Origin of the sequence: Rhodococcus sp. Q, assembly GCF_005503035.1 — a bacterium.
Taxonomy (GTDB): domain Bacteria; phylum Actinomycetota; class Actinomycetes; order Mycobacteriales; family Mycobacteriaceae; genus Rhodococcus_G.
In genome coordinates this window covers 340,902-454,504 of sequence record NZ_SCOY01000001.1, presented here as the reverse complement: position 1 = coordinate 454,504, position 113,603 = coordinate 340,902, and the positions used below count along the sequence as shown (strand labels likewise).

At 67.9% G+C, this 113,603-nt stretch carries 104 protein-coding genes and 1 pseudogene (1 of these 105 only partly in view); 54 read left to right on the top strand and 51 right to left on the bottom strand.

Features of this window, described 5'->3' with window-relative positions; genetic code table 11:
* Positions 1 to 27 precede the first annotated feature (27 nt).
* Entirely contained in the window at positions 28 to 798 is a 771-nt protein-coding gene (locus FFS72_RS02170; protein ID WP_137872378.1) for a crotonase/enoyl-CoA hydratase family protein, read from the top strand.
* Here the strand turns inward: FFS72_RS02170 and FFS72_RS02165 are convergent, their stop codons facing one another.
* The 4 genes from FFS72_RS02165 to FFS72_RS02150 all read right to left on the bottom strand — a co-directional run bounded on the left by FFS72_RS02165 (position 799) and on the right by FFS72_RS02150 (position 4,749).
* The gene (locus tag FFS72_RS02165) at positions 799 to 1,497 is read right to left on the bottom strand and encodes an amino acid ABC transporter ATP-binding protein (protein ID WP_137872451.1); all 699 of its coding nucleotides are present in this window, start codon (positions 1,495 to 1,497) and stop codon (positions 799 to 801) included.
* 122 nt (positions 1,498 to 1,619) lie between these two features.
* On the bottom strand, positions 1,620 to 3,422 hold the full coding sequence (locus tag FFS72_RS02160) for an ABC transporter substrate-binding protein/permease (RefSeq protein WP_137872377.1): 1,803 nt from the start codon (positions 3,420 to 3,422) through the stop codon (positions 1,620 to 1,622).
* A 76-nt stretch (positions 3,423 to 3,498) separates the two neighbouring features.
* On the bottom strand, positions 3,499 to 3,765 hold the full coding sequence (locus FFS72_RS02155) for a YgaP family membrane protein (protein WP_050066961.1): 267 nt from the start codon (positions 3,763 to 3,765) through the stop codon (positions 3,499 to 3,501).
* Between the two features lie 189 nt (positions 3,766 to 3,954).
* A complete protein-coding gene (locus FFS72_RS02150; protein WP_137872376.1) occupies positions 3,955 to 4,749 on the bottom strand; it encodes an LLM class F420-dependent oxidoreductase in 795 nt (264 codons plus the stop codon).
* Positions 4,750 to 4,915: 166 nt separating this feature from the next.
* Here FFS72_RS02150 and FFS72_RS02145 point away from each other — a divergent pair, with 166 nt between their 5' ends.
* Positions 4,916 to 5,758 (top strand): NADPH-dependent oxidoreductase, encoded by an 843-nt coding sequence (locus FFS72_RS02145; protein ID WP_137872375.1) that lies wholly within the window; start codon positions 4,916 to 4,918, stop codon positions 5,756 to 5,758.
* Here FFS72_RS02145 and FFS72_RS02140 read toward each other — a convergent pair whose 3' ends face one another.
* Positions 5,759 to 6,460 carry a hemerythrin domain-containing protein gene (locus tag FFS72_RS02140; RefSeq protein ID WP_084734424.1) on the bottom strand — a complete coding sequence of 234 codons (702 nt, stop codon included), beginning with the start codon at positions 6,458 to 6,460 and terminating at the stop codon, positions 5,759 to 5,761.
* Between the two features lie 257 nt (positions 6,461 to 6,717).
* Between FFS72_RS02140 and FFS72_RS02135 the strand changes: the two genes are divergently transcribed.
* The 5 genes from FFS72_RS02135 to FFS72_RS02115 all read left to right on the top strand — a co-directional run bounded on the left by FFS72_RS02135 (position 6,718) and on the right by FFS72_RS02115 (position 11,626).
* Complete coding sequence (locus tag FFS72_RS02135; protein ID WP_137872374.1) at positions 6,718 to 7,806, top strand: ABC transporter ATP-binding protein; 1,089 nt, start codon at positions 6,718 to 6,720, stop codon at positions 7,804 to 7,806.
* Positions 7,807 to 7,948: 142 nt separating this feature from the next.
* Positions 7,949 to 9,232, top strand: a complete 1,284-nt coding sequence (locus FFS72_RS02130) for an ABC transporter substrate-binding protein (RefSeq protein ID WP_137872373.1) — start codon at positions 7,949 to 7,951, stop codon at positions 9,230 to 9,232.
* Between the two features lie 108 nt (positions 9,233 to 9,340).
* Positions 9,341 to 10,393, top strand: coding sequence for a carbohydrate ABC transporter permease (locus FFS72_RS02125; RefSeq protein WP_137872372.1), 1,053 nt, complete (start codon positions 9,341 to 9,343; stop codon positions 10,391 to 10,393).
* A gap of 89 nt (positions 10,394 to 10,482) precedes the next feature.
* On the top strand, positions 10,483 to 11,409 hold the full coding sequence (locus tag FFS72_RS02120) for a carbohydrate ABC transporter permease (protein ID WP_137872449.1): 927 nt from the start codon (positions 10,483 to 10,485) through the stop codon (positions 11,407 to 11,409).
* A gap of 13 nt (positions 11,410 to 11,422) precedes the next feature.
* Positions 11,423 to 11,626: a hypothetical protein gene (locus tag FFS72_RS02115; protein WP_137872371.1), complete on the top strand. Its 204-nt coding sequence runs from the start codon at positions 11,423 to 11,425 to the stop codon at positions 11,624 to 11,626.
* 3 nt (positions 11,627 to 11,629) lie between these two features.
* Here FFS72_RS02115 and FFS72_RS02110 read toward each other — a convergent pair whose 3' ends face one another.
* Positions 11,630 to 13,528 carry an alkyl/aryl-sulfatase gene (locus tag FFS72_RS02110; RefSeq protein WP_137872370.1) on the bottom strand — a complete coding sequence of 633 codons (1,899 nt, stop codon included), beginning with the start codon at positions 13,526 to 13,528 and terminating at the stop codon, positions 11,630 to 11,632.
* A gap of 208 nt (positions 13,529 to 13,736) precedes the next feature.
* On the opposite strand from FFS72_RS02110, the gene FFS72_RS02105 reads away from it, so the two are divergent.
* Positions 13,737 to 15,911, top strand: a complete 2,175-nt coding sequence (locus FFS72_RS02105) for a transglycosylase domain-containing protein (RefSeq protein WP_249353076.1) — start codon at positions 13,737 to 13,739, stop codon at positions 15,909 to 15,911.
* A gap of 16 nt (positions 15,912 to 15,927) precedes the next feature.
* On the opposite strand, the gene FFS72_RS02100 is transcribed toward FFS72_RS02105, so the two are convergent.
* Entirely contained in the window at positions 15,928 to 16,875 is a 948-nt protein-coding gene (locus FFS72_RS02100; RefSeq protein WP_137872368.1) for a DUF1254 domain-containing protein, read from the bottom strand.
* A 119-nt stretch (positions 16,876 to 16,994) separates the two neighbouring features.
* Here FFS72_RS02100 and FFS72_RS02095 point away from each other — a divergent pair, with 119 nt between their 5' ends.
* Complete coding sequence (locus FFS72_RS02095) at positions 16,995 to 17,750, top strand: SDR family oxidoreductase (RefSeq protein ID WP_137872367.1); 756 nt, start codon at positions 16,995 to 16,997, stop codon at positions 17,748 to 17,750.
* A gap of 75 nt (positions 17,751 to 17,825) precedes the next feature.
* Here the strand turns inward: FFS72_RS02095 and FFS72_RS02090 are convergent, their stop codons facing one another.
* The 5 genes from FFS72_RS02090 to FFS72_RS02070 all read right to left on the bottom strand — a co-directional run bounded on the left by FFS72_RS02090 (position 17,826) and on the right by FFS72_RS02070 (position 22,189).
* Positions 17,826 to 18,920 (bottom strand): inositol-3-phosphate synthase, encoded by a 1,095-nt coding sequence (locus tag FFS72_RS02090; protein ID WP_050066731.1) that lies wholly within the window; start codon positions 18,918 to 18,920, stop codon positions 17,826 to 17,828.
* The gene (locus FFS72_RS02085; RefSeq protein ID WP_050066730.1) at positions 18,913 to 19,473 is read right to left on the bottom strand and encodes a PadR family transcriptional regulator; all 561 of its coding nucleotides are present in this window, start codon (positions 19,471 to 19,473) and stop codon (positions 18,913 to 18,915) included. Before FFS72_RS02085 ends, FFS72_RS02090 begins: the two co-directional genes overlap by 8 nt.
* Positions 19,474 to 19,672: 199 nt before the next feature.
* On the bottom strand, positions 19,673 to 20,482 hold the full coding sequence (locus tag FFS72_RS02080; RefSeq protein WP_137872366.1) for a DUF1707 SHOCT-like domain-containing protein: 810 nt from the start codon (positions 20,480 to 20,482) through the stop codon (positions 19,673 to 19,675).
* Between the two features lie 9 nt (positions 20,483 to 20,491).
* A complete protein-coding gene (locus FFS72_RS02075) occupies positions 20,492 to 21,343 on the bottom strand; it encodes a DUF1707 SHOCT-like domain-containing protein (protein WP_137872365.1) in 852 nt (283 codons plus the stop codon).
* A gap of 9 nt (positions 21,344 to 21,352) precedes the next feature.
* On the bottom strand, positions 21,353 to 22,189 hold the full coding sequence (locus tag FFS72_RS02070; RefSeq protein WP_137872364.1) for a DUF1707 SHOCT-like domain-containing protein: 837 nt from the start codon (positions 22,187 to 22,189) through the stop codon (positions 21,353 to 21,355).
* Between the two features lie 124 nt (positions 22,190 to 22,313).
* Between FFS72_RS02070 and FFS72_RS02065 the strand changes: the two genes are divergently transcribed.
* From FFS72_RS02065 to FFS72_RS02050, 4 genes are all read left to right on the top strand, one after another.
* Positions 22,314 to 22,766: a DUF5318 domain-containing protein gene (locus FFS72_RS02065; protein ID WP_137872363.1), complete on the top strand. Its 453-nt coding sequence runs from the start codon at positions 22,314 to 22,316 to the stop codon at positions 22,764 to 22,766.
* A 616-nt stretch (positions 22,767 to 23,382) separates the two neighbouring features.
* Positions 23,383 to 25,557, top strand: coding sequence for a transglycosylase domain-containing protein (locus FFS72_RS02060; RefSeq protein ID WP_137872448.1), 2,175 nt, complete (start codon positions 23,383 to 23,385; stop codon positions 25,555 to 25,557).
* 21 nt (positions 25,558 to 25,578) lie between these two features.
* Positions 25,579 to 27,192: a glycosyltransferase family 87 protein gene (locus FFS72_RS02055; protein ID WP_137872362.1), complete on the top strand. Its 1,614-nt coding sequence runs from the start codon at positions 25,579 to 25,581 to the stop codon at positions 27,190 to 27,192.
* A gap of 61 nt (positions 27,193 to 27,253) precedes the next feature.
* The gene (locus FFS72_RS02050; protein WP_502704067.1) at positions 27,254 to 27,838 is read left to right on the top strand and encodes an AMIN-like domain-containing (lipo)protein; all 585 of its coding nucleotides are present in this window, start codon (positions 27,254 to 27,256) and stop codon (positions 27,836 to 27,838) included.
* 7 nt (positions 27,839 to 27,845) lie between these two features.
* Here the strand turns inward: FFS72_RS02050 and FFS72_RS02045 are convergent, their stop codons facing one another.
* Complete coding sequence (locus tag FFS72_RS02045) at positions 27,846 to 29,216, bottom strand: glycosyltransferase family 87 protein (protein WP_137872360.1); 1,371 nt, start codon at positions 29,214 to 29,216, stop codon at positions 27,846 to 27,848.
* 171 nt (positions 29,217 to 29,387) lie between these two features.
* On the opposite strand from FFS72_RS02045, the gene rpsF reads away from it, so the two are divergent.
* The 5 genes from rpsF to dnaB all read left to right on the top strand — a co-directional run bounded on the left by rpsF (position 29,388) and on the right by dnaB (position 33,855).
* Positions 29,388 to 29,675, top strand: coding sequence for a 30S ribosomal protein S6 (rpsF, locus tag FFS72_RS02040; protein ID WP_050066722.1), 288 nt, complete (start codon positions 29,388 to 29,390; stop codon positions 29,673 to 29,675).
* Between the two features lie 83 nt (positions 29,676 to 29,758).
* The gene (locus tag FFS72_RS02035) at positions 29,759 to 30,277 is read left to right on the top strand and encodes a single-stranded DNA-binding protein (RefSeq protein ID WP_050066721.1); all 519 of its coding nucleotides are present in this window, start codon (positions 29,759 to 29,761) and stop codon (positions 30,275 to 30,277) included.
* Positions 30,278 to 30,348: 71 nt separating this feature from the next.
* Positions 30,349 to 30,591, top strand: a complete 243-nt coding sequence (rpsR, locus tag FFS72_RS02030) for a 30S ribosomal protein S18 (protein WP_050066720.1) — start codon at positions 30,349 to 30,351, stop codon at positions 30,589 to 30,591.
* A gap of 17 nt (positions 30,592 to 30,608) precedes the next feature.
* On the top strand, positions 30,609 to 31,064 hold the full coding sequence (gene rplI / locus FFS72_RS02025) for a 50S ribosomal protein L9 (RefSeq protein WP_050066719.1): 456 nt from the start codon (positions 30,609 to 30,611) through the stop codon (positions 31,062 to 31,064).
* 544 nt (positions 31,065 to 31,608) lie between these two features.
* On the top strand, positions 31,609 to 33,855 hold the full coding sequence (gene dnaB / locus FFS72_RS02020) for a replicative DNA helicase (protein WP_137872359.1): 2,247 nt from the start codon (positions 31,609 to 31,611) through the stop codon (positions 33,853 to 33,855).
* Positions 33,856 to 34,323: 468 nt separating this feature from the next.
* On the opposite strand, the gene FFS72_RS02015 is transcribed toward dnaB, so the two are convergent.
* The 4 genes from FFS72_RS02015 to FFS72_RS02000 form a co-directional block, all read right to left on the bottom strand.
* Positions 34,324 to 34,671 carry a hypothetical protein gene (locus tag FFS72_RS02015; RefSeq protein WP_137872358.1) on the bottom strand — a complete coding sequence of 116 codons (348 nt, stop codon included), beginning with the start codon at positions 34,669 to 34,671 and terminating at the stop codon, positions 34,324 to 34,326.
* Complete coding sequence (locus FFS72_RS02010; RefSeq protein ID WP_137872357.1) at positions 34,668 to 35,549, bottom strand: hypothetical protein; 882 nt, start codon at positions 35,547 to 35,549, stop codon at positions 34,668 to 34,670. Before FFS72_RS02010 ends, FFS72_RS02015 begins: the two co-directional genes overlap by 4 nt.
* Positions 35,550 to 35,967: 418 nt before the next feature.
* The gene (locus tag FFS72_RS02005) at positions 35,968 to 37,380 is read right to left on the bottom strand and encodes a DUF6301 family protein (RefSeq protein WP_137872356.1); all 1,413 of its coding nucleotides are present in this window, start codon (positions 37,378 to 37,380) and stop codon (positions 35,968 to 35,970) included.
* Between the two features lie 1,057 nt (positions 37,381 to 38,437).
* Positions 38,438 to 39,424, bottom strand: coding sequence for a helix-turn-helix transcriptional regulator (locus FFS72_RS02000; protein WP_137872355.1), 987 nt, complete (start codon positions 39,422 to 39,424; stop codon positions 38,438 to 38,440).
* 63 nt (positions 39,425 to 39,487) lie between these two features.
* Between FFS72_RS02000 and FFS72_RS01995 the strand changes: the two genes are divergently transcribed.
* Both FFS72_RS01995 and FFS72_RS01990 read left to right on the top strand, forming a co-directional pair.
* Entirely contained in the window at positions 39,488 to 40,627 is a 1,140-nt protein-coding gene (locus tag FFS72_RS01995) for an epoxide hydrolase family protein (protein ID WP_137872354.1), read from the top strand.
* 418 nt (positions 40,628 to 41,045) lie between these two features.
* Positions 41,046 to 41,372 carry a hypothetical protein gene (locus FFS72_RS01990; protein WP_137872353.1) on the top strand — a complete coding sequence of 109 codons (327 nt, stop codon included), beginning with the start codon at positions 41,046 to 41,048 and terminating at the stop codon, positions 41,370 to 41,372.
* A gap of 204 nt (positions 41,373 to 41,576) precedes the next feature.
* Here the strand turns inward: FFS72_RS01990 and FFS72_RS01985 are convergent, their stop codons facing one another.
* Positions 41,577 to 42,350 (bottom strand): SDR family NAD(P)-dependent oxidoreductase, encoded by a 774-nt coding sequence (locus FFS72_RS01985; protein WP_137872352.1) that lies wholly within the window; start codon positions 42,348 to 42,350, stop codon positions 41,577 to 41,579.
* A gap of 317 nt (positions 42,351 to 42,667) precedes the next feature.
* Here FFS72_RS01985 and FFS72_RS01980 point away from each other — a divergent pair, with 317 nt between their 5' ends.
* From FFS72_RS01980 to vanS-O, 5 genes are all read left to right on the top strand, one after another.
* A complete protein-coding gene (locus FFS72_RS01980) occupies positions 42,668 to 43,156 on the top strand; it encodes a hypothetical protein (RefSeq protein WP_137872351.1) in 489 nt (162 codons plus the stop codon).
* A 62-nt stretch (positions 43,157 to 43,218) separates the two neighbouring features.
* A complete protein-coding gene (locus FFS72_RS26310) occupies positions 43,219 to 43,365 on the top strand; it encodes a hypothetical protein (RefSeq protein ID WP_171018514.1) in 147 nt (48 codons plus the stop codon).
* An 84-nt stretch (positions 43,366 to 43,449) separates the two neighbouring features.
* Complete coding sequence (locus FFS72_RS26920; protein ID WP_137872350.1) at positions 43,450 to 43,845, top strand: response regulator transcription factor; 396 nt, start codon at positions 43,450 to 43,452, stop codon at positions 43,843 to 43,845.
* Positions 43,846 to 44,063: 218 nt separating this feature from the next.
* Positions 44,064 to 44,756, top strand: a complete 693-nt coding sequence (gene vanR-O / locus FFS72_RS01970) for a vancomycin resistance response regulator transcription factor VanR-O (RefSeq protein ID WP_137872349.1) — start codon at positions 44,064 to 44,066, stop codon at positions 44,754 to 44,756.
* Positions 44,749 to 45,849, top strand: a complete 1,101-nt coding sequence (gene vanS-O / locus FFS72_RS01965) for a vancomycin resistance histidine kinase VanS-O (protein WP_137872348.1) — start codon at positions 44,749 to 44,751, stop codon at positions 45,847 to 45,849. Before vanR-O ends, vanS-O begins: the two co-directional genes overlap by 8 nt.
* Here the strand turns inward: vanS-O and FFS72_RS01960 are convergent.
* The 6 genes from FFS72_RS01960 to FFS72_RS01930 all read right to left on the bottom strand — a co-directional run bounded on the left by FFS72_RS01960 (position 45,782) and on the right by FFS72_RS01930 (position 51,711).
* Positions 45,782 to 46,933: a UDP-N-acetylglucosamine--N-acetylmuramyl-(pentapeptide) pyrophosphoryl-undecaprenol N-acetylglucosamine transferase gene (locus tag FFS72_RS01960; protein WP_137872347.1), complete on the bottom strand. Its 1,152-nt coding sequence runs from the start codon at positions 46,931 to 46,933 to the stop codon at positions 45,782 to 45,784. The genes vanS-O and FFS72_RS01960 overlap by 68 nt on opposite strands.
* Positions 46,933 to 47,541 (bottom strand): hypothetical protein, encoded by a 609-nt coding sequence (locus FFS72_RS01955; protein ID WP_137872346.1) that lies wholly within the window; start codon positions 47,539 to 47,541, stop codon positions 46,933 to 46,935. Before FFS72_RS01955 ends, FFS72_RS01960 begins: the two co-directional genes overlap by 1 nt.
* 32 nt (positions 47,542 to 47,573) lie before the next feature.
* Complete coding sequence (gene vanX, locus FFS72_RS01950; protein WP_137872345.1) at positions 47,574 to 48,182, bottom strand: D-Ala-D-Ala dipeptidase VanX; 609 nt, start codon at positions 48,180 to 48,182, stop codon at positions 47,574 to 47,576.
* Positions 48,179 to 49,219, bottom strand: coding sequence for a D-alanine--(R)-lactate ligase VanO (gene vanO, locus FFS72_RS01945; RefSeq protein ID WP_137872344.1), 1,041 nt, complete (start codon positions 49,217 to 49,219; stop codon positions 48,179 to 48,181). Before vanO ends, vanX begins: the two co-directional genes overlap by 4 nt.
* A complete protein-coding gene (gene vanH / locus FFS72_RS01940) occupies positions 49,216 to 50,268 on the bottom strand; it encodes a D-lactate dehydrogenase VanH (RefSeq protein ID WP_137872343.1) in 1,053 nt (350 codons plus the stop codon). The genes vanO and vanH overlap by 4 nt, the downstream gene beginning before the upstream one ends.
* 426 nt (positions 50,269 to 50,694) lie before the next feature.
* Positions 50,695 to 51,711, bottom strand: a complete 1,017-nt coding sequence (locus FFS72_RS01930) for a ferredoxin family protein (protein WP_249353074.1) — start codon at positions 51,709 to 51,711, stop codon at positions 50,695 to 50,697.
* A gap of 109 nt (positions 51,712 to 51,820) precedes the next feature.
* Between FFS72_RS01930 and FFS72_RS01925 the strand changes: the two genes are divergently transcribed.
* The 4 genes from FFS72_RS01925 to FFS72_RS01910 all read left to right on the top strand — a co-directional run bounded on the left by FFS72_RS01925 (position 51,821) and on the right by FFS72_RS01910 (position 56,979).
* A complete protein-coding gene (locus FFS72_RS01925; protein ID WP_137872342.1) occupies positions 51,821 to 52,756 on the top strand; it encodes an ABC transporter substrate-binding protein in 936 nt (311 codons plus the stop codon).
* A 584-nt stretch (positions 52,757 to 53,340) separates the two neighbouring features.
* Positions 53,341 to 54,735 (top strand): amino acid permease, encoded by a 1,395-nt coding sequence (locus FFS72_RS01920; RefSeq protein WP_137872341.1) that lies wholly within the window; start codon positions 53,341 to 53,343, stop codon positions 54,733 to 54,735.
* 86 nt (positions 54,736 to 54,821) lie between these two features.
* Entirely contained in the window at positions 54,822 to 56,369 is a 1,548-nt protein-coding gene (gene hutH / locus FFS72_RS01915) for a histidine ammonia-lyase (RefSeq protein WP_137872446.1), read from the top strand.
* Positions 56,370 to 56,469: 100 nt separating this feature from the next.
* A complete protein-coding gene (locus tag FFS72_RS01910; RefSeq protein WP_171018513.1) occupies positions 56,470 to 56,979 on the top strand; it encodes a HutD family protein in 510 nt (169 codons plus the stop codon).
* Positions 56,980 to 57,080: 101 nt separating this feature from the next.
* Here FFS72_RS01910 and FFS72_RS01905 read toward each other — a convergent pair whose 3' ends face one another.
* The 4 genes from FFS72_RS01905 to hutU all read right to left on the bottom strand — a co-directional run bounded on the left by FFS72_RS01905 (position 57,081) and on the right by hutU (position 61,775).
* Positions 57,081 to 57,773, bottom strand: coding sequence for a hypothetical protein (locus tag FFS72_RS01905; RefSeq protein WP_137872339.1), 693 nt, complete (start codon positions 57,771 to 57,773; stop codon positions 57,081 to 57,083).
* A 182-nt stretch (positions 57,774 to 57,955) separates the two neighbouring features.
* Complete coding sequence (hutG, locus tag FFS72_RS01900) at positions 57,956 to 58,909, bottom strand: formimidoylglutamase (RefSeq protein WP_137872338.1); 954 nt, start codon at positions 58,907 to 58,909, stop codon at positions 57,956 to 57,958.
* Complete coding sequence (gene hutI / locus FFS72_RS01895) at positions 58,906 to 60,102, bottom strand: imidazolonepropionase (protein WP_249353073.1); 1,197 nt, start codon at positions 60,100 to 60,102, stop codon at positions 58,906 to 58,908. Before hutI ends, hutG begins: the two co-directional genes overlap by 4 nt.
* Positions 60,103 to 60,104: 2 nt before the next feature.
* On the bottom strand, positions 60,105 to 61,775 hold the full coding sequence (gene hutU / locus FFS72_RS01890; protein ID WP_137872337.1) for a urocanate hydratase: 1,671 nt from the start codon (positions 61,773 to 61,775) through the stop codon (positions 60,105 to 60,107).
* A 177-nt stretch (positions 61,776 to 61,952) separates the two neighbouring features.
* Between hutU and hutC the strand changes: the two genes are divergently transcribed.
* Entirely contained in the window at positions 61,953 to 62,726 is a 774-nt protein-coding gene (hutC, locus tag FFS72_RS01885) for a histidine utilization transcriptional repressor HutC (protein WP_050065926.1), read from the top strand.
* Positions 62,727 to 62,775: 49 nt separating this feature from the next.
* On the opposite strand, the pseudogene FFS72_RS01880 reads toward hutC, so the two are convergent.
* From FFS72_RS01880 to FFS72_RS01870, 3 genes and pseudogenes are all read right to left on the bottom strand, one after another.
* Positions 62,776 to 66,117, bottom strand: a pseudogene (locus tag FFS72_RS01880) (NAD-glutamate dehydrogenase); the annotation flags it as partial.
* A gap of 100 nt (positions 66,118 to 66,217) precedes the next feature.
* Positions 66,218 to 67,018 carry an IclR family transcriptional regulator gene (locus FFS72_RS01875; RefSeq protein WP_137872335.1) on the bottom strand — a complete coding sequence of 267 codons (801 nt, stop codon included), beginning with the start codon at positions 67,016 to 67,018 and terminating at the stop codon, positions 66,218 to 66,220.
* Positions 67,019 to 67,206: 188 nt separating this feature from the next.
* Positions 67,207 to 68,220, bottom strand: coding sequence for an AraC family transcriptional regulator (locus tag FFS72_RS01870; protein ID WP_171018512.1), 1,014 nt, complete (start codon positions 68,218 to 68,220; stop codon positions 67,207 to 67,209).
* Positions 68,221 to 68,521: 301 nt separating this feature from the next.
* On the opposite strand from FFS72_RS01870, the gene FFS72_RS01865 reads away from it, so the two are divergent.
* The 8 genes from FFS72_RS01865 to FFS72_RS01830 all read left to right on the top strand — a co-directional run bounded on the left by FFS72_RS01865 (position 68,522) and on the right by FFS72_RS01830 (position 78,743).
* Positions 68,522 to 69,883, top strand: a complete 1,362-nt coding sequence (locus tag FFS72_RS01865) for an MFS transporter (RefSeq protein ID WP_137872333.1) — start codon at positions 68,522 to 68,524, stop codon at positions 69,881 to 69,883.
* A gap of 79 nt (positions 69,884 to 69,962) precedes the next feature.
* On the top strand, positions 69,963 to 70,787 hold the full coding sequence (locus FFS72_RS01860) for an SDR family NAD(P)-dependent oxidoreductase (RefSeq protein WP_137872332.1): 825 nt from the start codon (positions 69,963 to 69,965) through the stop codon (positions 70,785 to 70,787).
* 75 nt (positions 70,788 to 70,862) lie between these two features.
* Positions 70,863 to 71,915: a beta-keto acid cleavage family enzyme gene (locus FFS72_RS01855; RefSeq protein ID WP_137872331.1), complete on the top strand. Its 1,053-nt coding sequence runs from the start codon at positions 70,863 to 70,865 to the stop codon at positions 71,913 to 71,915.
* Between the two features lie 161 nt (positions 71,916 to 72,076).
* Positions 72,077 to 73,660: a long-chain fatty acid--CoA ligase gene (locus FFS72_RS01850; RefSeq protein ID WP_137872330.1), complete on the top strand. Its 1,584-nt coding sequence runs from the start codon at positions 72,077 to 72,079 to the stop codon at positions 73,658 to 73,660.
* Positions 73,661 to 73,738: 78 nt separating this feature from the next.
* Positions 73,739 to 74,128, top strand: a complete 390-nt coding sequence (locus FFS72_RS01845) for a DUF8548 family protein (RefSeq protein ID WP_212744306.1) — start codon at positions 73,739 to 73,741, stop codon at positions 74,126 to 74,128.
* Positions 74,129 to 74,372: 244 nt separating this feature from the next.
* Positions 74,373 to 74,855 (top strand): type III secretion system chaperone family protein, encoded by a 483-nt coding sequence (locus FFS72_RS01840; RefSeq protein WP_137872329.1) that lies wholly within the window; start codon positions 74,373 to 74,375, stop codon positions 74,853 to 74,855.
* 124 nt (positions 74,856 to 74,979) lie between these two features.
* Positions 74,980 to 76,830 (top strand): HSP90 family protein, encoded by a 1,851-nt coding sequence (locus FFS72_RS01835; RefSeq protein ID WP_137872328.1) that lies wholly within the window; start codon positions 74,980 to 74,982, stop codon positions 76,828 to 76,830.
* Positions 76,827 to 78,743 (top strand): hypothetical protein, encoded by a 1,917-nt coding sequence (locus FFS72_RS01830; RefSeq protein ID WP_137872327.1) that lies wholly within the window; start codon positions 76,827 to 76,829, stop codon positions 78,741 to 78,743. Before FFS72_RS01835 ends, FFS72_RS01830 begins: the two co-directional genes overlap by 4 nt.
* A gap of 103 nt (positions 78,744 to 78,846) precedes the next feature.
* On the opposite strand, the gene FFS72_RS26305 is transcribed toward FFS72_RS01830, so the two are convergent.
* Entirely contained in the window at positions 78,847 to 81,018 is a 2,172-nt protein-coding gene (locus tag FFS72_RS26305; RefSeq protein ID WP_171018511.1) for a hypothetical protein, read from the bottom strand.
* Positions 81,019 to 81,289: 271 nt separating this feature from the next.
* Here FFS72_RS26305 and FFS72_RS01820 point away from each other — a divergent pair, with 271 nt between their 5' ends.
* Positions 81,290 to 82,147 (top strand): alpha/beta fold hydrolase, encoded by an 858-nt coding sequence (locus FFS72_RS01820; protein WP_137872326.1) that lies wholly within the window; start codon positions 81,290 to 81,292, stop codon positions 82,145 to 82,147.
* Positions 82,148 to 82,296: 149 nt separating this feature from the next.
* On the opposite strand, the gene FFS72_RS01815 is transcribed toward FFS72_RS01820, so the two are convergent.
* The gene (locus FFS72_RS01815) at positions 82,297 to 83,928 is read right to left on the bottom strand and encodes an ABC-F family ATP-binding cassette domain-containing protein (protein WP_137872325.1); all 1,632 of its coding nucleotides are present in this window, start codon (positions 83,926 to 83,928) and stop codon (positions 82,297 to 82,299) included.
* 502 nt (positions 83,929 to 84,430) lie between these two features.
* Here FFS72_RS01815 and FFS72_RS01810 point away from each other — a divergent pair.
* From FFS72_RS01810 to FFS72_RS01800, 3 genes are all read left to right on the top strand, one after another.
* Complete coding sequence (locus FFS72_RS01810; protein WP_137872324.1) at positions 84,431 to 84,793, top strand: PadR family transcriptional regulator; 363 nt, start codon at positions 84,431 to 84,433, stop codon at positions 84,791 to 84,793.
* Complete coding sequence (locus FFS72_RS01805; RefSeq protein WP_137872323.1) at positions 84,790 to 85,449, top strand: lysine exporter LysO family protein; 660 nt, start codon at positions 84,790 to 84,792, stop codon at positions 85,447 to 85,449. The genes FFS72_RS01810 and FFS72_RS01805 overlap by 4 nt, the downstream gene beginning before the upstream one ends.
* 238 nt (positions 85,450 to 85,687) lie before the next feature.
* Positions 85,688 to 87,148 (top strand): glyceraldehyde-3-phosphate dehydrogenase, encoded by a 1,461-nt coding sequence (locus FFS72_RS01800; protein WP_137872322.1) that lies wholly within the window; start codon positions 85,688 to 85,690, stop codon positions 87,146 to 87,148.
* An 84-nt stretch (positions 87,149 to 87,232) separates the two neighbouring features.
* On the opposite strand, the gene FFS72_RS01795 is transcribed toward FFS72_RS01800, so the two are convergent.
* On the bottom strand, positions 87,233 to 87,832 hold the full coding sequence (locus tag FFS72_RS01795; protein ID WP_137872321.1) for a transglutaminase-like domain-containing protein: 600 nt from the start codon (positions 87,830 to 87,832) through the stop codon (positions 87,233 to 87,235).
* A 136-nt stretch (positions 87,833 to 87,968) separates the two neighbouring features.
* Here FFS72_RS01795 and FFS72_RS01790 point away from each other — a divergent pair, with 136 nt between their 5' ends.
* Positions 87,969 to 88,397, top strand: coding sequence for a YfbO family protein (locus FFS72_RS01790; RefSeq protein ID WP_502704064.1), 429 nt, complete (start codon positions 87,969 to 87,971; stop codon positions 88,395 to 88,397).
* Between the two features lie 414 nt (positions 88,398 to 88,811).
* Here the strand turns inward: FFS72_RS01790 and FFS72_RS27085 are convergent, their stop codons facing one another.
* Positions 88,812 to 88,970: a hypothetical protein gene (locus FFS72_RS27085; RefSeq protein ID WP_171018510.1), complete on the bottom strand. Its 159-nt coding sequence runs from the start codon at positions 88,968 to 88,970 to the stop codon at positions 88,812 to 88,814.
* 130 nt (positions 88,971 to 89,100) lie between these two features.
* Positions 89,101 to 89,679 carry a TetR/AcrR family transcriptional regulator gene (locus FFS72_RS01780; protein WP_137872319.1) on the bottom strand — a complete coding sequence of 193 codons (579 nt, stop codon included), beginning with the start codon at positions 89,677 to 89,679 and terminating at the stop codon, positions 89,101 to 89,103.
* A 76-nt stretch (positions 89,680 to 89,755) separates the two neighbouring features.
* On the opposite strand from FFS72_RS01780, the gene FFS72_RS01775 reads away from it, so the two are divergent.
* The 4 genes from FFS72_RS01775 to FFS72_RS01760 are packed head-to-tail and all read left to right on the top strand — an operon-like array spanning position 89,756 to position 92,583.
* The gene (locus tag FFS72_RS01775; protein ID WP_137872318.1) at positions 89,756 to 90,580 is read left to right on the top strand and encodes an alpha/beta fold hydrolase; all 825 of its coding nucleotides are present in this window, start codon (positions 89,756 to 89,758) and stop codon (positions 90,578 to 90,580) included.
* A gap of 52 nt (positions 90,581 to 90,632) precedes the next feature.
* Complete coding sequence (locus FFS72_RS01770) at positions 90,633 to 91,181, top strand: putative immunity protein (RefSeq protein ID WP_137872317.1); 549 nt, start codon at positions 90,633 to 90,635, stop codon at positions 91,179 to 91,181.
* Positions 91,182 to 91,189: 8 nt separating this feature from the next.
* The gene (locus tag FFS72_RS01765) at positions 91,190 to 91,816 is read left to right on the top strand and encodes a class I SAM-dependent methyltransferase (RefSeq protein ID WP_502704063.1); all 627 of its coding nucleotides are present in this window, start codon (positions 91,190 to 91,192) and stop codon (positions 91,814 to 91,816) included.
* 56 nt (positions 91,817 to 91,872) lie between these two features.
* The gene (locus tag FFS72_RS01760; protein ID WP_137872315.1) at positions 91,873 to 92,583 is read left to right on the top strand and encodes a hypothetical protein; all 711 of its coding nucleotides are present in this window, start codon (positions 91,873 to 91,875) and stop codon (positions 92,581 to 92,583) included.
* On the opposite strand, the gene FFS72_RS01755 is transcribed toward FFS72_RS01760, so the two are convergent.
* From FFS72_RS01755 to FFS72_RS01720, 8 genes are all read right to left on the bottom strand, one after another.
* Positions 92,568 to 93,464 (bottom strand): STM4011 family radical SAM protein, encoded by an 897-nt coding sequence (locus FFS72_RS01755; protein WP_137872314.1) that lies wholly within the window; start codon positions 93,462 to 93,464, stop codon positions 92,568 to 92,570. The two genes, FFS72_RS01760 and FFS72_RS01755, sit on opposite strands and share 16 nt — an antisense overlap.
* Positions 93,465 to 93,466: 2 nt before the next feature.
* Positions 93,467 to 94,864: an STM4012 family radical SAM protein gene (locus FFS72_RS01750; protein WP_249353072.1), complete on the bottom strand. Its 1,398-nt coding sequence runs from the start codon at positions 94,862 to 94,864 to the stop codon at positions 93,467 to 93,469.
* Complete coding sequence (locus tag FFS72_RS01745) at positions 94,861 to 95,682, bottom strand: STM4013/SEN3800 family hydrolase (protein WP_137872313.1); 822 nt, start codon at positions 95,680 to 95,682, stop codon at positions 94,861 to 94,863. The genes FFS72_RS01750 and FFS72_RS01745 overlap by 4 nt, the downstream gene beginning before the upstream one ends.
* Positions 95,669 to 96,763, bottom strand: a complete 1,095-nt coding sequence (locus tag FFS72_RS01740; protein WP_137872312.1) for an STM4014 family protein — start codon at positions 96,761 to 96,763, stop codon at positions 95,669 to 95,671. The genes FFS72_RS01745 and FFS72_RS01740 overlap by 14 nt, the downstream gene beginning before the upstream one ends.
* A complete protein-coding gene (locus FFS72_RS01735; RefSeq protein ID WP_137872311.1) occupies positions 96,760 to 97,707 on the bottom strand; it encodes an STM4015 family protein in 948 nt (315 codons plus the stop codon). The genes FFS72_RS01740 and FFS72_RS01735 overlap by 4 nt, the downstream gene beginning before the upstream one ends.
* A 106-nt stretch (positions 97,708 to 97,813) precedes the next feature.
* Positions 97,814 to 98,275: an iron chaperone gene (locus FFS72_RS01730; RefSeq protein ID WP_137872310.1), complete on the bottom strand. Its 462-nt coding sequence runs from the start codon at positions 98,273 to 98,275 to the stop codon at positions 97,814 to 97,816.
* Positions 98,276 to 98,302: 27 nt separating this feature from the next.
* Positions 98,303 to 98,527: a hypothetical protein gene (locus FFS72_RS01725; protein ID WP_137872309.1), complete on the bottom strand. Its 225-nt coding sequence runs from the start codon at positions 98,525 to 98,527 to the stop codon at positions 98,303 to 98,305.
* Positions 98,528 to 98,556: 29 nt separating this feature from the next.
* The gene (locus FFS72_RS01720; protein WP_137872308.1) at positions 98,557 to 98,913 is read right to left on the bottom strand and encodes a VOC family protein; all 357 of its coding nucleotides are present in this window, start codon (positions 98,911 to 98,913) and stop codon (positions 98,557 to 98,559) included.
* 165 nt (positions 98,914 to 99,078) lie between these two features.
* Between FFS72_RS01720 and FFS72_RS01715 the strand changes: the two genes are divergently transcribed.
* Positions 99,079 to 101,895, top strand: coding sequence for an ATP-binding protein (locus tag FFS72_RS01715; protein ID WP_137872307.1), 2,817 nt, complete (start codon positions 99,079 to 99,081; stop codon positions 101,893 to 101,895).
* Between the two features lie 46 nt (positions 101,896 to 101,941).
* Here the strand turns inward: FFS72_RS01715 and FFS72_RS01710 are convergent, their stop codons facing one another.
* Positions 101,942 to 102,835 (bottom strand): thioesterase family protein, encoded by an 894-nt coding sequence (locus tag FFS72_RS01710; RefSeq protein WP_137872306.1) that lies wholly within the window; start codon positions 102,833 to 102,835, stop codon positions 101,942 to 101,944.
* A gap of 402 nt (positions 102,836 to 103,237) precedes the next feature.
* On the opposite strand from FFS72_RS01710, the gene FFS72_RS26295 reads away from it, so the two are divergent.
* On the top strand, positions 103,238 to 103,393 hold the full coding sequence (locus FFS72_RS26295) for a DUF6131 family protein (protein WP_249353083.1): 156 nt from the start codon (positions 103,238 to 103,240) through the stop codon (positions 103,391 to 103,393).
* Positions 103,394 to 103,471: 78 nt separating this feature from the next.
* Here the strand turns inward: FFS72_RS26295 and FFS72_RS01705 are convergent, their stop codons facing one another.
* The 4 genes from FFS72_RS01705 to FFS72_RS01690 all read right to left on the bottom strand — a co-directional run bounded on the left by FFS72_RS01705 (position 103,472) and on the right by FFS72_RS01690 (position 107,432).
* Positions 103,472 to 105,100 carry an acyl-CoA dehydrogenase family protein gene (locus FFS72_RS01705; protein WP_137872305.1) on the bottom strand — a complete coding sequence of 543 codons (1,629 nt, stop codon included), beginning with the start codon at positions 105,098 to 105,100 and terminating at the stop codon, positions 103,472 to 103,474.
* On the bottom strand, positions 105,097 to 105,858 hold the full coding sequence (locus tag FFS72_RS01700; protein WP_137872304.1) for a PaaX family transcriptional regulator C-terminal domain-containing protein: 762 nt from the start codon (positions 105,856 to 105,858) through the stop codon (positions 105,097 to 105,099). The genes FFS72_RS01705 and FFS72_RS01700 overlap by 4 nt, the downstream gene beginning before the upstream one ends.
* Before the next feature lie 99 nt (positions 105,859 to 105,957).
* On the bottom strand, positions 105,958 to 106,386 hold the full coding sequence (locus tag FFS72_RS01695; RefSeq protein ID WP_137872303.1) for a hypothetical protein: 429 nt from the start codon (positions 106,384 to 106,386) through the stop codon (positions 105,958 to 105,960).
* Between the two features lie 86 nt (positions 106,387 to 106,472).
* Positions 106,473 to 107,432, bottom strand: coding sequence for a DUF808 domain-containing protein (locus tag FFS72_RS01690; RefSeq protein WP_137872302.1), 960 nt, complete (start codon positions 107,430 to 107,432; stop codon positions 106,473 to 106,475).
* 152 nt (positions 107,433 to 107,584) lie between these two features.
* Here FFS72_RS01690 and FFS72_RS01685 point away from each other — a divergent pair, with 152 nt between their 5' ends.
* Positions 107,585 to 109,030: a DUF6924 domain-containing protein gene (locus FFS72_RS01685; protein WP_137872301.1), complete on the top strand. Its 1,446-nt coding sequence runs from the start codon at positions 107,585 to 107,587 to the stop codon at positions 109,028 to 109,030.
* 5 nt (positions 109,031 to 109,035) lie between these two features.
* Here the strand turns inward: FFS72_RS01685 and FFS72_RS01680 are convergent, their stop codons facing one another.
* Positions 109,036 to 109,791 (bottom strand): hypothetical protein, encoded by a 756-nt coding sequence (locus FFS72_RS01680; RefSeq protein WP_137872300.1) that lies wholly within the window; start codon positions 109,789 to 109,791, stop codon positions 109,036 to 109,038.
* A gap of 88 nt (positions 109,792 to 109,879) precedes the next feature.
* Positions 109,880 to 110,575 (bottom strand): SDR family NAD(P)-dependent oxidoreductase, encoded by a 696-nt coding sequence (locus tag FFS72_RS01675; RefSeq protein WP_137872299.1) that lies wholly within the window; start codon positions 110,573 to 110,575, stop codon positions 109,880 to 109,882.
* Between the two features lie 178 nt (positions 110,576 to 110,753).
* Here FFS72_RS01675 and FFS72_RS01670 point away from each other — a divergent pair, with 178 nt between their 5' ends.
* The 4 genes from FFS72_RS01670 to FFS72_RS01655 form a co-directional block, all read left to right on the top strand.
* Positions 110,754 to 111,032: a hypothetical protein gene (locus FFS72_RS01670; protein ID WP_137872298.1), complete on the top strand. Its 279-nt coding sequence runs from the start codon at positions 110,754 to 110,756 to the stop codon at positions 111,030 to 111,032.
* Positions 111,033 to 111,150: 118 nt separating this feature from the next.
* Entirely contained in the window at positions 111,151 to 111,573 is a 423-nt protein-coding gene (locus tag FFS72_RS01665; RefSeq protein WP_137872297.1) for a YciI family protein, read from the top strand.
* Position 111,574: 1 nt separating this feature from the next.
* Positions 111,575 to 112,861: an RNA polymerase sigma factor gene (locus FFS72_RS01660; protein ID WP_137872296.1), complete on the top strand. Its 1,287-nt coding sequence runs from the start codon at positions 111,575 to 111,577 to the stop codon at positions 112,859 to 112,861.
* 251 nt (positions 112,862 to 113,112) lie between these two features.
* Positions 113,113 to 113,603, top strand: partial view of a cutinase family protein gene (locus tag FFS72_RS01655; protein WP_137872295.1) — the beginning only. Its footprint extends 1,141 nt past the window's final position; 491 of the gene's 1,632 nt are visible here — the first part of the coding sequence; it begins with the start codon at positions 113,113 to 113,115; its stop codon lies off the right edge, out of view.

Here is a 113,603-nt window from a genome sequence, read left to right as displayed (position 1 = left end):
CTGATTGCTCTCGCCGAGGAGGCGACCATGCCCGGATCCGTCCGTTTCGAGTCCAGCGACGGAATCACCACGATCACGATCGACCGACCGGAGCGACGCAACGCCGTCGACGGACCAACCGCGCGTGAGCTGCGCGCCGCGTTCGCGGCGTTCGAGGCGGACGACACCCAGCGCGTCGCGGTGCTGTGGGGTGCGGGCGGAACGTTCTGTGCGGGAGCCGACCTGTCCGCGGTCGGTGATCCGGCGCGAGTCAACGACCTCGACCCGGACGGCGGCGGGGGCGGGCCGATGGGGCCGACACGGATGGTGCTGAGCAAGCCGCTCATCGCGGCGGTCAGCGGCTACGCGGTCGCCGGGGGTCTCGAACTCGCGCTGCTCGCCGACCTGCGGGTCGCGGAGGAGTCCGCGACGTTCGGGGTCTTTTGCCGACGCTGGGGCGTCCCGCTGATCGACGGTGGCACCGTGCGACTGCCGCGCGTCGTCGGGCAGGGCCGCGCCCTGGACATGATCCTCACCGGACGGGCCGTCGACGCGGCGGAGGCGCTGTCGATGGGACTGGCGAACCGGGTGGTTCCCGACGGCCAGGCGCTCGAGGCCGCGCAGGAGTTGGCACGCCAGATCGCCGCGTTCCCCCAGGCCTGCATGCTCGCGGACCGGACCTCCACCTACCGGGCACTGGATCTTCCCCTCGCGGAGGCGCTTCGACGGGAAGGGGCGGACGGGGTTCCGATCGTCTTCGCGGAGGGGGTCGACGGCGCGTCCCGCTTCACCGGCGGAGCGGGACGCCACGGCGCGTAGCTACAGCACCTGGGACAGGAACGACTGCAGGCGGTCGGTCTGTGGATCGTCGAACAGGGCCTCGGGCTTGCCCGTCTCCACGACCACACCGCCGTCCATGAACAGAACGGTGTCGGAAACGCTTCGTGCAAAGCCCATTTCGTGGGTGACGACGATCATCGACATGCCGCCGGACGCGAGGTCGGCCATCAGCGCGAGCACACCCTTGACCAGTTCGGGGTCGAGCGCCGACGTGGCCTCGTCGAAGAACATGATCTCGGGCTTCATGGCGAGGGCGCGGGCGATCGCGACGCGCTGCTGCTGACCGCCCGACAGGTTCGCGGGCCGCGAGTCCGCCTTCGCCCGCAGCCCGACCTGGTCGAGATACTCCAGCGCGAGGTCGCGGGCGGCGTCCTTCGACAGTCCCCGAAGCTTGCGGGGGCCCAGCGCGACGTTGTCGGCGACCGTCCGGTGCGGGAACAGGTTGAACTGCTGGAACACCATGCCGATCCGCTGCCGCAACTCGTCCGGGTTGTCCCCCAGCACGGAGCGTCCGTCGAGCAGGATGTCGCCGGCATCGGGTTCGTGCAGGCGGTTGAGGACACGCAGCAGCGTCGACTTGCCCGACCCCGACGGGCCGATGACGGACGTGGTGGTGCCCGCGGCCACATGGATGTCGACGCCGCGCAGGATCTTGTTGCGTCCGAACGCGAGGTGCAGGTCGGTGCCGGTGAGCGAACCGGAGGGGGCGGCTTCGGCGCTCGGGGACTCGGCGCTCGGGGACTCGGTGCGCGGAGACTCGGGGTTCGGCGACTCGGGGTTCGGTGACTCGGTCACGGGCTCTATCCCCTCTCCACGACGATGGCCTGCTCGAGGTCGTCGAGAGTGCCGGAGGTGTCGGCCCTCCCGGTTCGCAGGCGCTTGTCGATGTAATTCACCAGGTGCGTCAACGGGATCGTGAGCACCAGGTAGAACAGGCCTGCCGCGACGAGCGGGGACAGGTTGCCGGTCTGCGCGTTCAGGTCGCGGCCGACGGCGAACAGTTCGCGTTGCGTGGCGAGCAACCCGAGGAAGTAGATCAGCGACGAATCCTTGATGAGCGAGATGAACTGGTTCATCAGCGCGGGCAGCACGCGGCGCACACCCTGCGGGATCACGACCAGTGTCATCGCCCGGCGGTATCCGAAGCCGATCGCGCGGGCCGCTTCCATCTGGCCGGGCTCGACGCTCTGGATGCCGGACCGGAAGATCTCGCCGATGTAGGCGGCGGCGAGCAGCGACAGGGCGGCGGCGCCGAGCCAGTACGGGTTGTTGCCGGTGATACCGCTGACCACCGGCCCGACACCGAGCCCGACGATGAGGATGATGACGACGGCGGGCAGGCCGCGGAAGACGTCCGTATAGACGCGCGCGGGCCAGCGCAGCCACCGGGTGCGGGAGATGCCGGCGATGGCGAGCAGCATGCCGAGGACGGTGCCGATGACCCCGGACGTCAGCGCCAGGATGACGGTGTTGGGCAGGCCGGTCTTGAGCAGGTCGGGAATCGCCTTGCGGTAGAGCTCCCAGTTGAAGAAGGTGTCACCGAGTTGCGCGAGAGTCGATTTCGGTGCCGTCGCCTCGCCCTGTTCCGCAGTTCCCTGCTCGGCGGCGAGCGCGGCGAAGTCGGGCAGCTCCGGTTCGGGCGCGGCCTTGCTACCCGGCTTCCATCCCGGCGGTAGCTCGCGGGGCACCCACTGTGTGTACAGCTCCGACCACGTGCCGTCCGCGATGACGGCGTCCAGCCCGGAGTTCAGCGCGTCGATGAGGGCCCGGTTGTCCTTGTTCACCGCCCAACCCACGAAGTTGTTGAGGCTGAACGTGTTCTGCACGATCGAGGTGCCGTCGCCCGGCTTGATCGCGCCCTCCGCCTGCTGTGACGGCGCTACCCACGCGTCGATCTGGCCGGACTTCAGGTTCGCGTACGCGGTGTTGTAGTCCGGGAACTTCACCGGGTCGAGGCCGAGGGTATTGACGACGTAGTCGTCCTGCACGGTCCCCTGCACCACACCGATCCGGACCACGGCGTTCAGATCCGAGAACGCCTGCACGGGACCGCCGTTGGGAACGACCAGCGAGAAGTAGCCGAAGTCGTAGCCGTTGGTGAAGCCCACGGTCTTGCGTCGGTCGTCGGTGGTCGTGATCGACGACGAGCCGACGTCGAACCGGCGGTTCGCGACCTGGGAGAGCAGCCCGGCGAATTCGGTGCCGGAGAACTGGATTTCGAGCCCCAGCTTGTCCGCGATCGCCTTGAGCAGTTCGTTGTCGAATCCGGTGAAGGTGCCTGCCGAGTTGACGCAGATGCTCGGCGGCGCGTCGGAGAGGGTGCCGACACTGAGCGTCCCGGGAACGATCAGTCCGAGCGAGTTCACGTCGATCCGGTCGACCGGTGTCGTGGTCGCTGTGGTGTAGCGGTCCTCGCCTGCCGCTGCGGCCGCCGCATCCAGGTTCGTCGGCGCAGCCGCGGCGCTGCCGAGGCCGGGAGGCGAGCACAGGTCGGCGGATGCGCTGGTATCGGAGGAGTCGTTGCCGCAGGCAGTCGCGGTGCACGCCAGTAGGAGCGCCAGCACCGCAACGACCCACACCTTGACCGATCGTGACCGGGTCATGAACGGAAGCGTAACCGGGCGGGCGGGTGGCCGCCGAATGCCACTCCCCGTCCGAGTAGAGGAACCCAGGCCTTTGTCAGGCCGGGCGCGGGTTCCCCTCGTCCGGGCGGTTCCGGACGCGGCAGCTCGCGCGCGGCAGGCCGGCGCGTTCCATGAGCAGGCTGGCCGGGCACCACCCGACCGCGGAATAGAAGACGAGGTTCGCGCCGACGAACCCGGTGAGGACCAGCCACCACGGTGAGAGACCGACCGCGAGCGCGACGCTGAGCAGGATCATGACGCCGCCCATCAGTGGCACAACGCGTTCGACGGTCCAGTTCTGGCGGGGGTGGGAGTGGGTCACGTGAATGTCCTCGGTGCGGATCGGGTGGTCGGCGACCGAGGAGCCGTCCGGGCAGGGACGGGAGGCGTGATGCACCTCGGTACGACGGAACTGGCACCACCATACCCCAGGGGGTATCTGCCACGGGGGTGCGAACCGTCACACCGATCGGACATCCAGGCCGGTGGCGAACCCGCGGCGTGGTTCGGATCAGGCGAGTCCGGCGAGCGGCTGCGCGTAGTGCTCGTCCCGCCACCGGATCGCTTCGGCCAGCGTCGACAGGTCGTAGGCCGGCCCACTCGTCCCGACGGTGAACAGCGTCACGCCCGCGTCGACGAATGCCTGCGCGGAGTCGGTGCCCGGCCACGCGACGGAGCGTTCGATGCGGTGCGGGTCGCGGCCGACGTCGGCGCAGTGTCCGGCGAGGACGGCGGACTTGTGGGCGAGGGCGCCGAGATCGGCGAAGCTGTGCCAGACGTCCGCGTACTCCGCGACCAGGCGCAGCGTCTTCTTCTCACCGCTGCCGCCGATCAGGATCGGGATGTGGCGGTGCGGAGGCGGGTTCAGCTTCCCGAGGCGTTCGCGGATCCGGGCCAGGTTCTCGCCCAGCAGTGTCAGCCTGCTACCCGCGGTACCGAACTCGTAGCCGTACTCCGTGTAGTCCTTCTCGAACCAGCCGCCGCCGATACCGAGAATCAGGCGGCCGCCACTGATGTGGTCGACGGTGCGGGCCATGTCCGCCAGCAGATCGGGATTGCGGTAGCCGCCGCCGGTGACGAGCGCGCCGATCTCCACCCGCTCCGTCTGCTCCGCCCACGCGCCGAGCATCGTCCAGCACTCGAAGTGGGCGCCGTCCGCGTCACCGCGCAGCGGATAGAAGTGGTCCCAGGTGAAGGCGATGTCCACGCCCAGGTCCTCGGCGCGCAGGACGGCGTCGCGGATCAGGGTGTACTCGGGAGCATGCTGGGGCTGGAGTTGAACGCCGATGCGAACGGGGCGGGTCATACATACCTCCTGAGGTGGCAGTGACGTGCGCTCTCTCCACTGTGCCGCACGGACCGGGTCGGGAAAACCCGAGGAGGTTCGCGTCGTGATGAGCGCAACCGTCGACGCCCACCGCCGACGACGGGATAGTTCCGCACACACCGACACCTCACCCCGGGAGAACGCGATGACCGCTGCCTTGGACCCGACCTCCGCGCCCGACACCGACGCGGCCCTGTTCGCGGACCGCTACGGGACGACACACAGCTCGTCACGCGAGGTCACCGGAGTGATCCGGCAGCAGTTGGCGCATCGCTCGGTTCGGTCGTTCCGACCCGACCCGGTGTCCGACGCCGCCGTCGAGGCGATCGTCGCGGCAGCGCAGTCGGCGCCGACGTCGTCGAACCTGCAGACGTGGAGTGTCGTCGTGGTCCGCGACCCCGACCTCAAGGACCGGCTCGCGACGCTGTCCGGCGACCAGGAATTCATCCGCCGGGCCCCGGTGTTCCTGGTGTGGCTCGTGGATTTCGCGCGACTCGCACAGCTCGCGGACCGCCACGAGCACGGACTCGAGGGTGCCGACTACGTGGAATCCGCACTCGTCGGATTCGTCGACGTGTCCCTCGCCGCGCAGAACGCGTCGCTGGCCGCCGAATCACTCGGCCTCGGAACGGTGTTCGTCGGAGGCGCACGCAACCATCCCGAGGATCTCGCTGCCGAGTTGCATCTGCCGGATCGGGTGGTCGCGGCGTTCGGGCTTGCTGTCGGGCACCCGGACGACTCGGATGCGTCCCGCGTCAAACCGCGTCTGCCGCAGCAGGCCGTCGTACATCACGACAGGTACCGGGAGGACACCCAGCTTCCTGCCGTCGACGAGTACGAGCAGACGATCCGGGCGTTCTACGAGGGAGAAGGACTCGCGCACAGTTGGATCGAGCGTGTGCTCGTCCGGTTCGGCACCGTCGGCGGGCTCAACGGCCGCGAACGGATCGGTGAGGCACTCCGGAACCGCGGATTCCACCTACGCTGATCAGGCTCCACTCGAAAGCGATTGCGAAGGAATGTTCTCGGCGTCGGTCCCCTTCCACAGGTCGGCGAAGTGATGACGGTTGTGCGGGCCGAGCACGTGCAGGATCAGGAATCGGGGAATCGCGGGCACCAGGTGCACGACGTAGTCGCTCGACGCGTCGTCGAGTCCGTCCAGAATCCAGACGCCTTCCCGGCCGAGTTCGGGCAGCGACAGCGGTTTGATGTTGTACTGCTCGTCCCACGCGGTCCACTCCGCCTCGGTGATGCTGGCCGAGACGATCGGCATCATCTCGCGCTCTTCGCGCTCGAGGTGCGGCAGCAGTACCTCCGAGAGACCGTCCAGTGCCGAGGCCAACTGCTCCTGGGAGCCGGGTGTCCCGTCGCGGAACGCGTGTGCGGCCTCCTGGAACGCTGTGATGGCGGGTTCGATGCGGTGGTGGTCCTCGTTCATCCGCGCGACCATCGGTGCCGAGTCGGGGTTGTGGTCCAGCACCTGCGGATACAGGGCGGAGTCCTCGGACTCGTGGTGGTGGTGCAGGAGTTCCATCAGCCAGAGCACGTGGTCGGCGAGCTCGACACGATGGTCGTCCGGCACGGGCCCCGCCGCGAGCACGAGGTGGAGCCGCAGCAGGTCGCGGCGGAGCGCGGAATGGATGATGCCCATCACTCGGGTGTCGGCGGGCGCGTCGTCGGCGGGTTTCATGACTGTGCCTCCAGGTCGTCGGCTGGGCTGTCACGGTCCGATCGGGCCGCCTTCCATTCTCTGCCGCCGCAGTCCCGAACAGAAGGGCCAGGGTGCAGACACCGGTGCCCGCACGGCGGGGCCTGCCATACTGTCGCGCGGACACATCGCGCGCAGGAGCGGAGCCTGCGGAGTGACCAGAGCGTCCGGCGCAGGAGCGGAGCCTGCGGAGTGACCAGAGCGTCCGGCGCAGCCGGTGAAGGGATCGACGAACACCCATGGCGACAGTCACCTACGACTCGACCACCTGCCTGTTCCCCGGCTCGGACACGCCCGCTGTCGACCGCTTGCGGCTCGACATCGCCGACGGCGAGTTCCTGGTGCTGGTCGGCCCGTCGGGGTGCGGCAAGTCCACGTCGCTGCGCATGCTCGCCGGCCTCGAGGAGGTCCACTCGGGACGTGTCCTGATCGGCGACCGCGACGTCACCTCGGCCGAGCCGAAGGACCGCGACATCGCGATGGTGTTCCAGAACTACGCGCTGTATCCGCACATGTCGGTCGCGGAGAACATGGGCTTCGCACTCAAGCTCGCGAAGACCCCGAAGGACGAGATCCGGCGCCGCGTCGAGGAGGCGGCGAAGATGCTCGACCTGACGCAGTACCTGGAACGCAAGCCCAAGGCGCTGTCGGGTGGTCAGCGGCAGCGCGTCGCGATGGGACGCGCCATCGTCCGGCAGCCGCAGGTGTTCCTGATGGACGAGCCGCTGTCGAACCTCGACGCGAAGCTCCGCGTGCAGACGCGCACGCAGATCGCGCAGCTGCAGCGCAGGCTCGGCACCACCACCGTCTACGTCACCCACGACCAGGTCGAGGCGATGACGATGGGCGATCGGGTCGCGGTCCTCAAGGACGGGCTGTTGCAGCAGTGCGCGTCCCCGCGGGAGCTGTACAGCCGCCCCGCGAACGTCTTCGTGGCCGGATTCATGGGGTCGCCGTCGATGAACCTGTTCACCCTCCCCGTCGTGGACGGTGGGGTGCGGTTCGGCACGGTGGTGATCCCGGTCCCGCGCAGCACCCTCGGTTTGGTGCACGACTCCGAGGTCGTCGTCGGCGTGCGGCCCGAGCATCTGGAACTCGTCGGTGCGAACGTGGCCGGTGACGGCGTCGAGATGGAGGTCGACGTCGTCGAGGAACTCGGTTCGGATGCCTACATCTACGGGTGGTCCTCGGTGTCCGACCACGGTCAGGAGATCGTCGCCCGCGCCGACTGGCGTCGCCCGCCGCGCAAGGGCGACCGCGTCCGGCTGCACGTCGACCCCAACGAGGTGCACCTCTTCTCGGCGTCCGACGGCCGCCGTCTGGGGTGACGGTCGTGGTGGCGTGGCCGACCCAGTGCGGGGGTAATAGGCGAAATCACCCTGCGGGCGTGCCACAGTAGGCGACGACAATGCCTCGGCCCGGGGAGTCGGTGTCCGTGGCCAGAAGATTCGTCCTTTCGAAAGGTGGACCATGCGTTCTTTCAACACGCGGTCGCGGATCGCCGTGGCGGCATCCGCCGCGGTGCTGCTCGCGCTCGCCGGATGTTCCAGTGACGACAGCAGCAGCGGCGGCAGCGTCGACGAAGCCGTCAGCCAGAACGTCGACGGCCGTGGCCCGATCACGTTCGCGATGGGCAAGAACGACGTCGACAAGCTCCAGCCGGTCATCGCGTCGTGGAACGCCGCGAACCCCGACGAGCAGGTCTCCCTCAAGGAACTGCCCGGTGAGGCCGACGACCAGCGCAACCAGCTGGTCCAGTCGCTGCAGGCGGGCAACGCCGACTACGACGTGATGGCTCTCGACGTCACCTGGACCGCGGAGTTCGCGGCGAACGGCTGGCTGCAGCCCCTCGACGGCGCTCTCGCCATCGACACCGCCAACCTGCTGCCCGCGACGGTCGACAGCGCGACCTACCGCGGCACCCTGTTCGCGGCCCCGCAGAACACGAACGCGCAGCTGCTCTACTACCGCACCGACCTGGTTCCCGCGGCCCCCGCGGACTGGAAGGCGTTGACCGACAGCTGCGCCGCGGCCGTCGCGAAGACCACCGACTGCCTGATCACGCAGCTCAAGCAGTACGAGGGCCTGACCGTCAACACCACGCAGTTCATCAACTCGTGGGGCGGCTCGGTCGTTGCCGAGGACGGCAAGACCCCCGAGGTCACGTCGCCGCAGTCGGTGGCGGGCCTGCAGGCGCTGGTCGACGCCTACAACGGCGGCACCATCGCCAAGCGTTCCACCTCGTTCACCGAGGAAGAGACGAACCTCGCGTTCGTCGGCGGTGAGTCCGCGTACGCCTACAACTGGCCGTACATGTACACCAACGCGGAGAAGGACGGCTCGGCGGTCAAGGGCAAGGTCGCGGTCGCTCCGATCGTCGGCCCGGCAGGCGCAGGCGCGTCCACCCTGGGCGGCTACAACAACGGCATCAACGTGTTCTCGAAGAGCAAGGCCACGGCCAAGGACTTCGTCGAGTTCATCCAGAACCCGGAGAACCAGATGTCCTTCGCGGACGCGTCGTTCCCGCCGGTCCTCGCATCGGTGTACGACGACGCGGCCCTGGTCGCCAAGTACCCGTACCTGCCCGCGCTGAAGGCGGCGCTCGAGAACGCGGTCCCGCGTCCGGTGACCCCGTACTACAGCGCGATCTCCAAGGCGATCCAGGACAACGCGACCGCCGCGCTGAACGGTTCGGTGAGCGTCCAGCAGGCCGCCGATGACATGTCGGCCGCCATCACCAACGCGGCCAAGTAGTTCGCGTGAACGGAGCGTTCAGGTCCTCGAGGCCTGAACGCTCCGTCACGCCGGGTGGCTGCGCCGGTTCGGTGGGTCCACATCGAGAAGAGGAAATCAGGTAGTTCGATGACCGACTCCCCCGAGCCGGCTGCGCACGACAACGACGCCGTGACCGAAGTGATCCACATCGGTCACGGCGTCGCCGCGCCCGCCCCACCCTCCGAGCCGCCGTCGAAACGGCGTTTCGACTGGCGCCCGGTGTACCTGATCGCGCCGACGATGATCGTTCTCGCGGTCGTGATCGTCTATCCGGTCATCAAGGCCGTGATCCTGTCGTTCCAGCGCAATCCGGGTGTCGACGAGGTCACCGGCCGCTTCGTGTCGGGCGGCTTCGCCGGTTTCGACAACTACCTGCTGTGGCTGACCGGGAACTGTGGCACCGGCCGCGGCTCCTGCCCGCCCGGCACCCTCGGTGCCGATTTCTGGCCCGCGGTCGGCGTGACGCTGCTGTTCACCGTCACGATCGTCGGCTTCTCCACACTGCTCGGTCTGTGGATGGCGACGATCATGGGCCGCAGCTTCGTCGGTCGATCCCTGCTGCGGGCCAGCGTGCTCATCCCGTGGGCGATCCCGACGGCCGTCACCGCGAAGCTCTGGTACTTCATCTTCGCCGAGAACGGCATCGCGAACAGCCTCCTCGGCACCGACATCGCGTGGATGACCGACCCGTGGGCGTCCCGGTTCGCCGTCATCATCGCGGACGTCTGGAAGACGACGCCGTTCATGGCACTGCTCATCCTCGCCGGACTGCAGATGATTCCGCAGGACGTGTACGAGGCTGCCCGCGTCGACGGCGCGTCCGCGTGGCAGCGGTTCAAATCCATCACGTTGCCGCTGGTGAAGCCCGCGCTGATGGTCGCGGTCCTGTTCCGGACCCTCGACGTGCTCCGGATCTACGACCTCCCGGTGATCCTCGGCGGGCCGTCCGGGTCCACCCCGATCTCGACGGTGGCCATCCTGACGGTCGCCGACATCCGGCAGAACAACCTGCAGAGCGCGTCGGCGTTGTCGACGCTGATCTTCCTGGGGATCTTCGCGGTTGCGTACGTGATGGTGAAGTTCCTGGGGGCGAACGCGGTTCGCACCCAGGACGAGCAGCGCAAGGGCGGTGATCGGTGATGGGACGGCACAGCGTTCCCGAGGGCGGTGCCCCCGAGGGCGGCTCCGCACCGTACGAGCGGTTCACGAGCGAGACCCCGAACGATTCGATGGAGACGATCCTCATCCCCGCCATCCCGGCGTTCGAGGAGCCGGATGATCTGGAGGAGCCGGAGCGGGAAGCCGCTCCCCTGCGGCGTCGCAAGCAACCGCTCGGACCCGCGATCCGCAACTACATCGGCGTCATCGCCATTCTCGTGTGGGGCCTGGCCCCGTTCTACTGGATGGTGGTCACCGCATTCCGCGACAGCGCCTACACGTTCAGCACGACGCCGTGGCCCACACACCTGACGCTGGACAACTTCCGCGACGCACTGTCCACCGACACGGGCAACGACTTCCTCGGCGCCATCGTCAACAGCATGATCATCGGTGCCGTCACCACCGCCGTCGCGTTGGCGCTGGGCGTGTTCACCTCCTATGCCTTGGCGCGCATCGAATTCCGTGGGAAGTACCTCGTCGTCGGTGTCATCCTCGGCGCGTCGATGTTCCCGACCGTGGCGCTCGTGACGCCGCTGTTCCAGCTGTTCAGCGACCTCGGTTGGATCGGTCAGTACCAGGCGCTCATCATCCCGAACATCTCGTTCGTCCTGCCGCTGACGGTCTACACCCTCACCTCGTTCCTGACGGACCTGCCGTGGGAACTGGAGGAGGCGGCGAGGATCGACGGCGCGACGCGCGGGCAGGCGTTCCGCATGGTGCTGCTGCCGCTGGCGGCGCCCGCACTGTTCACGACGGCGATCCTCGCGTTCATCGCGACCTGGAACGAATTCCTCCTCGCGAGCCTGCTGTCCAACGAGCGCACGGAACCGGTGACCGTGGCGATCGCCCGGTTCGAGGGCCCCGACGCGTTCAGCCAGCCGTATGCGGCGATCATGGCGGCGGGCACCCTCGTCACGGTCCCGCTGGTGATCATGGTGCTGATCTTCCAGCGCCGGATCGTGTCCGGTCTGACCGCGGGCGGCGTCAAGTCGTGAGCGGTTGCTCCGCATGAACGACGGCAGACGGCGGGCGCGCAAGCGTCAGCAGTTGGAGATGCTGATCGGCATCCTCGGCTTCTTCACCCTGATGGCGCTGATCGCGGCGGTCGCCGGCATCGTCGGCGGCGACCCGGGGGTCACGCCGTCGTTGGTGCTGCTCGGACTGGTGATCGCTCTCGGTGCCGCGATCCGGAGCTGGCGCCGAGCACGTTGACCTTCACGGGGTGACGATGGGGAACGCCGGATCGAACTCGTCCAGGACCGAGCCCAGCGTCGCGAGCGCCTGCGCGTCCCCGTCGAGGGTGATGGCGCCGGACCCCGCCAGTGTGCTCGCGCTGCCCGGCCTCAGCAGCACTCCGGTCAGTGCCGCCTTGGATCCCGACACCGTCAGTTGCGTCTTGCCGGACGCACCGCGGCGGGCATTGAGGGTGCCGCGCCGGATCCACATGGTCCACGTCTCGCCGCGGTCGGTGAAGTCGAAGTCGATGCGGACGTCCACGTCGGCGGCCTTGGGTCCGTCGACGTGGACGGCGACGAAGTCGAAGAGGATCTCGATCGGCATGCCGAGGATGGTGTCCTTGCTGGCCGTGGTGAACGGCGCGGGCTTGACGCCCTCCCTCAGTTCCAGTGCGGCGCTGAGGAAGATTCCGCGCCACTGCGGTCCCTCGGCCTGGTAGCCCATCTGCTCGTACGCGTCCGCCTGCAACTGACGCGCCGCGGTGTTGTCCGGCTGCGCGAAGACCAGCTTGTGCAGGATCTCGACGGCCCACCGGTAGTCGGCGGCCTCCACGGCGCGCCTGCCCTCGGCGAGGATGTTGTCGGTACCCGCGAACTCGACGAATCGCTTCGCGGATTCGACCGGCGGGTGGGGGTGCAGCGACACCGGGTCGCCGTCCCACATGCCCAGTTCCTTGGTGTAGACCGCACGGACGTCGTGATGCAGGGTGCCGTGGTAGCCGCGGTTGGCCCAGTTGCGACCGAGCTCGTCGGGCAGCTCGATGACCTCAGCGGCCTCGAGCGGCGTGTAGCCCTTGTTCGCGAGGCGCAGCGCCTGATCGTGGATGTACTTGTAGGTGTCGCGCTGCGATTCGATGAAGCCGGTGACGTTCTCGTTTCCCCACACCGGCCAGGTGTGCGGCCCGTAGTGCACCTCGGCCGCGTCGCCCCATCGTTCCAGGGTCTCGTCGAGGTAGCGGGCGAAGTTGCGGGCGTCCCGGGTGCGGGCGCCGCGCAGGGTCTGGATGTTGTGCAGCGAGTGGTTCGCATTCTCCGCGCAGGTCAGCGCCGACAGCTGCGGGATCCAGATGTGCATCTCCTCCGGCGCCTCGGTGTCGGGCGCGTAGAGGAACTCGAACTCGATGCCCGCGATCTCGCGGCGAACCCCCGTTTCCGTGACGAGGTCGGTCGGGGAGATGTAGGAGACCTCGGGTCCCTTCGTGCTCGCGATGCCGATGCCGCAGGTCACGAAGCCGGTGGGGCCGGGTTCGAGCAGACCCCCGAACGCGTACGCGGCGCGGCGGGCCATCGCATTGCCCGCGACGACGTTCTCACCGATCGCGTACTTGTCGAACTGGTGGCCCGGCGCGATGATCGGCACCTTGCCGGAGGCCACGTCCTCGACGTCGACGATGCCTTTGACGCCGCCGTAGTGGTCGATGTGGGTGTGCGTGTAGATCACCGCCGCGACGGGCTTGTCGCTGATGTGTTCGCGGATGAGGTCCATGCCCTGTCGTGCCGATTCCACGCCCGCCATGCAGTCGATCACGATCAGCCCGTCGTCGCCCTCGACGACGGTGAGGTTCGCGATGTCGTTGTTGCGGACCTGGTAGAGGCCTTTGGTCACCTCGTAGAGTCCGCCGTGCCGGATCAACTGGGACTGCCGCCACAGGCTCGGTTCGACCGAGTCCGGGGCCGGAACGTCGTCACCGATGTAGTCGAAATCGGTCGGGTCGAAGATGACCGAGCCGTCCGGCCCGGTGACGTTGCCGGGAAGTTCGGCGATGAGGCCGTGCCGAGAGTCCGTGAAGTCCTGCCGGTCCGTCATGTCGTACTTGTCGACCGCGGCACGGTTGGCTGCCGCCGTTGCCGGGCTGGCATCCTTCGGGGACTGGCACATGTCGGCCTCCTGGCACAGGTTGCGAGTATCACGCCACCCTCCGCGACCGCGTCCGCTCCCGCCTCACCCTGTGAAGGTGAACTGCAGCGGGACACGCTGGCGTGTAGCCGGTGATGGACGTCGGCGCCGGTCGATGCCACGATGCGAGGAGGACGGGCTCGTCCGCCCGTCTTGCTGTGCCGACCCCTGAGACTTCAGGAGAGTGCATGTGACTGGCCCGACGCCGCCGCCGGAGCCTGACGAGAAGCGCCGTACCGACGACGGCGAGACGCCGGGTTCCGCCCCTCCGCGCCGAAGACGCCGGCGTCGCCTCCTGTGGGCGGCGCTCGCTACAGTGGTGCTCCTGCTCCTCGTCCCCGCCACCGTGTTCGCGGTGTCGTACATGAGGGCGGTGGTGCCGCGGCCGTCGGACATGCGGACCAACCAGGTCGCGACCATCGTCGCGGCCGACGGCTCCGCCATCACGAAAGTTGTTCCACCCGAAGGTAACCGGACCGACGTCGCGATCGACGAGGTTCCCGAACATGTGCGGATGGCGGTGCTCTCCGCCGAGGACCGCAACTTCTACACCAATCCAGGGTTCTCGGTCAGCGGCTTCGCCCGCGCCGCCCGCGACAACGTCCTCGGCCGCGAGAGTGCCGGCGGCGGATCGACGATCACCCAGCAGTATGTGAAGAACACCCTCGTCGGGGCGGATCGCAACGTCATGCGGAAGATGCGTGAGCTGGTCATCTCGTCGAAGATGGCGCGCGAGTGGTCGAAGGACGACATCCTGGCCGCGTACCTGAACACCATCTACTTCGGACGCGGCGCGTACGGGATCGCGGCGGCGTCGAAGGCGTTCTTCGGGAAGCCGGTCGGCGAGCTGTCGGTGTCGGAGGGGGCGGTGCTGGCGGCGGTGATCCGCACTCCCTCATCGCTCGATCCCGAGACGAACGCCGCCTCGGCCCAGGAACGGTGGAAGTACGTCCTCGACGGCATGGTCGAGATGGGTGTGCTGTCCGCGGAGGACCGTGCGGTACAGGAGTTTCCGCCTACCGTTCCGTTGTCTCAGCTCGACGAGGCGGGCGCCGCACGTGGTCCGGAAGGGTTGATCCGGGCGCAGGTCCTCGCCGAGTTGGCGGCGTCGGGGGTCAGCGGGCAGGAGCTGAACACCGAGGGGTTGCTCATCACCACGACCATCGATCCGGTGGCGCAGGCGGCAGCGATCGACGCCGTCACGGAGACTCTCGACGGGGAACCGCCCGAGTTGCGCACGGCGGTGGTGTCGATCGACCCGAGAACCGGTGCGGTGCGGGCCTATTACGGCGGCGCCGACGGAGCCGGATTCGACTTCGCGCAGGCCCCGCTGCAGACCGGTTCGGCGTTCAAGGTGTTCGCGCTCGCGGCGCTCCTCGAGGAGGGCCGGGGCCTGCAGACCACCTTCAACTCGGCTCCGCTCACGGTCGGCGACGTCACCATCGGCAACGTCGGCGGCGAGTCGTGCGGCACCTGCACTGTCGCGGAGGCGTTGAAGCGGTCGCTGAACACCAGCTTCTACCGGTTGACGCTGTCCCTCGACGGCGGGGCGCAGAGCGTCGCGGACGCCGCGCACGCCGCGGGTATCCCGATGCAGATCCCCGCGGTCGACGGTCCGACGCTCAGCGAGAACGGAGGGCCGCCGGAGAATGGAATCGTGCTGGGCCAGTACCAGACTCGGGTGATCGACATGGCATCGGCCTACGCGACGCTGGCGGCGTCGGGTGTCTACCGGGCACCGCATTTCGTGCAGCGGGTCGTCACCGCCGACGGCCGCGTGCTGCTCGACCGCGCTCCCGATCCCGGCGAGCAGCGCCTTCCCGCGCCGGTCGCGGACAACGTCACCCAGGCCATGTTGCCGATCGCCTCGTACTCCAACGGCCACGCCCTCGCGGGCGGCAGGCCTTCGGCGTCGAAGACGGGTACCGCCCAGCTCGGCGACACGGGGTTGAACAAGGATGCGTGGATGGTCGGCTATACGCCGTCGCTGTCGACGGCGGTGTGGGTCGGCACCGAGCAGGCGCAGTCCATCGTCACCCAGTGGGGCGGATCTATCTACGGTTCCGGGCTGCCGTCGGACATCTGGAAGGCGACGATGGACGGCGCACTCGAGGACACGGACTGGGAGTCGTTCCCCTGGCCGAAACCGGTGGGCGGTCAGGCAGGCGTACCCGCCAACTCCGGTGCGACCTCACCCACGTCGGTGCGATCAGCGGGCACCCCCGCCATGGCGCCGCAGCCCGCACCCTACGAACCTCCACCGGCTGTCGCGCCGCCGGTGATCGTCCCGCCGGAGATCCCCGTCGCTCCCCTGCCCCGGAACATCGAGATCCTGCCCGGCGTCGTCATCCCGATTCCCGGGTGACGACGCCGGGGCCGCGTCACCGCGCCGACGGTTCCAACGCCGGCAGTTGCCAGCTGCCGTTCTTCACCGCCGCCCGCGGGCGGTACAGGCGCACCAGGTAGTTCCAGCCGTCGGTGACGGGAATCGCGTTCGGTGTGCCGTCGGGGAAGTCGCCCAAGCGCACCGTCACCGACCCGTCCGAGTTCGGTTCTGCGGTGATGTTGTTGACGCTGTACGCATTTCCCGCGTTCTTCTCGAAATAGCCGTCCTTGTTGTAGACGGAGACCGACCAGAAGCCGTCGACGGGAACATCGCGCAGCGTCAGTTCGTGGCGACCGGGTGGCAGCCCCGGGTCGACTCCGATGTAGGACGCCTCATCCGTCGGGAGGCCACCCCATCCGGCGGCAGTGCCGATGAGGTGGCGAACGGGATCCACCTGGTCGGGGCGGCCGAACGTGCGGTCGAACCCGGTCAGGCCCGCCGCCAGCGTCAGCAGCGCGGTGCGGGTGGCGTCCAGGCTCGCGACGTCGTAGTCCGGCGCGACGAACGGCTCCGCGGAGCCCGCCTCGATGCCCAGCCCGTCCTGGATGCCTGCCACGGCCTCGAGATCGCCGTCCAGGGCGGGGTCGACGAGGATGCGTACCGCGACGACCACGTGCCGCGTCCCGAAGTCGGCTGCCCGCAGTTCGTACGTGCCCGCGTCGTGGAAGAGTTCGCCCACGTAGTGGTCCTGATTGACGACCATCGCGGACAGGTACCGGTCGCCGTGATCGGGGATCGTCAGCGTCGCACCCGCCGCGAGATCGACGACGGCGAAGCTGTAGAGGGTGTCCCGGTTCAGTCGGATCACCGTCTGGTGATCGATCGACGCGGGCTCGCGGTTGTGCGAGAAGGTGTTGACGCCGCCGGCATCACGCTGCAGGTCCGCGAACATGCGGTCCGTTTCGGCCCGGACGAAATTGTCGACGTTGACATGCTGGGTCACGGTGATCCGTCCTTGTCGTTTTCGGGAATGAACCACCTCGACGCTAGGCGAGCGGCGAACCGCAGCGGCGCAGGTCATGACCGGTGTGTCGGCGTGACGCCTGCCGATACGCTTCCGACATGGACAGACTCCGCAAGAACATCCTCATCACCGGGGCCAGCTCCGGTCTCGGCCGCGGCATGGCGCGGGAGTTCGCCGCTCGCGGGCGCAACCTCGCGCTCGCGGCCCGTCGGACCGAGCGGCTGGAGGAGCTGCGCGACGAACTGCTCGCCGCGAATCCCGGTGTCACCGTTGCGATCCGGACACTGGATGTCGACCGCCACGACGACGTGTTCACGGTCTTTCGAGAGCTCGACGACGAACTCGGCGGACTCGACCGGGTGATCGTCAACGCGGGTCTCGGGAAGGGCCAGCCCCTCGGTACCGGCTACTTCCGCGCCAACGCGCAGACCGCGAACACCAACTTCCTCGGCGCACTCGCGCAGTCCGAGGCGGCGTTGGAACTGTTCCGGCCGCGCGACACCGGGCACCTGGTGCTGATCTCGTCGGTGAGCGCGGTGCGGGGCATGCCACGGAACATGACCACCTACGCGGCGTCGAAGGCCGCGGTCGCGTCGCTCGGCGAGGGGATGCGCGCGGACCTGGCGAAGACCGGCATCGACGTCAGCACCGTCTTCCCCGGCTTCATCCGGTCGGAGATCAACGAGAACGTGAAGAAGGTGCCTCTCATCGTCGACACCGAAACAGGGTGCCGCGCACTGGTGAAGGCGATCGAGAAGGAACCCGCCAAGGCGTACGTGCCCGCATGGCCGTGGCTGCCGGTGTCGCTGGCGATGAAGGTGCTGCCGCTGTCCGTCGTCGCGAAGATGACCTGACGCGAACGGGCGGTTCCCGGAGCATCGGTCGAGTGACCTGCTCGGGAACCGCCCGTCGTCGTGCGTCGGCGTGGGTTACGCCTCGATGATGAAGGCCTCGAGGTCGGCACGTGCCTTGTCGTCCGCCATCTGGATCGGCGGGGACTTCATCAGGTAGGCGGAAGCCGGGTAGACCGGTCCACCGATGCCGCGGTCCTTGGCGATCTTCGCGGCGCGGACGGCGTCGATGATGATGCCAGCGGAGTTCGGCGAGTCCCAGACCTCGAGCTTGTACTCCAGGTTCAGCGGGGCGTCACCGAACGCGCGACCCTCGAGGCGGACGTACGCCCACTTGCGGTCGTCGAGCCACTCCACGTAGTCCGAGGGACCGATGTGGACGTTGCGGTCGTGGACCTTGCCCGCGAGCGAACCGGTGAGGTTCGAGGTCACGGCCTGGGTCTTCGAGACCTTCTTCGACTCCAGGCGCTCACGCTCGAGCATGTTCTTGAAGTCCATGTTGCCGCCGACGTTCAGCTGGTACGTGCGGTCCAGCACGACGCCGCGGTCCTCGAACAGCTTCGCCATCACGCGGTGCGTGATGGTGGCGCCGACCTGCGACTTGATGTCGTCGCCGACGATCGGGACGCCGGCGTCCTTGAACTTCGCGGCCCACTCCGGGTCGGAGGCGATGAAGACGGGCAGGGCGTTGACGAACGCGACGTTCGCGTCGATGGCGCACTGCGCGTAGAACTTGTCGGCCTCTTCGGAGCCCACCGGCAGGTAGGAGACGAGGACGTCGACCTGAGCGTCCTTGAGCGCCTTGACGACGTCGACGGGCTCGGCGTCGGAGACCTCGATGGTCTGCGCGTAGTACTTGCCGATGCCGTCGAGGGTCGGGCCACGCAGGACGGGGACGTCGAGCGGCGGCACGTCGGCGATCTTGATGGTGTTGTTTTCGCTGGCGTTGATGGCCTCGGAGAGGTCGAACCCGACCTTCTTGGCGTCGACGTCGAACGCGGCGACGAACTTCACGTCGCGGACGTGGTACTGCCCGAACTTGACGTGCATCAGGCCGGGAACGGACGCGTTCTCGTCCGCATCCTGGTAGTACTGGACGCCCTGGACCAAGGACGAGGCACAGTTCCCCACGCCCACAATGGCCACGCGCACCGCGGTGCTGTTCTCACCCATGGTCGGGTTCTCCTTCTTTCTTGGGTAACGCTGTTGGTGTTTGCTCGGCGGCGATCAGCTCGTTGAGCCACCGCACTTCACGCTCACTCGACTCGAGTCCGAGTTGGTGGAGCTGGCGGGTGTAGCGGTCCAGCGAGCCACTGGCCCGCCCGATCGCGTCGCGGAGCCCTTCCCGGCGCTCCTCGACCTGACGGCGTCGCCCCTCGAGGATTCGCATCCTCGCCTCTGCGGGGGTGCGGCTGAAGAAGGCGAGATGCACCCCGAAGCCGTCGTCGGTGTAGTTCTGCGGTCCGGTGTCGGCGACCAGTTCGGTGAACCGCTGCCTGCCCTTGTCGGTCAGCTGGTAAACGCGGCGGGCGCGGCGCTTCAGGGTCCCGTCCGGGCAGGCGTCCTCCGCGATCAACCCGTCGGCCTGCATCCGGCGCAGTGTCGGGTAGAGCGATCCGTAGGAGAAGGCGCGGAACGCGCCGAGGAGGCCGGTCAGCCGCTTACGCAGCTCGTATCCGTGCATGGGCGACTCGAGGAGCAGCCCGAGAACCGCGAGCTCGAGCATCCTGTCCACCTCCTCGATCGTCCGAACCTAACCGCATGATGCGACCACCAACTATATCGCGCCGATATATACGAGCGCACGGGTAGCAAACGAGAATGTGGCGCAGAAGTCACTCGTCCTCGGGATATCCGCTGACGAGTGCGTCGCAGAAAATAGCTTGACCTGGTGCTTTTGCCGGTGCGGGTGCGTGCGCCGACGCTCAGTCGGTGGGGATGTACACCTCGAGAACCTCGCCGCCGAAACCGACCGTCATGTACGCCGAGCGCTCGAACTCGTCGTCGACGTAGATGCGGACGACCGGTTCGGTGAGCTTGTCGTTCATGTCGTAGTCGAACCGCACCTGGCTGATCTCGCCGTCGGGGATTCTCAGCGTCTCCGGTGCGCCGGCGACGAGGGGGGCGAGCGCCGCGACATCGACGGCGCCGAGATCAAGCGTGCGCGCGTCCCTGTCCCGGGCCGAATCGCTGCCGAACGAATCGAACTCGCCGTCGTACGTGTAGTCCACGTACCTGGTCGGGTCCGTGTCCGACTGCCGGTCGACCGAGGCGCTCTGTGGGAACAGCAGGACCTCGTCCGCGACCGTGTCCCCGAAGTGCGCCTGATAGTCGTCGATGAAGAGCCGGATCCCGTCGCCGGTGGTGAGAGTGGGGATCGACCTCGACGACGCGAAACCGCTGCCTCCCGAGCACGACCCGGCCAGCGCGCCGATTCCGGCGGCGACCACGACAACGCCGGCCGCGACCGTCCACCTGCGGGTACCACCGGGGCGAACCTCTCGGGGCCGACGGTCCGGCCGGACGAGCGCCCAATCGACGTGCCGGGACGGGACCTGCAGGTCGTCGACCAACGTGCTCAACTGGTCCACGGTGACGGCCGTCATCGCTCGCGAGGTGCGGTCATCGTGCTCGCCGTCGGTGAGCTGGCCCTGTGCGTGTGCCGCGTCCAGCAGGCCGCACGTCTCGACGCGGTCGCTGTCCCGCGCCCGCAACTTCCGCCGAGTCGATGCCATCGGGAACCCTCACCCTCCGAACGGGTAGGTGTCGAGCACGTCGCCCGCAGGCGTGAGCCGGAGCCAACCGCTCTCGTCGAATTCGTTGCGCACGTGCACGTCGATCGCGGCACCCCGTCCGTAGCCCACGTCCTCCACGGAGATGACGGTGATGTCGCCGTCGGGCACGTTCACCAGCGCAGGAGTCTCGTCGAGGACGCGGGTCAGGGCTGTCAGGTCGATCGTGGCGAGGTCGACGGTCGGGGTGTCGATCGGGCGGGTCTCCACATCGCCGTACGGCGTGAACCCGTAGCGGTAGCTGTATCTCGCCTGCCGGTTGGCCTCGCGGGGAAGTGCGCGGTACACACTCGCGTCGTCGTCGTAGACATAGAGGACGTCAACCACCGTGTCGCCGAATGTGGCGCGGTAGTCGCCGATGAACTGCGTGAGACCCTCCGCGGTTCGCAGGTCGGGTGTCGGGATGACGCGGGCCGGGAGCGCGTCGAGGTCCGCCGTCGCCGTGGGCGCGGCGACCGGGGCCGCGTCGGCGTCGTCCTGCCCCACGAACCAGAATGCGGCAACGCCGGCTGCGACGGCAGCGGCCAGGGTCCCCGCAAGGAAGCGTTGTCTGCGGACGGCAGGGTCCGTGCGCACGTCGGCATCTCGCAGCGAGGTGGTCGGGCGCGGCGGCGTCGCATCCTGCAGGTCCGAGGTCAGGGATTCGAGGTCGCCGAGCGTTCTGGCGTCGGCGACCAGGTCGGTCCGCAGGTCGTGTTCCTCGACGTCCAGCTGACCGTCCGCGAAGGCGGCGTCGAGGAGGGTGAGCACGGCGGTACGGTCGGCGTTGGTCGCGCGGGTCGTCGACGGGTACGGGCGGGCCACGGCGGAATCCTATTTCGTCCGAATCACCTGTGGGCTGGCGCCCGCGAGGTCGGCGACCACGTAGCCGGCGGCGCGGCCGCCATCGGCTACGTAGACGGTGACGGTCGGTCGAATCGAATCGGCGACGAGCAGGTGCTCGACGTGCCCGGCCTCCGCCCCGACCAGTGCCGGCGCGTCGGCGATCAGCCGCTCGACGCCCACGGCGTCCACCTGCGTCAGATCCAGCGGTGAGGCCCGAGGAGGGATAGGTTCGGTGCCGGTCGGCTCGAACCGCTCGGCGAGCTCCAGGACGTCGACGCGTCCTGGTGCTCCGGCCGCCGCACGGGTCACCCGTACCCCGTCGGGATACAGCACGAGTGAGGTGGCGACGGTGTCGCCGAACTGGAATCGGTAGCGAGCCACCACGGCATCGATGCCGGCCGCGGTGAACGGGTCGATCGGCGTCGTGAGGTCGTGCGTCGGGGCGTCCGCGTGGGCGCCGGAGCCGGGATCGGCGAGGACGGCGGCAGGAGGGCCGGGGGCTTCGGTGTCCGATCCGTCCCGGCCGACGGTCACAACGACGACGCCGGTGACGAGGACGACACCCGTGATCGCCGTCGCGGCGACGAGTCGGGCGCGAGTGGACCGGTGGCCGACCGGGTGGGTGGAGACGACCGAGGTGGGCAGCTGCAGGTCCGAGGTGAGTGCCCGGAGATCCCGAAGGGTCACGGAGGACGCGGCCTGTGCGATCCGGTCGTGGTATTCACCGGCGCCGAGCTGCCCCTCCTCGTAGGCGGCGTCGAGCAGCCAGCGGGCGTTGGTGCGGTCGAGGTCCCTGGCCCGGGTCGAATCGCGCAGCGGTGACACCCGGGAATCATAGAAGTGGCGCGACGCCCTGCCGTGTGTGGATCGTCACCCGTGTCCACGTGGGCGATTCTTCCTGTTTGTCCAGGAGCGGCAGCCGGAATCTGCAGCACGACCCGAGACCGGAATGGGTCTCCCACGTACTCTGGTCAACGTGCGATTGCAGCGGCAGGTGGTGGACTACGCCCTCCAGCGGCGATCCCTGCTGGCCGAGGTGTACTCCGGCCGGACCGGGGTGACCGAGGTGTGCGATGCCACTCCCTACCTGCTGCGCGCCGCGAAGTTCCACGGGACCCCGTCGGACATCGCGTGCCCGATTTGTCGAAAAGAGCAGCTCACGCTGGTGTCGTGGGTGTTCGGCGACAAGTTGGGCCCGGTGTCCGGATCGGCCAGGACCGCCGAGGAACTGGTTCGCCTCGAGGCGACGCAGGAGGAGTTCTCCGTCCACGTCGTCGAGGTGTGCCGGACCTGCAACTGGAACCACCTCGTGCAGTCGTACGTTCTCGGGTCGGTACCGACACCGAAACCGGCACGCACGCGAACGACCCGCGCCCACACCAGGCGCACGGCGAGTGAGTGAATCGCGCCGACGACCTTGACCGAGGCCGAACCGGCCGATACCGAGTGACACTGTCGTGTCCACGCAAGTACTGGAGATACCCCACGTGAGTTCCCCCTACAACGATCCGCAGGGTGGTCGACCCACCGGAGAGCCTCGTCCCGGCCCGCACCCGGGTGGGCGCCCTCCGGGGTACTCGCAGCCGAATCAGCCGCCCGGTTACGGCAGGCCCGGTCCGGCTCAGCCCGCACGACCCGGGCAGGGCCAGCCGCCGCGGTATCCCGCCGGCGGCCCCGGTGGCCGACCCCCGCAGCCGTACCCGGGTCAGCCGCGCCCGCAGCAGGGTGCGCCGCGTCAGCCGCAGGATGCGCCGCGACAGCCGTACCCGCCGCAGTCGGGGCAGTCCGGGCAGCGTCCCGGCGCTCCGCTTCCCCCTCGTCCGACCCCGCCCAGCCAGCCGGACCGGACCAGGCAGTCCGCGTCGGCCCAGCCCCGCGCCACCACCGGCGCTGCCGCGACGTCCCGTCCCACGCAAGCGGGCGGTGGCGGCGGTCGTCCTCCCGCAGGTCCCCCGCCCACCGGTCGCTCCGGTGGGTCCGGTGGCACCGGCGGGCAACCCCCGACACCCCCGAAGAAGATGAAGTCGAAGCGCTGGAAGATCATCCGCCGAACCGCCTACAGCCTCGTCGCGCTCGGCCTGGTCGTGCCCATGCTGGTGTTCATGGTCGCGTACGTCGGTCAGGACGTGCCGCGTCCCGGTGACATCAAGACCAATCAGGTCGCGACGATCTATGCCAGCGACAGCAGCACCGTGATCAGCACCATCGTGCCGCCGGAAGGCAACCGCACCGACGTGTCGATCGACGAGATCCCCGAGCACGTTCGCAATGCGGTGCTCGCCGCGGAGGACCGCGACTTCTACTCGAACCCGGGCTTCTCGGTGTCCGGATTCGCTCGCGCGGCCCGGGACAACGTGCTCGGCCGGGAGAGCGCGGGTGGTGGCTCGACGATCACCCAGCAGTACGTGAAGAACGCACTCGTCGGCTCGGAGCGCTCCCTCACTCGAAAGATGAAGGAGTTGGTCATCTCCGCGAAGATGGCCCGCCAGTGGGCGAAGGACGACATCCTCGCCGCCTACCTGAACACCATCCCGTTCGGTCGTGGCGTGTTCGGTATCGCGGCCGCTTCGGAGGCGTACTTCGACAAGCCGGTCGGCGAGCTGACCGTCGAGGAGGGCGCCGTCCTCGCCGCGACGATCCAGCAGCCGTACGGCCTCGACCCGTCCACGAACCCGACCGGAGCCGAAACCCGCTGGGGCTACGTCCTCGACGGCATGGTCGGTGCGAAGACACTTGACGCCGGTCAGCGCGCGGGGATGGTCTACCCGTACGTGGTGCCGCAGGAGGAGGCCGACACCGGTGCCGTCGGCAGCGGTCCGGCGAGCCTCATCCGCAGGCAGGTCGTCAAGGAGCTCGAGGCCAACGGCATCAACGAGCAGGTGCTCAACACCGAGGGCCTGCAGATCACCACCACCATCGACAACCAGGCGCAGCAGGCCGCGCTGGACGCGGTCGCCACCAACATGGAGGGCGAGAACCCGGAGACCCGAACGGCCGTCGTCTCGATCGACCCGCGTACCGGTGGCGTCAAGGCCTACTACGGCGGCGAGCAGGGCGCGGGCTACGACTTCGCGCAGGCCGCCCTGCAGACCGGTTCGTCGTTCAAGGTGTTCGGTCTTGCGTCGGCGCTGAACGAGGGGATCCCGCTGTCGAAGATGTACGACAGCGGCCCGCTCACCCTCGGCGGCGTCACCATCACGAACGTCGAAGGCGAGTCCTGCGGCAACTGCACCATCGCCGAGGCGCTCAAGCGGTCGCTGAACACCAGCTTCTACCGGCAGATGCTGTCCATCGAGGACGGTCCGGAGAAGATCGCGGAGATCGCGCACAAGGCGGGCATCCCCGAGCAGATCCCGACCGTCGATGGCACCAGCCTCCAGGAGCCGAACGGCAAGTCGGAGAACGGAATCGTGCTGGGCCAGTACCAGTCCCGCGTCATCGACATGGCCTCGTCGTACGCGACGCTCGCCGCGTCCGGCGTCTACCGCGCACCGCACTTCGTCCAGAAGGTCGTCACCTCGGACGGCACCGTCCTGCTCGATCGCGGTGAGGCGTCGACGGGCGAGGTTCGGCTCAAGCCCGCGGTCGCGGACAACGTGACCGCGGCGATGCAGCCGATCGCCGCGTACTCGAAGAGCCACGGCCTCGCCGGGGGCCGCGTGTCGGCCGCGAAGACCGGTACGGCGCAGCTCGGCGACACGGGTCAGAACAAGGACGCCTGGATGGTCGGCTACACGCCGTCGCTGTCGACCGCGGTCTGGGTGGGTACCGAACAGGGTCTGCCGCTGACGAATGCGTGGGGCGGCCTGATGTACGGATCGGGTCTGCCGTCGGACATCTGGAAGGACACGATGGACGGTGCGCTCGAGGGCACCGACAACGAGACGTTCCCGAAGCCCGAGGCGATCGGTGGCCAGGCCGGTGTGCCGGCGTACACGGCGCCCTACACGCCGCCGCCGACCACGACTCCGTCGTCGCCGAAGTTGACGCTGCCGCCGGTGGTGGTGACGACGACTCCGGTCGAGGTCCTGCCGGGCATCACGATCCCGATCCCCGGGTTGGCGCCTGCCCCGACGACGGGCCGGGGGACCACGGCGGACGGACCCGCTGCGGGTCAGCCGACCGTCGGGGACGAGGAGGAGTCCGATACGCAGGGCTACGGGCAACTCGTGCCCCGGGGACAGGGACGGTAGGCGGTCGGTAACGTCGCCCCCGTGGCCGACGACTCAGGGGACAGCGCAGCGGATTCCACGGGACCGGTGACCATCGCGTCGCCGGCCCCGCTGGCCGACGACCTGCGCAGCGTCGATCGGGACCTGCCGAGCCGCACCGACGCCCTCAGCGCGCAGGTGTCGACGGTGCTCGGCGGTCCGGTGGGCAAGCGGGCGGTGATCGGGCGGCAGCCGTTCTGGACGCCGCTGCGGGTGATCCTGCTGCTCGCGGTGATCTTCCTGGCTCTGGGATGGACGGCGAAGGCGCCCTGCATCCAGCAGGCCCCGAATGGGCCGGACGGTGCACTCGGCCTGGATTGGAGCGGCAGCCGCCAGTACACGGCGCTCTGCTACTCGGACACGGTGCCGCTGTACGGTGCGGAACGCCTCGACCAGGGCGCGTTCCCGTACAAGAAGTCCTGGGAGGAACCGGCATCCGACGGTTCCGTCCAGACCCGCTACATGGAGTATCCGGTTCTCGCGGGGCTCTATCAGTACGCGTCGATGACGGTCGCGAAAGCGTGGCACGCGGCGCCGTGGCTGCCCGGTGCGCTGCAGGTGGTGCTGTACTTCAACGTCGTCGCGTTCGGCTTGGCGATCGCCTGGCTGGTGACGGTGTGGTCGACGGTGCTGCTCGCGGGCAGGCGGGTGTGGGACGCGACGCTCGTCGCGGTGTCCCCCCTCGTCGTGGTGCACGCGTTCACCAATTTCGATCCGCTGGCAACGGCTTTCGCGGGAACGGGGTTGCTCGCGTGGGCGCGCCGGAAACCGGTTCTCGCGGGCGTGCTGCTGGGGCTCGGCGGGGCCGTGAAGATGTATCCGCTGCTGCTCCTCGGTCCGCTCCTCGTCCTGTGCCTGCGCGCGGGTCGCGTCCGCGACTGGTGGCGGGCGACCGTCGGCGCGGGTGCGGCGTGGCTCGCGGTGAATCTGCCGATCGCGCTGCTGTACCCCTCCGGGTGGTGGGAGTTCTTCCGGCTCAACTCGGAACGGGGCGCCGACCCGGATTCGCTGTACAACGTGGTCTCGTCCTTCACGGGGTGGGCGGGATTCGACGGTCCGCTCGCGCGCGGGGAGAGTCCGACGACGCTGAACGCGGTGTCGCTGCTGCTGTTCGTCGCGGTGTGCGTCGGCATCGGGTGGATCGGATTGACGGCGCCGCGCCGGCCGCGGGTGGCGCAACTGTGCTTCCTGCTGGTCGCCGGGTTCCTGCTGACGAACAAGGTGTGGAGTCCGCAGTACTCGCTGTGGCTGGTGCCGCTCGCGGTACTGGCACTCCCCCATCGTCGAATCCTGTTGGCGTGGATGACGATCGACGCGATCGTGTGGGTGCCTCGGATGTTCTACTACCTCGGGGTGTCCAACAAGGGCCTGCCCGAGCAGTGGTTCACCGGAACGGTCGTGGTCCGCGACCTCGCGGTGATCGTGCTGTGCGTCATGGTGATTCGGCAGATCTATCGTCCCGCCGAGGACCTGGTGCGCGGCGCAGGTGTCGACGATCCCGTCGGCGGCGTCCTCGACGGCGCGCCCGACGCCCCGCCCCGCTGGCTGCCCCGATGGTTGCGTCCCGTGCCGTCGCCGCAGGCGTGGTCTACGGCCGGTCCGGTGCGGATCGGCTGACGGATCGGCGTTTTCCGGCCGCGCCACCCGGTTCGACGGATAGATTTCGACCGTGACGCGTATGAAGCTCGTCGGCTGCCTCGCCGCGGTGGCGGTCCTCTCGGCATGTGGATCGGAAACCTCCACCGGTCCCGCGGTGTCGAGCGGATGCTGTGTGGGCCTGCCGCAGTCCGGCACCCTCGTCGTCGGCACACCGGCGGCGCCGCCTGCGACGATGGAAGCCGTTCCGGTCGTCCCGAACGCGCCAGCCTACTCGTCGCCGCCGTTGCCCGTGCTGACCGCCGTCGATCTGGCGGCCGCGGGTGGACGCGACGAGATCACCTTCACCGTTCAGGGGGACGGAGCCGTCGGGTGGTCCCTGCGGGCCGTCTCCGAGGTGATTCCGTACGGCGGCGCCACGATCGCACCGGTCGCCGGGGAATCGATCGTGCAGGTCGATCTCAGCGGGGTGACGGGTCCCGGCGAGCAACCCCAGCAGCACGTCGACCCGGACCTCGGCAGCGTCGTGGAGGTCGTCGAGCTTCCGGCGCTCGACTCGATCGTGCAGTCGTTCATCGGGCTGCGCGCCGACGCCGGTGCCGTCGAGGTCGATGAGCGTGCGGTCGACGGCGGCATGCAGTTGGTCGTGTCGATCGGTGACCGCTGACGGGTGGTCAGACTGGGCTCGTCCCCACCGGGACGGCGGTGGTCTCGGGTGAGTCGTCCTCGGTGTTCCGTCGGCGGCGTAGGTCCGCACGGAGGAACAGGACGTAGAACACCACCAGGAGAACCGCGCGTCCCCACACGCCGAACTGGACGGCGAGTTCCTCGGTGGACGCGTCCTCCCCCGCACTGAGGGCGGCGAAGTAGCGGAACACGCCGATACCCATCGACAGGTCCGCCAGCAGGTAGCCGGCGACGAGCGTCCACGGCACGCGCAGCAGGACGAGGAACGGAATGAGCCACAGCGTGTACTGCGGTGAATGCACCTTGTGCAGCAACAGGAATCCGCACAGCATCGCCCCGCTCACCGCGACCCACGCGTACGTGCCGTCACGCCGGTAGCGGCGCCAGCCGAACCACAGTGCCAGCGCGAACGACGCGAGGACGAGGAGCGGTGATGCGAGGGACACGAACCGCGCGTAGTCGCTGTCGGTGCCCTCGACCGAATCGAACAGGGGCCGAATTCCCCAGAACCACACGGAGTTCGTGGTGACGTCGGCCTGACGGTCGGACTGGAAGGTGAACGACGCCAGCCACCCGTCCCACCCGAGGATCGCGAACGGCAGGTTGATCGCCACCGTCGTCGCGACCGCGGCACCCGCGACGGCGAGCGCACCCTTCACGTCGTACCGGCCGGGCACGGACGCGGGCAGTTCGCGTCCGCCCACTCCTCCGGTGAGCACGAACGCGATCAGAGGCAGGACGAAGATGCCCGGGTAGATCTTGAAGCAGAAGCCGACTGCGAGCAGGACCGCAGCGAGCACGCCCCGCGTCCGGAGCGGCACGCGGTCGAACGCGACGACGACGAAGATGCCTGCGGTGGCCGCGGCGACTACGGGAAGTTCCCAGTTGTGGAAGGCGTAGAGCACGAGCGGTGGGCCCGCCGACCACAGCAACGCGGCCCATCCGGACATGCGGCCGAGCATCCATGCCGTCGCCAGCGCGAACGGAGCCAGGATCAGCGCTGACTGGAGCAGGAACTCGGCGTCGGTGTGCGCGCCGATCGCGCCGAGCCACATCAGCAGCCCACTCAGCACGGGGTACTCGACGGTGCCGCCCGTCAGCCCGCCAGAGTCGGTGATCCCGCCGCTCAGGTACGGGAAGACGTGGTCGTTGATGCTGCGCCCGAGCCAGAGGAACTGGATGTCGGAGTAGCAGACGGAGGAGTCCTTGAGACGGTCGAACACGAGGCTGCGGCCCTGCGAGTCGTAGGGGACTCCCGAGCACCGAGCCTTGTTCAGGTAGCCGAGCGCCAGCGTCAGACCGCACACCAGCGTCACCACGAGGGGCGTCCACAGGTTCGCCCGGGTCGGTGTCCGCATGCGAACCACCCTATGGGCACCGACGCCCGAAGTTGGACGCCCGGAGGGTGTGGGGGCGATTTCGCAGGTCAGCGGCACCTCGTGTACCCTGCAAAGGTTGCTGACGCAACGACCCTCCTGTCACGGAACGTCCGTGACCGTTACACAGTCCATAGGAGGTGATGAGGTCTTATGCGTCATTACGAACTGATGGTCATTCTCGACCCCAGCCTGGACGAGCGCACCGTCGCCCCGTCGCTGGATACGTTCCTCAATGTTGTCCGCCAGGACGGCGGCTCCGTCGACAACGTCGACATCTGGGGCAAGCGTCGTCTCGCCTACGAGATCGCCAAGCACAGCGAAGGCATCTACGCGGTCATCGACCTGAAGGCGACCCCGGACACGGTCAACGAGCTGGATCGCCAGCTCGGCCTGAACGAATCGGTGCTCCGCACCAAGGTTCTGCGCCACAACAAGTGACCTGTCTGCGTCGAGCCGCGAGTGTCCGAGTGACGCCCTAGGCTCGGGGCAATCTGGATTCCACACACTGCAGGAGGAACCGCATGGCAGGCGACACCGTGATCACCGTCGTAGGAAACCTGACGGCCGATCCCGAACTCCGCTTCACCCCCGCGGGTGCAGCGGTCGCGAACTTCACGGTCGCGTCCACGCCCCGCACGTTCGACCGTCAGAGCAACGAGTGGAAGGACGGCGAAGCGCTGTTCCTCCGCTGCAACATCTGGCGTGAGGCAGCGGAGAACGTCGCCGAGTCGCTGACTCGTGGTTCGCGGGTGATCGTGCAGGGCCGGCTCAAGCAGCGGTCCTACGAAACCCGTGAGGGCGAGAAGCGCACCGTTGTGGAGCTCGAGGTCGACGAGATCGGCCCCTCGCTCCGTTACGCCACGGCCAAGGTCAACAAGGCCAACCGTGGTGGCGGCGGTGGCGGCGGCGGGTTCGGTTCCTCGGGTGGCTCGGGCGGTGGACGCCCGGCGTCTTCCGGTCCGGCCGACGATCCGTGGGGCAATGCCCCGCAGGCGTCCGGCTCCTTCGGTGGCGGTGGAAACGACGAACCGCCGTTCTGATCCCGGCCGGGGACTGAAGGTCCCTGTCGCGGATCGAACGCGAGAAACATTGAGAAGTACGGAGAAGGACAATGCCGAAGCCGCCGTTGCGCGACAAGGTGATGAAGAAGAAGGTCTGCACCTTCTGCAAGGAAAAGAACGTGCAGATCAACTACAAGGACACGACGCTGCTGCGTAAGTACGTCAGCGACCGCGGCAAGATCCGCGCGCGCCGTGTCACCGGCAACTGCGTCCAGCACCAGCGGGACGTTGCGGTTGCCGTGAAGAACTCGCGTGAGGTCGCCCTGCTTCCTTACGTCTCTACGGCTCGCTAAGGAAAGGGAGGGAAGACATGAAGCTGATCCTCACTGCTGACGTGGACAACCTCGGTGCGCCCGGCGACACCGTGGAGGTCAAGGACGGCTACGGCCGCAACTACCTGCTGCCCCGCGGCCTGGCCATCGTTGCCACCCGTGGCGCGCAGAAGCAGGTCGACGGCATCCGTCGTGCCCAGGAAGCGCGCGCTGTGCGCGGCCTGGACCACGCCAAGGAGCTCAAGGCCGCTATCGAGGGCGTCGAGGGCATCTCGCTGTCGGTGAAGACCGCAGGCGACTCGGGCAAGCTGTTCGGTTCGGTCACGGCCGCCGACGTTGCCGGTGCCATCAAGGCTGCGGGTGGCCCCGTGGTCGACAAGCGCTCGATCGAGCTGCCGAAGGCTCACATCAAGGCTGTCGGCAAGCACCTGGTGCTGGTCAACCTGCACCCGGATGTGACCGCCAAGTTCCACCTGAACGTGGTTGCCGGCTAGTCCGACACCCGTTCACGGCGGGGCCCCGCAGACCTGGTCTGCGGGGCCCCGTTTTTTGTGTTTCACGCGAAACGGTGCACGTCAGAACGTTGTGACGGATACCTAAACAACCATTCACACGCTGGGTTGTGTCACTGTGTGGCACATCACCTTGTGAAAGCGAGTGGTATGCGCAACACGCCCGGCTTGTCAAGAGATGTGACACGCCGAACGACTTTCAATCCACATGTGTGTGAACGGATAAACAGGCCCTCACCTGGATGTTTGTGATGTGTGATGTTCGTTGTCCCCAGTTTGTCCACAGCTGGTGAACAGTGCCGTTCAGGCGATTCCACAATTCATCCACAGGTGTGTGCACAACCCGATGTTGATCGGAACCGCAACGGTGCATAACGTCGTCGCGGGCGTGTCCACGAAGCGCCCTGCGAGCCGGCCGATCGGCGCAGCCGCGGGATCGTGTCGGTGGGCAGGCGTATCAATCTTGTACGGTGTCCGGCTGGCGTTCTGCACGGCGGGCACGTACTCCGGAAGGGACGGTTATCGCGTGGCGGTTGTCGACGATCGCGGACACTCGGACTACCCGGAGCCGGACGAGCCGCCCCGTGAGGACTTCGGGCGTCAGCCCCCACAGGACATGACCGCGGAACAGTCCGTGCTCGGCGGCATGCTGCTGAGCAAGGACGCCATCGCGGACGTGCTCGAGAAGCTGCGTCCCGGCGACTTCTACCGTCCCGCCCATCAGAGCGTCTACGACGCGATCCTCGACCTGTACTCGCGCGGTGAGCCCGCCGACCCGGTCACCGTCGCCGCAGAGCTGGACCGCAAGGGCGAACTGCGCCGCATTGGTGGTGCCCCGTACCTGGTGACGCTGACCCAGACGGTCCCCACGGCAGCCAACGCCGGCTACTACGCGGAGATCGTCGCGGAGAAGTCGATCCTGCGTCGCCTCGTCGAGGCCGGCACCCGCATCGTCCAGTTCGGCTACGCCGGCGCCGACGGCCAGGACGTCGCCGAGGTCGTGGACCGCGCGCAGGCCGAGGTGTACGAGGTCACCGAGAAGCGTCGCGCCGTCGAGGACTTCGTCATCCTCGAGGAACTGCTGCAGCCCACGATGGACGAGATCGACTCCATCGCCAGCCGCGGTGGCATCTCCCTGGGTGTGCCCACCGGCTTCAGCGAGCTCGACGAGGTCACCAACGGCCTGCACCCGGGTCAGATGATCATCGTCGCGGCGCGCCCCGGTGTCGGCAAGGCGCTCGCGCTGGACACTCCCCTGCCCACCCCGACCGGCTGGACCACGATGGGCGAGGTGGCCGTCGGTGACCTTCTCGTCGACGCGCACGGCAGGCCCACAACCGTCGTAGCGGCGACCGAGGTGATGACCGACCGGCCCTGCTACGAGGTTGAGTTCTCGGACGGCACCGTCCTCGTCGCCGACGAGCAGCACCAGTGGGCGACGGAGGTCGACGGCTCCCCCGCCGTCCGGATCACCGGCGACATCGCGGCCACCCTCGACGCCGGACACGTCGTCGTCAACGCCCGGCCGCTCGACCTGCCCGCGGAGTCGCTGCCCGTCCCGCCGTACACGCTCGGGGCGTGGCTCGGCGACGGCACCGTCGCCGCCTCGGCGGCCGACCCCGAAATGGTCATGCGGATCGAAGCCGAAGGTGACGCCGACCTCGCCGCCGTGTGCGACGCCGGTGCGCGGCGGATCCCCGCCCGCTACCTCCGTGCGTCGCAGTCGCAGCGCCGCATGCTGCTCGCCGGTGTCCTCGACACCGTCGCGACCGTCGCGGAGGACGGCTCGATCGGGATCACCGCTCCGGGAACGGAATTCGTGCCCGGCCTCGCCGACCTGCTCGCCGGGCTCGGCTACGAGTTCCGGGTCGACGGAACCACGGTCACGTTCGCGACCGAGGACGACGTGTTCGGCGGTCACCGGAAGGCGATGCTGCACAAGGAGTTTCGCGGCAACCACCCCGGCCGCGTCGGTGTGCGCCGCATCGTCGCGGTCCGCCGCATCGACAGCGTCCCCGTGCGGTGCGTCGAGGTCGACAACGCCGACCACCTGTACCTCGCGGGCCGCACGATGGTCCCGACGCACAACTCGACGATCGGCATGGACTTCATGCGGTCGTGCTCCATCAAGCACGGCATGGCCAGCGTCCTTTTCTCCCTGGAGATGAGCAAGACGGAAATCGTCATGCGACTCCTCTCGGCCGAGGCGAAGATCAAACTGTCGGACATGCGGTCCGGCAAGATGACCGACGACGACTGGACCCGTCTGGCCCGGCGGATGAGCGAGATCAGCGAGGCGCCTCTGTACATCGACGACTCCCCCAACCTCACGATGATGGAGATCCGCGCAAAAGCGCGGCGGCTCAAGCAGAAACACGACATCAAGCTCGTCGTCCTCGACTACCTGCAGCTGATGACGTCCGGCAAGAAGGTCGAATCCCGTCAGCAGGAAGTCTCCGAATTCTCGCGTAGCCTCAAGCTTCTCGCGAAGGAACTCGAAGTGCCCGTCGTCGCGATCTGCCAGCTGAACCGTGGCCCCGAGCAGCGAACCGACAAGCGCCCGCAGGTGTCCGACCTCCGTGAGTCCGGCTCACTCGAGCAGGACGCCGACATGGTCATGCTGCTGCACCGGCCCGACGCATTCGAGCGGGATGATCCGCGCGGCGGCGAAGCGGACATCATCCTCGGTAAGCACCGAGGTGGTCCTACGGCCACGATTACCGTTGCGCACCAGCTGCATTACTCCAGGTTTGTGGACATGGCGCGGGGGTAGTCGACTGTTGTAGGTTCCGGATCTAGTTGGCCTTTTCCGGGCCTATATGTCCCGCACTTGTCATAAATCCAACCTATTTGTCCATACGGGCTGCAATTCGATAGCTGGAGAATCTGACGCGTCGGGCATTCAGTGCCAGCCCGTCCCTTTCGCCCGTCGAACGGCGGAGCAGGTACGCCAAGCCGGTCGGCAGTGCAGCGATCGGGTCAGGTACGTGAACTGATCGCCCAGAGCCCTGTCCGAGATCTGCAATCTGCTGACCGCCGTCCTCACTAGGTATCGACGGCGCCGAGGTCACCAGATCCGAACCCGACTGTGCCACTTCAGAACTCGGGAACAGACCGGGCGAATCTGCCGGCAGTTGTTCGACGACGACCAAAATTTGGGCAGGTCCCACCTGTGCCGCGCCGGCTGCGGGCGTCGCTCCCGGCGGCCATACCGGAATCCCGCCCTCTCGGATAGGCGAGGTCAGCGGCCTCGGGCGCGCCGATATTCTGGAAACCTGTCCGCCAGAGCTCTATCAAACGCGGCAGCACGCTCGAATGAATCAACATTCGGCTGTACGTGATCGCGTTCGAGGTGCGACGCCATCAATTTTCCTGCATCAGTGACGTTGCCATTGACGATGCACAAGAGAACCGCCGCCCGTAGAACACGGGGGTTGATCCGGTCGTGTGAGGTACCCGGGATCGGCTCCTCCGCCACCGCGATCATCTTCTCGAGCGAGTTGCGGTCGTCGAACCATGCCGCGGCCGCACCGGATACGCGGTGTTCGAACCACTGCACGGCAGTCGGCACGTCCGCTGCGGTAATCACCCAGGGCGCCTTCCCACGGACTCGATACCCGGCATGTCGTTGAAAAGCTGCCAATCAACATCCTTATGGCGCGGGTTGTCTGGCCTGTCTCCTCGCAGGAGTGCCTCGGGCGGCATCGATCGCAGTATGTCGCCGACCGATGGAGATATCAGGAAGGCAGTTCCCGTGCATATCGCGGCACCGTCCCTCGAATAGCTAATAAGTGCTTCCACGGCAGCGATGGTATTCGGAATGCCAACAGCATTACTCTTGAACCAGAAGGCACCCTCATTGCTTTCCGCGAGGGGTTCAGATGGCATGTATCCCGCGCGTACCATTGCGCCGGTCAATTCCACCTTGATCATGTTCGCAGCGTGGTCTCTTTTGCGACCAGCCATAACCGGCGCCAGGAGCTCGTAGCGCGGTTCGTCCAGCACCTCGCCACACACGTAGTCGGTCAGCTCTTTGGCGATCCCGAGAATCAGGTTCGCCGCATCGACATCTTCGCCGGCGTCGGCCGCGGCCCGCAGCTGCTGGATTTCGGGATCGAGTTCGGCGGGAAGTTCCCCGTGCTGTACCCATTCGCCGTCGTCGCTGAATACCTCGCACCGCTGCTCGCCATCGTGCCGTCCCGACAGATAGGCGTAGCCGGGGCCGTCGATTTCCGACACTGCCCACAGTCCACCGCCACGCGACAACACTGCCAGGTTCCAGTTGTCGGACACCTCCTCATGAGCGCTGGCCTCGACGATCAGGTATCGCCCGTCCGGTAGCTGCCGGCCCACGAAGGGCCTGGAGGGCGAGTCCACCCAGGTGCCGGTCGGCATCAGCCCCAAACGCCGGTGCACCTCCTCGCGTGTGAGGTCTTGAAACGCAATCCAATTCGATGAGAAGCCCATTGCCGGTTTTCAGTCCTTTCGTGACGCTGCTGAACCCTAACCGGGCGCTCCGACATCGGGACGTCCCGCGGTACCGGCCAGCACAAGTCCTCGTCAGGACGCATGCGCTGGTGTGCCGAACAGGGCATGGGGAGTGGCGGGTGGATGGCTGAACGCATGCAGAGACAGCGTTGATGGACATCGCCCGCGGCGGTGCGCCGGTCCTGTCCTAGTCCCAAACCCCAATGAATGGGCACGTGAACCGGGTTTGCGCGCATCCTGCCCACTGATCAGTGGCTGGTCTCGTCCCTACGCTGTGCCGCGTGAAGTGCGGCGAGGTACGCAGCGGACCTGCCAGCACGGATCGCGGGCGCCTCGGAAACCGAGGCACCGCGCCGTGCCAATGCGGATCGAACAGATGTATGGGCCAGCGCTCGGTTCATCCGGTAAAGCCCAGCCGGATCGTGTCCAGCGTCTGGGTCCCCTGTGGGGTCCACGCCACCATTTTCAGGTCGGTGGGGGACGCGACGCCCAACTTCCGCAATGCCGCTGTGGTTTCCGCGGCGATCAGGCGGCCTGATTGGAGTTCGGGTGGGTACGTCTGCTTGAACGGTTCGGCTCCTGGAAGGTGAATTTGCAGACCTGCACCATCGTCGGCGAACCAACCGTGAATGAAGGTTCCGGGGTCCTCGGCCACCCGAAATCCCCACACAACCGCGGTCGCATATGGAGCGAGCAGCGGCAGGTCATACGCGAGCGATGGGAACAGTTTAGTGATGTAGTCGTCGAGCATCGACCACGTCTCCGCGCGTCGTTCCGGGACCCACCAGTCCCGGGTCCCGAAGCGGGCTCCGTCGGCGCCAGTGGTCATCTGCCAGCTCTCCGGCGGGTTCCAGCCGTCACCCCACTTCCACTCCCAGTACTCCAAGCTCTCGACGGCCTCGGTTGGTGTAACGGAGAAGTGCAGACCGTTACCGGTTTCCAGCGTGTAGGTGACGTCCGCCCCGCGCCAGATCGCCTGTGTGTCAGGACCTCCGACGACAGGCGGTGGACCGAGCAACTCGACGCACAACCGGAGCGCGGCAGCGTAGGCCTGCGGCGTGACTCGCCACGACAGCGACTGGTCCAGAGTCAGTCGCCAGTACGTTCCGAAACCCCACCGGTCGGGATCCATGTAGTCCTTGGTCCGACTGGCATGCAACGAGGCCCGCAGTGCGTCCCCGTTCAGTTCGGCTACCAGATCCTCTCGGAACAGACGCCCTTCGCTGATGTCGATCGGCCACCCGACCGCGTCGAACAGCGGTTCCAGATCGGATCGGGACCAAGACCCGAAGTGCGCGTCGGCGATTCGCGGCAGCGCGGCGAGGAACGGCGCAAAATCTGTGCGCTGCTCATCCTGTTCCTGCCATGCCCGATACAGTGCTTCCGTCGACCTGTGCGCATCAGGGCTGAGCAGGCGGAAGTACACGCGGTCCGTCGGGCGGTGCAGTTCGACAACCACCTGCGGCAACACCCAGACAAGAACTCCCTGGACGATGCTGGGGTCAGGCTCGCCCCAGGCCTCGATCAGCTCCGTACGAAGTGCAGCGGACCCCGTCCACAGCGCGTCGCGCTCAGGATCGTCTACCGAGTCGAGGACGATGTCCGCGATATCAACCATCACGACATCGATTTCGGTGCTCGTCTCGGAGTACAACTCCGAGCCACGCAACTTCGAGCCACGCAACTCGAACGGGGCGAGCAGGCTCTGCAAGCGCTCGATATCGCTGGCCGACCACGACCAGTCGAATCGCTCCACCTCCCGCGCTACTCGCATCGCTTCGGCAACATCAAACACGGGAGATTCGCTCACGCGGAGCGACGCTACTATCAGCCTCCGACACCCGGACCAGGCCCTCGATCATGCGTTGGGCCAATGGAGATGTCGGTGGCGCCTGGGTCGCGGCAGGGTGCCGGCACGGAGTGTCATGCCTCGCAGATCCGGGAGTCCTCGCTGGTGGCGTTGAGATAACGGGGGATGCTCGCCGCGGCCGGTGGTCTGTGACCATCGATCGGTTTATCCGCTTGCTCCACTGAATTGGGACAACCTTCTGCGGATTCCGGTGGACAAGTGTCGTGGAAGATCTTGATAGTCGCAGGTCATTCGGACGAGTAGTTCTGGAACCTACGCTGCTGCTGCTGCTGACAAAAGTCGGACATGTTGAGATGTTGAGACAGAAATCGGACATTTTCCGGATTGTTGAGACAGGCCTCGGTCGCCATCGCCCGAATTGCGGGTCGCGAAATCGAAAGATGGTGGGAGCGCGTTCTCGTCGGTCGGTTGGCTGAGTCTGGCGCTGGGACGTTGTGGTGAACTTGGGACCAACTGGAAGTGGGCCCTGCACAAGGAGCCCTCGCAGGATCAGCGTGCAGGACGGGTAACCAGGACTGGTTGATGGCGGTTGACTGAGGTATCCGATCTGCGCGCAAGAGGTGATGCCCACCTCTTGCCGAGACGACACCCGACGCCTTGCTCCGGTCCTTCATCACCACCAAGCGTCGTCTCGCAAGACCCACACGGCAAGGAGTTGCACGGAACGCGCCGCGACCCGGGCAGCGACCGTGTTGCGCGCCGGGACCGGCAGATCCCGCTGCCGGCAGGTCATGGCGATCTGTCGGTACACCACCGGTTGGCGGGCGTGCGGTCATGCGGTCCAGACGGAAGAATCGCCGACGATAGTGCAGATCACTTCTCACAGAAGCCGATCAGAAGACCCCACTACGACCCTCCGTCGCCCAGGATGCCGTGCAGCCGACCGATGAAACCGGCCTGCGACATGGAGCTCTCTGCAACCAACGCCTCAATAGGGCGCTGCAACAACAGTGTCAATCAGTCGAAAACTGCCCGCGACCGCGGGCAACGGTGTGACTCACAAATCGTCCGGACCGATTGAGGGTGGTGACACCGGAGTGCCGGTGGCGCGGTGGAGTCTGCTCGCGAGCTTGTTGAATGCGAGCGACAGTTCGTCTCCTTCGATGATTTCGAGGTCGGTGTCGAGCTGTACCAACCAGAGTGCGAGTCGCGCCGGGTCTCCCGAGTCGATCTCGATGATGCACGTGGAGCTGCCAATGCTCTCGACGGTGATTGGTATGGGAGTCTTCGCAGCGACGGTGGCGGCGGGAGCATGGACGAGTACTCGGGCGTGGTAGATGCGGCCTGCTGTGGTGATGCGTCTGGTGACGTATCCGATGACGTCGCGGTCAGGGTCTGCGCGGGGCCGGAATGTCACGCCGGTTGGTGGGCGTGCGGTCATGCGGTCCAGGCGGAAGATTCGCCAGTCGTCGCGGTCCAGGTCCCACGCGAGCAAGTACCAGAGGTCTCCCCAGTTTATGAGACGTTGCGGTTCCGTATGGCGTGCTTGTTCGCTGCGTTCGGGTTTGGTGTATCCGAACCGGAGCCGCTGGTGGCCGCGAATCGCGGAAGCGACGACGCTGAGTGCTGCGAGGTCCAGGGGCGGTGCAGTTCCGGGGACTGTGTTCGTTGCCTCCCGGACTGCGCCGACGCGTTGGCGTAAACGTGCCGGGAGCACCTGCTCCAACTTCGCGAGCGCGGTGATCGATTCCTCTTCAGCTCCAGCTCTTCCGGTTGCGAGTGCGCTGAGTCCGACCGCCACGGCAACGGCTTCGTCATCGTTGAGCAGGAGCGGAGGCATCACAGCTCCTGGTGCGAGACGGTACCCACCCGCGACGCCAGGGCGTGCGTCTACGAGATAGCCGAGTGAACGCAGCTTGCTGATATCTCCGCGCACAGTCCTGGTGCTCACCCCCAAGCGGTCGGCGATCTCGGAGCTCGTCCAGTCGCGTCTGAGCTGGAGAAGCGAGAGCAACTCAAGCAAGCGGGCCGAGGTTTTCAACATGCCATCCATCATTCCCCCAAATGCGGAAGCTATCCTTCCGCGATCCCTGAAATGGTGGGCGTCATGATCGAAAACAAGACACTCACACCGTTCCGCATCACCGTCCCCCAAGCCGATATCGACGATCTGCGAGACCGGCTGGCGCGAGCCCGCTGGCCGCACCCGGTGCCCGGCCGAGACGATCGCGCCGATTTCAGCCGCGGTATCCCGATGGCATACCTGCGAGAGCTCGCCGAGTACTGGCGCGATGACTTCGACTGGCGCGCGCAGGAAGCGCGCCTCAACGAGATCGAACAAGTCACGACGATCATCGACGGTCAGGCCTTTCACATCGTCCATGCGCGGTCGTCAAACCCGCACGCAACCCCGCTGCTGCTGCTCCACGGCTGGCCGGGCTCATTCGTCGAGTACCAGCGACTCCTCCCGCTACTGACCGACGAATTCCATGTCGTCATCCCGTCGCCGCCGGGCTTCGGCTTCTCCACCCCCCTTGCAGGTACGGGCTGGGAGCTGGCGCAGACGGCCGAAGCCTTTGCGGAGATCATGACCCGACTCGGGTATCAGCGGTTCGCGGCGCATGGCACCGATACCGGTACCGGCATCATGGCGCGCCTGGCAACTATCTACCCGGAGCGAGTGATCGGCACGCACTACGGCAGTGAGCGTCGGCTGCTGGGCTTGGTCGGAGTGCTTTTCCCTGCGCCCGCTGACCTTTCCGGCGAGGAGAGTAGCCAACTCGCTGTCATGCAGGCCGAGGCTGCCTCCGAGCGCGGGTACCTCGAGATGCAGAACCACAAGCCGGACACGATCGGGGTGGCTCTCACCGATTCGCCGGTCGCCTTGCTCGCGTGGATCGCTGAGAAGTTCAAGGCTAGGGACAGCAGCTATCGCACCCCGGACGAGTCGGTCGACCGCGACCAACTCCTGGCGAACGTCACCTTGTACTGGTTCACGCGCAGCGGCGAGTCAAGCGCCCAGTTCTACTACGAGGCGCAGCATTCCACGGTCGAACCCGCTATGTTCGCGCCCGTCCCGACCGGGTGGGCGGTCTTCGACACTCACCCACTCATGCGCCGTGTCATGAACCCCACCGGAGCGATCGCCCACTGGAGCGAGTACGCCGAAGGTGGCCACTTCCCCGCCATGGAACAACCGACCTTGCTCGCAGACGACATCCGCACCTTCTTCCGCAGCATCCCCTGACCAGAACTGCGGGCAGCGACGTGGCCGACGCTTCTCTCGTTCGGGAACGGCGGCCACGCCAAGAGCCTCGCTGTGGACCAACGCCCACAGACAACAACGTTGATCATGGGCGGGCGCCGGTCGTCGAACAACATCCGGGTAGGCCGATCTACTGCTTCATCAACACCCACACGCCGGACCACCGGCGCAGCGACCGAAGAATGTGATTGAGGCAGAGGGGTTTTGGTGATCCTGAGCCAGACCCCATCAAGGTTGGTTTCGCCGGATCCCGAGTGAAGATTCCGGGTCAAGTCGCCGAGGGAGTGCGGTATCGCTGGCCCTGCGCGGAGATGTAGGTGTCCAGAGTCGGAGTCGGGGCGGCCATGACCGACTCGACTTGTTCCAGGAGTTGCGGCGGGCAGTGTGACATCCGGCGGCGATGCGGCGGACGATCGGGTCGAAGAAGCTCGTTCGCTCGTTCCTGAATATGGCCGCCGCCGCGCACGGTGGTCCTGTTCGAGCATCTGCAGGCGATGTTCGAAGCCGACCCGTCTCTCCGGTCACCGGTGAGCTGCGGCGCCTCGTCGAACAACCCACTGCGGCAGGAAAACTCGGCCTCCCGCCGCATGCTACCGTCGATCAGGTCCGCTCCGAGGCCAGCGAGAAACGCTCGTGGGCGCACACGCAGGCCCCGTCGACGATGATTGCGGCGGAGGACGCCACCCTGGTTGTTCTCATCCGCACCTACGGGATGCTCGCTGCCTGAACTTGCACCGCATCGTCATCGTTCCCGGGTCTGACTTGCGAGCGAGTCACAGCATGACGGAAGGCATGTCCTAGATGACTACTACGCGATCTGACGGCCTTCTCACGGGTCCTCGGCGCCCGCCAACGGGCTGAGCGAACGGCACATTCACTCAGATGCCGTCGGCGGGCAGCGGCGCTGACGTCTGCGGTCAGCGACGCTCGATCACATGCGCTGCGAGGAGATGTTGCCGCCGTCGACGACCAACTCGCTGGCGGTGATGTAGCTGGCCTCGTCGGAGAGCATGAACCGCACGGCACGGCCGACCTCCTCCGGCTTGCCGAGGCGGCCCATCAGGATGCGGCGCTCGAAGGTGCCCTCCGGCAGCAGGTCGACGGTCGGCTGCAGCATCGGAGTGAGGATCTGGCCGGGGGAGACGCAGTTGATGCGGATGCCCTCGGGGCCGAGCCGGTCGGCGAGCGAACGCACGACCGCGAGCATGCCGCCCTTGGCCGCGGAGTAGACCGGGTTGATCGCGTTGCCGAGGTGGGCGTTGATCGACGAGATGCCGACGATCGCCGAGCCCAGGTTGGCCTGGAAGTCCGGCAGCAACTCCTTCGTCAGCAGCACCAGCGGGCGCAGGTGGGTGTTGATGCCCAAATCCCATACGTCCACGGTGACGCCCTCGAGCGAGCCCTGGTCGACGACGCCGGCTGCGTGCACGAGGCCACCGATCTTCGGTAGCGCGGCGCGGGTGGTGGCCAGTGCGTCCGCGTACAGGTCCGGGTTGCTCAGGTCGATGCCGACGCCGATGGCGGCAACGCCGAACTCGGCGGCGATGGCCTCGGCCTCGGACTTGGCCCTGGCCTCGTTGAGATCCCAGAGCGCGACGGGGCGGCCGGCCTCGGCGAGCGCGCGGGCGGAGGCGAGGCCGATGCCGGAGGCTCCGCCGGTGACGACGACGGCGGTCGTGAGGGAGGGCTTGGTGGAATCAGACATGGGTCAAGCCTGCGCTCGCCCGTCGGCGGCGACAAACCCCTCTCCCGCTCAGCGGCTACGGGGCCAGGGCGCGATCGTTACCCCTGCCGGGTGAACTTCGCGCCCAGGCGCCGCAGGTTCCTTGAGGCCGCGGGTGGAGGTGGTCGCGGTGCGCCATGGCGGCGACCAGCCGCTCGGTCATGCCCTCCTGCGCGCACACCTCCGTCTTCAACAACCGCCTGTCCGCGAAAACAGGCGGGTCGACGGCGAGTAGCGTGCGCCAACCCGGTGGCTTCTCGGGTCAGGGAACCGTCGTCCCCGGGCGCTAGGCTGGCGCAGTGTCGATGAACTTCATGCTGGGCTTCGTGCCGAACACCGACCTCCATGCCTTCGGAGCTGACGCCGAATCGACCATCGACTTCGGCGACGCGAGCCGCAGCACCGCGGCCGGCCCGTCGGCTGCGCAGGTCGGCACGCACGTGGTGCTCGTGGATCCCGGTCTTGATCTCCAGCAGCTTCCGCAGCTCTCCGATCCGCCCGCGGGAACGGTGCTCGTCACTCTCGGGGGCACGAGCGACGTCTACGTGGTCCAGTCGTTCGGAGACGACCCCCGCCTCCGAGTGCTCGCCGAGCGCGAGGTCGCCGAAGACCTCGGCGCCCAGATCGACGCCGAGGCGGTGTTCGAGACCGAGGACGACCCGGAGGACGCACACCTGGAGTTCGTCTGCCGTCTCGCCGGGATCACGGTCGAGGAGCTGTGGAACCTCGAGTGGGCGCCGCTCGCGTCGGGCCGGGGCGGGTTCTTCGGTCGTCTCTTCGGTCGCTGAGGCTCAGTTCGGATCGTGCGGAGTTACGCGGCCGGCGTCGGCCTGCGGTAGTCGCGATCCACATGACCCAATACGGCGAGACGGTGTCGCCGACCTTCACGGTCAACGAGGCCGGCACTCCGGTGCCGACTCCCGAGACCCTGGGGTGTGGGGGCGGCGGAAGCCTCGATGCCTTCGACTCCGGCAGCCCGGGCAGCCTCGGATTCTGACGCCTGAGCCGCGAACCGCTGGCAGCGCATGAGCACGAGCGCGATGGTTGCCCGCCGGATCTGCCGGGTCCGGCGTCCGCGACGATGGTTCCTGGGGGGCACTGCGGGCGGGCCGCCGGATTCCTCCTCAAGGAAGCATCCGCCGCCGACCTCGCCGACGCCGTCCGGAGCGTCGCCCGCGGCGACGCGCTGCTCTCGCCGGACCTGACCAGGCGGCTGATCACCGAGTTCTGCCGCCTGGAACCTCGCGACCACGCCGACGACACCGCACGGGTACACACCCTCACCGCACGAGAGTCGGAGGTGCTCGTCCTCATCGCACGCGGGCTGTCCAACGGTGAGATCGCCTCGACGCTCGTCGTTTCGGAGGAAACCGTCAAGACCCACGTCGGCAGGATCCTCGGCAAACTGCAGCTCCGCGACCGCACCCAAGCCGCCATCTACGCGTACGAGTCCAGACTCGTCCGCCCGAAAGACTGAGAACTGCGACAAAATTCCGGGGCCACCTCTGATCGGCCACGATCCCGACGATCACAGCGAAGATGACGAGGACCAGGCCGACCGGTCTGGGAGTCCTGCGGGTCTTCGGCCGTGCTGCGGTCTGGCCCATACCGCTCAATCAAGGTAGTGCGCTGTTGCCAGCCTGAAGGCGATTTTTGATACGCCGGCGATATACGCGGCCGCCTAACATGGCGAGCATGCGTGTGTTGGTCGTCGAGGACGAGCGGTTCATGGCGGAAGCCATCCGCGATGGGCTGCGCCTCGAAGCGATCGCGGCCGACATCGCCGGTGATGGGGACACTGCCCTGGATCTGTTGGGCGTCAACGCCTACGACATCGCCGTCCTCGACCGTGATATCCCCGGCCCCTCCGGTGACGAGATCGCCCAGCGCATCGTCGCTTCCGGTGGCGGCATGCCAATCCTGATGCTCACTGCCGCGGACCGAATGGACGACAAGGCCTCCGGGTTCGAGCTCGGTGCCGACGACTACCTCACCAAGCCGTTCGAGCTGCAAGAGCTCGTGCTCCGTCTCCGGGCACTCGACCGCAGGCGCGCGCACAGCAGGCCGCCCGTGCGGGAGATCGCTGGTCTGCAGCTGGACCCGTTCCGTCGCGAGGTCTACCGGGACGGCCGGTACGTCGCGCTGACCCGGAAGCAGTTCGCGGTGCTCGAAGTTCTCGTCGCTGCCGAGGGTGGTGTGATCAGCGCCGAGGAGTTGCTGGAGCGGGCGTGGGACGAGAACGCCGATCCGTTCACGAATGCAGTGCGCATCACGGTCTCGACGTTGCGCAAGCGGCTCGGCGAACCGTGGCTGATCGCCACGGTGCCGGGGGTCGGGTACCGCATCGATACCGAACCGGACGCCAGAGGCGGCGGCGACGGTGGATAGAGCGCCTGGGTTGGGCGTTCGCCTCAAACTCACTCTCAGTTATGCCGGGTTCCTCATGCTCGCGGGTGTCTTGCTCCTCGCGGCGGTTTGGGTCTTCCTGTTGAGAGGGCGGTCCACGAATTTCCAATTCCCTGATCTGGCCGATTTTGCCCGGGTCTTCGACCCGAGCAGCTTCGGTCCCGTGGTGTTTGTCCCAGCAGCGATCTTGGCGCTCGGGTTCTTGCTGGTGTTCGGCCTTGTGGGTGGTTGGATTCTCGCGGGCCGAATGCTTGCCCCGTTGACGCGCATTACGCGCGCCGCGCGGGAGGCGGGGAGTGGCTTGCTGTCGTACCGGATCGAACTGGAGGGCCGCAACGACGAGTTCCGTGAACTTGCCGATGCCTTCGACGCCATGCTCGCACAGCTCGAAGCACGAGACGCCGCGCAGCAGCGATTCGCCGCCAACGCCTCCCACGAGCTGCGCACCCCGCTGGCGATCACACAAACCCTTCTCGATGTCGCCCGCAACGATCCGAACCGCGACGGCGGCGAGCTCGACGAACGCCTCCGCGCTGTCAACACACGAGCGATCGAGCTCACCGAGGCATTGCTCCTGCTCAGCCGTTCCGACCAACGGTCCTTCAGCCGAGAAGACGTCGATCTGTCGCTCATCGCGGAAGAAGCCGCCGAGACGCTCCTCCCGTTCGCGGAGAAGCACGGCGTCAGCATCGAGACCTCCGGGGACATCACGCCGGTCATCGGCTCACACGCACTCTTGCTGCAGTTGACTACGAACCTTCTGCACAATGCGATCGTCCACAACGTCCCCGAGCACGGCAGCGTGCTGATCAGCACCGCCATCGTCCCCGGGTCCGTCGTGCTCACGGTCGAGAACACCGGCGAAAAGCTCAGTCCACAGTTGGTCTCGACACTCACCGAGCCGTTTCAGCGCGGCACTGCTCGCACCCGCGGGGACGATGCGAGGGTGGGCCTTGGCCTGGCGATCGTCAAGAGCATCACTCAGGCACACGACGGATCCCTCACGCTCAGCCCCCGAGCTGCCGGCGGGCTCTCCGTCGCAGTGCGACTGCCCGCCGCTCAGCGACGACCGTAAGCACGTGCCGGGCCAGCAGCGAACCCACGTCGGGTGCGCCGGCTGCCAACGCATGGGCAGACATCACCGCTCTCCGCTCGGTATCGGCGAGCAGCGGGATCAGAGTGGTTTCGATCCATCCTGCGTTGAGATCGGAATCGTCGACGATCACTGCCCCGCCGGCAGCAACGACCGCCTCGGCGTTCAAGCGCTGCTCACCGCCGCGCAGCGGCAGCGGCACATAGGCGGCCGGTAAGCCGACAGCGGCGAGTTCGGCGCACGTCATCGCCCCCGAGCGGCAGATCGCGAAATCGGCTGCGGCGTAGGCGTACTGCATCTCATCGACGTACGGGACGACGACGTAGGGCGGGTCGCCGGGGCCGCCGTCGGGCGGCTCGACCATGCGCTGTGGCCCGGTGATGTGCAGCACCTGCACGCCGGCCGCCCGTAACGCTGTTGCAGCGCCGGCCACGGCGGCGTTGATCGCTTGAGCTCCCTGCGAACCGCCAGTGACCATCAGTACCGGCTCGTCCAGGCGCAGGCCGAACCGTTGCCGAGCCGCCTCGCGCAGCGCGGCCCGGTCGAGCCTGGTGATCGCCGGCCGCAGCGGGATGCCGATCGCGCTGGCGTGAGCCAGGTGGACACGGGGCGCGGCGGTGAATACGTGGGTAGTCATCCGGGCCGCCAGTCGGTTCGCCACTCCAGGCCGGGCATTCGCCTCATGGACGACGATCGGCATTCCCCGCTGGCGTGCGGCAAGGTAAGCGGGCATGGCCACGTAGCCCCCGAAGCCCACCACGACCTCGGCCCGCACGCGGTCGAGTACGGCTCCGGTCGCCCGGACGGAGTCGCGCAGTCTGCCCGGCGTGTGCAGCAGGTCGCGGCTCAGCTTGCGCGGCAGTGGCACGGGCGGGATAAGTTCGAGCGAATAGCCGCGGGCAGGGATGAGCGTGGTGTCCAGGCCACGGACAGTGCCGAGCGCGGTGATCTCGGCCGTGGGCTCCAGCAGGCTCAGCGCGTCGGCGAAGTTCATCGTGGGCTCTATGTGCCCGGCCGAATGGCCGCCTGCGACAACGACGCGCGGTGCGGGTTCGCCAGCCAGCATCACGATGCCCCTCTGACCAAGATTCCTCGGTTGGCATGAAACCGCTCGAACACATGCATGGGCAGCGATGTTGAGTCTGAATTGTGGGAGTAGCCCGACGGATTGTGAAACCGCACCACTCCATCATCGACTGCATAGATCAGCACGAGATGGCCTCCTCGTCGCGGCTCGTAGGTGTTGGGATCGCGAATCTCGGGTGATACCGAAGCGATCATGACCTGGCCGGGCAGCAGCTCGCGGGCCGATACCTGAATCGGGGTGTGCTCGACCAGTTGGCAGTCGAATCCGAATTGTGTGCTGACCCACGCCATGAATGGCCTGTAGAGAAGGCCGTGGACCTTGCCCGAAGGCTCCACGACATAGCAACCCCACTCGACGGCCAGCGCAAGGAGTTCGCCTATCGACAGTCGGACGTCGGTCCAGCCGTGGAGCAGCGACTGGAGACACGCCAAGCCGCAGATCTTGCGGGACCAGAACAGGTACTCCTCGCGCGAGGGATATCCGTCGGAGGCCCAGTCGTGCAGTTTCGATGAATCGGTGTGTCGCAAGAAGACCTCCAGCCCCGATGCGCCGGTCCTTCGCATCACGACCTCGTCGTTGTTCGCCAAACGCCCCCACTGCGAGACACAATGGAGACTCATCACGTGATCGGAAAGTCGAAGTAGACATCCGGATACGGTTCGCGTTTCAGCGTGTAGTGCCACCACTCGCAGTCGTACCGATCGAATCCGCAGTCCTCCATGATGGAACGAAGAAGCTCACGGTTCTTGGACTCGATCGGCTTGATTCCTCGCGCTCGATGACCTGAGATCGGGTCCATGAGGTCGTGGTCGCCACCCATAGGAGCAAGTTCACCGGTCGCAAGGTGATAGAGCGTCAGGTCAACGGCGCCGCCCCTACTGTGGCCCGATTGGGTTGCCACGTATCCCTTTTCGAGCATCTCGGGCCTGTCGATATTGGGATAGTGCCGCTGCTTCGTCTGGCCATCCTCCGGCTGCTGCGACCAGCGTAGGAAGCAGTCGACGGCGCGTCGAGGACGGTAGCCGTCCCAGAGAAGCAATCCGAAGCCGAGGGAAGCTGCCTTCTCGCGTACTTGCGCGAGGGCCGCGCACAAAGCCCGGGTGCCGACGATCCGATTCGCGAGGTAGCCGTCTACCGGTTTGCCGGTGAAGTTGTCCCACGTGGCGTACTTGGCATCCCAGCGGACACCGGGCACCCAGTCGTCGACGTAGACGAAGTCGTCGTTCATCGCTTCTTCCCGTGCATTGTCATCGAGATGAGCCGGTCGATCATGTCGGAGATCGGCAGTCCCGCGGCGGCCATCATCCGCGGGTACCGGCTGTACGACGTCATGCCGGGCATGGTGTTGACCTCGTTGAGGACCACCCGCCCGTCGTCGGTGAGGAACATGTCAACGCGGGCAAGTCCCTTGCAGCCCAGGGTGCGGTAGATGACCTTGGCGGTCTCTTGGACGAGCCGGCGCGATTCGTCGGAGATGTCGGCGGGAACGATGAACGTCGAGTTCTCCGATCCGGTTTCGGGTGAGTCCTCCTGGTGGATCCTGAAGAATCCGTGCGAGAGGTCGACGCGGTCCACCTCCCCAGTGATCAGGCCGAATAGTTCACCCATGACCGCACAGCCGATCTCGCTGCCGGCCACGGCTTCTTCGATCAGGACCTTCGAGTCGTACTGTCGCGCCGCGCTCAGCGCGTTCGGCAGCTCGTCTTCACGGGTGACCTTGCTGACGCCGAAAGATGAACCCGAACGGGCCGGCTTCACGAAGACCGGATAACGAAGTTGATCGGCGTCGACCTTCTCGTTCTCCGCGACAACCCGAAAGGTCGGCGTGGCGATTCCCGCGGTCTTGGCCACGGTGTAGGCCAGGTCCTTGTCCATGCACACAGCCGAGCCCTGGATGTCGCAGCCGACGTAGGGGATGCCGGCGAGCTCCAACAGGCCTTGGATCGCGCCGTCTTCCCCGAGCTTGCCGTGAAGTACGGGGAAGACGAGGTCGAGGCGCACGGTTTCGTAGCCCTCCTGCTCCATGACAAGCAGGCCGTGCACACTTCGATCGGGTGACAGCACGGCGGGACGGGCGCTGCGATTCGCCCAATCCGCGTCGGGGCCGCCACAGAGCTTCCACTCGCCGCCGGTCGTGATGCCGATCCAGAACGGTTCGTATTTCTCCGTGTCGAGATTTCTTGCCACCTCTCGCGCCGACTTGATGGAGACGGGGTGTTCTTCGGAAGCCCCTCCGAAGATGACCCCGACCTTCAATCTGCTCATGCTGTTCTCCCACTTTCAAAGTTGAGGCAGTTGACGAGGCTGTTCTCGACGGCGTCGTTCAGGGCGTGGTCTGTGTAGTAGGCGGAGTGCGGACTGATCAGCACATTCGGGAGGCGCTGCAGCCGCACCAGGGCCTTGTTCTCGATGAGCTTCCTTCTGCAGTCGGCGTAGAAGATCCCTTCCTCTCCTTCGACGACATCGAGCGCCGCGCCGCCCAACCGGCCGCTCTCCAGTGCGGAGAGGAGGGCCTCGGTATCGAGCAGCGGTCCGCGACCCGTGTTGACGATGTACGCGCCGTACTTCATCTGGTCGATGCGTTGGCGATCGAGGAGATGGTGTGTGTCCGCGGTGAGTGGAGTGTGGAGCGTGACAATGTCGCTCTGCCGCAGCAGTTCATCGAGCGGAACGTAGTCGGCGGAGGCGTGAGGCCTGCTGTCATGTGCCACCACGTGGCAGCCAAATCCCTGCAGCCGGTCGATGACTGCCGTGCCGATGCGCCCTGTTCCGATCACCCCGACGGTCAAGTCGCGAAGCTCCCGGCCGCGTATGTCATTCAGCCGGTAGTCATGCGTATCGGCGCGGCGGACAATTGATTTCGCGTGGCGCACGGCCATCAGCATCAACATCAGTGTGTAGTCGCCCACGCTGTCGGGCGAGTAGTCGACGTTGCCGACCGAGATACCGATGCTCGCCGCGAATTCCACGTCGATGTGGTTGTACCCGACGCTTCTGGTGGAGATGTACTCCACTCCTACTCGGCTCAGCGCCAGCAGCGTGGAATTGTCGATCTGCGTCTTGTGGCTCACGCTGATGCATCGGTTGCCACGCGCCAGTTCAGCGTTGGTCTCGCTGACCGCTTCCTCGGTGATGCGTGGCGTCAGCCCGAGACGGGTTCCCATCTCGCGGAACACAACGGCTTCGTCGTGACCGCATCCGAAAACACTGACTCCAGTGGTCGGGACGGCCGAGGGTGACGAATCATCGAGCACTCGGACGCGTCGCTCCGCGATCACTTCGCTGTCGATCAAACCCAGGTCGCTGTAGGACATGCCGAAAGTCAAGCCAACGCGGTGTTGCCGGCACGTATGCGATTTTCGATATGCGGACGATATGCCGCCCGTGGGGTTGCGTTCGGAAGCGGCATTCGCGGAGTCCTGCTTCACAGTGCGCTCGCCAGCGACACAGCCCCGAACCCCCGACGACGCCGGCGACACCGCACGAGTGCACACCCTCACCGCACGAGAATCGGAAGTGCTCGTCCTCATCGCACGCGGGCTGTCCAAGGGTGAGATCGCCTCGACGTCACAAGAGCTGGACGGTCGGCTGAGACCAGGTCGACAACCGCCAGTTGCGCGCGCTCGTTCCACTTCGCGATCTGTCAGCAGATGGCTGGATCGGGTTGCGGTGGAGGGTCGTGACAACCGAGTCGCCATCGTCGACGTTCGCCGTCGCAATGCCCCTTTTCCAGGATCGGCCTACTCGACCGTGTTTTCCTCGAGGCGCTCGACGATCCATCTGGCCCAGGTCGCGTCGGTGCCGGGGATGCATCCGTGCCGGAATGGTTCTTCCGGCGGTCCGGACCGGACGACGACGCGGAAGGTCCGCCCCGCCATCCTCATGTCGACGGTGACCGTGCTGTCGATTGCCGTTGCCACGGAGACGCTTTCGAGCGCGTCGACATCCGTGACGCCGGTGACCTCCCGGATCACGTGTTCGGCGACCTGCGCCTGCTGTGGCAGCGCGGCGCGGCCGCGCAGATGGGCGAGCGCCATCCGGCCTTCGAGGTAGTCGCGAGCTGTCGCCTGTGCCGACTCCGCGCCGAGGCGACTGAAGTACATCCCCGCCGGAAACGCAATCAGGTTGGCCGCGAACCGGTCTCCTCCGATGTGGGTGCACTCCCACACGTCAGCGCCGTCGAGCTGGGTCAGTGCGGTGACGATCGGACGGCCCAGTTCAGCGCAGCAGGCATCCTTCTTCCCGTGGGTACACACCACGAACAGCGGAGCGCGACGCGCCGTCCCGACGTCCGGTTCCACCCCGACAGCACTCGTCTCGAACGGCAGGTCCGAGAGGTTGGCGTAACTGGCGATGGTCCCCTCGCGCATCCAGCTTCCCACCCCGTCGGACCAGGCGAGGATCCAGCGGGGCTCGACGACGCGCCGATGGCGGGGGCGGCGGATCAGCACGAGTCTGGCCGGGTGGGCGAGGGAGTCGATCCGATCGAGCAGGGCGTCCGGGAGGAGACCGGACGGGGCCGTCTTCGGCCACGGCCCGGGATGCTCGACCAGCACCCACAGCCGGGTGTGTCCGGCGCGCGCGGCCATCGGCTCGCCAACCGTCGTCGACTGCAGCGAGCACGCGTCGGGGCGGCGACTGGCCTGGGGGTTCTCGATCACCGAGGCGCCGAAGGCCGGATAGCCGGGGACCGGCGCGGCCGATCCCCCGAGCACGGGGCACGGTTCCGAGCAGACGCCGTCGAGGCGGGCAGGCACTACGAATCCCCCCGTTATGTAAGTTAGCCTTACCAATCTTACGGGACGCCGAATCGGCGGCCGCCCGGCCCAACCGGACCGGGTTGCGAGTGCAGTTTCAGGAGTGTGGATGAGACAGGAAGTGACGCGCACCAGTCGCGTGCTGGTCGGTGTGATCGCCGCGGCGCTGGCACTGGCCGCCTGCGGCAGCGGGGACGACACAGACTCGACCGCCCCGGCATCGTCCGTGCGCACGGTCGCGCACGCCCACGGTTCGACAGAGGTGTCGGACGCTCCGCAGCGCGTCGTGGTCCTCGAGCCCGTGCAACTCGACACCTCCATCGCACTGGGCGTGGTTCCGGTCGGCGCCGCGGTCTTCAGTGAGGCAACGGGCGTTCCCGCGTATCTGGGCGAGAAGGCCGCCTCGGTCGCGATGGCCGGGACCGTAGCCGCCCCCAACGTGGAGAAGATCGCCGCGCTCAACCCCGATCTCATCATCGGGACCGAGACCCGACACGCGGACCTGTACGACCAGCTCGCCGCGATCGCCCCCACGGTGTACATGGCGTCGCAGGCCGATCCGTGGCAGGACAACGTTCGTTTCGTCGCAGACGCCCTGGGCAGAGGTTCCGAGGCCCAGGCCCTGCTCGACGACTACACGGCACGCTGCACGGAGGTCGCGACGAAGCACGGCACCGAGGGCAAGACCGCTCAGCTGATCCGTCCGCGCGAGGACGTCCTCACCCTGTACGGACCCACGTCGTTCGCGGGCAGCACCCTCGAATGCGCCGGTTTCACGATCCCGCCGCGCGACTGGCAGAACTCGATTTCCGTCGACGTGTCCCCCGAACTCGCGCCCGAGGCGAAGGCCGACCTGGTCGTCGTGACCAGTGCGACGCCTGCAGACCCGGCATCGGTGCCCACGGTGGTGACCGACAAGGCACTGTTCCCGAACATGCACGTCGTCGACATGTCGTACTGGATCACCGGTGTCGGCCCGCTCGGCGGCATGACTGTCCTCGACGACCTCGACGACATCCTCACCGGCGAATCCGCCAACAACTGACAGCAGTCATCCGACGCCGAGCACGGCGCGGTGGAGTGTGAACTCCGCCGCGCCGTCGCCGTTCCAGCGGAGTCGAGGTGGGTCGTGGGGGATGCCTCGCTGTTGGTCATCGATGTCGCCAGCATCGTCGACACCGACCGCGTCGAACTGTGGACGGGTCGTCGAGAGCCCCTCGGCGAGGTCGGATCGGCAATTGGACTGCTTGCGGTTCCCTCATCCCTGGTGCGTGGGTGAGGGGACTCCCGTCCCGTACCGACGATTCATGACGCCGGCGCGCCCATGCGCTTGTCCACGCCTTGCGGTCGTTCGCCGGCGGTCGCCTGTCGATCGACAGTGCAGGCCAAGGGCCTGTCCGGCGGTGCTGGGCGGAGGCCGCTGCACGTGCTGCAGGTTCGGGTATCGCGACACGCACGCCCAATGGTCGACTGCCGGCGGGTTGCCGGTACTCGACCGAATTGTTCGGCGACGAACCCTTGACGAAGCTGTATATACAGGACTATACATATCCCGAATGGTGTGACTCGCCACACAGTGCGAGGGGCCGTCCAGGCCGGATCCACCAGCACAGTCCAGGGAGATCGATTGTGAAAGACACCGCCGCGGCGCTGACCCGAGGTCTGACAGCACGCCACATCAGGTTCATCGCGCTGGGTTCGGCAATCGGAACCGGACTGTTCTACGGATCGGCGGAGGCGATAAACCGGGCGGGCCCGTCGGTGCTGCTCGCCTACCTCATCGGCGGGGCGGCGATCTACATCGTGCTCCGCGCGCTCGGTGAGATGGCCGTGAGTAATCCGGTCTCGGGCTCGTTCGGCGAGTACGCGAGCAAGCATCTCGGGCCGCTCGCCGGGTTCATGACCGGCTGGACCTACACCTTCGAAATGATCGTGGTGTGCCTCGCTGACGTGACCGCATTCGGCGTCTACATGGGCTTCTGGTTCCCAGACGTGCCGCGGTGGATCTGGGTGCTGTCCATCATCTTCTTCATCGGCGCGATCAACCTGCTCAGCGTCAAGGTCTTCGGCGAGGTGGAGTTCTGGTTCACCGTCGTGAAGATCGTCGCGATCATCGCGATGATCGCCGGCGGCATCGCGATCCTGGTCTTCGGATTCGGCATGGCCGACTCCGAGCCGGCGGTGAGCAACCTGTGGTCGGACGGCGGGTTCTTCGCCACCGGGTTCGGCGGGTTCATCAGTTGCTTCGCGATCGTGATGTTCGCGTTCGGCGGCACCGAGATCATCGGCATCACCGCCGGCGAGGCCGAGAACCCCGAGCGCACCATCCCCCGCGCGATCAACACGGTCCCCGTCCGCATCATCCTGTTCTACGTCCTCACCCTGGCCGTGATCATGGCGATCAACCCGTGGCAGAGCATCGGCTCCGAGGGCAGCCCGTTCGTGCAGATCTTCCAGGGGCTCGGCATTGGTCCCGCCGCAACGGTGCTGAACATCGTGGTGATCACCGCAGCGCTGTCCGCGATCAACAGCGACATCTTCGGCGCCGGCCGGATGATGTTCGGGATGGCCCAGCGCGGCCAGGCCCCCGCCGTGATGAAGCAGGTCTCCCGTAACGGGGTGCCCTGGATGACCGTCGTCATCATGTCCGTCACCCTGCTCGTCGGTGTGCTCCTCAACTACCTGATCCCCGACAAGGTGTTCCTGGTCATCGCCTCGATCGCCACCTTCGCGACGATCTTCGTGTGGCTGATGATCCTGCTGTCGCACTACCGCTCCCGCAAGCAGATGAGCCCGGCCGAGGCCGCGGCCCTGAAGTTCCCGGTGCCGTTCTGGCCGTACGGGCAGCTGATCGCCATCGGGTTCCTGGTGTTCGTGATCGCGGTCCTCGCGTTCGACGCCGACACCCGTGTCGCGCTGATCGTCGGGGTGGGGTGGCTGGCGCTGCTCGCCCTCGCCTACCGCCGCTGGGTCCGACCGGTCCCGGTGCCGCAGGAAACCGCCGCCGCGATCTCGACATCCTGACCGACAAACTTTTTCCACTACCGCTCATTTCGAAACGGAGAACAATCATGAGCACGAACACCCTCTCGCACACGGAGATGCGCACCATGGACAAGCTGGAACCCGTCGTGGTCGGGATCGGCGCCGTGAGCCCCGAGGAGGTGGTGCGCGTCGCCCGCTATGGCGCGCCGGTGCGCCTGTCCGAAGAGGCGGTCTCGGCGATCGGGGCCAGCCGCGCCCGCATCCAGGCACTCGCCGAGGACCCGAAGCCGGTATACGGAGTGTCGACCGGTTTCGGTGCGCTGGCCACCCGGCACATCCCGCTGGAGCTGCGGGCGCAGCTGCAGCGGAGCCTGATCCGGTCGCATGCCGCCGGGTCCGGTCCCGAGGTCGAGCGCGAGGTCGTGCGGGCGCTGATGCTGCTGCGGCTGTCCACGCTGGCGACCGGCCGGACCGGCGTTCGTCCGGAGGTGGCCCAGGTCTACGCGTCGCTGCTGTCGGCGGGCATCACCCCGGTCGTGCACGAGTACGGCAGCCTCGGCTGCTCGGGCGACCTCGCGCCGCTCGCGCACGTGGCGATGGCCGTGATCGGTGAGGGCACCGTGCGGGACGCGGACGGCGAGCTCATGCCCGCCGCCGAGGCGCTGGCCGCGGCCGGGATCGAGCCGGTCGAGCTCAAGGAGAAGGAGGGCCTGGCCCTCATCAACGGCACCGACGGCATGCTGGGCATGCTGGTGCTGGCCTGCCACGACCTGCGCAAGCTGCTGTCGCTGACCGATGTCACCGCGGCGATGAGCGTCGAGGGACTGATGGGCACCGACAAGGTGTTCGCGGCGGACCTGCAGGCGCTGCGCCCGCAGCCCGGTCAGGCGGTCGCGGCCGCCAACATGAGCCGGGTGCTCGCCGGCTCCGGAATCGTCGCCAGCCACGCCACCCCCGACTGCACCGTGGTGCAGGACGCCTACTCGCTGCGCTGCGCCCCGCAGGTCGCCGGCGGCGCCCGCGACACCCTCGCCCACGCCGAGCGCATCGCGTCGTACGAGCTGGCCAGCGCCGTCGACAACCCGGTGGTGACCCTCGACGGCCGAGTCGAGTCCAACGGCAACTTCCACGGGGCGCCGGTGGCGTACGTGCTGGACTTCCTCGCGATCGTCGTCGCGGACGTCGCGAGCATGAGCGAACGCCGCACCGACCGGTTCCTCGACAAGGCGCGCAACCACGGCCTGCCGCCGTTCCTCGCGGACGACCCGGGAGTGGACAGCGGGCACATGATCGCCCAGTACACCCAGGCCGCGATCGTCTCCGAGCTCAAGCGCCTCGCCGCGCCCGCGAGCGTGGACTCGATCCCCTCCTCGGCCATGCAGGAGGACCACGTCTCGATGGGCTGGTCCGGCGCCCACAAGCTGCGGCGGGCCGTCGACGGGCTGACCCGCGTGCTCGCCATCGAGGCGCTCACCGCCGCACGTGGCCTGGACCTGCGTGCCCCGCTCGAGCCGTCGCCCGCGACGGCCGCCGTGCGCGACAAGATCCGTGAGCAGGTTCAGGGGCCGGGCACGGACCGCTACCTTGCGCCGGAGATCGAGGCCGCGGTGCAGCTGGCCGCCTCCGGTGCGCTGCTCGAGAGCGCCGAGGCCGTCATCGGCAAGCTGGGCTGATTCACGCCGCACGCCGCACATCGACATGAAAAATCGGACAATTTGTGAAACTGGCTACGGGACAACGTCGTTCCGTACCACGGCGTCCGACCGCACGGTGGTGCCCTGGCTGAACGGTCAGGGCACCACTCAGGTGGTTGCGGAGACCGGCGACTGGCGCGTGAGCATCGCCGAAGAACCGCTCGAGTCGACATTCTCGGTGATCGCGGGCTACGACCGATTGATCATCCCGATCGGATCGGTCGCTCTCGAGCTGACCGGTCCGCCCTTCTCCGCACCGCCGGACGGTCTTGATGCGGTCTCCGTCGTGCGACACGTGATCGAGCCGCTGCAGATATTCGCGTTCCCGGGGGAGTGGGCGCCCACGTCGCGGGCGTCGAGTCGCACGCGGGCCCTCAACGTCATGACCAGGCGGGGTGCGGCCGACATGACGGTGGAGATCGGGTCGTCGGAGATTTCCGGCCGTTCCGGTTCGGTCCGAATCTGTCTCGACCTCGCAACCGAAGACGCCCTGATCGTGCCGCCCGGCGAGTTGATGCCGCCGGTAGGACCAGGCAGCTGGGCGATCATCTCGCTCTCGCGCTCAGACAGGCACACCGCGAACATGTAGGCGCCGCAGCGGGATCCCGCTCCATCCCGAATGGGCCGCAGCAACCGCAGCGACTGCTGTATGCAGCTTCTCGCATTCGCCCGGCAAGTTCGCGACACGCGTCACCGCACGATGCTGCGCCGTTCGAGTCGGGCCACCGCCGCCTCCGCCACCGCCAGGGCGACCTCAACGCTGTCCATCCGGTCGCCGGGTTCGATGGTCACCCAGTTCCGGCCGTGCGCGTAGGCACTGAGCAGGTTCCATTGGGCGGGCACCTCCACCGCCGGGTCGGTGCCACCGAGCGCGTCCGGCGGCATCAGCAGGCCGGCCTGGGCCACGATGAAGCTGTCCGAGTCGATGGTGTGGAAGCGGCGCTCGCTCAGGCCGGGCCGAAGCGTCCGGGCGGCGGCCAACAGCGCCGCGCGTCGCGAGTCGGAGGCGGTGCGGTCGCGTGATCGGCCCCGGCTCGTCTCCAGGTACTGACGGCGATAGACCTGGTCGCGGTAGCCGAACTGCAGTGTGCGATAGCACTGTTCGTCAATCGGACCGGCCATGATCCACAGCGCAGTGGCCGCGCTCGTGATGGCGGAGCGGACCAGGGTCGAGTGCGCGAACTCGTGCGGGTCGCGGTCCCGGCCCGCCAGGTCCAGATGGTCGAGGGCACTGCGGATGAGCTGGACGACGGTGCCGTGGAGGGACAGGCCCGACTCCCGCAGCATCCGGTCCGCGACCTCGGTGTCCGAGCCCGGCGCGGCCACGATCCGCTGCAGCCGGCGTGCCAACTCACCGGCTGCGGTCGACTCCCGCTTGCCCATACCCGGAATCTAGCCCGCTCAGCCCGGCAGAGTCCCGCTTCAGAGTCCCGGCGGGCGATGAACCTGCGCACGACCTCGACTACTGCCCCGGTACGGGGTCCCCCGCGCCGACCAGCTGAAAATCCCCGACTCGACGCGGCGGTGTGGTGCGCACGTCGAGCCGGGGACGGTGGGGGATCGGGCTAAGCCCGATGATCGATCGCGGTGGTGACGATCCGGTGGATCAGCCGCGCCGCGGTACGCGCGGTGCGGTTGTCCACGTCGAGGGCCGGGTTCAGCTCCGCGACGTCGAGCAGCGCCAGCTTGCCGCTGGTCGCCACCTGGTCGCAGACCCGCTGGATCACCTCGAGCGGCACCCCGAAGGCGGCCGGGGCGCTGACCCCGGGCGCGACCGCGGCAGGCAGTACGTCGAGGTCGATCGTCAGGTAGACGAGGTCGACGCCGCCGAGGAACTCGTCGATGAACGACTCCACGGCAGCGGGGTTCGCACAGTCGTCGTCGAGGAGATGGCGCACGCCCAGTTCGGCTGCCGTCGCGAACAGCGCCGCAGTGTTGCTGGGTTGCGAGATACCCAGCACCGCATAGTCGAGGGCCCGTCCCAGCGCGGTTTCGCGGTCGGCCATCTGCCGGAACGGAGTCCCGGAGCTCGGCCGCGCGTCGCTCCGCAGGTCGAAGTGTGCGTCGAGGTTCAGTACACCGAGCCGCGCACCCGAGGCGACGGCCGCCGAGTTCGAGATGCCGAGGTAGCTGCCGTACGCCACCTCGTGTCCGCCGCCGAGGACGGTGACGAGGCTCCCGGCGTCGAGCAGGCCGGTGACGGCCGAGCCGAGTCTGGCCTGGCCACCTTCGAGATCCTCGTCGGCGACCTCGACGTCGCCCGCGTCGAACAGCCGCACCGGGGCGGCGAGCGACATTGACGCAAGCGCGGCACGCAGCGCTGCCGGGCCCGCGGCGGCACCCGTGCGTCCCTTGTTGCGCCGCACGCCCTCGTCGCTGCGCAACCCGATGAGAACGCCTGCACCGGAATCGGTTCGGCCCTCGAGCGGTGCGACGGCGCCGTGCCAGCGAAGGTGTTCGTCGCCGGGGCCGTCGTCGCGTCCCGACCAGGCCGTGGGAGCGAGGTCCACCCTGCTCATCGTCGGTATCCGTCCTTCCAGACCTCGCGCACCAGCGCCACTCCGGGCCGGTAGGCCAGGTGCAGGTGGGACGGTGCGTCCAGTGCGATCAGGTCAGCCCGCGCGCCGACCCGGATGTGCCCGATGTCGTTGCGCTGCAACGCCGCTGCGCCGCCCGCGGTGGCCGCCCACACGGCCTCGTCGGGGCTCATGTGCATCTCGCGCACCGCCAGCGCGATGCAGAACGGGATGCTGGTGGTGTAGCAGGTCCCTGGATTGCAGTCCGCAGCCAGCGCGACGGTGGCGCCGGCATCGAGCAGGGCGCGGGCGTCGGGATACTTGTTGCGCGTGGAGAAGTCGGCACCGGGCAGCAGCGTGGCGACGGTGTCGCTCGCCGCCAGCGCCTCGACGTCGGCGTCGGTGGTGTAGGTGACGTGGTCGACGGACGCGGCGTTCAGCTCGACCGCCAATTGGACGCCGGCGCCGTAGCTGAGCTGGTTGCCGTGCACCCGCGGGGTGAGCCCGGCGGCGATGCCTGCCTCGAGGACGGCCCGCGACTGGTCGGCGTCGAACGCGCCCTCCTCGCAGAACACGTCGATCCACTTCGCGTGCGGCGCACACTTGGGGATCATTTCCTCGACCACCATCCGCACGTAGTCGTCGCTGCGACCGGTGAACTCCGGCGGCGTGACGTGCGCGGCGAGTAGGGTCGTCTCCGCGGTGTGCGCGGCGGCGACCTCGAGGCTGCGCAACTCGTCGGGGACCGACTGCCCGTAGCCGGATTTCGTCTCGATCGTGGTGGTGCCCGAGTGCAGCGACTCGGCGACGAGCCGTGCCACGTTCGCGCCCAGTTCGGCGTCCGAGGCGGCCCGCGTGGCGGCGATGGTGGTGCGGATGCCGCCGGCTGCGTACGGGGCACCGGTCATCCGGGCCGCGAACTCCTCGGCCCGTTCGCCGCCGAACACGAGGTGGGCGTGGCTGTCGACGAACCCGGGCAGGGCGGCCCGGCCACGCAGGTCGTACCGCGACCCGGCACTGCCCTCCGGGATCCGGGAACGGGGGCCCACCCACTGGACGAGCCCGTCTCCCAGGACCACCGCGGCGTCGTGGATCAGGCCGAGCGGGCCGGCGCCGACCTCGGGATCATTGGTGACGAGGGTGCCGATGTTGTCGATGACCGTCCACCGGCCGTCCTGCCCGGGTGCGTCGTACACGGTTACGCCTCCCGCATCGGGATGCGAACGCCGCGCTCGGCCGCGACCTGTGTCGCGTGCTCGTACCCGGCGTCGGCGTGCCGGATGACGCCCATGCCCGGGTCGTTGGTGAGAACTCGCTCGAGCTTCTGTGCGGCCATCTCGCTGCCGTCCGCGATGCACACCTGACCGGCGTGGATGGACCGGCCCATGCCGACGCCGCCGCCGTGGTGGATGGACACCCAGGACGCGCCGGAGGCGGTGTTGACCAGGGCGTTGAGCAGCGGCCAGTCGGCGACGGCGTCGGAACCGTCGGCCATGGCCTCGGTCTCCCGGTACGGCGAGGCGACCGATCCGGAGTCGAGGTGGTCGCGGCCGATGGCGAGCGGCGCGGACAGTTCCCCGGAGGCGACCATCTCGTTGAACTTCATGCCCGCCTTGTGGCGTTCGCCGTACCCGAGCCAGCAGATGCGGGCGGGCAGGCCCTCGAAGTGAACCTTCTCGCCCGCCATGGTGATCCAGCGCTTGAGATGTTCGTTCTCGGGGAAGAGCTCGAGGATCGCCTTGTCGGTGGCCTCGATGTCCTTGGGGTCGCCGGAGAGGGCGGCCCAGCGGAACGGGCCGAGGCCCTCCTCGAAGAGCGGACGGATGTAGGCGGGAACGAACCCGGGGAACGCGAACGCCCGGTCGTAGCCGCCCTTCCTGGCCTCGTCGCGGATCGAGTTGCCGTAGTCGAAGACCTCCGCGCCCGCGTCCATGAACCCGACCATCGCCTCGACGTGCGCGGCCATCGACTTCTGGGCCTCGAGGGTGAAGTGCTCGGGGTCCTTCTCGGCCATCGCGTGCCAGTCCTCGACCGCGATCCCGATCGGCAGGTAGGACAGCGGATCGTGCGCGGAGGTCTGGTCGGTGACGATGTCGATCGGGGCGCCCATCGCCAGCAGCTGCGGGAAGATCTCCGCGGCGTTGCCGACCACACCGATGGACAGCGGCTCGCGGGCATCGCGCTTCTCGACGGCCAGTGCCAAGGCGGCCTCGAGGCTCTCGGCCTTGGTGTCGAGGTAGCCGTGCGCGATCCGGCGGTCGATGCGGGTGACGTCGACGTCGACGCAGATCGCGACACCGTCGTTCATGGTGACCGCCAGCGGCTGGGCCCCGCCCATGCCGCCGACACCCGCGGTGAGGGTGATGGTCCCGGCGAGGGTACCGCCGAACCTCTTGCGCGCCACCGCGCCGAAGGTCTCGTAGGTGCCCTGCAGGATGCCCTGGCTGCCGATGTAGATCCAGGAGCCGGCCGTCATCTGGCCGTACATCATCAGGCCCTCGGCCTCGAGCTTGCGGAAGTGCTCCCAGTTCGCCCAGTCGCCGACCAGGTTGGAGTTTGCGAGCAGGACCCGCGGCGCCCATTCGTTGGTGCGGAAGACGCCGACGGGCTTGCCGGACTGCACGAGCATCGTCTCGTCGGACTTCAGCGTCTGCAGTGTGCGGACGATGGCGTCGTAGGCCTCCCAGCTGCGCGTGGCGCGGCCGGTCCCGCCGTAGACCACCAGGTCGTCGGGGCGCTCGGCAACCTCGGGGTCGAGGTTGTTCATCAGCATGCGCAGGGCGCCCTCCTGCTGCCAGCCGAGGCAGGTCAGCTCGGGGCCGCGCGGTGCCCGCACGGGCCGGGCTCCAGTGGGGGAGTGGTTGGTCATCTCGAGTCTCCTGACGAGGTTGTGTGACCCCCATGACACCCGCTCGGTCAGTCGCGGAACAGTGCCTCCGGCCTGAATTCTCGGATACGAGACACGATGCCGTTGGGCGAGCCCGATCCGGCGACGAGCGGCGGGCCGATAGACTGGGCGGAAACGAGATGCCCACGAACGGGCGGGATGTGGACGGTGACCAGCGTGGCGATCGACGAGTCCGACGTGGCGTCGCTGTATCGGGCCCGCGGGCACGAGTCCGCGCCCGCCTATCAACGGGTCAAGAATCTCATCGCGGAGCAGATCGTGTCGGGCCGGTGGCCGGAGGGTGATCAGCTGCCGTCGGAGAATCAGCTCGTCAACAGCCTCGGGTTGTCTCGGATGACCGTCAACCGGGCGTTGCGCGAACTGAGCGCGGACGGACTGGTCGTACGGCTCATGGGTGTCGGCACGTTCGTCGCCGAAAGAAAGGTCAGCTCGGCGCTTTTCGAGGTGCGCAACATCGCCGATGAGGTCACGCACAGGGGACACCGGCATCGCAGCGAGGTGGACTTCCTCCGCGCCGAGCCGGCCGAGGCGATCATCGCGCACCAGTTGGGCGTGCCGGAGGGGAGCCCGGTGTTCCATTCGCGGGTGGTGCATTTCGAGGACGACCTGGCGATCCAGGTCGAGGACCGGCACGTCAGTCCGGAGATCGCGCCCGAGTATCTCGACCAGGACTTCACCGCTCAGACACCCAACAACTACCTGATGTCGGTTGCGCCGCTCGGCCGGGGTGAGCACGTGGTCGAGTCGGTGCTCGCGACCGCGGACGAGTGCCGGCTCCTGGGGATCGGCGAGGCCGAGCCGTGTCTGCTGATCCACCGGCGCACCTGGTCCGAGGGCCGGCTGGTGAGCACCGCGCGACTGGTGCACCCCGGCTCCCGCTACCGGCTCGAGGGCACGTTCGAGACGCAGTGACCCCGGGCCGGTAGGGGACCGACGATCGGTCGGCCCGACCGCGATCGGCTCAGACGCTGCCGACCAGACTCCGGATCTGGCGCACGGCAACGGACATGGCCGCGACGTCGACGGCGGAGTTCTCGAAGATCGCGTCGAGGGTCGATCGTGCCCGCAGGATGCGAGTGGAGTTCCGCTCCTCCCATCGATCGATCATGTCGGCAGCGGATTCTCCTGCGCTCGAGGGGTTTCCGAGGAGGTCCAGGCACAGCGCACGCAGGGAGCCGTAGAGCTCGTCCCGCATCGCGAGGCGGGCGAGGGAGTTCCATCGGTTGTCGTAGGCCAGCCTCGACACCGACTGCAGCAGATGCACGGCGCCGAGATGTTGGCTCAGTGCGTAGTACAGCTCCGCGACCTCCGGCACCTCGCGGCCGCTGACGTCGGCCACCTCGATGATGTCGAGCAGGCCGAACTGGTCGAGCAGCAGGTGAACGCGGGCCGCGAGATCGTGCGGGACGCCAGCCTCGACCGACACGGCGATCCGTGCGTGCAGATCGGCAAGCTCCTGTCCGCGAAGCCACTCCGGGACCAGGTGTGCGTGCCGGGCGAGCCGTGGCGCGAATCGGTCGACTTCGGTGCCGATGTCGAGGGGCTGCGGTCGGTTGGCCAGCAGCCAGCGCGAGGCCCGGTCCAGCACCCGCTGGGTGTCGACCACCAGGGCGTCGGTGACGTCGGTCGGCAGCCCACTCTCGGCGATGTCCGCCCACAGTCGGTTCAGGTCGAAGATCCGGGCCGCGACGACATGGGCGCGCACGGCATCGGATCCGATCGCCGCCGAGTCCTCGGCCAGGCGGAACGCGAAAGTGAGTCCGCCGTGGTCGATCACGTCGTTCGTCAGCATCGTCGCGACGATCTCGCGGCGCAGTCGGTGCGAGTCGAGATGGTCGCCGAATCGTTGCCACAGGGCGTCGGGGAAGTACGCGCGCAGGCGGTCGTGCAACGCCGGGTCGTCCGGGAGGTCACCTGCCAGCAGCTCGTCCTTGACGGCGAGCTTGACGTGCGCCATGAGGGTGGCCAGTTCCGGAGAGGTCAGCCCAAGGCCGTCCTGCGCGCGCCGGGAGAGTTCGCGCTTGTCGGGCAACGCCTCGAGCGCGCGCACCAGGCCGCGGTCGTTCTCCAGTTCGGCGATCATCCGGGCGTGCACGCCGAGCATCGCGGGGGCAGTGGACCTGCTCACTCCGAGGATCCGGTTCTGGGAGCGGTTGTCCGCCAGGACGAGTCGGCTGACCTCGTCGGTCATCGAGCGCATCAGCGCGTCCCGCTCACCGGCGGCGAGGTGGCCGGAGGCGACCATGCCTGCGAGCAGGATCTTGATGTTGACCTCGCGGTCGGAGCAGTCGACGCCTGCCGAGTTGTCCAACGCGTCGGTGTTGATGCGGCCGCCGGCGCGGGCGAACTCGATCCGGCCCACCGGTGTCAGCCCCAGGTTCCCACCCTCCGCGACGACGCGGGCCCGCAGGTCGCACGCGTCGACCCGGACCCCGTCGTTGGCCTTGTCTCCGACCTCGGCGTGGGATTCGGTCGACGCCTTGACGTAGGTGCCGACGCCGCCGTTCCACACCAGGTCGACCGGGGCGCGCAGGATCGCGCCGATCAGGTCGGCGGGCGCGAGCACGGTGACTTCGTCGGCGAGACCGAGCGCGCCCCGCACCTCCGGGCTGATCGGAACCGACTTCACCGAACGCGCCCACACCCCGCCGCCGGGACTGATCAGCCCGGGGGTGTAGTCCGCCCATGACGAGCGGGGCAGGCCGAACAGTCGACCGCGTTCGGCGAACGACGTCGTCGCGTCCGGCGCGGGGTCGAGGAAGATGTGACGGTGGTCGAACGCGGCGACCAGCCGAATGTGCTCGCTGAGCAGCATGCCGTTGCCGAACACGTCGCCGCTCATGTCGCCGACGCCGACGACCGTGAAGTCCTCGCTCTGGGTGTCGCGGCCCATCTCACGGAAGTGACGCTGGACGCTCTCCCATGCGCCGCGCGCGGTGATGCCCATCGCCTTGTGGTCGTAGCCGACCGAACCCCCGGAGGCGAACGCGTCGCCGAGCCAGAAGCCGTATTCGTCGGCGACCTCGTTCGCGATGTCGGAGAAGGTGGCGGTGCCCTTGTCCGCGGCGACGACGAGGTAGGTGTCGTCCGCGTCGTGGCGGACGACGTCCGGGGCGGGAACGACCGAGCCGGTGGCCGGGTCGATGTTGTCGGTGACGTCGAGCAGGCCGGCGATGAACTGCCGGTAGCACGCGATGCCCTCGGCCAGGTGCGCCTCGCGGTCGGTCGCGTCGACACCCGTCGGTACGGGCGGTTGCTTCACGACGAACCCGCCCTTGGCTCCGACCGGCACGATGACCGCGTTCTTCACCGCCTGCGCCTTCACCAGTCCGAGTACCTCGGTACGGAAGTCCTCCTTGCGGTCCGACCATCGGAGGCCGCCGCGGGCCACGCTGCCGAACCGCAGGTGGACGCCTTCGACGCGCGGCGAGCAGACGTAGATCTCGAATCGTGGTCGGGGGTGGGGGAGTTCGTCGATCCCCTGCGGATCGAACTTGAACGAGAGCAACGGTGAGGCGCTGCCGTGGGTGAAATAGTTGGTGCGCAGGGTGTTTCGGACGAGGGTCGTGAAGGCCCGCAGGATGCGATCCTCGTCGAGGCTGACCACGCTGCCGAGCGCGTCGTCCAGGCGGCCGGCCAACTCGTTCTGACGGGCCTCGTCGTGTGCCGCCGGGTCGAAGCGGGCCTCGAACAGTTCGACCAGCAGCCGCGCCGACTCGGGGTGCGCGGACAGGACCTCCGCGATCCGCACCTGGCTGTACGGAAACCCGGCCTGGCGCAGATATTTTGCGTACGCCCGCAGCATCGACGCCTGCCGCCAGGTCAGCCCCGCGCGCAGGACCAGGTGGTTGAACGTGTCGACCTCGGCGTCGCCACGCCACGCGGCGGCGAAGGCCTCGGTGAAACGGGCTGCCATGCCGGTGTCGGACGGAGCGGGGGCGACGTCGAGGGCGAGGCCGAAGTCGTAGATCCAGCACTCACTGCCCGCCGAGTCGGCCATCGGATAGGGGCGCTCGTCGAGCACCTCGACGCCGAGGGACTGGATCACGGGGAGGATGCGGCTGAGGGAGACTGCTTCTCCGTCGATGTAGAGCGTGAGGCGCAGCTGGCCCCGTGCCGCGCCCGTCGGCGGGTGCAGGGCAACCTCGAACGAGTCGGTCCGCAGCGCCTCGACCCGGGTGACGTCCGCGGCGCCGCGTGCGGGGTCGAAGTCGTGTTTGTACGCCTCCGGCAGGGATGCGATGTAGGACTTCGCCAATACCGGATCCGCCATCCGGTCGCGGAAGTCGTCGTCCCAGGCCTGCGTCATCGTCGGCTCTCCTCATGCGGCGGCAGTTGTATATACAGGACTATACAACTCTGTGAACTGCCTCACAAGGATCGAAATTCTGGTGTTTGCCCACTCAGTGAGGGGTGGGGGCGTGGCCCGAGATGTGGGAGGTCAGGCGCTCCGCGCCGCCCAGCAGGATCTGTCCGACGGCATCCGGCTCGGGGTAGGCCAACTGTTTGCGCCAGGTGGTGCTCAGTGCCGCGATCGGCCGGCCGTTGTGGTCGAAGACCGCGGTGCCCACCGACCGCAGGCCCGTCGTCACCACGTCCACCTCCTCGGCCCAGCCGCGCGACTGGGCCTCCGCGAGGGTGCGGCGCAGTTCGGTCAGCGTCCGCGGACCGAGCCCGGTGCGCGTGATGAAGTCGCCGCGCCGGGAGTACAACGCCTTGACCTGGGCGTCGGGCAGGGCGGCAAGGATGGCGCGGCCGTTGGCGGTCAGGTGCGCCGGCAGCCGGACGCCGATGTCGGTGATCAGCGAGACCTCGGCCGCCGGGCCGGAGGTGGGGCGTTCCTTGAGCAGGTAGACGGTTTCGTTGCCGTGCAGGATCCCCAGGTGCACGGCCTGCCCGAGCTGCATGGCCAGCCGGTGCAGGATCGGTTGCGCGAGGCGCTCGAGCGGCTCGTGGCGCAGGTATGCCGAGCCGATCTCGAACGATGTCACCCCGAGTCCGTAGGCCTGCTCACCCGGCACGTACACCACGAAGCCGCGCTCCACCAGCACTGACAGAATGTGGTACACCGACGAACGCGGTAGATCCAGGTCGCGGGCGAGCGCAGCCGCCTGCACCGGACCCGGGCGCTGCGCGAGTCGCACCAGGATGTCGAGGGCGCGACCGACCGCCGGCGATGCGCTGGAACTCGCTGGCCTGACCACGCTGCCGATTCTGCCAGCCCGTGCGCGATCATCACCGAGCTCGGCCCGAGCCAGGCCTGCGAGCTACCACCTCCTTCGTCGACCATTCGAGTCCTTGCCACTGTCCGACCCGAGACAAAGGCGTTCCGGACCGGCAGTCGTCGAACGACACGGACGACAACGAAACCGCGGTATCCGAATCCCGCTTCTCAGACCGGCTTGACGTCGTGCTGGTGTGCCGCCCACTTCGTTGGGCTCGTGCCGAACTGTCGACGGAACCAGCGGGAGAAGGAACTCAGATCCGAGAAGCCGAGTTCGCCTGCGATGTCGGTGAGGTTCCTGTCCCCGCGCGCGACGTAACGTCGCGCGAGATCTGCACGCACGGAATCGAATACGGACGTGTAGTTCTCGCCCGCCTGTGACAGGTGTCTGTGCAGGGTTCGCCGGTCCATCCCGAGACTGCGTGCGATCCGGGCCGCGGTGCAGTTTCCGCCCGGGAGGAGGGCCTCGATCATCTCTCGCACACGTCCGACGGTCGAGGCATCCTCTGGCGGTGCGAGCATGTCCAGGTACTGCCTTGCGTAGGGCTGGAACATCGGGTCCGACAGCGGGTTGACGGAGTCCAGATCGCTCGAGTAGAGCACGAAACCGTTGAAGTCCTGTTCGAATGCGATGCCCGGCCCGAACGCGCGGTGATGGGCATCGAGTGTGGCCGGCTCCTCGTGGACGAAGCACGTGGACAGTGGTCGCCAGCCCTCCGGGAGGAACGCACTGAGTATCCGGGCCAACGACGCGACGACCAGTTCGATGGATTGGCGACCGAGTGTCATTCCGGGTGCGGGCTCGATTCGTAGTGAGGCAAGCCCGTTCAACTCGACGAGCAGAATTCGAATCGCCTCGTTGTGTACCCGCATGTGACGCAGTATCAGCGCGATCGCGCTGCGGACGTCGGGCTCCTCCCGGGCGGCCAAACCGACTGCTCCGAGTATCGACACCCCCCTCCCGTCCGCCATCTTGACTGCGAAGTTCGTGCAGGACGTTGCCAGAGCGGTCCGCTCCAGCAGCTCGTCGACGCGCTCCGCGGGGAGCCAGGTGTTCGGCATGGCCAAGGAGGTCGGGTCGATCCCGGCGGCACGCATGAACGGATCCGGGGCCGAGCCGAGAGACTGGGTCAGCTCGACGTACCCGGTCAGTGCCGAACTCCGTACCTTCGCCGCCGTCATCGATCGCTCCTGTCCCAAGATGCCAAAGCATGCGTCCCAATGAGACAAGTGTTTCCGTCTCAATGCGTATAGCGTGACCTGTGTCACCGCAGTTGTCGAACCGGTCCACGCGGTCGCTTTCGCTGGGCAACCCTCAGCGCACAAACGCCCGGCAGTGCCTGACGCGCAGGCTCGGTTCACCGACATCGTGCCGACACGTACGCAGCGCAACCACAGCCTGGTTCAGGCCCGCAGCGAGCTTTCGAACCGGCCATATCCGTGACGCGTCGCCTCAACGCGCCCATCCAGAACAGGAGCACGCATGGAACTGGAGACCCAGGAATCCCCGCCTTCCCGAGAGGTTTCCGGCGCAGGTGCCCATTCGAAGATCTTTCCGTGGGCCGTCTTCGCACTGATCTTCGGACTGATGATGTCGGACTACATGTCCCGTCAGGTTCTCAGTTCGGTCTTCCCCGTCTTGAAGGCCGAGTGGGACCTGTCGGACTCGCAGCTCGCGGCATTGACGAGTGTCGTCGCTCTGATGGTCGGGGTCTTGGCGCTGCCGATGTCACTACTGGCCGACCGTTGGGGCCGCGTCCGCAGTGTCGTCTTGATGGCGGTCATGTGGAGTTTCGCGACTGTCCTGTGCGCCGCCGCGAGCAACTACACGCAGTTGCTCGGGGCGCGCTTCCTCATCGGGTTCGGTGAAGCCGCCTACGCGAGCGTGGGTTTGGCCGTCATGCTCGGTGTCTTCGCACCGCGACTGCATGCCTCACTCAGCGGCGCTTTCCTCGGCGCGGCCTTCTTCGGCTCGGTCATCGGTGTCGCCCTCGGCGGCATCCTTGCCGATCGGCTCGGCTGGCGGGCGGCGTTCCTGATCATGGCCGCCTTCGGGATGACACTCATCGTCCTGTTCCGGATCGTCGTCAACGAGAATCGACTGGCGCGCTACGCCGCTGATCAGCCGATGGTCGGGGCAACAGGCTCCGACGGCGGACGTGCCCCCATTTCGAGCCTGTTCACCAATGCCTCGCTGATGTGCGCATACGTCGGTGCCGGAGTGCAGTTCTTCGTCTCGGGTGTTCTGCTCGCCTGGCTTCCGAGCTACTTCAACCGATATCACGACATGGATGCCGCAGGCGCCGGGTTGGCCGCGTCCGTGTTCGTGCTCCTGATCGGTGCCGGAACGGTGCTCTGTGGCATCGCCGCCGATCGTCTCGGGCGTCGCCGGCCCGAGCGCAGATGGAGTGCCGCGATCGCGTATGCCGCCATCGCGATGGTCTGCCTCATGATCGGATTCCAGCTGGAGAACGGCCCGATCCAGCTGGTCCTCCTCGGCATCGGTGCGTTCTTCTGCTCCGGATTCTCCGGTGCCACAACAGCAGTCGTCGCCAGCCTCTCCCATCCGTCGATCCACGCGTCGTCCTTCGGCGTCGGTACCCTTGCCAACAATGTCTTCGGCCTGGCGTTGGGTCCGGTCGTCGTCGGCATGTTGTCGGACCGGCTGGGACTGCTCGGTGCGCTGCAGTGGGTCCCCCTCGCATCAGTTGTGTCGATCGTGCTCCTCGCACTCGGCATGAAGCTCTACCCCGCCGGTCTCCGCAAGCTGGCCTCCGTGCAGACGAGGGGCGCGCACGCGGTGCCCGCAGTACCGGACGTGCACGCTCCCGCCGCTTCCGCATAGATCCCGTGCCGCACACGAACCATCTCGGTATCGACTGTGCGGATGTGACTTCCACCGTTCCACCGAAGGAGATGAAGGAATGCAGCTACTCGACCGGGTTGCGGTCGTGACCGGAGCCGCGCAGGGTTTGGGTCGATCGATCGCCCTCGCCATGGCGCAGGAAGGCGCGGACCTCGTCCTGTGCGACCTGCAGGAGGACAAGCTGGCGGAGGTCTCCGCCGAGATCGAGGCACTGGGCCGCAAGTGTCTGGCCCTGCGCTGCGACGTCTCCTCCAAGGAGCAGGTCGTCGAGACGTTCGCCCGGGCCGCGGAGCAGTTCGGCACCGTCCACATCCTGGTGAACAACGCTGCGCGGGTGCCGAACTCGCCGGCCGACGAGGTCCGCCGCAGCCGGCACTACGCCTACGTCACCACCCCCATGGAGCGCCAGTCCATGGGCATCACCAGCAGCCTGACCGACGAGGACTGGCTCAAGTGGTGGGACGTCAACGTCCACGGCGTCTTCTACTGCACCCGCGAGGCGCTGAAATACATGGAGCCCCAGGGCTACGGCCGCATCATCAACATCGCGTCGATCGCCGGCATCTCCACCGCGAGCACGCACAGCCCCGGCTACTCGGCGGCCAAGGCTGCTGTCGTGAGCCTGACCAAGACCGTCGCCCTCGATGTTGCGGGCGCAGGCATCAACGTCAACGCCATCGCCTGCGGTGGCGTTCTCACCCCTCCCTTCCAGGCGTACCTCGACAACGCGACGGAGGAGGAGAAGCGCAACCTCTACCAGATCATTCCCGTCGGTCGCTTGGGAAGTCCAGAGGAATACGCCTCTCTCGCTGTCTATCTCGCCGGCGACAACCACTACCTCGTCGGCCAGGTCATCAGTCCCAACGGTGGCGCCGTCATCTGACCACCGCCTCCCTGCGGTTCCGTCGAACATTCGTCCTCGACAACACTTTCCAACCTTCTCGACAGGAGCTACCTCATGCATTTCCACGACGATGCCCTCTTCCCGGAGAACCAGGACAAACTGGTCATCACGGCTGCGCCGTACGGTCCCGAGTGGGAGCCGGACGACTTCCGCGAGGACCTGCCGCTGACCATGGAGGAGCACGTCCAGCAGGCCGTGGATTGCTACGAGGCCGGTGCGTCGGTGCTGCACATCCACGTGCGTGAGCTCGACGGCAAGGGCAGCAAGCGCCTGTCGAAGTTCAACGAGCTGCTCGCGGGTCTGCGCGAGGCCGTCCCGGAGATGGTCCTGCAGGTCGGCGGATCCATCTCGTTCGCGCCGGAAGGTGAAGGTGCCGAAGCGAAGTGGCTCTCCGATGACACCCGGCACATGCTCGCCGAACTCGATCCGAAGCCGGACCAGGTGACCATCGCGATCAACACCAGCCAGATGAACATCGCGGAGCTCTTGACCGCGGACGACGTCGCGGGCACGTCCCTGGCGCGTCCGGAACTGCAGGAGACGTACCGGGAGATGACGATCCCGGCGGGGCCGGGATGGGTCGAGGAACACCTGCGACGCCTGCAGGCCGCCGGCATCCAGCCCCTGTTCGCGCTGACCGGCATCACCGGCCTCGAGAGCGTCGAGCGGCTCATCCGCCGTGGCGTCTACACCGGCCCGCTGAATGTGACCTGGACCGGGATCGGCGGCGGCATGGAGGGGCCGAACCCGTACAACATCATGAACTTCGTTCAGCGCGTCCCGGACGGCGCGGCCCTGACCCTCGAATCCCTCATGCGCAGCGTGCTGCCCGTCAACACGATGGCCATCGCGATGGGCCTGCACACCCGCTGCGGCAACGAGGACACCATCTGGGGCCGCAAGGGCGAGAGAATGACCTCGGTCCAGCAGATCGAGCAGCTGGTCCGCATCGCCGGCGAACTCGGCCGCGAGGTCGCCACCGGCAAGGACGCCCGCGACATCTACAAGATCGGCACCACGTACGCCGACGCCGACGAGACCCTCGCCAAGCTCGGTTACGCCCCGAACCGGCGCCCCGGCCAGGTCGGGTTCACCCACCACGCCTAGGACACCAGGTCGTTTCACAGCGGGGTACGGAACCGAGGCTCGTGCCCCGCTGCCGGGTGTTCCCTCGGGCACCCGGCCATGCCGTGATCTGCGCCCGATCCTCGGCCGTCGAGTTCTGCCCACCCCCGATCCAGGAGTTACACGTGATCAATGGCTTGACCATGGATGACTACCCCCTGTCGCTGACCGCCGTGGTCGAGCGCGCCGAGCGTTTCCACAGCGGAAAGGACGTCGTCACTCGCCGCCCCGACGGCAGCATTGCCCGGACCACGCTCGGGTCGTGCGCCAGTCGGGCACGTCGGCTTGCCACCGCGCTGGCCGGGCTCGGCGTCGGGGACGGTGACCGGGTGGCGACGCTGTTGTGGAATCAGGCCGAGCACCTCGAGATGTACTTCGCGGTCCCCTCGATGGGCGCGGTCGTTCACACACTCAACCCGCGCCTGCACCCCGACGAACTTGCATTCATCGTGGGGGACGCGGGGGACCGGGTCATCGTGGTCGACGAATCCCTGCTCGAGGTGTTCGACGGCTTCCGTCGCACGCATCGGTTCGACCACGTCATCGTCGTCTCCCAGGGAGAACCGGCCCCGGAAGGAATGCTCGACTACGAGATCCTGATCGGTGAGTCCGAGCCGATGGAGTGGCCGCTTCTCGACGAACGACGTGCCGGCGCAATGTGTTACACGTCCGGCACCACGGGTCGACCGAAGGGTGTCGTGTACTCGCATCGAGCGCTGGTGCTCCATTCGTTGACCGTGGCGCTGCCCGATGCCCTGGGCGTATCGGTGCAGGACACGTTGCTGCCGGTGGTGCCGATGTTCCACGTCAACGCGTGGGGTCTGCCGATCGCCGCCGCGCTGCTCGGGGCGCGGCTCGTCCTACCGGGGCCGAAGCTGGACCCGGTCAGTGTGCTCGACCTGATCGAGGCCGAATGGGTCACCATGACCGCGGGGGTGCCGACGGTGTGGATGGCGATGCTCGACGCGCTCGACGCACAGCCGCAACGCTGGGACCTGGGCCGTCTCGAACGGTTGATCGTTGGTGGGGCGGCGGCTCCGCGCAGTCTGCTCGAGGGGTACGACCGTCACGGCCTGACGGTTGTCCAGGCGTGGGGAATGACCGAGACCGCGCCGGTGGGCACCGTCAGTCGCCTCCCGGTGGATCTGCGGGACCGTGCGGCCGATGAGCAGTACGAGTTCCGCGGCAGGCAGGGTGTCGCAGTTCCGTTCTTCGACATTCGCGCTCGGAACGAGGATGACGGATTCATCGAGTGGGACGACGTGGCGATGGGCGAGTTGGAGGTGCGGGGCCCGTGGGTCGCGGCTGCCTACCACAACGGTGCGGGCACAGACAGTTTCACGGCTGACGGATGGTTCCGCACCGGGGACATCGTCCGTATCGACCACCGTGGCTGTATCCGAATCTGTGACCGCTCGAAGGATCTCGTCAAGTCCGGCGGCGAGTGGATCTCCTCGGTCGACCTCGAAAACCATCTCATGGCGCACCCATCGGTGGCGGAGGCGGCGGTGATCGCCGTCCCCGATCCGAAGTGGGGTGAGCGCCCCTTGGCGGTGCTTGTCCTGCGGGACGGCCTGACCGCGGACCCGGAGCAGCTCCGTGAGCATCTGTCGGGTGAGTTCGCGCGGTGGCAGCTGCCCGAGCGGTTCGAGTTCGTTTCCACTATCCCGAGAACAGCCACCGGAAAATTCAAGAAGAGGGATCTACGCGAACAGTTCACCGCTTGAGCTCGTGGCTGTGAACTCAGGCGGGGAAAGGAAGCCGAACCTGGCCGGAAACCCGTCCGGAATCGGGTGCAAACGGGTGTGAGGGAGGACGCCGCGGCGCGTACGGGGTGCCGCCACCAGAGCGCCATCCACAGCATCGGTGCGCACTACGACCGTCATGTGGTTCCGGTGGTCGAGCGGGTCGCCGCCGACTTCGAGATCGACTCGCCGGCAGTGCCGATGTCGGTCCCGGAGTTCGGCGACCCTGTGCCGCTCGAGGTGTTCCTCGACCGCTACCCCAGCACCGAGGCGTTGCTGGCGACGACGAAGAACCGGCAGAACACCTCGACCCGCGGCGGGATCCGCAAGGCCGACGCAACCCTGCGATACGCGGCGATCCTCCGCGATCACGAGATCCACACGATCCAGGACGCACGCGCGCTGTTCGCCGACCACGCCATCTGGCGTGCCGCACGCACCGGACGATGACACCGAACGCCGCTGCCCCGACATCGCACCCACCCGGAGAAGGATCTCCGGGCATTCAACTCCGCACTTGCGAAACACTATTCAGCGCCTGCCCCGGTTTCGCCGGGAGACGGACGGTCGGGCCTGGGCGTTTGACTGCGGGGGAGGGGACCTGGGGCTGCATGAGGCCGGATGCGAATGTGTCGGTGGCCCCCGCTACAACTGATGGTGCGATTCACACTCACACCGATCAGAGGGGCGCACGATGGGGTTTTTCACGAAGGACGCGGTACCAGGTCTCGGGAGCGTCCTCGCCCCACTGTCTCAGGACCGGATCAAGGCAGCGCTGGAGCGGTCCGATTGGACGTACAGCGTCGATCCCGACGGTGACATCTTCGGCTCCTGGGAGTACGGGTCGTTCTTCTTCTTCGTCAACGGCGCCAGCGGAGAACTGTTGTGTGTGCGCGGATTCTGGCGGGGCAAGCTCGAGGAATCCGACTACGTGAAGGCTCTCGAGCTCTGCAACGCGTGGAACTCCGAGAAGCTGTGGCCGAAGGCGTATCTCGAACGTGACAGCGAGGGTCGGATCCGTGTCAACGCCGAACTCAACGTCGACTACGAGCATGGTTTGACCGACGACCAGCTCCGGCAGCATCTCCTGTGTGCCATCAACACCAGCATGACGTTCTTCGAGCATGTGAACGAGACGTTCCCCGAGGTGTGGGAGCAGTTCGAGTCCGAGGAGTAGCGGCCCGCGCCGATCAGGGATCGGCGCGAACCACAACGGTGCCGTGAGCACATCGGTACCCAGTTCTCTTCGGCTACAACGTGAGTACTGCTCGTAGTTTCCGTCTCGACATCTCAGGAGCCTCGTGTCCGATCGTTTCCAAGTCGACCTTGCCGGCATGGTCGACCTGCTCTCCCGACATCTCTACTCCGGCCCGCAGGTGTTCCTGCGCGAGCTCGTCCAGAACGCGGCCGACGCCGTGACCGCACGGCGCGAACTCGACCCCACTGCGGAGGCGGCGATCCGGCTGAGCACGGGCACCGACCCGAGCGGGCGGCCGACGCTCGAGGTCACGGACACGGGCATCGGCCTCACCGCCGACGAAGCCGCGGAACTGCTCGCAACCATCGGACGGTCCTCCAAGCGGGATCCGATGCTGGGGCTCGGACGAACCGAGTTCATCGGGCAGTTCGGCATCGGTCTGCTCTCGGCGTTCATGGTCGCCGACCGCATCGAGGTGCGGTCGCGGAGTGCCCGGCACGTTGGATCGGCGATCCGCTGGATCGGATGCGCGGACGGCACGTTCGAGGTGAGCGAGGACGCCGATCCGGATGCACCGGTGGGCACGTCGGTGCGGCTGACCGCACGTCGGGACGCCGAGCACTGGCTCGCGAACGACACCGTGCTCTCGCTCGCCGAGGAGTACGGTTCGCTGCTCCCCTTCGACGTCGCCGTGCGAGTACCCGTCGCCGGCTCGTCGCCGATGTGGCGGCGCATCACCCAGCCCGAACTGCCGTGGCGGGTCGCGTATCCGACCCGCACCGCACGGGAGCGAGCGCTCGCCGAGTACTGCGAGCGGACGTTCGGGTTCACACCGCTCACGCACATCGATCTCGACCTCCCGGTGGCCGGGGTGTCCGGAGTCGCGTTCGTGCTGCCACAAGCGGTGTCACCCGGTTCCGGCCAGCACCGCGTCTACACCAAGCGGATGCTGCTCGGCCCACGAGTCGACAACGTGCTTCCCGAGTGGGCGTTCTTCACTCGAGCCGTCCTCGACACGAGCACCCTCTCGCCGACGGCGTCACGCGAACAGATCCACGACGACGACGCGCTTCTCGGAGTGCGCGACGCACTCGGCCAACAGATCACACGGTGGGCCGTCGACACGCTGAGCGAACCCGGCGCACTCGCGCGTTCCGTACTCGACACCCATCACCTCGCGCTGCGCGCGCTCGCGCTCACCGACACCGATGTGCTCGATCTCGTGGCCCGAGTGCTGCCGTTCGAGACGACGGATCGGCCCTTGACCCTCGCCGAGGCGGCCCGGGACGGCGAGATCGTCTACACCACCACCACCGAGGCCTACCGAAGGGTCGCGGCCGTCGCCCGCGCGCAGGGTCTGATCGTGGTCAACGCCGGCTACGTCTACGACGCCGACATCATGCAACGCCTCGCCCGGCGTCGTGGCTGGCGAACGCGGGAGTTGCAGAGTTCCGACCTGGTGCAGGTGCTCGGGGTGCCGGGCGTCGCCCGCGAGATGGAGCTCGCTTCGGCGGTCGCACACGCGCGCGACCTGCTCGCCGCCGACGACTGCGACGTCATCGTGCGCACCTTCTCGCCGGACACGGTGCCCGCGATCCTGCTGCGCGACTCGGAGTCCGAGCACCGGCGCGAACGCGAGCGGGAACGCGCGGCGTCACCCGACCTCTGGGGTGGGCTGCTCGACTCCTTCGCCGACGAAAGCCCTTCCCGCACCCGCACCCTCGTCCTCAACGACGACGCGCCAGTTGCCCGGAGCCTCCTGGCCGCCCCGCACGGGGAGGTGTTCGCGGCCGGCCTGCGGTCGCTCTACCTCGCCGCGGTCATGCTCGCGGGCGATGGGCTCCGGTCCGCCGAATCTGCCGCGCTCTCCGGCGCGCTCGGTGTCCTCCTCGACGCCTCGCTTCGATCTGCCGCGCTCGAATCAGACCCTTCACGACAGGAAGACACCCCGTGACAACCTCTGCTGCGTTCGAACTCCGTGACATCAGCCGGATGCCCTACGGGGTCGCCCGCATCGCCGCTGCCGAAACCGTGACCCGCCGAATCGAGGCGGAAGGGCCTCGGGAACTGCTCGCGGAAGCGCTGCTCGACCTGGTCGAGGCGTACACGTATGCGGGGGAGGGCGCGAAGTCGTTCGTCGTGTTCGCGCGGCTGCTGCGGCTCTGGGACGAGAGCCCCGAGCTTTTCGACGGCCAGGACGAGCACAACCTGTTCTGGGAGTTCAAGTGGATTGCCTCGGACCTCCCGCACTTCCCGCAGATCACCGCGGAGCAGGGGGCCGCGTTCCTCGAGGACATGGAGCGCCGGTATCGGATCGTCGGGCACGGCCTGTCCGCGGTGCGCATGAGCTGTTTCCGTTGGGCATGGCACACCGGCCGTCCGGATGCCGAGGCCGCTCGACTCGCGTGGATTGCCCAGGTGCGCGACGAGTTCGACGACTGCCGTGCGTGCACGATCGGGCAGCAGGTCGTCTTCTTCACCGAGACGGGGCGTCACGAGGAGGCCGTCGAGCTCGGCTTGACGCAGGACGACAGCTGCAACCTCGAGCCGACCATCACCCACCACGCCGTCGCGCTCTCGGCACTGCTCATCGGCGATCCGGACCTCGCGCGGGACCAGCACCGCCGGGCACTCGCGTCGCTCGACGCGAGCAACCGGGAACTCGCGCCGTCGAGAGGCCAGAACTTCGAATTGCTCGCCCGTGGTGGACATCTCGAACGTGCGTTGCGCGTTCTGCGCAACGACGACGCTTCGCTCCTCGACCAGGCTCCTTCGCCGCTGAAGCGCCTCCATTTCCTCATCGGCGTGCTGGCGGGGCTCTCGGCCAACCTCGACCAGGGCGACACCGCCACCGGTTTGCGTGAACCGGAGCGCGGCACCGTCGCCGCGCTGCACACGTGGGTGCGCGCGCAGGCCGACGGACTTGCGGCGCGGTTCGACGCCCGCAACGGCAATCGCTACCACGCCGACCTCGTCGCCCGGGCGCTCGCCGCGACGCGCACGGATCGTCCGCTCGATCTCGAGAGCGGCGCTTCGTCCGCCAACTCCGCCGCGCCGTCGGGTGCCGCCTCGGCCGCAGTCGTCTCGGGCGCCGGCGCTTCGGCTGACGAACGGTTCGCTCGGGCGGAAGCCTTCGCCGCGCGACGGGACTACCGGGATGCGCGCGCCGAGTACCTGTCCGCCGCCGCAGAATTCGAAGCGCAAGGCCTCCTCGACCGCGCGGGACTAGCCTTCGCCGAAGCAGCCCAGTGTGCGGCGGAGACCGATGACGACGAGGTCGCGCACGAGACCTTCGGCGCGGCCGTTCCGCGACTCGTCGCAGGTGGAGCGCCGGAGGCGGTCACCGCGGCCGTCCTCACCGCCTGGGCACCGCTCGCGGTTCGAATGGATGCGATCGGCGAACTCCTCTCGTCGCTGGCCGAGTTGCTGGCACGGGTCGAATCTCCACTCGACACCTCCGCCCTCACCGAGGAACTCGCCGAGCGGCGCCGCGCCGAACACGTGCGCACCGTCGCGACGGTGCGGGACACGCTCGCGCGGACGCTGGCGGGCGCCCAGACCTGGCAGATCCCAGCCGAACTCGACGCCACGAACCCCGCTGACGAAGCCATCCGGGCGGGCGAGGAGTTCGCCCGCCTCGGCCTCGTCGTCGATGCCGCGCACGCCTTCTGGCTCGCCGGCAGGGTGCAGCGTGCGGCGGGCATGACCGACGCTGCGGTCTGGGCGCTGGAATCGGCTTTCGAGGGATTCACCGCCGTGGGCAATACCGCCGACCGCGCCGAGGCCGCTGGAGAACTCATCGAACTCCTGCGCGCCAGCGGTCAGTCCGACCGAGCCGACCAGGTCACTGCACAGCTCACACGGTGACCGACACCGGCAGGTCGACGCCCTCGTCTCCGGCTGCCCCGTGCCGCGGAATCATCTTCGCGGCACAGGGTTCGAGTTTCCCTGACGTCGGGCAGGAGAAACCCTAGGCGGTCTCCAGGTTGCTCAGGATCGGGCGCAGACGCGCAAGGGCGCGTTCGTCCTCGACGGCGATGTCGCCGGTGGAGTCGAAGCGCTCGTCGCGGTCGACGAGGGAGCGGAGCGCCTCCGCGACGGCGCTGCGGACCGGTTGCGGTGCTGCCGTGAGCCGTTCGGTGAGCCTGAGCCCATGGCCGCGCGCGTACCGGTCGGCCACGGCACGCGTGACGACCTTCGCGATTCGTGCGGGAGTGCCGGGTAGGGGCAGTCCCGCATCGAGGAGGGCGATCGCGGCGGCGGCGCTGGCCTTGGCAATGGGACCGTTGTAGTCCCTGCGGTCGGTGACGACGAGATCGGTGAGCAGGGACTCGAGGTCGGTGCGCACCTCGGGCGACAGCAACTGCTGCGCGCGCCACTCGAATGCGAGGCCGATGGCTTCGTCGATCGGGCCGCGCCCGGCGTCGAGGATGCCGCGAAGCACGACCCAGCCGGTTTCGGCCCCGCCCGAGTCGGCGGCGGCGAGGATGCGTAGGGCGGTCAGCTGGTCTCCACGCTGGTAGTCGGCCGTCGCGGGCTCCGTGCCTGCGAGGCTGCGGCACCAGTCGAGGAAGCGTGGGTCGGTGCGGTCGGCCCAGTGCGCCAGCACCTCCGACTCCCGGTACCGGAGGTCGGCGTCGAGGACGCGATGGAAGTCGCCCGGGTCCCTGGTCAAGCGCGCTAGAGCGAGCAGCACGGTCGCGTCGCCGGTGACGCTCGCCTCGCGGATCCGGGCGATGCACGCGGTGTCGTCCCACGTCGCGAGTGCAGCGGCGGCGTGCTTCGGCGCGACGGCGAGCAGTTCCCGGACCTCGGGCAACGCGCCGGCGGCAGCCTCGGCCGGCCAGGAGGCGAGCAACTCTGCGAGGTGCCCGGCGCCGTCCCGGGACGGATCGGCGGGCGGCTCCTGCCGCAGCGCCTGCCGGATGCCCGCGACGAGCATGGTGGCGGACGGCGCGCCCTCGCGCACGAGCGCGAAACCGAGCGCGGACCGTCCGGACGCGGACGTCGACACCATGAGGCCGCGCGCGGCCGAGTTCGTGAGGAAGGCCTGGGCCATCGGGCGGGCCCACCGTCCGTCGCCCGCACGCAACAGAGCCAGAGCGGAATCGGCCCGGGCATCGGTGTCGAACGTGCTCGACCCGACGGCGGATGTGCCACCGGCAGTGACTCTTTCGGCGAGATCGCCGAGTGAGTCGCAGACCTCGGGTGTCGGTGGGCACTGCCGGAGTGCTGCGATCATCGTCTCCGGCGCGGCCTCCGGGAGCGCCGCAAAGGCGAGCAGGCGGCGGACCGCGGCCGGAGCATTGCGCCTCGAGCCGATGACGACATCGACGAGCCCTGCGATCGTCGCCTCGTCCGGCGTGGGCAGCGCGGCCAGTACATGAGCCGACGCGTCGGGGTTGACCGCGCTCAACCACTCCGGAAGGTTCGCGACACCGAACGCGATGCGCGGTGCCACCTCGACGGCGAGCTCCCAGCCCGCTACCAGCGCGTCGAGGTCGGTGGTCGCGGCGTCGCCGGCCGCGATCCGGGCAAGCGTCGCCGCCGTCACCAGGCCCGGATCTCCGTCGGAGAGAGCCTCCGAAGCATCGGCACCGAGGGTGGTGAGCGCCGCGACACACGCCTGCTCGACCTGCCCAGCCGGGCGGGCGCTCGCCCGTGCCCCGAGGGTGTCGAGGGCTGCGGAGTCGGCCGTGCCCGCGGTGGCCTGGAGCAGTGCCGCTGCCGCGGCCTCCGGGCCGGCGTCGGAGATCAGGGGTCGTACGAGCGCGGCGATCCGGGTCAGCGACTCTCGGGCCGACCGGACGATCGTGGCGGTGTCGGCGTCGTCCACCTCGACCTGCTCGTAGTCGCGCACCGCGTCGGCGAACATCAGCAGCAACCACGCGGTGTTCTCCGCATCCGCGGCCTGCCGTGCGCCGAGCAGCGACGCGATGGACACCATCGCCGGTGGGGTCGAGTCGTAGAGCGTTCCCTGATGCAACACCGACGCCCACAGGTTGTGTAGCGACTCTTCGGCGGTCTCCGCGCCTGTCAGCAGCTCGATCCAGCCGGGCACATCACTCGCATCGCCGTATGCATGCTCCAGCATCGACCAGTCGACCTCGGCGAGGTGGGTTCGCACGTGCGTGCCGGTCATGAGTCTCCTTGTCGCGGAACAGCCGGAAGTCGGTCAGGACGTCGCACACCGCTGTCAGAATCTACGGGACCGAACGCCGTGGAGTTCGCCGGGACAGCGCCTCCCTCGAGAGGATGCGTGAGTCAGGGTTCGCCCTGCGGGACGTGAGCGTCGTCGATGTGTTCGTCAGGCCAGACCGATGATTCTGGGCTGCGTGATGGGTCTATCCGTGCAAGAGCGGCTTTTGCGGGTAGGGCGCCGGCCGGTGCAGACAACGACGGAGGGAAACCTGATGGCAGTCGGGACGAGCACGATCGACGTCAACGGCGTCGCACTGGGGGTGGAGCACTTCGGGGACGCGGCGGCGCCGCTGATCCTCCTCGTGGGAGGAACCACCATGCTCTCGTGGCCCACCGCCCTGTGCGCGGCTCTCGCCCGTGGCGGGCATCATGTCGTGCGGTACGACCTCCGCGATTCGGGGGCATCGACCACGGTCGATCCCGAGTCGCCGGCCTACACGCTGCGCGATCTGGCATCGGACGCCGCGGCGCTCGCCCTCGAACTCGACCCCAGACCGGCGCACCTGGCGGGCATCGGTGTCGGCGGAATGGTCGCCCAGGTCGCCGCGCTCGATCATGCGCACGCCTTCAGCGCGCTCACGCTAGTCGGAACGAGGCCTGTCGCTCCGGGTCCAGTCGACGACGACCTGCCTGACCATGACGGGGCGACCATGGCCCGGCTGTTCTCGCTTCCGAGGCCGGACTGGTCCGACCGCGCCGGCGTGGCGGAGTTCGCCGCCGCAGGCGCCGAGATCCGTGGTGATGACCCCGCCGCCGCGCGGGTCACCGCCGAACGCATCTGGGACCGAACGCCGGGCACCGCGTCCGCGATCCAGATGGCCAACCAGCTGCGAATGGTGTTCTCCCGACTCGACTGCACGCCGCGCTGGCGCGAACGTCTGCCCGAACTCACGATCCCGGCACTGGTGGTGCACGGCAGGCGCGACCCGTTCTTTCCCGTCGGCAACGGCGAAGCGTGCGCGCGGGAGATCCCCGAGGCCCGGCTACTCGTCATCGAGGATGCAGCGACCGCGATCCCCGACGCGGCCACCGGTGAGGTGGCGGCGGCGATGCTCTCGCTCGGACGGTAGCCACGTGTCGGGTTGGAGTCCCGAGCCGGAGTGCCGTCGCGGTGCCGCCCGCGCGGAGTTCGTCACTTTCAGTGAAAGCCGTTGTGAGCGAACACTTGTACGGGCTGGGGAGCGCGGTGACGAACCGGCGCGGGACGTCAGCCGCGGGGTCACGCCAACTGGATGAGCTCCACGTACTCCTGGGACCAGTGATCCTCGGTGCCGTCGGGTAGCAGGATCACCCGTTCCGGGTTGAGGGCCTCAGCGGCGCCGGGGTCGTGGGTGACCAGCACGACCGCGCCGGCGTAGCTGCGCAGCGCCTCGAGCACCTGCTCGCGGGAGATCGGATCGAGGTTGTTGGTCGGTTCGTCGAGCAGCAGCACGTTCGCCGCCGAGGACACCAGTCCGGCCAGCGCCAACCGGGTCTTCTCTCCGCCGGAGAGGGTCCCGGCGGGCTGCTCGAGCTGCGGTCCGGTGAACATGAATGCACCGAGCAGGCCGCGCAGGTCCTGTTCCCCCGCGTCGGGCGCGGCGTGCCGGATGTTCTCCCAGACCGTGGCCTCGTCGTCGAGGGTGTCGTGCTCCTGGGCGAAGTACCCGACCTTGAGCCCGTGACCGGGCACGAGCTCGCCGAGGTCCGGCGTCTCCGCGCCCGCCAGGAGGCGCAGCAGGGTCGTCTTGCCCGCGCCGTTGAGGCCCAGGATCACCACGCGGCTGCCCCGGTCGATGGCCAGGTCGACACCGGTGAAGATCTCCAGCGAGCCGTACATCTTGGTCAGGTTCCTCGCCGTCAGTGGCGTCTTGCCGCACGGCGCGGGCTCCGGGAACCGGATGTGCGCGACCCTGTCCGCAACCCGGACATCGTCGAGCTCCGCCATCAGCTTGTCGGCCCGCTTGGCCATGTTCTGCGCCGCGGTCGCCTTCGTCGCCTTGGCACCTAGCTTGGCGGCCTGGGCACGCAGCGCGCCGGCCTTCTTCTCGGCGTTGGCGCGCTCGCGGCGGCGGCGCTGCTCGTCGGTGGCCCGGGCGTCGAGGTACTTCTTCCAGCCCATGTTGTAGAGGTCGGCCTCGCCGCGCACCGCGTCGAGGAACCACACCTTGTTCACCACGTCGGCGAGCAGGTCGACGTCGTGGCTGATCACGATCAGGCCGCCGTCGTGGTTCTGCAGGAAGCCTCGCAGCCAGGTGATCGAGTCGGCGTCGAGGTGGTTGGTGGGCTCGTCGAGCAGCAGCGTGGTGTTCGACTTGCCGCCGGAGCCGTCCGAGGCGGCAAACAAGATGCGGGCCAACTCGACGCGGCGGCGCTGACCACCCGACAGTGTGCGCAGCGGCTGGGTCAGGATCCGGTCCGCGAGCCCGAGGCTGTTGCAGATCCGGGCTGCCTCCGACTCGGCCTCGTACCCGCCTAGCGCGGCGAACCGTTCCTCGAGCTGTCCGTACTTGCCGATTGCCCTGTCACGTACGGCGTCGTCGACGGCATCCGCCATGATCGCCTGCTGCTTCTCCATGTTGCGCAGGATCTCGTCGAGCCCGCGGGCCGAGAGCACCCGATCCCTGGCCAGGATGTCGAGGTTTCCCTCCTTGGGATCCTGTGGCAGGTAACCGATTTCACCGCTGCGGATCACCTCGCCCGCGTAGGGTTCGCCCTCCCCGGCGAGGATTCGCAGCGTGGTGGTCTTGCCCGCGCCGTTGCGTCCGACGAGGCCGATCCGGTCCCCGGCCTGGACGCGCAGGGCGGGCCCGGACGCGGTGAGGAGTGTTCGGGTACCGGCGCGGACTTCGAGGTCTGTGGTGGTGATCATGTGAGTTCCCTGGAGGTGTGTTGTCGAGACCGGTGGGGCGCGAGGCTCCGAGGCGACGGCAGTGCTGTTCGTGCCGGAGTGGCCGCACGGTGGCGAGGACCGTTCTCGCGAGCGGGGCACGCGCGGGCGTGCGTGCGCGGCGAAGGGCTGCGCGCCGGAACGGAATCGAAGAACCCGGGAATGCGGGTGGTGTGCAGCCGAATCGTGGTCGGCTAGCGGAGGTCGCTCATCCGTGACGGCGTCAGCCGATGAGTCTCTGCACCCAGATCAAGCCAACGCGGAGCCGCCGACGGCTCTTCTTGGCTGGTGGGATACGCATGGCGGGACACTCTGCCGCCCGGGCGGGGCCGTGTCAATTCGATTCGGGCACCGTGCGGTGTGACCTTCCTCGCGAACCTCGATCATGTCCCGGACTCCGGCAAGGTCGCCGTCATCCCGCGCCCGGAGGGAATTCCACCTGAGTATCTTGCTCAACAAGCTAGATGTCGCTAGCTTGTTGAGCATGAGTGCTGTGGAGAGACGAAGCCTCGTGCTTCGAGGCGTGCTGGATCTTTGCCTCCTGGCACTGCTGAGAGAGCGGCCCGTGTACGGCTACGAACTGACGGAGCGGCTGGCCGAGCAAGATCTGCTCGTCGCTGGAGGATCGGCCTACCCGTTGCTGGCTCGCTTGGAGAAGGCGGGCCTCGTGGTGTCCGAGAAGCGGCCGTCTCCGTCAGGGCCGCCGCGAAAGTACTACTCGCTCAGCGAAATCGGCATCGAGGTGCTTGCCAGCGGAACGTCGGAATGGCTTGCGCTCTCCAGCAGCGTCACCTCACTGCTGCAGTCACCAGACCGGGCTACCAACAACGGAACGGGCGTCGCATGAACACCACGAACACGCAAGTCGACCACGGTGAGCTCCAGGGGACCCTCCGGGAGGCAAACCGACTCTGGCGCCGCGCCGGCGTCCGTGGCTCGGACCGAAAGATGATGCTCTCCGAACTGGAGGCGGAGATCGACGGTGCCCTCCGGGACGGCCACGACGCGTCCGCGGTCCTCGGTGAGGACAGCTCACGGACCCTCCGGCAGTGGGCGGACGAGCGGGGACTGTGCGGGCGTGCCTTGCGGCTGGAGCTGGTCGTTCCAGCTGTCGTTCTCGGCGCAGCGGCTGGACTGGCGGTGATCCTGGTCGCCGTCTTCGCTGGGTTCGCGGGTCGTCCGACCGTAGATCTGGGGCCGTTGGTCCTGCCCATGTACGCGTCGTCAGGCGCATTCGCCTATCTGTGCGCCCTGCTGTTCGTGTGGATCACCCTTCGCCGTGATCCACGGGCATCGTCGACGCTTCGGTGGCTGTCGGTACTTCTGCCGGCGGGAGCAGTCCTGAGTATCGGAGCCGGCATGGCAATCGCATGGTGGAGGAACTTCAACCCGACCCCGATCGTCCTCGCCGTGGTGGTCGGAGTCGTGATCGTCGTGCTCGGGACGACTGCCGGCATTGCCCGCCACAGCGCGGTCACCGGGACACGACCCGAGACGATCTGACTCCCGGCAATCTTCTTCCGATTCGTCGTCTCGTTCACGCCTGCGGGACGGTTTCGGCGACCGGATTGTCGACCCGGGGGAGCGCTTTCATATGCTGGGGGGCGCGCACGTCGAAATCAGGGCCGGTCGCGAGTGGTTCCACCGATCCGGAACGCTGACCAGCGAGTGACGTGCGTCTCGTCCGGGCCGAAATCCGTCCCACGGACCTGTCACACGAGCCGGAAGGCGAGGGAGCGTAGTGAGCACAGCGGAACTTACCCAGTGGAACTCCGAGGAGGCTCTCGCGGAGGCGATGATTCCGATCATCGGCGGTCTGCACCGGACGCACTCGGTGACGGTTCTGCTCCACAGCCGCTCGCTGGTGAACCGGTCGGTCATCCAGATTCTGCGTACCCACCGCTTCGCTCGGCAGATCCGCGGCGACGAGCTGTCCGTCGAGGAGACCTTCCCGTTCCTCCAGGCGCTGACCGAGCTCGACCTGCGCCCCTCGAAGATCGACCTCGGCCTGCTGGTGTCGGCGTACCACGCCCACGGTGAGGGGACCTCGATCCCCGAGTTCGTCGCGGAGCGTCTCACCGACCTCGTCGGTGGCGCCCAGACGAGCCCGGCGAAGCCGCAGGACGTCGTCCTTTACGGCTTCGGCCGCATCGGTCGCCTCGTCGCCCGTCTGCTCATCGAGAAGGCCGGTTCGGGTAACGGCCTGAACCTGCGGGCCGTCGTGGTCCGCAAGGGTGGCGACGACGACCTGGTCAAGCGGGCCTCGCTGCTGCGCCGCGACTCCGTCCACGGGCAGTTCAACGGCACGATCAAGGTCGACGCCGAGAACAGCACGCTCATCGCCAACGGCAACGTCATCAAGTTCATCTACAGCAACGACCCGACCACCGTCGACTACACCGAGTACGGCATCGACAACGCCATCCTCGTCGACAACACCGGTATCTGGCGTGACCGCGACGGGCTGTCGAAGCACCTGCGCCCCGGCATCGCGAAGGTCCTGCTCACCGCGCCCGGCAAGGGCGACGTCCCGAACATCGTGCACGGCGTCAACCACCGCAGCCTCGACCAGGACGAGACGATCGTGTCGTGCGCATCCTGCACCACGAACGCCATCGTCCCGCCGCTGAAGACCATGGACGACGAGTTCGGGGTCTCGCGCGGCCACGTCGAGACCGTGCACTCGTTCACCAACGACCAGAACCTGCTGGACAACTACCACAAGGCAGACCGTCGTGGTCGTTCCGCGCCGTTCAACCTGGTGCTCACCGAGACCGGTGCCGCGTCGGCCGTCGCGAAGGCCCTTCCGGATCTGAAGGCCAAGATCACCGGCAACTCGATCCGCGTTCCCACGCCGGACGTGTCCGTCGCGATCCTGCACCTGCAGCTGAACCGTGAGACCACGAAGGCGGAGGTCGTCGAGCACCTGCGTCAGGAGTCGCTGACCGGTGAGCTGAGCCGGAACCTCGACTTCACGGCCGCCACCGACGCCGTGTCGAGCGACTTCATCGGCTCGCGGGCGGCGTGCATCGTCGATGCGAACGCGACCATCGTCGAGGGCGACACCGCCATCCTCTACGTCTGGTACGACAACGAGTTCGGCTACTCCTGCCAGGTGGTGCGCACCGTGCAGTACCTGTCCGGCGTCGAGTACCCGATCTACCCGGTGGTGGAGGCCGCGGACCTGGCGGCCGTCAACTGACGACACCGTAGTTCCCCGACAACGCCCCGCGAGGACATTGCTCCTCCCGGGGCGTTGTCGCGTTCGGGTGGGTGCGCGAGAGAGTCACAGTCCCGTTGGCAGGCCGACGTCGTAGAGAGACAGAACGTCCGCCGTGCCGCGGAGCGTGTCGACGACGCATTCCGCAGGCTCGGCGAAGATCGTCGGATAGTCGATCTCCCCGAGCGTGGGGTCGACGCCCCAGGCGAGTTGTTCCTCGTCCAGCGAGAACTGTGCGTCGACGCCGTCCTTGTTTCCGCGCGGATCCTGGCGATGCCAGGCGCCGTTGAGATGGACCGCGACCAACCCGTGCAGGACGTGTTCGTCCCCGTGCGCGAGGCGCTGGTAGCACAGGCCCGTCGGAACGCCTTCGGACCGCAACAACGCCGTCAACAGGTGTGACTTGGCGTAGCAGAGCCCGACGCGGTGCTCGAGGACCTCGCTCGCCGCCAGGGTGACCCGCGGGTCCTGGACGTCGTAGGAGTGGCCCACTTCGTCGCGCACCCACTCGAAGGCGGCCCTGGCGAAGGACACGTCGCTGTCCGAGCCCTGCCGGAGTGTCCGAGCAAGGGTTCGGATGGATGGGTCGTCGAGATCGATGAACTCGCTGCCTGCGAGGTAGCCTTCCGGCGATTCGGGGTCGGACAGCACGTCGACGGTTTCCATTCGCGGAATTGTCGGGGAGTCGGAGCGGGGCGGTCAAGCCGATTACGGCCACCCGAGAAAACGGAGGTCAGCGGCTGATCCAAGTGACCCGCAACCCCCGTACGAGGGGAACCGTCCAGGGAATTAGAGTCCCCCTGTGATTTCGCGCGAGGGTGTAATGGAACGTTCGGCCGATGGCAGCGATCGGTACCCGCTGCTGACCATCCGGGAGTTCTTCGACGGGAACACCGTCGAGGACTCGATCGCCCCGAACCAGTACGGGTACGGACGCCCTGATCTCGCCGAGATCGCACGCCGCCTCGACGCGCTGGCCGCCAATCGCGCCGTCGCCTGGGTACGCGTCCAGCCGCACGAGGAGATGTTCGAGGACGGGTACGACGGCGTGACCGCCGAGGGCATAGCGATCTGCACGACGCTGACCTCCGAGGAGATCGACGAACGCCTCGATGTGAAGAGCCTGCAGGCGGAGCCGACGTGGGAGGGCATGGTCTACGACCACGACGACTTCTGCGACGTGCCGGCCGTGCCCGGCAGCCACCGGGTGCTGTCCCTCGTCTGGGGCTGAACCGCTCTGGGCCGCGGAGCCTGGGTGGCCTCGCTCGCCCCGACCGATCAGTTGGAGGTGTGGAGCGCGAGCGGTACGGATGTCGAAGACGCGCCGGCCGCAGACGCGTTGCGCGACTATGGCGCCCGGACCGCCGATGAGGAGGCACGGGCAGAACACGAGCGACCGGCCGATCCGGCTGCGAACTGGTCCGGCTGGTGGTGGTCGACGCCACCGACCCGGAGTTCGACTCGGCAGCTGTCGGACGGCACCCCGGCCGGATTGTGGTTCGTGGAGGACAGCATGGGCTGGGAGCGTGCCGTGGTGCGGCGGGTGAGCGTCCCCGCCGACGCTCGCGTGTACGAGGTCGACGGCGCGCAGGCGTGGGCGGAACTGTGCAGGCGGTTCCCCCGTCGAGGTCACCGCCCAGAAGCGTCACGACTGGTACCTCACCACCGGGCGGTCGGGGCGATGGGTCATCCCCGACTGGCCGCGGATCGCCGAGCGGTACGACGGCGTCCACCTCACCGCGGCGGGATACCTCGCCGCGGCGGGCTCCGCGATCGCCGTGGACGCCGACACCGCGAGTGTCATCGCGGGATGGGCACCCGACGAAACCTATTGGCTCACAGATGCGGTCGACGTCGATGTGGACGCTTCCCGAAGCTGGGTGCGCGACGCCACGGGCAGGCTTCCATCCTGGAACGAAGAATCGCGCTGACGGTCAGCCCCGGTCGACCGCAGCGCGTATTGCCGCCTGCACGCCCTGCCCGGCGTGAACGATCGGTTCGATCGACCGCAGGGTCCGGCACAGGACGAAGGCGCCTTCGAGGGCGGTCAGGGTGATCGTGGCCAGCCGGCGGCAGTCGTCGTCGGCGAGGTCGAGCTGCCCGAACCAGGCGGCGAGGGCGGTCAGCCAGGATTCGAAGACCGCGGCGGCTTCGAGTCGAAGCGTCTCGTTGGTGCTCGCGACTTCGAGGGCGATGGTTTCGATGGAACACGCCTCGCTGTAGTCCTGCGACTCCAACAACGTGCCGGCGTTCTCGAACAGGTCCGGGATGCCGTCGACCGGGTCGGTCTCGGCGAGTTGTGCACCGACGAACGTGCCGTACCGGACGCCCTCGCGACGGATGACCTCGACGCTGATCGCTTCCTTGCCGCCGGGAAAGTGGTGGTAGATCGAGCCGAATGGCGCGTTCGCCGCGGTGGAGATCTGCTTGAGGCCCGTGGCAGGCATGCCCTGGCGGCGGTAGAGCTCCGCGGCGGCGTCCAGGATCCGGTCGCGGGTGGGTCGTTCTGCCATCGGGTCTCCTTCTTGCGCGTCGTGCCAGGACAGCATACCGTCGCTGAATAGAACGATCTATCTAGGAGATGATGACGTGCGAACTGTCGAAACGCCGTCCGGTCCCATCGCCTATGACGACACCGGCGGCGACGGACCCGTACTCGTTCTCGGTCACGGCCTGCTCATGGACGGGCGGCAGTGGCGCAAGGTGATTCCACTGCTGTCCGGCTACCGGTGCATCACTCCGACTCTTCCGCTCGGCGCGCACACGACGCCGATGAACGAGGACGCGGACCTGTCGGAGAACGGTGTGGCCTGCATCCTCGCCGACTTCCTCGACGTACTCGGCCTCGACGATGTGACGCTCGTCCTCAATGATTGGGGCGGTGGACAATTCATGATCTCCGAGGGCCGGGACAAGCGTGTCGGACGCCTCGTGCTCGTGTCGTGCACGGCCTTCGACAACTACCCGCCCAAGCCCGCTCGCCCGGCTGCACTGCTGTGCCGAGTGCCCGGCGGCGGCTGGCTGCTCACTCGACTGTTCGGCACCCGCTTCTTCCGCCACAGCACGCGCGCGTACGGGGCGCTCGCCAAGACCGGGCTTCCGGACGCGCTGTACGACGAGTGGTTTCGGCCCGCAGTCGAGAACCCCGCGATTCGCCGCGACCTGGTGAAGTTCGCCACCGGCGCACCGTCACGCCGTCGTCTGATCGAAATGTCGGCCCGGATGAGCACATTCGACAGACCGGTCCTTGTCGTCTGGGCACGCGAGGACCGGATGATGCCCCTGGCGCACGCCGACCGACTGGTCGAGCTGTACCCCGATGCGACCAAGGTGATCGTCGACGACTCGTGGACCCTCGTTCCGGAGGACCAGCCCGAGGTGATGGCAGAAGCGTTGCGCGCGTTCGTGAAATGATCCGGTCCGACGCTCGGTGTTGCAACGTTCGGATCGGTGGGAGACTCGGGCCATGACGACGGTGTCCGGCGACTTCGAGTTGACTATCGACGAACTTCGCGCGGTCGCGGCCTTCGCGGCGGAAAGCGCTCAGGAAGTCCTACCGGTGTTCGAGGCCGCGAGTCCAGGAGATCCGCGTCCCCGCGCAGCGATCGACGCAGCGTGGGAGTTCGTGAACGGTGCGAGACGGTCCATCCGGCAGCGGGTGACGTCGATGGACGCACACCGGGCCGCGAAAGAGGCATCCACCGAGGCCGCTCGTCTCGCCGCGCAGGCCGCGGGCGATGCGGCGTCCGCCGCCTACCTCCATCCGATCGCCAAGTCCCACCAGGTCGGTCACATCCTGCGCGCCGCCGCGAGTGCGGCGCGCATCGGGGAGCTGACTGCGGGCGACGATGCGGAGGTGGGGAGGGCGCGGATCGAGCAGGCGAGACTACGCGCGACACCGACTGTGGTCGCTGTGCTCAGCCGGTATCCACAGGCGCCAACGGGCAAGAATCGCGTGGCGCAGCTCATGAGTTCCCTGGACGCGTCACTCCGCGCAGAGAATCATGGCCGATGATCGTGGGCATGGAGACTGAAAGCCCGCACCCCCACGAGACCGTTCGCGCGGCCTACTCGGCGCGATCCGAGGAGTACGTCGACCTTTTCGGCTCCATGACGTCGACCCACCCGTCCGACCGGGCACTGGTGCGCAGTTGGGCCGCTGAACTGGACGGGCCTGTGCTCGACGCCGGGTGCGGCCCCGGACAGTGGACGGATTTCCTCACCGACCGAGGACTGGTCGCGAGCGGGATCGATCTGGTTCCCGAGTTCATCCGCCGGGCTCGCGCGCAGTACCCGCGCCTGACCTTCGAGGCCGGCAGTTTCGAGGAACTGGAGGATGCGACGGGATCGTTGGGCGGGGTGCTGTCCTGGTACTCGCTCATCCACCACGAGCCGAGGAACATTCACATTCCTCTCGCGGAGTTCGCTCGCGTGATCCGACCCGGTGGGGGATTGATGGTCGGCTTCTTCGTGGGCGACACGGTCGAAGCATTCGACCACGCCGCGACAACCGGGTACCGATGGACTGTGCGTGCCCTCTCCCAGGAGTTGGAGTCGGTCGGCTTCGAGGTGATCGAGACGCACACCCGCACGGGCAGCGGGTACCGGCCACACGGCGCCATCACCGCGCGCAGGCAGAGCCTCCGCTGACGGGTCCGCGAAACCGGCCGTGACGAAGTCGGATGCCCGCTTCCTACGATGGGAGGATGGCGCGCGCACGGACCATCGAGCTCCCTCGGGTGGTGACCTACGACGGACTCCCGGCATCCGCGGGCGGTGCGCACTCGCTTCGAACCAAACGTCCGCATCAGGCATTCGGGCGTGTGCAGCGGTTCGCCGATGCCTGCACGGAACCCGCATCGGTGGGATCGTGGACATTCGAGGTCTGGTCGGGCGGACCGCCCGCGCTGACCGAGCAGCTGGTCGCGGTCGCTACCGAGACCTTCGGTGGAGCGTCCCACCGCGCGCGGACCCACTCGCAGTGGAACGTGTCCACGGAGTTCGTGAACGCCGCCCTCGACGCGCTCGACGCGGCGGGCCCCGACGCCGTCACGGCATACGGACGCTCCCTGGCCGCGTTGACCCACAGTGCGTCCGTGCGCCTCGTCGATCCTGTGGACGGCGCCGCGTACCCGGATCTGACTCCGGACGCCTTCGGGCGCTTCGCGGTGGACGGGTACGGCCGACTACTGGGTGGGTCGGGCATACGCGCGTCAATCGGCAACGCGGCGTCGTCGCTGTCCCTGTGGCTCAACCTGCCCGCCGACGAACGCCTCTCCCCGGGAGCTCGTCACCTGCAGGACCATCTCCCGTTCCGGCTCTCCGCGAAACACTGGCGGCTGTGGCGTCCCACCAGGAGCGGTGACTCGTACCTCGGTACCAGGATTCCCTCGCCCGCCCGTCAAGCCGGGAACTGAACCGCCGAGACCTCCGACGACGGCATCCTCAGCGGAAGCCACACCGGCTCCGCGGGAATCCGCTCGAGCACCCCGCCCGCGAACACGTCGTACAGCGGCAACTGCTCGGCGTGGACGTACCCGATGTGACAGTCGCAGACGTCCAGCGGACAGGGCCTCGGCCGCAACGCCTTTCGGAACGATCCATCGTACAGGTTGCCGAGCACCTCGGGGACGAAGTGGCAGCGTCGGACGGTGCCGTCACCGTCGACGGACACCACCGACTCGCCGGTGCGGCAGGCGCGTCCCCGGGTCGGATGCGGATGCCTGCTGAACCCGAACAGTGGGTCGATCGCGGCCCACTCGGCGGCGTCGGCATCGGTGTAGTCGTGGCCCTCGGCGGCGTTGATCCACAGGTACACCGATGAGGGGAGCTCCGCGCGCAGTCGGCGGGCGGCGTCGAGGTGCTCCGCAAGTCCGACGACGCCGACGCTGAAGCGGACCCCGAGATCGGTCAGCTCGGCAGTTTTGGTGAGGAACCGGTCGTGCGGGGTCTGACCGGGGTGGTACGTGCACCACAGCGCGACCGTGTCGCGGTCGGTGTCGGCGAGCCAGGCGGTGCGGCAACTGAGATTGGTCTGGATCGCCACCCGGCGCACCTGCGGCAACCGCGACAGGCCCACCAGTGCCCTCCGATACCAGGACCGGACCAGGCCCTCGCCCCACGGCGTGAACAGGATCGACAGTTCCTCGTCCTGATCCGCCACCCAGGAGCAGAACCGTTCCAGTGCAGCGCGATCCGCGCGCAGCTGCTCGGTGCTGTCCCGACGTTTCGCGAACGGGCAGTACGGGCAGTCGTAGTCGCACGATGCCAGTGGCCCGCGATACAGGATGGTCAGCACGGTCAGCGGCCCTCGTACTCGGCCATCGCGGCGCGCACCCGGGGGGAGAACAGTTCGGGTCCGAGGGCATCGGAGTACGCCATGCCCAGTTTCGTCAGCCGCAGCAGGTCGCCGTCCGAGTCGAGCCACCCGCGCTCCGACCACCGACGGAGTTCGACACCGAAGTGCTCATGCGGATCGCTGCCGAATCGGGAGCGATAGTCCGTGACCGGCATTCCCGATTTCTGCAGCACGGACTGCAGCAGGTGTCGGCGCCGCGCCTCGTCCTCGGTCATCGCGTGACCGACCACGGCGCGGCGGAAGTCGTCGACGGTGCCCGCCACGTAGTCGTCGATGATGGCGCGGACCTCGTTCACACCCACCGCGTAGTCGAACGAATAGTGCAGCGACCGGGTGTACGACCGTGCGCCGCATCCCAGCCCGATCATGCCGTCGGTCTGGCAGGCGTAGTCGTTCGGGCCGAGGTCCGGCGCGTCGCCGCGACGGAACATCCGCATCGACTCCTGGACGTAGCCGGCGGCAAGCAGGTGATCGCGGCCGCGCCGGTACAGGTCCAGCCGATGCGCGTCCCATTCCGGATCGGGGCCGCCGCCACGCCGGGCCAGACCCGTCAGCGGACGCACGTAGAGCGGGTACAGGTACAGCTCCTCCGGGCGCCAGGCCAGTGCGGCGTCGAGCGACGCGGCCCAGGACTCCGGCGTCTGACCGTCGATCCCGTAGATCAGGTCGATGTTCAGGACGTCGATCGCCGCGTCCCGGACGCGTTGCAGCGCCGCCTCGACGTCCGCGCGCCGCTGCGGCCGCACCGCGGCCCTGGCCTCGGTGTCGTCGAAACTCTGCACCCCCAGGCTGAGGCGAGTGGCGCCGCGCTCGGCGAGCACCGCCAGCCTGTCGGCGGTGGCCGTCGACGGGGACGCCTCCACCGACAGAGGGACCGCACGCAGGTCGGCGCCCATGCTCTCGGCGATGTCGCACAGCCGTTCCAGTTCCCGTGCGGTCAGGTAGGTCGGTGTCCCACCGCCGAAGGCGGCCGTCGAGAACCGGGCCGAGGGTGACAGCGCGTCGCGTACCGACTCCGCCTGCCGCTCGAGGGCGTCGAGGTAGCGGGTGGTCAGTTCGTCCGGCGCACCGACACGGGTGAAGAGGTTGCAGAAGCCGCATCGCACCTCACAGAACGGCACGTGCAGGTACAGGGAGAGGGCATCCTGCGGTTCGCCGGACCACAGGTCCGTCAATGCCGGACGCGGGTGCAGCGGGCGGTACGCGGTCTTGTGCGGGTACGCGTACACGTAGTTCTGGTACGGCGGAACGTAGTCCGGCGACACAGCGGCAGGTGACGTCGGCATGGGGAGGGCAGTGGTGGCAGGAAGGGCAGTGGTGGCGGGAAGGGCAGTGGTCATCGAGGGCCGTCCAGGAAGAAGTGGGCATAGGGCACGGTCCAGACAACGGGGTGACCGAGCCGGTGCCCGGTGTAGCCGTCCTCGCCGTAGGCGGTCCCGTGGTCGGAGCACACGATCGCGAAGCATCGTCGCCTGCTCGACATGGAGTCGAACAGTCGGCCGATGTGCCGGTCCACGTACTCCAACGCGGCCGCGTGCGTCTCGCGGGTGTCGCCGGCGTCCGCGGTGGCGCCGTCGGCGTGGAACCAGTTCGGTTGGTGCAGCGCAGAGACGTTCACGAAGAGGAACAGGCGCTGCCCGGGGTCGAGTCCGTCCACGATCTGTGCCGTGAGTTCCACCTGCGACTCGAAGGACGTCGGGGAGGTCACACCGAGTTCGGGGGACCAGTGCGCCTCGTCGAACAGGTCGGGCAGCACGGACCCCAGCGCGCCGCGCCGGTTGAAGAAGCCGACACCGCCGATGCACACCGTGTGGTATCCGGTGTTATGCAGTCCCGCAACGATGTTCGAGTCAGCGAACACGAACGTCCGGTCGGCGGTGGACTCGCTTCCGCCGAACTCGGCCGCGAACAATCGCGGATGCGGTCCCTGCCCGATCGGGGTGGGAAGGAACCCCGCGAACATCGCCTGGTGCGAGGCGTAGGTGAAGCTGCCGGGGGAGTGGCGTTGCTCCCAGCGTCCACCGGGCAGGTGCCGTGCCAGGTTCGGAATCCGGCCGGCCGCCGCGAGCTCGCAGGCCACGTCGTAGCGCAGCGTGTCGAGCGTGACCATCAGGATGTCGTCGACCCCGACGACCGAGTTCATGTCAGGCTGCTGCATCGGCCGACCACCCCTCCAGTGCCGCCAGCTGCGCCCCGTACGTGTCGAGACCGTCGGCTCGGCCCGGCAGCCCGAGCAACCCGGGAAGCAGGTCGCCGAACGCGTTGACCTCACCCACGCTGGCGCCGTTCCAGTTCGCGGAGGGCAGCAGGTCCACTCCGACGCACAGCGTGCGTGGGAAGCGCGCAGCGGCGCGTTCCGCAACGGCCAGCGCACTGGCCCAACCGAATCCGGCGGCGTCGAATGCTGCGCGTGCGGCCGCCAGATCGCCGCGGCGACCGCCGAGGTGCAGGTTGGTCATGGGGTGGACGCTGGTGCGGACGACCGCGTGAGTCGCCCTCCCGGCGACCACCACGACCCGCAGGTCGGCGGCGCGGCCGCGCGTCACCGGCTTCGGCAGCCACGCCTCGATGTGCAGTGCTTCGCCCGCCACCGCGTCGACCACCGCGCCGACCTCCGCTTCGCCCGTGAAGCGGCGCACCCGGAGGGAGTTGTGGACGCCGTCCGCCGACACCTCGACGCTGCTGCGTGCCTGCACGCGGCCTCCGGGTGCCGTCTCCACCGCGACGACACCCGCCGCGGACGACCCATGTGCGGGCTTGACGAAGAAGCGGCGCAGCCCGGCCGAGCGTGCGAGCTCGCGCACGTCGCGCCAGCAGCCCGGTTCCGGTGCGTCGCCGGCTGCAGTGGGTGAAAAAGGCACCGGGACACCACTGTCCGCGAGCGCCGCGTGGCATCGCCGCTTGTCGAACAGCACGGCCAGATCGTCCGGGTCGGTGAGCAGGCGTCCCCCTCGCAGCGTCGCGGCGGCGGCGACGAGCGACGCGTGCCAGCGCGGGCCGCCGCCGATGCGCGTCGCGTCACCGGGGCCACGCAACAGGGCGTCCACGGAGGCGTTCTCGCCGGGGGAGTCGAGCCGTACCAGTTCGTCGTCCTCGAACCTGGCCCCACCGGTGGTGAGCACCTCGTGCCACGACACCACGCGCGGGGTGGGCAGACCGCGGTGTGATGCAGCGTCGAGGAACATCGTGACGCGGCGGTTCTCCGGGTTGCCCACCACCGCGAGGCGGGGAGAGGTCATTCGCCGACCGCGACCGATCGGTAGATCGTTCCGTCGTACTCGTCCTCGTCGGCGTTCCCGGGATCCAGGTCGAGGTGCGCGACGGAGGGCGCGAGCGCCGCCTGCAACCGTTCCCGCATGCCGCTGCTCAGGTAGTTGTGCTTGAGATCGAGTGAATCGAGGTGAGCGAGCGACTGCCCGGCGAGCAGCGCCTTGGCGCCCGCGTTCGTCAGAACGCCCTTGGACAGGTCGAGGGCACGCAGCTGCGGGACGATCGCCGCGGTGGCCACCGCGGAGGCGATCGCGTCCTGATAGTCGCTGTTCGACAGGGCGAGACGTGTCACCCGGGGCAGATTCGCGCCCGCGAGGATCGGAGCGACGTCGTCGATCGTCGAGTCGCCGCCGTAATTGTCTGTGCCGAGCCACAATTCCAGATCCGTCAACGCGGGAAAGTCCGACGCGGCCACCGCCCGGACCACGTCCGCCGGGAGGCCGCCCGACTCGATCGTCAGACTGCGCAGGCGCTCGTGCCGCACCGGCGTCAGCACCAACTGCGTGCCGCCGCGGACCGTCAAGTGCTCGAGTCGGGGGAAGGCGGTCAGCAGTGGAGTGATGTCGGACTGCACGATCCAGGAGATCTCGCAGTCCTCGAATGTCATGTCTCCCAGGAACAGTGACCGCAGCGCGGGAAACTCCCCGGCTGCCGCGACGAGAGCCTCCACCACAGCCGCCGAGCTCGTCTCGTACGGATCCGACCAGGAGCCGACGACGATGGCCTGCACGCTCGCCGGATCGACGGCCGCACGGAACTTCGCGAACACCTCGGGCCACTCGATCTCCGCGTCGTAGCTTTCGGCAGAGATCCGCCAGGCGACCGGACCCGCCGTGGTCGGAAGGGGGGTCGTGTCGCTGGGGAACTCCACCACGGGAAGGCCGTGGAACTGGTTCTGCAAGTCGCTGATCACCGTACGCTCCTGGGTCACTAGGGGTCGGTGGGCAGTATGCCCGACAGCGGTGACAGAAATGGATGCCGCCCGCCCACCGACCCCGAAAACCGTTGTCACGCAGCGATCAGGACACCGCAATCTTGACCAGGTCACCGATCCGGGCCTCGTCCTGCGCGGTCAGTCGCGTGAGAGCGAAGGCCGTCGGCCACACCGTCCCGTCGTCGAGGCTCGCGACGTCGTTGAACCCGAGCGTCGCGTATCGCGCCTTGAACTTCTCCGCGCTCTGGAAGAAGCAGAGCACCTTGCCGTCCTTGGCGTAGGCGGGCATGCCGTACCAGAGCTTAGGTGTGAGTTCGGGGGCGTTTGCGGTCACGACGGCATGGATCCGCTCGGCCAGGACGCGGTCGGCCTCCGCCATCGCGGCGATCTTCGTGAGCACGTCCTGCTCACCGTTCGCCTTGGACGCGCGGGGGCCGCGACGGGCGGCCGTCTTGAGCTCCTGGGCGTGTTCCTTCATTGCGGCGCGTTCGTCGTCCGTGAATCCCACGGAGGGCTCGGCCTTGGCGGTGGTCTTTCGAGTGGTCATGGCTGTGTCCTCGTTTCGGTGGTGAGGCTAGGCGGGGGTGAGGGGGCGTTCGCCGGCCGCCGCGCGTCGTCGGTACGGCAGAACGAACAGGTACAGGCCGCTGAACAGGAGGACGGCGAGCGGGAGGAGCGGCAGATACGAGAGCCAGAGAGCGGCGTCGAGCGACACCGCGATGGTGGCGAGGACCACGGTCAAGGTGAAGACGATGGAGGTCCAGCGGTGGGTCCGGCGAATGGTGACGTTCGAGCTCATGGAGGTCTCCTCGGATGGGGTGGGTGGGATCAGTGGTCCTGGATGAGGCCGAGGACGTTGCCGTCGACGTCGGTCACGGTGGCCACCAGGCGCCCACCCCCGACCTCGTGCGCGGCCTCGGTCACGGTGGCGCCCGCGGCGGTCAGCTCGGCCAACTTCGCCTCGATGTCGGGCACGTGCCAGTAGGCGACCGGCCCGCTCATGGCCTGCGGTCCGCCACCGGGCACCAGTCCGATGTGCTGGCCGGCCGCCTCGAAGCCGACGTAGTACGGCGAGTCGGTCTGCGGCTCCGTGCCGAGTAGCGCCGTGTAGATCGCCTTCGCGGCGGCGAGGTCCGCCACCGGGTGCAGCACGGTCTTGATTCCCTGGGTCTGCGAACTGGTCATCGATAGCTCCTGGTGTCGGGGGCGTGTCGCCCGATCTGTCCGTGAACCGGACTGACACCACCATCGCGCTCGGACGGGGTGCGTCACATCCGTGGCGACCACGGAACCCACCACGGATCGGCGTCACGGAGCCCGTCCGTACATCCGGTGGTACAGAATGGGGTCATGACCGCGACGGTGGACATTTCCGCTCGGGAGGCCGAGGTACTCGCACTGGTCGGCGAACATCTCAGCAACGCCGAGATCGCCGCGCGACTGTTCATCTCGGTGCGCACCGTCGAGAGCCACGTCTCCTCACTGCTGCGCAAGCTGTCCGTGCCGGATCGCCGTGCCCTCGCCCAGTACGCGCCCGCCCAGCACACCTCTGCCCAGCCTCGAGCCGATGCGACGACGCCCGAGCCGGTCCTGCCGACGCCCCTGACGTCGTTCGTCGGCCGCGCGCGCGAGCGCGCCGAACTCGCCGAGATGATCCGACGGGACCGGCAGGTGACGGCGGTCGGTCCCGGCGGCGTCGGCAAGACGCGGCTCGCGCTGACCGTCGCGGCGGACGTCGCCGACGAGTACGCCGACGGCGTGTGGTTCGTCGATCTGGTGCCGATCAGCAGCCCGGACGTCGCGGTGGTCGCCGCTGCGGTCGGACTCGCACTCGGGCTCGGTGAGCAGCCCGGCACAGGCATGGACGAGTCGGTACCTGCTGCACTGGCGGACCGGCACGCGCTGCTCGTTCTCGACAACTGCGAACACGTGCGGGACGGTGTCGCGCCGTTCATCGAACAGCTCCTCGCGGCCTGTCCGAACGTCACGGTGCTGGCAACGAGCCGGGCCCGGCTGTTGGTGCCGTTCGAACGGGCCTACGCGGTTCCGCCGATGTCGCTGTCCGGTGACGGCGGATCGGACGCGGTCGCGCTGTTCATGGACCGAGCGGCAGCAGGTGGATGGCCACCGAATCATGCACTGCGCGAACAGGTGGCCGAGTTCTGCCAGGGACTCGACGGCATGGCATTGGCGATCGAGTTGGCTGCCGCCCGGTGGACGACCCTCGGACTCGACGGTCTCACCGACGGGCTCTCCGACCAGCTCCGGATGCTCGCAGGCGGTGCCAGGTCCGACGACCGGCATCGCTCGGTGCGCGCAGCGCTGGACTGGAGCCACGCCCTGCTGGAGCCGGACGATCAGGTGCTGCTGCGGCGAGTGTCGGTGTTCGCCAAGTCGTTCACCACACAGTCCGCCGCGGAGGTTGCGGCAACGGACAAGGGTTCTGTCGCAGTCGGATTGGCGCGGCTCGCCGAGCAGAGCCTGCTGGTGGTCCTCGCGTCACCGGCGGGGACCCGGTACCGCGCGCTGGAAACCATTCGCCAGTACGGGCGCGAGCAGCTCGCCGATTCCGATGAAACAAGCGAGGTCCGACTGCGGCACCTGCGCTGGTGCCTGGACGACGCCGGCGCGCTGGAGACGGTCGGTACGGACTGGCGGGCACAGTTCGACGCGGTCGCCGACGACCTCCGCACGGCACTGGCATGGGCCGGCGACCGACCTGAACTACGCACGGAGGCGGGTGCTCTCGCCCGGATCCTGGCGGAGCTCACGTTCACGCGTCACCTGCTCGGCGAGTCCCAGCAGCGGTACGAGCAGGCCGCCGCTCTTGCGGATGCCGCGGATGCGGCACCGCTGCTTCGGCAGGCCGCGGCGGTCGCCGGCTGCCGGATGCGGGGAGACGACATGTACCGCCTGAACCGGTCGGCCGCGGACGCCGCCCGACGGGCCGGGGACGACGCGGCCGCGGCTGCCGATCTGGCGACCGCGGCCACCAGCTCCTACCGGTTCGCGAGCAAGTTCGTGCGCGCGATGCCGCAAGGGGAGGTCTTCGCGCTCGTCGCGGAAGCGCAGGAGATGGCGGGGACCGATCCGGCCGCGTGTGCTGCCGTGGCACTCGCGGAGGCGGGGCGGGCGCTGACCGAGGCATTCGGTGCGGCCGACGGCTCGTCCGGCACCGGCGTGGCCGCGACCGTCGCCCGGGCGGAGCGGGCGGTCGACCTCGCGCACCGCACGGGCGACCCGCCCGCGGAATCCGCAGCACTCGACACCCTGGCGGGCGCTCTGAGCTGGTCCGGAGACCCGTTCGCCGCGGCGGCGACGGTCCGGCGCAGGGTGGCCCTGCTCGCCTCGGTCTCGAACGGTCCGACCGCGACGCACGAACTGATCGACGCACTCGCCGAGGCCACCGAGGCCGGACTCGGTGTCGGTGATCTGCAGGGTGCTCGGAAGTGGGCACGCCGGCTCGCCGATCATCCGATGCTCGTCGAGGTCGGGCATCGGGCGTCGAGCCAGCTTCTCGTGGCAGATGCTTTGGCGGGCAACGTCGACGAGGTGTTGACACGCAGTGCCCTGTTCCTCGAGGCGTGGCAGCGGGCGGGCCGCCCCACAGGATCGGCACTCGGGCCCGCCGTGGCCGGGGTCGGGATGATCCACGGGCTCCGGGACGACTCGGACGCGCGACGCGAATGGTCGGACGTTCACGATCGTCTCGGCATCCCGTCGGATCGCGCATTCGGCTACCACTCGGTCTATGAGTCGATCACGTTGTTGCACAACGGGGATCCGGACTCCGCGGCGGATCGATTGGCAACCGACCCGGCCGATGTCTGGCAGTCGGTCACCTGGGTCTGGCTGCACTGGTACGTGGCGCTGCGCGCCGAGGCCGCCGTGCTCTCCGGCAGCCCCGACGCAGGGCCTCGCGTGGCCGAGGCCAAGGACGTCGTCGCGGGAAATCCCGTCGCCGGTGCGATCGTGGAACGCGCGGAAGCGCTGCTCATCGACGACCGGGAGCGTCTGTACGCCACCGCACCGACGTTCGACGCAGCCGGATGTCGCTACCAGGCCGCGCGGACCAGGGTGCTTGCGGGCGGTGAGCACGTCGTCGCGGGCAGCACCGCTCTCGCCGAAGTCGGGATGTCTCCGATGGGCCCGATCCGGCCGGTGTGACGGCGGCTCGGTACCGGCAGGACGATGCGGCACGCCGCATGCAGTGCTACACCGTGTCGGCGCGCTTCTCGACGAGGAGGTTCTGTGCGGCCCGCCCCATCGGGCCGGACTCCGAGTGGAGTACCGCCGTACCCATGCCGACTCCGTCCGAGCCGATGGAGGATTCGCATTCGAGTCCGATCCACGGGCCCTGCGGCGGCTCGAAGAGGTGGACGGTCAGTTCGGTGTTCATGAACGTCCACTCGCGGGGGTCGAGTCGCGCTCCGAGTCCGTTGGCGATGTCGGCGAGGGCAACGGTTTCGGCGAGTCCGCTGGTCGTCTCGCCTTCGACCAGAGGGGGAGCGAGGCGCAGCCACGCCGCGGATCGTGTGTTGCGGTCCCCGGCCGGGGACACGACCTGCCAGTCGACGGCGTTGACGAACCCGATCCGCCACGCGTCGGGCAGCGGGAACGAGCTCTGGTCCTCGGCGCTCCGACTCGCGGGGAACGGCAGGCGAGCGTCGGCGTGGTGTACGACGCTGCTGGAGTCGGCGGTGGCGAGTCGCCACCCGCGTGCTCGGGCGACGGTCCTGACGGTGCCGTCGGGATGTGCCGCCTGCAGCTCGGCAGCGAGAAGTTCGATCCTGCGTCCGGGTCGCTCGATCCAGGAGCGAACCTTCATCCGGGACAGGGGAACCGGACCCAGGATCTCTACGACGACACGGGAGATACGGGTGTCCTCGCGTGGCTGACAGTGCTCCATCGCGCGTGCGAGCAGGCCCGCGACGGGTCCACCGTGCTGGACCCCAGGGCCCCAGGGGCTGGCGGTGTGCACCGAGGGAGTGAACGTCTCCCATGTGGTGCCGTCGGGCGCCGTCTCGGTGGAGTCGAGTCGGTAGCAGGCGCCGAGGTCGGTGCGGGCGTCGGAGGGCACAGGCCCCTCGGTGATGGTGTCGGTCATGGAATGTGGACCTCGCGGGTTGAGAGCGTGGAGGCGCTCACGGAGTGAGTAGTGCGGACAGATGCTTACGGGTGGTGGTCGGAGGAGTGCGGGAGCGCGCGCGCTCTCGATGGCGGGCGCCCACACGGAAGCGACCTCGGCCGCGGCATGACGTCCACCCGTCCGGATCGGGAAAATATGCTATGCAAACTAACATAGAAGCCGAGGTGTTCGAGGGTTCGGATTCGGAACCGATCCTTGCTGGGTGGGGCGGGGTTTCGAGTCGGCGTTCGCGGGGAATGCCAGCAGAGTGAGGTCGGGGCCGCGCCGACGCCGAAGTGGGGCAGGCGGTGGATGCGACGCCGATGTGGGATGGCGTGCGACCGCGAGTTCGTGCGTCGAGTGCTACGGATGGAGTTCGCGATGATCGTCCTCGGGTTGATTCTGCTGCTCATCGGATTCCTCACCGGTATCTCGATCTTGTGGACGATCGGGATCGTCCTGATCGTTGTCGGTGTCGTCCTCTGGATTCTGGGCGCCACAGGTCATGCGGTGGCCGGCCGAGAACGCTGGTATTGAAATCCACAAACGGGACTCCTGGGAGAGTCCGACGCACGCCGGTCAGCGGGCTGGCGCCCGACCCACTCAAGGCTTGGGTCAAGACTTGGGCGTGGATCGCTCGATGATCGCGGAAACGTCGACACGGCGGTCGAGGGTGCCGAAGACGGTGCCCCACTCCCGAGCGAGCCGTGAGCCGGTGAACGCGTCCGCGACGGCGGGATGACCGAACTTGACCAGCAGCGTGCCCTGCAGGGCCAGGGCCAGGTCCCCGACGACGGACCGGGCACGGAACTCGAGGGCGTCGAGGTCACCGAGCTGCGTCTTGAGCTGCGCGACGAACGCGTCGAGGCGCTGATCGGTGCCCGCGACGGAGTCGAACTCCTCGAACAGCGCCGTGAGGCTGTTCGGTTCCTTCGCGATGGCGCGCAGGGCGTCGAGTGCGGCGACGTTGCCGCTGCCCTCCCAGATGCTCGGCAGCGGTGACTCGCGAAACAGACGCGGCATCCCCGACTCCTCGACGTAGCCGTTGCCGCCGAAGCATTCGAGTGCCTCCGCGACGTGTGCGGGACCCCGCTTGCACACGTAGTACTTCGACACCGACAGCCCGATCCGGCGCAGCAGCGCGGCGCGTTCGTCGCCGGCGTGCGCTGCGTCGGTGAGCGACGCCAGCCACAGGCCCACGGTCGTCGACGATTCCGCTTCGACCGCGAGATCGGCGAGGACGTTGCGCATGAGCGGCTGGTCGATGAGCGTCTTGCCGAACGCGGATCGCCGGCCGACGTGATGAGCCGCGAGCGCGACGCCGTGGCGCATCATCGTCGCCGACGCGAGGGTGCAGTCCAGCCTTGTGCCGTTGACCATTTCGATGATGGTCCGCACACCGCGACCCTCGTCGCCCAACCGCCAACCGACGGCGTTCTCGTATTCGATCTCGCTGCTCGCGTTGGACCTGTTGCCGAGCTTGTCCTTGAGGCGCTGCAACCGAATCGGGTTCAGTGTGCCGTCCGGGAGTACCCGGGGAAGCACGAAGCAGGTGATGCCCCCCGGTGCGACGGCGAGGGTCAGCAGGATGTCGGACATCGGCGCGGAGGTGAACCATTTGTGGCCGACGATCCGGTAGGTGCCGTCCGCCTGCTCTGTCGCGGTGGTGGTGTTCGCGCGGACGTCGGAGCCACCCTGCTTCTCCGTCATCGACATTCCCGCGATGATCCCGGCCTTCGTGGTCGGGATTGCGAGCTCGGGATCGTACGCATGGGAAGCCAGCAGTGGCACATACAGTTCCGCGAGTTCGGCGTCGGCGCGCAGCGCGGGAACGGCGGCATAGGTCATGGACACGGGGCACCCGTGTCCGGCGTCGGTCACCTGCCACGCACTGAACTTCGCGGCGCGGATGAGGTGGCTCTGCGGGCGCGGATCGGTCCACGCGGAGGCATGCAGTCCGAAATCGACGGCCCGGCGCATCAGTTCGTGGTAGGCGGGGTCGTAGACGACGCGGTCGATGCGGTGCCCGAACCGGTCGTGGGTCTGGAGAATCGGTGGGTGTTGCTCGGCGAGGTCGCCGAGCTGCTGTGCCTGCGCGGTGCCTGCCGCGCGGCCGACCTCGTGGACCTCGCCGAGCGCGTCCTCCGCACCTGCCCGGATCAGGGCTTCGTCGAAGACGGGGTGGGATGCGGCGTCGTAGTCGACGAGCGGGGTCGACTGGTTGAGAACGTCGTGAGTTTTCATCGGGGAGTACTCCCTTCGGTCCGTTCGCTGTCGCGGACGGCGGAGAGGTGGGTCGCGGTGAGGTTGTTGCGGTAGTCGTCGTACGCCCAGCGCAGTTCGTCGCCCGGCCACCGCTCGGGCAGCAGTTCGTCGGGGAGCGCGGGGTCGGTGCGCAGGTGTCGGACTGCGGCGGCGGCCGCGGCCAGGTGCTCGATCGGTTCGTGCTGGGATGACAGGAAGTCCAGAAGTAGGCGCGCTTCGGCTGCCCAGGTGTCGAGGTCCCACAGTCGCCGGCTCAGGTGGCGGTCGTCGGTGGGGATCGTCGCGAAGGTCTCGAGTTCGTCGAACTCGGTCAGGTCGAGGTCCGCGATGTTGTCGGGCCGCAGCCACACACCCTCGCGAAGTTCGGAAAGTCGTGCATTCGTGAGGGATTCACGCAAGGACGCGCGTGCGTCGGCGTCGCGTCCGCGGCCGGTGACGACGGCCATGCGCCACATGCCGTCGTACGGGCGGCGCCGGATCGCGATGCGGCGGTCGGTGGCGACCTGGCGGTCGAGGTGACGTCCGGCCAGGACGTAGGCGCCGTCCTCGGCCACGAGGTCGCCCGCGGCTGTCATGCGGGACAACGCAACCCGCATGGTCGACGCGGCGATTCCGAACGAGGTGCCCAGGGACACCAGATCGCGTGCCGTCAGCTTCGGGGGGTGTGAACCCAACATGATGCTGAGGGCGACGGACCGGGCGCTGAGGGCGGGCATGAGTTGGTCGAGTGTGCGCATGGAGACCTCCCGGACTCCACGTTACATACCTCGTTACATACTCTCAACAGTTGTGGGAAGAGTGTAATAGTCCTGTCGTGCGCTGCAGCCTGTGTTCGTCTACGAGCTGAGTGCGTCCTGCCTGCGAGAACGACGGCGGTGAACCAGCTCCACGCCGACGCCGATCGCCACTACAACCTGTCCCAGCATCAACGACGCGGGCAACGCGAGTAGCTCCCAGCCGGTCGTGGGAAACTTGAATGCCCACACCAGGATGGCCCCGGCCAGGGCCAGGGTCGCCAGTTGGCCGAGGAGTGTCACCAGCGCCGGGATCCACGCACCATCGGTGCGCCGAGCGAGAGCGAACGGGCCGGCGACCACCGCGACACACGCGGCAGCCAAGCCGATCGGCGTCGGAAGCACGACCATCCACTCGAACAGCGGACCCGGCTCGAACTCGCCCGACAGCAAGAGCCCAGGCAGCACGAACAGCCAGGTCGAGAGGGCACACAGCACCGAGACCACAGACGCGCCGAGAAGAATCGTCATCGCAGCAACCTATAGGGGATCACTGCGGGTTCTCCGCCGCTGTGCACCGGTGGATGCCGGAGTCGGCGGGGGAAGAGCCGGAGGCGTCAGTGCGCCGCGGCGTCCTTCTTCTTCCGCTTCGGCACGAAGTGCATGATCAGGACGACGAGCGCGCCGAGGACGAGACCGACCAGCGCGGACGTCACGGTCCCCGCGGTCCACGACAGGAAGCCGCCGAAGCCGCCGCTGACGAGTTCGCCCGCCCAGTGCTCGATGTCGTGGAGGATGTCAGCGGGCCAGTGGAATCCGGCCTCGCCGACGTTGACGAGCAGGATGTGGCCGCCGACCCACAGCATCGCGGCGATACCCACCACGGTGAGGAAGGACATCACCTTCGGCATCGCGCCGACGAGGCCGCGGCCGATCTTCTGGCTGAACGTCGAGTCGCGCTGGGCGAGGGCGAGGCCCACATCGTCCATCTTCACGATCAGCGCGACCACGCCGTACACCAGCGCGGTGATGAGGAACGCGACGACGATGAGCACCAGCAGCCGGGTGAGGAAGGGCTCGTCCTCGACCGACGCCAAGGAGATGACCATGATCTCGGCGGAGAGGATCAGGTCGGTGCGGATCGCGCCGCTGACCATCGACTTCTCGAACTCGGGTCCGCGTTCGGCGGCGGGCTCGTCGTCGTGGGCGTCGTGGTGGCCGCCACCGAGTGCCTCGTAGACCTTCTCCGCACCCTCGTAGCAGAGGAACAGGCCACCGGCGATCAGCAGGTACGGCAGCGCACCCGGCAGGAACTGGCTCAGGATCATCGCCACCGGCAGGATGATCAGCAGTTTGTTGCGGATCGACCCGATGGCGATCTTCCGGATGATCGGCAGTTCGCGGTCCGGGGAGAATCCGTGAACGTAACGCGGGGTGACGGCGGTGTCGTCGACGACCACACCTGCGGCCTTGATACTGGCCTTGCCCGCCGCGGCCCCGATGTCGTCGATGGACGCAGCCGCGACCTTCGCGATCGCAGCAACGTCGTCCAGCAGGGCGACGAGACCACCAGCCACGGGAACCTCCCCAGTTCGGGCATGCGCGACGCGCGGTCGCGTGTCGCCATCGAAACGGTACCGAACCCCTGGTCATCCACAACCGTGGTGGTCACGCGCACAGCGTGCGTCGCATGCCAGATCTTGTCGGGAGGGTGCCCTAGCTTGAGCGGATGGCGATGACGTGGGCACAGGTGCGGGGTCTGAACTACGGCACGATGGGGCGGAATCTTCGCGCCGACATGTGGAGCGACGGCGAGCGCGTGGGGCGGATGTGGTTCGCGCCGCCGACGTCGTGGCGCATCGAGGACGCGGCCGGTGAGGTCACCTACATCGAGAACGACACCGACGAGTACCGGCGGGCCGAGGACGGCGCGATGGTGCACTCCGTCAAGTCCCCGAGCCGGTGGGTCATGGTCACCAACGACAGCCCCTCGCACCTGGCCACGGCGTATTCGCAGTGGCCGTTGGACGACCAGGGGATGCCGCCGCGGCTGACGCAGGCCGGGGAGCCGCAGCCGACCGAGGTCCAGGGGCGGCAGGCGTGGGAAGTGCGATTCACCCACGCCGCGTCCGGTGGCCAGGTGTCGTACGCGGTCGACGCGGAACACGGTGTGGCACTGTCGTGTTCGCAGGGATCATCGGTGGTGGAACTTTCCGATCCGGTGCTCGACGAGGAGGTCGACCGGACCCTCTTCACGTGGAGCGGGCCGACCCGCGAGGAAGCGGATCAGTCCGTCTCGCCCGCTCAGCGGGAGTACGAGGCGAAGATGGCGGCGCTCGGGCAGATGCCGCAGCCCCGGGTGACGTGGCTGCCGCTCACCATCGTGGCCCAACCTCAGGACGGTGACCCGCGCACCGGGGCACTGGACCTTCAGGTCAACGGGCAGGTCGGGTATTTCACTCTGCGCCAATGGATCACCGAGATCGGCGAGCCGGAGATCCCGTCCACCTTCACCCAACCCCAGGTCCGTCACCGGGAGGCCGTCGGCCCGTGGACATACGAGATCCGCAGCTACAACGTCATCGAACCCGACGACTGCGCTCGGATCATCGCCTCGATCGTTCCGGCGACGCCACCGTCCGCCGCTCCGGAACAGATCCGCGAGGCGCTCGACCGTGATGCGAGAGACGCCGCAGACGCCGAACTCGACGAGAGCCTGGGGACGGGACGGCGACTCGCCGATTACCTCGGTGCCAACGGCGACGTGTCGCTACTGATCCGCACCGACTTCTCCGACGATGCGGCCTGGCGGACCGTGGCCGCTGCCGCGATGGCTCCCGGTGTCGGCGACGAGTCCGACTTCGCGGCGATCCTGACCTGCGTCAACACCCCCGAGAACGGCGGGCTGGCGATAGCGGACCTGCTCGAGATGGTCGGGGACCGGCCGCCGTACTACGTGTTCATCGCGGACGCCACGACGATGGCCGACCCCGAGCACCCCATCCTCGCCGTCGATACCGGCCCCGAGGAGTTCGGGCACAGTCGTGGCCAGACGGTCCGGGTCATCCCGTCGCAGATGTGGGCGATCGAGAACAACCTGTCCATCTCGAACATGGATTTCGAGGATTTCGTGGACGGTGCCGGCACCGACGGCGTCTACCGCGGGTTCGAGTGACCCGGTCAGCCGGTGATCGAACCGACGGAGCCCGCTGAACCGGTGCCACCGGGATCGTCCGGACCCGGCTGGGCCGCGGGCTCGCGGATGTACCCCACGATCTGCGACGGGGCGGTGGACGTGCCGCCGAAGTAGAAGCCGGCGTACCACTTTCCGCCGTTCGTGGGGTGGGTCGGGCAGGAGCGCGGGAGCGTGGCCGACTCGTGGACGGCACGGCCACGGATGGTGCCGTCGATGAAGAATCGGTACACCGAGCCGTCGATTTCGATGGAGTACCGCAGGGGTTCCTTCGCGGTGAGGTCGTCGTGGGAGAGCGTGACGAGGGCGCTGTCCGGGTACTGGTGAACGCCGTCCGCGTTGGCGTAGGGAACGACTTCCAGCCGGTGAGGTGACGTGTCGATCCGCCACCTCCAACCGAACATGGCGCCGTTGCGGGCAAGGTCGACGTCACCGCAGTCCGAGAATCCGGGCAGCTTGTTCCAGTCGAACTGGTCCTCGGGTTGGGTGGGGGAGGTGAGGACGTACTCGGACGAGGGGGTCAGGACGAAGTCGTAGGTCCGCGACGCCCCACCAGAGCCGATCCATCCCGCCAGCGGACCGGCGACTCCTGCGGGGCTGCCGACGATCGCACCGTGTTTCCCCTGATCGATGGTGTAACTCGACCAGCCGGGAGGCGTATCGGGGTCCTGGAACCCACTCAGCGCGGCGGCGACAGCGATCACGGACGTCGCGACACCGAGCCTTCGGACGACAGTGTGCATGCGAAACCTCCGGATTGGTTGCCAGATGTTTGCACAGCTCCCGTGGTCCGAGTGGCGTTTCCGCGAACATCCACTGTTCGGCCGACAGTCACCGATTGACGCCGGGCACCGGTATCTGCGCGCCGGTGACGGCGGCGGACGCATCGCTGAACAGATAGGCGATGACCCGTGCGATGTCCGACGGGTCCACCCAGTTCTTGCGCGTCGAATCAGGTTGGGACTCACGGTTTCCCGGAGTGTCGATCACGGAGGGGAGGAGTGCGTTGACGCGAATCCCGGCGTCGGCGTACTCGACCGCGAGAGCACTGACGAGCGCCCACACCGCCGCCTTCGACGTGATGTACGCGCTGGCCCCGGAGAACGGCGCGAACGCCGCCTTCGTCGACACCGCGACGACGGATCCACCCCCGGCGTCGATCAGGTAGGGGAGTGCCGCCTGCGTGGTCAGGTACAGGGGGCGCAGGTTCAGGCGCATGAGCTTGTCGAACTCGTCGATCGGCGTCTCGTGAACCTTGCCGCCCATCGCGAATCCGCCGACGAGGTTCGCGACGCCGCCCAGCGGGGCGTCGGGGTTTCCGCCTGCGATCTTCGCGACCTCGGCGACGCTGTCGGGGTCGAACAGGTCGGCATGGACGAGTTCGAGGCGCGGGTGCGGCGCGAGTCGCGAGAGTTCGGCTTCCGTGATCCACGGAACGACCACTCGCCACCCGTCGTCCAGCAACTGTGCCGTCACGGCCGTTCCGAGTCCGCCGGTCCCGCCGGTCACCAGCGCTGTCTTGGTCACCCGTCCTGTCTACACCCTCGGCCCGGAACGTGGCGGGATGACAAGTTGTATCCCGAGCCTGGCCACTGGCCGACCCGCCTGTGAACTCTCCGGGCGGCGCAGCCGTCGTCGTCACCGAGGACCGACCGTCGGGCGAAACGGCCCGGCCACGGGGGCTGTCCTCGGTATGGTTCGGGCCGTGACGACCACGGACACGCTCACTCAGCGGGTATTGCTCGAAGCCATCGAGGGCGGTGGCATCGCCCACTGGGCGCGTGTGGAGGAGTGGGACGGCGAGCGCAGCGCCACCATCGTCGAATCGGGTGGGGTGCGGCATTCGTTCGACCTGGATGCCGCGAGCGCCGCGGTCGCCGACTATCTCGCCAGGAATCCGGACTTCGATCCGGGTGACGTCGACGCCGATCTCGCCGACGAGATCGTGCAGATGTCCCTGTTCGGGAGCATCGTCTACCGCTGACGCCCCCCCAGTCCCGCACCGTCCGAAATTGATTGTCGGTCGGTGTCGATCCGCCCGCTTTCCGTTCGACGTGGTGAGTGAGAGGGTCGGAACGCGACCCCGGACGAAGGAGCGAACCATGAAGTACATGCTGATCATGCGCGCGACCGACGAGGCGATCGAGGAATCGAAGAACGTGCCGTTCGAGCAGATCATCGAGGACATGGGCCGGTACAACGAGTCCATGATGAAGGCCGGTGTCCTCGTCGGCGGTGACGGCCTGACGGACCCGGAGGAGGGTTTCGTCGTCGATTTCTCGAGTGACACGCCGCTCGTGACGGACGGCCCGTACGGGGAGACGAAGGAACTGTTCAACGGTTTCTGGCTCCTCGAGGTCTCGTCCAGGGAAGAGGCGGCAGAGTGGGCGAAGCGTGCACCGCTCGGGCCCGGCTCGAAGCTGGAGGTGCGGCGGGTGTCCGGCCCCGAGGACTTCCCCGCCGACAACGAGTGGATTCAGAAGGAAGAGGGCTGGCGAGAAGAACTCGACGCCCGCAAGAGCTGACGTGGTCGACCCGGAGGAGCGCCGCCTGGATTCGGTGGAATCCGCGCGGCGCTCCGTCGCGGCGGTGTGGCGCATCGAATCGGCGCGCATCGTCGCGACGCTGACCCGCGTCGTCGGCGACTTCGGACTCGCCGAGGACCTCGCGCAGGAGGCGCTCGCCGACGCGCTCGCGCAGTGGCCGGAGTCCGGGGTCCCGTCGAATCCGGGGGCGTGGCTGACGTCGGTGGCGAAACGCAAGGCCATCGACGGGTGGCGGCGCCGTGAGCGCTACGACGACCGTCTCACCGCGATCGCCCGTGACCTCGAAGCGGAGGAGCGGCGCGCCGCGGAAGTGCCGGAACTGCCGTGGGATCCGGACCGGATCGACGACGACGTGCTCCGGTTGGTGTTCGTCGCCTGCCATCCGGTGCTGTCCCGGGAGGCGCGGGTGGCGCTGACGTTGCGGGTCGTCGGCGGTTTGTCGAGCGACGAGATCGCGCGGGCCTTCCTGGTGCCGACGTCGACGGTGCAGCAGCGGATCGTGCGGGCCAAGAAGACCCTGGCCGCGGCGAAGGTGCCGTTCGTGGTTCCGGGCCGCGAGGAGTTCACTGACCGTCTCGGCGCGGTCCTCGGCGTGCTGTATCTCGTGTTCAACGAGGGTCACTCGGCGAGCGCGGGTGACGACTGGATGCGTCCCGATCTGAGTCGGGAGGCGTTGCGGCTCGGCCGGATTCTCGCCGAACTGGTGCCCCGCGAGCCGGAGGTGCACGGCCTGGTCGCGTTGATGGAACTGACCGCGGCCCGGTTTCCCGCGCGCATCGACATCGCGGGCGATCCGATCCTGTTGGCGGACCAGGACCGGCGTCGGTGGGATCGCGGCGCCATCGTGCGGGGTCGGTCCGCGCTGGCCCGCGCCGACGACCTCGGACGCGGCCGTGGCGCGTACGCGCTGCAGGCGGCGATCGCCGAATGCCACGACCTGGCACCGTCCGTCGACGACACCGACTGGGATCGCATCGTCCTGTTGTACGAGGCACTGGGTCGCCTCGCGCCGTCCCCGGTCGTCGAACTCAACCGCGCTGCCGCCGTCGCGATGGCCGAGGGTCCTGCCGCGGCCCTGGAGATCGTCGACGGCCTGGTCGCGGGCGGCGCGCTCGCGGGCTACCGGTTCCTGCCCGCGACCCGCGCGGAACTGCTTGTGCGTCTGGGGCGTACCGACGAGGCGCGCGCGGAGTTCGAGGCGGCTGCGCGCCTCACCGGCAACGAACGGGAACGAAGGTTGCTGCTGGAGCGGGCCGCAGATTCATGAATCAGCCCGGATCGGCCCTGATGACCGCAGCGTGAGCGGGACGGTCGCGCCGTCCCTACGGCCACGTCTTTCGGTCCCCAACTCCTCTTCCTCGCCGCCGCCGGACCTGCGAACGGGGCTGCTCGACGCCGCACGTCGGGCCAGTTGTCTGTAACGTCCCGATCGGGTTGTGCGACATGCCCCGTGACGTGACGTGAGTTCGGGGAATGTGTTCGTCCGCTCGTCGTCCGGCATACACGGAGGGGAACGACATGGCACTACGCGGGTTCTTCGCGCGACATCGGATCGTTGCGGCGGTAGCCGCTCCGCTGGCGTTGGGGGTGGCAGCGGCAGGCACTGCGTGGCTTGCGTTCGAGTCACCGACATCCATCGAGACCGAGCTGACGGCGTCGACGACCGAGTGCCACGACATGGTCACCGTGTCGATCGCCGGTCGCAACGACACCCCGCCCGACACCGTGCCGCGCCTGGTCGACGACAAGGGCAACCCGCTGCCCGCGGCGCTGTCGGACGACTACAGCAGCCACTGGGTCGATCCGGTTTCCAACGCGGCTGCCTCGGTGAACAAGCTGAAGCCGGGCTCGTACGCCAACCTCTACGTTGCGTACCCCGCGAACATGGACAGCTACGAGGAAGCGGTCGCGCAGGGCGTCGAGAACACCCAGACGGTGATGCGCGAGATCCGCCAGTCGTGCCCGAACACTCGATTCTCGGTCGTCGGCTACAGCGAGGGCGCCGACGT

Excerpts from the sequence above, each read along its gene's own strand:
- vanR-O (WP_137872349.1), top strand. The coding sequence starts at position 44,064 with ATGCGTGTGTTGGTCGTCGAGGACGAGCGGTTCATGGCGGAAGCCATC.
- FFS72_RS01740 (WP_137872312.1), bottom strand. The coding sequence starts at position 96,763 with ATGACCTCTCCCCGCCTCGCGGTGGTGGGCAACCCGGAGAACCGCCGC.
- FFS72_RS01985 (WP_137872352.1), bottom strand. The coding sequence starts at position 42,350 with ATGTCTGATTCCACCAAGCCCTCCCTCACGACCGCCGTCGTCGTCACC.
- FFS72_RS02000 (WP_137872355.1), bottom strand. The coding sequence starts at position 39,424 with ATGTTGAAAACCTCGGCCCGCTTGCTTGAGTTGCTCTCGCTTCTCCAG.
- FFS72_RS02130 (WP_137872373.1), top strand. The coding sequence starts at position 7,949 with ATGCGTTCTTTCAACACGCGGTCGCGGATCGCCGTGGCGGCATCCGCC.
- FFS72_RS02045 (WP_137872360.1), bottom strand. The coding sequence starts at position 29,216 with ATGCGGACACCGACCCGGGCGAACCTGTGGACGCCCCTCGTGGTGACG.
- FFS72_RS01685 (WP_137872301.1), top strand. The coding sequence starts at position 107,585 with ATGGCGATGACGTGGGCACAGGTGCGGGGTCTGAACTACGGCACGATG.
- FFS72_RS02135 (WP_137872374.1), top strand. The coding sequence starts at position 6,718 with ATGGCGACAGTCACCTACGACTCGACCACCTGCCTGTTCCCCGGCTCG.
- FFS72_RS01765 (WP_502704063.1), top strand. The coding sequence starts at position 91,190 with ATGGAGACTGAAAGCCCGCACCCCCACGAGACCGTTCGCGCGGCCTAC.
- FFS72_RS02150 (WP_137872376.1), bottom strand. The coding sequence starts at position 4,749 with ATGACCCGCCCCGTTCGCATCGGCGTTCAACTCCAGCCCCAGCATGCT.
- rplI (WP_050066719.1), top strand. The coding sequence starts at position 30,609 with ATGAAGCTGATCCTCACTGCTGACGTGGACAACCTCGGTGCGCCCGGC.
- FFS72_RS26295 (WP_249353083.1), top strand. The coding sequence starts at position 103,238 with ATGATCGTCCTCGGGTTGATTCTGCTGCTCATCGGATTCCTCACCGGT.
- hutG (WP_137872338.1), bottom strand. The coding sequence starts at position 58,909 with ATGAGCAGGGTGGACCTCGCTCCCACGGCCTGGTCGGGACGCGACGAC.
- hutC (WP_050065926.1), top strand. The coding sequence starts at position 61,953 with ATGTGGACGGTGACCAGCGTGGCGATCGACGAGTCCGACGTGGCGTCG.
- FFS72_RS01860 (WP_137872332.1), top strand. The coding sequence starts at position 69,963 with ATGCAGCTACTCGACCGGGTTGCGGTCGTGACCGGAGCCGCGCAGGGT.
- FFS72_RS26310 (WP_171018514.1), top strand. The coding sequence starts at position 43,219 with ATGACCCAATACGGCGAGACGGTGTCGCCGACCTTCACGGTCAACGAG.
- FFS72_RS01855 (WP_137872331.1), top strand. The coding sequence starts at position 70,863 with ATGCATTTCCACGACGATGCCCTCTTCCCGGAGAACCAGGACAAACTG.
- FFS72_RS02120 (WP_137872449.1), top strand. The coding sequence starts at position 10,483 with ATGGAGACGATCCTCATCCCCGCCATCCCGGCGTTCGAGGAGCCGGAT.
- FFS72_RS26920 (WP_137872350.1), top strand. The coding sequence starts at position 43,450 with ATGGTTCCTGGGGGGCACTGCGGGCGGGCCGCCGGATTCCTCCTCAAG.
- rpsF (WP_050066722.1), top strand. The coding sequence starts at position 29,388 with ATGCGTCATTACGAACTGATGGTCATTCTCGACCCCAGCCTGGACGAG.
- FFS72_RS02110 (WP_137872370.1), bottom strand. The coding sequence starts at position 13,528 with ATGTGCCAGTCCCCGAAGGATGCCAGCCCGGCAACGGCGGCAGCCAAC.
- FFS72_RS01870 (WP_171018512.1), bottom strand. The coding sequence starts at position 68,220 with ATGACGGCGGCGAAGGTACGGAGTTCGGCACTGACCGGGTACGTCGAG.
- FFS72_RS02050 (WP_502704067.1), top strand. The coding sequence starts at position 27,254 with ATGAAGCTCGTCGGCTGCCTCGCCGCGGTGGCGGTCCTCTCGGCATGT.
- FFS72_RS01995 (WP_137872354.1), top strand. The coding sequence starts at position 39,488 with ATGATCGAAAACAAGACACTCACACCGTTCCGCATCACCGTCCCCCAA.
- FFS72_RS02125 (WP_137872372.1), top strand. The coding sequence starts at position 9,341 with ATGACCGACTCCCCCGAGCCGGCTGCGCACGACAACGACGCCGTGACC.
- FFS72_RS01820 (WP_137872326.1), top strand. The coding sequence starts at position 81,290 with ATGGCAGTCGGGACGAGCACGATCGACGTCAACGGCGTCGCACTGGGG.
- FFS72_RS01715 (WP_137872307.1), top strand. The coding sequence starts at position 99,079 with ATGACCGCGACGGTGGACATTTCCGCTCGGGAGGCCGAGGTACTCGCA.
- FFS72_RS01760 (WP_137872315.1), top strand. The coding sequence starts at position 91,873 with ATGGCGCGCGCACGGACCATCGAGCTCCCTCGGGTGGTGACCTACGAC.
- vanO (WP_137872344.1), bottom strand. The coding sequence starts at position 49,219 with ATGAGCAGATTGAAGGTCGGGGTCATCTTCGGAGGGGCTTCCGAAGAA.
- FFS72_RS02085 (WP_050066730.1), bottom strand. The coding sequence starts at position 19,473 with ATGCTCGAGCTCGCGGTTCTCGGGCTGCTCCTCGAGTCGCCCATGCAC.
- FFS72_RS01795 (WP_137872321.1), bottom strand. The coding sequence starts at position 87,832 with ATGGAAACCGTCGACGTGCTGTCCGACCCCGAATCGCCGGAAGGCTAC.
- FFS72_RS01770 (WP_137872317.1), top strand. The coding sequence starts at position 90,633 with ATGACGACGGTGTCCGGCGACTTCGAGTTGACTATCGACGAACTTCGC.
- FFS72_RS02080 (WP_137872366.1), bottom strand. The coding sequence starts at position 20,482 with ATGGCATCGACTCGGCGGAAGTTGCGGGCGCGGGACAGCGACCGCGTC.
- FFS72_RS01810 (WP_137872324.1), top strand. The coding sequence starts at position 84,431 with ATGAGTGCTGTGGAGAGACGAAGCCTCGTGCTTCGAGGCGTGCTGGAT.
- FFS72_RS02160 (WP_137872377.1), bottom strand. The coding sequence starts at position 3,422 with ATGACCCGGTCACGATCGGTCAAGGTGTGGGTCGTTGCGGTGCTGGCG.
- FFS72_RS01720 (WP_137872308.1), bottom strand. The coding sequence starts at position 98,913 with ATGACCAGTTCGCAGACCCAGGGAATCAAGACCGTGCTGCACCCGGTG.
- FFS72_RS01710 (WP_137872306.1), bottom strand. The coding sequence starts at position 102,835 with ATGACCGACACCATCACCGAGGGGCCTGTGCCCTCCGACGCCCGCACC.
- FFS72_RS01925 (WP_137872342.1), top strand. The coding sequence starts at position 51,821 with ATGAGACAGGAAGTGACGCGCACCAGTCGCGTGCTGGTCGGTGTGATC.
- FFS72_RS01840 (WP_137872329.1), top strand. The coding sequence starts at position 74,373 with ATGGGGTTTTTCACGAAGGACGCGGTACCAGGTCTCGGGAGCGTCCTC.
- FFS72_RS01665 (WP_137872297.1), top strand. The coding sequence starts at position 111,151 with ATGAAGTACATGCTGATCATGCGCGCGACCGACGAGGCGATCGAGGAA.
- FFS72_RS01680 (WP_137872300.1), bottom strand. The coding sequence starts at position 109,791 with ATGCACACTGTCGTCCGAAGGCTCGGTGTCGCGACGTCCGTGATCGCT.
- FFS72_RS01815 (WP_137872325.1), bottom strand. The coding sequence starts at position 83,928 with ATGATCACCACCACAGACCTCGAAGTCCGCGCCGGTACCCGAACACTC.
- rpsR (WP_050066720.1), top strand. The coding sequence starts at position 30,349 with ATGCCGAAGCCGCCGTTGCGCGACAAGGTGATGAAGAAGAAGGTCTGC.
- FFS72_RS27085 (WP_171018510.1), bottom strand. The coding sequence starts at position 88,970 with ATGACACTCGCGGTGTCGGCGTCCACGGCGATCGCGGAGCCCGCCGCG.
- FFS72_RS01745 (WP_137872313.1), bottom strand. The coding sequence starts at position 95,682 with ATGCAGCAGCCTGACATGAACTCGGTCGTCGGGGTCGACGACATCCTG.
- FFS72_RS02035 (WP_050066721.1), top strand. The coding sequence starts at position 29,759 with ATGGCAGGCGACACCGTGATCACCGTCGTAGGAAACCTGACGGCCGAT.
- FFS72_RS02140 (WP_084734424.1), bottom strand. The coding sequence starts at position 6,460 with ATGAAACCCGCCGACGACGCGCCCGCCGACACCCGAGTGATGGGCATC.
- FFS72_RS01725 (WP_137872309.1), bottom strand. The coding sequence starts at position 98,527 with ATGAGCTCGAACGTCACCATTCGCCGGACCCACCGCTGGACCTCCATC.
- FFS72_RS02060 (WP_137872448.1), top strand. The coding sequence starts at position 23,383 with ATGAAGTCGAAGCGCTGGAAGATCATCCGCCGAACCGCCTACAGCCTC.
- FFS72_RS02090 (WP_050066731.1), bottom strand. The coding sequence starts at position 18,920 with ATGGGTGAGAACAGCACCGCGGTGCGCGTGGCCATTGTGGGCGTGGGG.
- vanH (WP_137872343.1), bottom strand. The coding sequence starts at position 50,268 with ATGTCCTACAGCGACCTGGGTTTGATCGACAGCGAAGTGATCGCGGAG.
- hutH (WP_137872446.1), top strand. The coding sequence starts at position 54,822 with ATGGACAAGCTGGAACCCGTCGTGGTCGGGATCGGCGCCGTGAGCCCC.
- hutU (WP_137872337.1), bottom strand. The coding sequence starts at position 61,775 with ATGACCAACCACTCCCCCACTGGAGCCCGGCCCGTGCGGGCACCGCGC.
- FFS72_RS01700 (WP_137872304.1), bottom strand. The coding sequence starts at position 105,858 with ATGCGCACACTCGACCAACTCATGCCCGCCCTCAGCGCCCGGTCCGTC.
- FFS72_RS01750 (WP_249353072.1), bottom strand. The coding sequence starts at position 94,864 with ATGACCACTGCCCTTCCCGCCACCACTGCCCTTCCTGCCACCACTGCC.
- FFS72_RS01695 (WP_137872303.1), bottom strand. The coding sequence starts at position 106,386 with ATGACGATTCTTCTCGGCGCGTCTGTGGTCTCGGTGCTGTGTGCCCTC.
- FFS72_RS26305 (WP_171018511.1), bottom strand. The coding sequence starts at position 81,018 with ATGACCGGCACGCACGTGCGAACCCACCTCGCCGAGGTCGACTGGTCG.
- FFS72_RS01705 (WP_137872305.1), bottom strand. The coding sequence starts at position 105,100 with ATGAAAACTCACGACGTTCTCAACCAGTCGACCCCGCTCGTCGACTAC.
- FFS72_RS02115 (WP_137872371.1), top strand. The coding sequence starts at position 11,423 with ATGAACGACGGCAGACGGCGGGCGCGCAAGCGTCAGCAGTTGGAGATG.
- FFS72_RS02145 (WP_137872375.1), top strand. The coding sequence starts at position 4,916 with ATGACCGCTGCCTTGGACCCGACCTCCGCGCCCGACACCGACGCGGCC.
- FFS72_RS02065 (WP_137872363.1), top strand. The coding sequence starts at position 22,314 with ATGGGTCTCCCACGTACTCTGGTCAACGTGCGATTGCAGCGGCAGGTG.
- FFS72_RS01805 (WP_137872323.1), top strand. The coding sequence starts at position 84,790 with ATGAACACCACGAACACGCAAGTCGACCACGGTGAGCTCCAGGGGACC.
- FFS72_RS01730 (WP_137872310.1), bottom strand. The coding sequence starts at position 98,275 with ATGACCACTCGAAAGACCACCGCCAAGGCCGAGCCCTCCGTGGGATTC.
- FFS72_RS02170 (WP_137872378.1), top strand. The coding sequence starts at position 28 with ATGCCCGGATCCGTCCGTTTCGAGTCCAGCGACGGAATCACCACGATC.
- FFS72_RS01905 (WP_137872339.1), bottom strand. The coding sequence starts at position 57,773 with ATGGGCAAGCGGGAGTCGACCGCAGCCGGTGAGTTGGCACGCCGGCTG.
- FFS72_RS01850 (WP_137872330.1), top strand. The coding sequence starts at position 72,077 with ATGGATGACTACCCCCTGTCGCTGACCGCCGTGGTCGAGCGCGCCGAG.
- FFS72_RS01780 (WP_137872319.1), bottom strand. The coding sequence starts at position 89,679 with ATGGCAGAACGACCCACCCGCGACCGGATCCTGGACGCCGCCGCGGAG.
- vanX (WP_137872345.1), bottom strand. The coding sequence starts at position 48,182 with ATGAACGACGACTTCGTCTACGTCGACGACTGGGTGCCCGGTGTCCGC.
- FFS72_RS02010 (WP_137872357.1), bottom strand. The coding sequence starts at position 35,549 with ATGGGCTTCTCATCGAATTGGATTGCGTTTCAAGACCTCACACGCGAG.
- FFS72_RS01865 (WP_137872333.1), top strand. The coding sequence starts at position 68,522 with ATGGAACTGGAGACCCAGGAATCCCCGCCTTCCCGAGAGGTTTCCGGC.
- FFS72_RS01990 (WP_137872353.1), top strand. The coding sequence starts at position 41,046 with ATGCGGCGGACGATCGGGTCGAAGAAGCTCGTTCGCTCGTTCCTGAAT.
- FFS72_RS02095 (WP_137872367.1), top strand. The coding sequence starts at position 16,995 with ATGGACAGACTCCGCAAGAACATCCTCATCACCGGGGCCAGCTCCGGT.
- FFS72_RS01960 (WP_137872347.1), bottom strand. The coding sequence starts at position 46,933 with ATGCTGGCTGGCGAACCCGCACCGCGCGTCGTTGTCGCAGGCGGCCAT.